This window comes from Candidatus Tisiphia endosymbiont of Metellina segmentata (assembly GCF_964030715.1).
Lineage (GTDB): Bacteria > Pseudomonadota > Alphaproteobacteria > Rickettsiales > Rickettsiaceae > Tisiphia.
In genome coordinates this window covers 1,495,842-1,611,184 of the sequence record NZ_OZ034919.1, presented here as the reverse complement: position 1 = coordinate 1,611,184, position 115,343 = coordinate 1,495,842, and the positions used below count along the sequence as shown (strand labels likewise).

113 protein-coding genes, 3 tRNA genes and 7 pseudogenes (2 of these 123 cut by a window edge) are annotated in these 115,343 nt (G+C 32.5%); 56 read left to right on the top strand and 67 right to left on the bottom strand.

Annotated elements, in window-relative coordinates; genetic code table 11:
• On the top strand, positions 1–415 hold the 3' end of the coding sequence (locus tag AAHM80_RS08315; RefSeq protein WP_342259888.1) for an efflux RND transporter permease subunit. Its footprint begins 2,591 nt before the window's first position; only the last 415 of its 3,006 coding nucleotides appear in the window; its start codon lies beyond the left edge, outside the window; its stop codon occupies positions 413–415.
• A gap of 145 nt (positions 416–560) precedes the next feature.
• Here AAHM80_RS08315 and cydB read toward each other — a convergent pair whose 3' ends face one another.
• Positions 561–1,580: a cytochrome d ubiquinol oxidase subunit II gene (cydB, locus tag AAHM80_RS08310; RefSeq protein WP_342259887.1), complete on the bottom strand. Its 1,020-nt coding sequence runs from the start codon at positions 1,578–1,580 to the stop codon at positions 561–563.
• 404 nt (positions 1,581–1,984) lie between these two features.
• Entirely contained in the window at positions 1,985–3,334 is a 1,350-nt protein-coding gene (locus AAHM80_RS08305) for a cytochrome ubiquinol oxidase subunit I (protein ID WP_342259886.1), read from the bottom strand.
• Positions 3,335–3,490: 156 nt separating this feature from the next.
• On the opposite strand from AAHM80_RS08305, the gene AAHM80_RS08300 reads away from it, so the two are divergent.
• The 4 genes from AAHM80_RS08300 to AAHM80_RS08285 all read left to right on the top strand — a co-directional run bounded on the left by AAHM80_RS08300 (position 3,491) and on the right by AAHM80_RS08285 (position 5,762).
• Complete coding sequence (locus tag AAHM80_RS08300) at positions 3,491–3,757, top strand: hypothetical protein (protein ID WP_342259885.1); 267 nt, start codon at positions 3,491–3,493, stop codon at positions 3,755–3,757.
• 154 nt (positions 3,758–3,911) lie between these two features.
• The gene (locus tag AAHM80_RS08295) at positions 3,912–4,412 is read left to right on the top strand and encodes a helix-turn-helix domain-containing protein (protein ID WP_342259385.1); all 501 of its coding nucleotides are present in this window, start codon (positions 3,912–3,914) and stop codon (positions 4,410–4,412) included.
• Positions 4,406–4,966 carry an IS630 family transposase gene (locus AAHM80_RS08290; RefSeq protein WP_342259884.1) on the top strand — a complete coding sequence of 187 codons (561 nt, stop codon included), beginning with the start codon at positions 4,406–4,408 and terminating at the stop codon, positions 4,964–4,966. Before AAHM80_RS08295 ends, AAHM80_RS08290 begins: the two co-directional genes overlap by 7 nt.
• Positions 4,967–5,348: 382 nt before the next feature.
• Complete coding sequence (locus tag AAHM80_RS08285) at positions 5,349–5,762, top strand: helix-turn-helix domain-containing protein (RefSeq protein ID WP_341748206.1); 414 nt, start codon at positions 5,349–5,351, stop codon at positions 5,760–5,762.
• A 340-nt stretch (positions 5,763–6,102) separates the two neighbouring features.
• Here AAHM80_RS08285 and AAHM80_RS08280 read toward each other — a convergent pair whose 3' ends face one another.
• A complete protein-coding gene (locus AAHM80_RS08280; protein WP_342259883.1) occupies positions 6,103–6,624 on the bottom strand; it encodes a helix-turn-helix transcriptional regulator in 522 nt (173 codons plus the stop codon).
• Between the two features lie 192 nt (positions 6,625–6,816).
• Between AAHM80_RS08280 and tnpA the strand changes: the two genes are divergently transcribed.
• Positions 6,817–7,248: an IS200/IS605 family transposase gene (gene tnpA, locus AAHM80_RS08275; RefSeq protein ID WP_342259383.1), complete on the top strand. Its 432-nt coding sequence runs from the start codon at positions 6,817–6,819 to the stop codon at positions 7,246–7,248.
• A gap of 459 nt (positions 7,249–7,707) precedes the next feature.
• Entirely contained in the window at positions 7,708–8,163 is a 456-nt protein-coding gene (locus tag AAHM80_RS08270) for an AAA family ATPase (protein ID WP_342260473.1), read from the top strand.
• 155 nt (positions 8,164–8,318) lie between these two features.
• Here the strand turns inward: AAHM80_RS08270 and AAHM80_RS08265 are convergent.
• The 3 genes and pseudogenes from AAHM80_RS08265 to AAHM80_RS08255 all read right to left on the bottom strand — a co-directional run.
• Positions 8,319–9,372, bottom strand: a pseudogene (locus AAHM80_RS08265) (IS110 family transposase); the annotation flags it as partial.
• Positions 9,373–9,439: 67 nt separating this feature from the next.
• Entirely contained in the window at positions 9,440–10,024 is a 585-nt protein-coding gene (locus AAHM80_RS08260) for a hypothetical protein (RefSeq protein WP_342259882.1), read from the bottom strand.
• 204 nt (positions 10,025–10,228) lie between these two features.
• Positions 10,229–10,495: pseudogene (locus AAHM80_RS08255) on the bottom strand (IS110 family transposase); the annotation flags it as partial.
• 1,035 nt (positions 10,496–11,530) lie between these two features.
• Between AAHM80_RS08255 and AAHM80_RS08250 the strand changes: the two are divergent.
• The 3 genes from AAHM80_RS08250 to AAHM80_RS08240 all read left to right on the top strand — a co-directional run bounded on the left by AAHM80_RS08250 (position 11,531) and on the right by AAHM80_RS08240 (position 14,150).
• Positions 11,531–12,109, top strand: a complete 579-nt coding sequence (locus AAHM80_RS08250; RefSeq protein ID WP_342259881.1) for an IS110 family transposase — start codon at positions 11,531–11,533, stop codon at positions 12,107–12,109.
• 261 nt (positions 12,110–12,370) lie between these two features.
• A tRNA-Asp gene (locus AAHM80_RS08245) sits at positions 12,371–12,447 on the top strand.
• Between the two features lie 461 nt (positions 12,448–12,908).
• Positions 12,909–14,150, top strand: coding sequence for a site-specific integrase (locus tag AAHM80_RS08240; RefSeq protein ID WP_342259880.1), 1,242 nt, complete (start codon positions 12,909–12,911; stop codon positions 14,148–14,150).
• Between the two features lie 30 nt (positions 14,151–14,180).
• Here AAHM80_RS08240 and AAHM80_RS08235 read toward each other — a convergent pair whose 3' ends face one another.
• Positions 14,181–14,990, bottom strand: coding sequence for a DNA adenine methylase (locus tag AAHM80_RS08235; protein ID WP_410521535.1), 810 nt, complete (start codon positions 14,988–14,990; stop codon positions 14,181–14,183).
• A 574-nt stretch (positions 14,991–15,564) separates the two neighbouring features.
• On the opposite strand from AAHM80_RS08235, the gene AAHM80_RS08230 reads away from it, so the two are divergent.
• Positions 15,565–16,584, top strand: a complete 1,020-nt coding sequence (locus tag AAHM80_RS08230) for a HAMP domain-containing sensor histidine kinase (protein ID WP_342259878.1) — start codon at positions 15,565–15,567, stop codon at positions 16,582–16,584.
• Between the two features lie 302 nt (positions 16,585–16,886).
• On the opposite strand, the gene AAHM80_RS08225 is transcribed toward AAHM80_RS08230, so the two are convergent.
• From AAHM80_RS08225 to AAHM80_RS08185, 9 genes are all read right to left on the bottom strand, one after another.
• Positions 16,887–17,285: a transposase gene (locus AAHM80_RS08225; protein WP_410521534.1), complete on the bottom strand. Its 399-nt coding sequence runs from the start codon at positions 17,283–17,285 to the stop codon at positions 16,887–16,889.
• Between the two features lie 155 nt (positions 17,286–17,440).
• Positions 17,441–17,872, bottom strand: coding sequence for a helix-turn-helix domain-containing protein (locus AAHM80_RS08220; RefSeq protein WP_342259877.1), 432 nt, complete (start codon positions 17,870–17,872; stop codon positions 17,441–17,443).
• Positions 17,811–17,942 carry a hypothetical protein gene (locus tag AAHM80_RS08215; protein ID WP_342259876.1) on the bottom strand — a complete coding sequence of 44 codons (132 nt, stop codon included), beginning with the start codon at positions 17,940–17,942 and terminating at the stop codon, positions 17,811–17,813. The genes AAHM80_RS08220 and AAHM80_RS08215 overlap by 62 nt, the downstream gene beginning before the upstream one ends.
• A gap of 457 nt (positions 17,943–18,399) precedes the next feature.
• The gene (nuoH, locus tag AAHM80_RS08210) at positions 18,400–19,431 is read right to left on the bottom strand and encodes an NADH-quinone oxidoreductase subunit NuoH (protein WP_341748258.1); all 1,032 of its coding nucleotides are present in this window, start codon (positions 19,429–19,431) and stop codon (positions 18,400–18,402) included.
• Positions 19,428–21,602, bottom strand: a complete 2,175-nt coding sequence (gene nuoG / locus AAHM80_RS08205; RefSeq protein WP_342259875.1) for an NADH-quinone oxidoreductase subunit NuoG — start codon at positions 21,600–21,602, stop codon at positions 19,428–19,430. The genes nuoH and nuoG overlap by 4 nt, the downstream gene beginning before the upstream one ends.
• 297 nt (positions 21,603–21,899) lie before the next feature.
• Entirely contained in the window at positions 21,900–22,253 is a 354-nt protein-coding gene (locus AAHM80_RS08200; protein ID WP_342259874.1) for a TrbC/VirB2 family protein, read from the bottom strand.
• Positions 22,254–22,497: 244 nt separating this feature from the next.
• Positions 22,498–22,677 (bottom strand): proline/betaine transporter, encoded by a 180-nt coding sequence (locus AAHM80_RS08195; RefSeq protein WP_342259873.1) that lies wholly within the window; start codon positions 22,675–22,677, stop codon positions 22,498–22,500.
• Positions 22,671–23,231 carry an IS630 family transposase gene (locus AAHM80_RS08190; RefSeq protein WP_342259384.1) on the bottom strand — a complete coding sequence of 187 codons (561 nt, stop codon included), beginning with the start codon at positions 23,229–23,231 and terminating at the stop codon, positions 22,671–22,673. Before AAHM80_RS08190 ends, AAHM80_RS08195 begins: the two co-directional genes overlap by 7 nt.
• Positions 23,225–23,725, bottom strand: a complete 501-nt coding sequence (locus tag AAHM80_RS08185) for a helix-turn-helix domain-containing protein (RefSeq protein WP_342259385.1) — start codon at positions 23,723–23,725, stop codon at positions 23,225–23,227. Before AAHM80_RS08185 ends, AAHM80_RS08190 begins: the two co-directional genes overlap by 7 nt.
• Positions 23,726–23,791: 66 nt before the next feature.
• On the opposite strand from AAHM80_RS08185, the pseudogene AAHM80_RS08180 reads away from it, so the two are divergent.
• Together AAHM80_RS08180 and AAHM80_RS08175 are read left to right on the top strand one after the other, a co-directional pair.
• Positions 23,792–25,318: pseudogene (locus tag AAHM80_RS08180) on the top strand (toprim domain-containing protein); the annotation flags it as partial.
• 35 nt (positions 25,319–25,353) lie between these two features.
• Complete coding sequence (locus AAHM80_RS08175) at positions 25,354–26,391, top strand: Rpn family recombination-promoting nuclease/putative transposase (RefSeq protein WP_342259872.1); 1,038 nt, start codon at positions 25,354–25,356, stop codon at positions 26,389–26,391.
• A 185-nt stretch (positions 26,392–26,576) separates the two neighbouring features.
• On the opposite strand, the gene AAHM80_RS08170 is transcribed toward AAHM80_RS08175, so the two are convergent.
• The 3 genes and pseudogenes from AAHM80_RS08170 to AAHM80_RS08155 all read right to left on the bottom strand — a co-directional run bounded on the left by AAHM80_RS08170 (position 26,577) and on the right by AAHM80_RS08155 (position 30,185).
• Positions 26,577–28,280 (bottom strand): type IV secretion system DNA-binding domain-containing protein, encoded by a 1,704-nt coding sequence (locus tag AAHM80_RS08170; RefSeq protein ID WP_342259871.1) that lies wholly within the window; start codon positions 28,278–28,280, stop codon positions 26,577–26,579.
• 16 nt (positions 28,281–28,296) lie between these two features.
• Positions 28,297–29,479 (bottom strand): annotated as a pseudogene (locus tag AAHM80_RS08160) (tetratricopeptide repeat protein).
• 10 nt (positions 29,480–29,489) lie between these two features.
• Positions 29,490–30,185, bottom strand: coding sequence for a hypothetical protein (locus tag AAHM80_RS08155; RefSeq protein WP_342259868.1), 696 nt, complete (start codon positions 30,183–30,185; stop codon positions 29,490–29,492).
• Between the two features lie 108 nt (positions 30,186–30,293).
• Here AAHM80_RS08155 and AAHM80_RS08150 point away from each other — a divergent pair, with 108 nt between their 5' ends.
• Positions 30,294–30,794, top strand: a complete 501-nt coding sequence (locus AAHM80_RS08150; protein WP_342259385.1) for a helix-turn-helix domain-containing protein — start codon at positions 30,294–30,296, stop codon at positions 30,792–30,794.
• A complete protein-coding gene (locus tag AAHM80_RS08145) occupies positions 30,788–31,348 on the top strand; it encodes an IS630 family transposase (protein WP_342259405.1) in 561 nt (186 codons plus the stop codon). Before AAHM80_RS08150 ends, AAHM80_RS08145 begins: the two co-directional genes overlap by 7 nt.
• A 14-nt stretch (positions 31,349–31,362) precedes the next feature.
• On the opposite strand, the pseudogene AAHM80_RS08140 reads toward AAHM80_RS08145, so the two are convergent.
• From AAHM80_RS08140 to AAHM80_RS08075, 14 genes and pseudogenes are all read right to left on the bottom strand, one after another.
• Positions 31,363–33,348: pseudogene (locus AAHM80_RS08140) on the bottom strand (conjugal transfer protein TraG N-terminal domain-containing protein); the annotation flags it as partial.
• A gap of 45 nt (positions 33,349–33,393) precedes the next feature.
• Positions 33,394–34,719: a conjugal transfer protein TraH gene (locus tag AAHM80_RS08135; RefSeq protein WP_342259867.1), complete on the bottom strand. Its 1,326-nt coding sequence runs from the start codon at positions 34,717–34,719 to the stop codon at positions 33,394–33,396.
• Positions 34,688–35,572: a conjugal transfer protein TraF gene (locus AAHM80_RS08130; protein ID WP_410521533.1), complete on the bottom strand. Its 885-nt coding sequence runs from the start codon at positions 35,570–35,572 to the stop codon at positions 34,688–34,690. The genes AAHM80_RS08135 and AAHM80_RS08130 overlap by 32 nt, the downstream gene beginning before the upstream one ends.
• Positions 35,573–35,574: 2 nt before the next feature.
• Positions 35,575–36,135: an IS630 family transposase gene (locus tag AAHM80_RS08125; RefSeq protein WP_342259729.1), complete on the bottom strand. Its 561-nt coding sequence runs from the start codon at positions 36,133–36,135 to the stop codon at positions 35,575–35,577.
• Positions 36,129–36,629 (bottom strand): helix-turn-helix domain-containing protein, encoded by a 501-nt coding sequence (locus tag AAHM80_RS08120; protein WP_342259385.1) that lies wholly within the window; start codon positions 36,627–36,629, stop codon positions 36,129–36,131. Before AAHM80_RS08120 ends, AAHM80_RS08125 begins: the two co-directional genes overlap by 7 nt.
• Positions 36,630–36,848: 219 nt before the next feature.
• Entirely contained in the window at positions 36,849–37,340 is a 492-nt protein-coding gene (locus AAHM80_RS08115) for an ATP F0F1 synthase subunit B (RefSeq protein WP_342259865.1), read from the bottom strand.
• Positions 37,340–37,819: an ATP F0F1 synthase subunit B' gene (locus AAHM80_RS08110; RefSeq protein ID WP_341748044.1), complete on the bottom strand. Its 480-nt coding sequence runs from the start codon at positions 37,817–37,819 to the stop codon at positions 37,340–37,342. The genes AAHM80_RS08115 and AAHM80_RS08110 overlap by 1 nt, the downstream gene beginning before the upstream one ends.
• A gap of 6 nt (positions 37,820–37,825) precedes the next feature.
• Positions 37,826–38,050: a F0F1 ATP synthase subunit C gene (locus tag AAHM80_RS08105; protein WP_341748043.1), complete on the bottom strand. Its 225-nt coding sequence runs from the start codon at positions 38,048–38,050 to the stop codon at positions 37,826–37,828.
• Between the two features lie 91 nt (positions 38,051–38,141).
• Positions 38,142–38,870, bottom strand: a complete 729-nt coding sequence (locus tag AAHM80_RS08100; RefSeq protein ID WP_342259864.1) for a F0F1 ATP synthase subunit A — start codon at positions 38,868–38,870, stop codon at positions 38,142–38,144.
• Complete coding sequence (locus AAHM80_RS08095; RefSeq protein ID WP_342259863.1) at positions 38,870–39,157, bottom strand: AtpZ/AtpI family protein; 288 nt, start codon at positions 39,155–39,157, stop codon at positions 38,870–38,872. The genes AAHM80_RS08100 and AAHM80_RS08095 overlap by 1 nt, the downstream gene beginning before the upstream one ends.
• A 212-nt stretch (positions 39,158–39,369) precedes the next feature.
• Complete coding sequence (gene hemW / locus AAHM80_RS08090) at positions 39,370–40,566, bottom strand: radical SAM family heme chaperone HemW (RefSeq protein ID WP_341751500.1); 1,197 nt, start codon at positions 40,564–40,566, stop codon at positions 39,370–39,372.
• Between the two features lie 552 nt (positions 40,567–41,118).
• A complete protein-coding gene (locus AAHM80_RS08085) occupies positions 41,119–42,435 on the bottom strand; it encodes a hypothetical protein (RefSeq protein ID WP_342259862.1) in 1,317 nt (438 codons plus the stop codon).
• Positions 42,436–42,472: 37 nt separating this feature from the next.
• The gene (locus AAHM80_RS08080; protein ID WP_342259457.1) at positions 42,473–43,414 is read right to left on the bottom strand and encodes an IS110 family transposase; all 942 of its coding nucleotides are present in this window, start codon (positions 43,412–43,414) and stop codon (positions 42,473–42,475) included.
• Positions 43,415–43,576: 162 nt separating this feature from the next.
• Positions 43,577–43,828 carry a hypothetical protein gene (locus AAHM80_RS08075; protein ID WP_342259861.1) on the bottom strand — a complete coding sequence of 84 codons (252 nt, stop codon included), beginning with the start codon at positions 43,826–43,828 and terminating at the stop codon, positions 43,577–43,579.
• Positions 43,829–44,061: 233 nt separating this feature from the next.
• On the opposite strand from AAHM80_RS08075, the gene AAHM80_RS08070 reads away from it, so the two are divergent.
• The 3 genes from AAHM80_RS08070 (at position 44,062) to AAHM80_RS08060 (ending at position 46,521) form a co-directional block, all read left to right on the top strand.
• Positions 44,062–44,562 carry a helix-turn-helix domain-containing protein gene (locus AAHM80_RS08070; RefSeq protein WP_342259545.1) on the top strand — a complete coding sequence of 167 codons (501 nt, stop codon included), beginning with the start codon at positions 44,062–44,064 and terminating at the stop codon, positions 44,560–44,562.
• Positions 44,556–45,116, top strand: a complete 561-nt coding sequence (locus tag AAHM80_RS08065) for an IS630 family transposase (RefSeq protein ID WP_342259405.1) — start codon at positions 44,556–44,558, stop codon at positions 45,114–45,116. The genes AAHM80_RS08070 and AAHM80_RS08065 overlap by 7 nt, the downstream gene beginning before the upstream one ends.
• 133 nt (positions 45,117–45,249) lie before the next feature.
• Entirely contained in the window at positions 45,250–46,521 is a 1,272-nt protein-coding gene (locus AAHM80_RS08060; protein WP_342259860.1) for a conjugal transfer protein TraN, read from the top strand.
• A gap of 75 nt (positions 46,522–46,596) precedes the next feature.
• Here the strand turns inward: AAHM80_RS08060 and AAHM80_RS08055 are convergent, their stop codons facing one another.
• The 8 genes from AAHM80_RS08055 to AAHM80_RS08020 all read right to left on the bottom strand — a co-directional run bounded on the left by AAHM80_RS08055 (position 46,597) and on the right by AAHM80_RS08020 (position 53,705).
• Complete coding sequence (locus AAHM80_RS08055; protein WP_342259384.1) at positions 46,597–47,157, bottom strand: IS630 family transposase; 561 nt, start codon at positions 47,155–47,157, stop codon at positions 46,597–46,599.
• The gene (locus AAHM80_RS08050; RefSeq protein ID WP_342259385.1) at positions 47,151–47,651 is read right to left on the bottom strand and encodes a helix-turn-helix domain-containing protein; all 501 of its coding nucleotides are present in this window, start codon (positions 47,649–47,651) and stop codon (positions 47,151–47,153) included. The genes AAHM80_RS08055 and AAHM80_RS08050 overlap by 7 nt, the downstream gene beginning before the upstream one ends.
• A gap of 47 nt (positions 47,652–47,698) precedes the next feature.
• Complete coding sequence (locus AAHM80_RS08045) at positions 47,699–48,124, bottom strand: methyltransferase domain-containing protein (protein WP_342259859.1); 426 nt, start codon at positions 48,122–48,124, stop codon at positions 47,699–47,701.
• 15 nt (positions 48,125–48,139) lie between these two features.
• Complete coding sequence (locus AAHM80_RS08040; RefSeq protein WP_342259858.1) at positions 48,140–48,697, bottom strand: NAD(P)H-dependent oxidoreductase; 558 nt, start codon at positions 48,695–48,697, stop codon at positions 48,140–48,142.
• 230 nt (positions 48,698–48,927) lie between these two features.
• Positions 48,928–49,803 carry an IS982 family transposase gene (locus AAHM80_RS08035; RefSeq protein ID WP_342259857.1) on the bottom strand — a complete coding sequence of 292 codons (876 nt, stop codon included), beginning with the start codon at positions 49,801–49,803 and terminating at the stop codon, positions 48,928–48,930.
• 116 nt (positions 49,804–49,919) lie between these two features.
• Positions 49,920–50,954 (bottom strand): alcohol dehydrogenase catalytic domain-containing protein, encoded by a 1,035-nt coding sequence (locus AAHM80_RS08030; protein WP_342259856.1) that lies wholly within the window; start codon positions 50,952–50,954, stop codon positions 49,920–49,922.
• A 270-nt stretch (positions 50,955–51,224) separates the two neighbouring features.
• Positions 51,225–52,220, bottom strand: a complete 996-nt coding sequence (locus AAHM80_RS08025) for a hypothetical protein (protein ID WP_342259855.1) — start codon at positions 52,218–52,220, stop codon at positions 51,225–51,227.
• Between the two features lie 552 nt (positions 52,221–52,772).
• A complete protein-coding gene (locus AAHM80_RS08020; RefSeq protein ID WP_342259854.1) occupies positions 52,773–53,705 on the bottom strand; it encodes a HAMP domain-containing sensor histidine kinase in 933 nt (310 codons plus the stop codon).
• A gap of 337 nt (positions 53,706–54,042) precedes the next feature.
• Between AAHM80_RS08020 and AAHM80_RS08015 the strand changes: the two are divergent.
• The 5 genes and pseudogenes from AAHM80_RS08015 to AAHM80_RS07995 form a co-directional block, all read left to right on the top strand.
• Positions 54,043–54,252 (top strand): annotated as a pseudogene (locus tag AAHM80_RS08015) (DNA adenine methylase); the annotation flags it as partial.
• Between the two features lie 61 nt (positions 54,253–54,313).
• Complete coding sequence (locus AAHM80_RS08010; protein WP_342259853.1) at positions 54,314–54,610, top strand: helix-turn-helix domain-containing protein; 297 nt, start codon at positions 54,314–54,316, stop codon at positions 54,608–54,610.
• Positions 54,591–54,803: a winged helix-turn-helix domain-containing protein gene (locus tag AAHM80_RS08005; RefSeq protein WP_342259852.1), complete on the top strand. Its 213-nt coding sequence runs from the start codon at positions 54,591–54,593 to the stop codon at positions 54,801–54,803. The genes AAHM80_RS08010 and AAHM80_RS08005 overlap by 20 nt, the downstream gene beginning before the upstream one ends.
• Positions 54,797–55,357: an IS630 family transposase gene (locus tag AAHM80_RS08000; protein ID WP_342259390.1), complete on the top strand. Its 561-nt coding sequence runs from the start codon at positions 54,797–54,799 to the stop codon at positions 55,355–55,357. The genes AAHM80_RS08005 and AAHM80_RS08000 overlap by 7 nt, the downstream gene beginning before the upstream one ends.
• 16 nt (positions 55,358–55,373) lie before the next feature.
• A pseudogene (locus AAHM80_RS07995) lies at positions 55,374–55,964 on the top strand (DNA adenine methylase); the annotation flags it as partial.
• Positions 55,965–55,967: 3 nt separating this feature from the next.
• On the opposite strand, the gene AAHM80_RS07990 reads toward AAHM80_RS07995, so the two are convergent.
• Positions 55,968–57,686 carry a hypothetical protein gene (locus AAHM80_RS07990; protein ID WP_342259851.1) on the bottom strand — a complete coding sequence of 573 codons (1,719 nt, stop codon included), beginning with the start codon at positions 57,684–57,686 and terminating at the stop codon, positions 55,968–55,970.
• Positions 57,687–58,424: 738 nt separating this feature from the next.
• Here AAHM80_RS07990 and AAHM80_RS07985 point away from each other — a divergent pair.
• Positions 58,425–59,588, top strand: a complete 1,164-nt coding sequence (locus AAHM80_RS07985) for a tyrosine-type recombinase/integrase (RefSeq protein ID WP_250311975.1) — start codon at positions 58,425–58,427, stop codon at positions 59,586–59,588.
• Between the two features lie 104 nt (positions 59,589–59,692).
• Here AAHM80_RS07985 and AAHM80_RS07980 read toward each other — a convergent pair whose 3' ends face one another.
• A complete protein-coding gene (locus AAHM80_RS07980; protein WP_342259850.1) occupies positions 59,693–59,923 on the bottom strand; it encodes a hypothetical protein in 231 nt (76 codons plus the stop codon).
• A gap of 188 nt (positions 59,924–60,111) precedes the next feature.
• On the opposite strand from AAHM80_RS07980, the gene AAHM80_RS07975 reads away from it, so the two are divergent.
• From AAHM80_RS07975 to AAHM80_RS07895, 17 genes are all read left to right on the top strand, one after another.
• Positions 60,112–60,420 carry a hypothetical protein gene (locus tag AAHM80_RS07975; RefSeq protein WP_342259849.1) on the top strand — a complete coding sequence of 103 codons (309 nt, stop codon included), beginning with the start codon at positions 60,112–60,114 and terminating at the stop codon, positions 60,418–60,420.
• Positions 60,420–60,977 carry a TraE/TraK family type IV conjugative transfer system protein gene (locus AAHM80_RS07970; protein ID WP_342259848.1) on the top strand — a complete coding sequence of 186 codons (558 nt, stop codon included), beginning with the start codon at positions 60,420–60,422 and terminating at the stop codon, positions 60,975–60,977. The genes AAHM80_RS07975 and AAHM80_RS07970 overlap by 1 nt, the downstream gene beginning before the upstream one ends.
• Positions 60,974–61,441, top strand: a complete 468-nt coding sequence (locus AAHM80_RS07965; RefSeq protein WP_342259847.1) for a hypothetical protein — start codon at positions 60,974–60,976, stop codon at positions 61,439–61,441. The genes AAHM80_RS07970 and AAHM80_RS07965 overlap by 4 nt, the downstream gene beginning before the upstream one ends.
• Positions 61,407–61,736 (top strand): hypothetical protein, encoded by a 330-nt coding sequence (locus AAHM80_RS07960; RefSeq protein WP_342259846.1) that lies wholly within the window; start codon positions 61,407–61,409, stop codon positions 61,734–61,736. Before AAHM80_RS07965 ends, AAHM80_RS07960 begins: the two co-directional genes overlap by 35 nt.
• A gap of 65 nt (positions 61,737–61,801) precedes the next feature.
• The gene (locus tag AAHM80_RS07955; RefSeq protein WP_342259845.1) at positions 61,802–63,250 is read left to right on the top strand and encodes a TraB/VirB10 family protein; all 1,449 of its coding nucleotides are present in this window, start codon (positions 61,802–61,804) and stop codon (positions 63,248–63,250) included.
• A complete protein-coding gene (locus tag AAHM80_RS07950) occupies positions 63,250–63,525 on the top strand; it encodes a conjugal transfer protein TraV (protein ID WP_342259844.1) in 276 nt (91 codons plus the stop codon). The genes AAHM80_RS07955 and AAHM80_RS07950 overlap by 1 nt, the downstream gene beginning before the upstream one ends.
• Positions 63,515–66,034: a TraC family protein gene (locus AAHM80_RS07945; protein ID WP_342259843.1), complete on the top strand. Its 2,520-nt coding sequence runs from the start codon at positions 63,515–63,517 to the stop codon at positions 66,032–66,034. Before AAHM80_RS07950 ends, AAHM80_RS07945 begins: the two co-directional genes overlap by 11 nt.
• A gap of 121 nt (positions 66,035–66,155) precedes the next feature.
• Positions 66,156–66,794, top strand: a complete 639-nt coding sequence (traW, locus tag AAHM80_RS07940; protein WP_342259842.1) for a type-F conjugative transfer system protein TraW — start codon at positions 66,156–66,158, stop codon at positions 66,792–66,794.
• A gap of 60 nt (positions 66,795–66,854) precedes the next feature.
• Positions 66,855–67,019: a type II toxin-antitoxin system Phd/YefM family antitoxin gene (locus AAHM80_RS07935; protein ID WP_342259396.1), complete on the top strand. Its 165-nt coding sequence runs from the start codon at positions 66,855–66,857 to the stop codon at positions 67,017–67,019.
• An 11-nt stretch (positions 67,020–67,030) separates the two neighbouring features.
• Positions 67,031–68,020 (top strand): conjugal transfer pilus assembly protein TraU, encoded by a 990-nt coding sequence (gene traU, locus AAHM80_RS07930; RefSeq protein ID WP_410521501.1) that lies wholly within the window; start codon positions 67,031–67,033, stop codon positions 68,018–68,020.
• Positions 68,021–68,037: 17 nt separating this feature from the next.
• The gene (trbC, locus tag AAHM80_RS07925) at positions 68,038–68,412 is read left to right on the top strand and encodes a type-F conjugative transfer system pilin assembly protein TrbC (protein ID WP_342259397.1); all 375 of its coding nucleotides are present in this window, start codon (positions 68,038–68,040) and stop codon (positions 68,410–68,412) included.
• Positions 68,409–70,223 (top strand): conjugal transfer protein TraN, encoded by a 1,815-nt coding sequence (traN, locus tag AAHM80_RS07920; RefSeq protein ID WP_342259841.1) that lies wholly within the window; start codon positions 68,409–68,411, stop codon positions 70,221–70,223. The genes trbC and traN overlap by 4 nt, the downstream gene beginning before the upstream one ends.
• A gap of 22 nt (positions 70,224–70,245) precedes the next feature.
• Positions 70,246–71,133 carry a conjugal transfer protein TraF gene (locus tag AAHM80_RS07915; RefSeq protein ID WP_342259840.1) on the top strand — a complete coding sequence of 296 codons (888 nt, stop codon included), beginning with the start codon at positions 70,246–70,248 and terminating at the stop codon, positions 71,131–71,133.
• Positions 71,102–72,427: a conjugal transfer protein TraH gene (locus AAHM80_RS07910; RefSeq protein WP_342259839.1), complete on the top strand. Its 1,326-nt coding sequence runs from the start codon at positions 71,102–71,104 to the stop codon at positions 72,425–72,427. Before AAHM80_RS07915 ends, AAHM80_RS07910 begins: the two co-directional genes overlap by 32 nt.
• A 45-nt stretch (positions 72,428–72,472) precedes the next feature.
• Positions 72,473–75,187: a conjugal transfer protein TraG N-terminal domain-containing protein gene (locus AAHM80_RS07905; RefSeq protein WP_342259838.1), complete on the top strand. Its 2,715-nt coding sequence runs from the start codon at positions 72,473–72,475 to the stop codon at positions 75,185–75,187.
• Positions 75,177–76,394, top strand: coding sequence for a tetratricopeptide repeat protein (locus AAHM80_RS07900; protein WP_342259837.1), 1,218 nt, complete (start codon positions 75,177–75,179; stop codon positions 76,392–76,394). The genes AAHM80_RS07905 and AAHM80_RS07900 overlap by 11 nt, the downstream gene beginning before the upstream one ends.
• 16 nt (positions 76,395–76,410) lie before the next feature.
• Positions 76,411–78,114 (top strand): type IV secretion system DNA-binding domain-containing protein, encoded by a 1,704-nt coding sequence (locus AAHM80_RS07895; protein WP_342259836.1) that lies wholly within the window; start codon positions 76,411–76,413, stop codon positions 78,112–78,114.
• A gap of 180 nt (positions 78,115–78,294) precedes the next feature.
• On the opposite strand, the gene AAHM80_RS07890 is transcribed toward AAHM80_RS07895, so the two are convergent.
• Entirely contained in the window at positions 78,295–79,248 is a 954-nt protein-coding gene (locus tag AAHM80_RS07890) for an Rpn family recombination-promoting nuclease/putative transposase (RefSeq protein ID WP_342259835.1), read from the bottom strand.
• A 38-nt stretch (positions 79,249–79,286) separates the two neighbouring features.
• Entirely contained in the window at positions 79,287–83,492 is a 4,206-nt protein-coding gene (locus AAHM80_RS07885; protein WP_342259834.1) for an AAA family ATPase, read from the bottom strand.
• A 412-nt stretch (positions 83,493–83,904) separates the two neighbouring features.
• Here AAHM80_RS07885 and AAHM80_RS07880 point away from each other — a divergent pair, with 412 nt between their 5' ends.
• Positions 83,905–84,177, top strand: coding sequence for a conjugal transfer protein TraD (locus tag AAHM80_RS07880; protein WP_342259833.1), 273 nt, complete (start codon positions 83,905–83,907; stop codon positions 84,175–84,177).
• Between the two features lie 330 nt (positions 84,178–84,507).
• Here the strand turns inward: AAHM80_RS07880 and AAHM80_RS07875 are convergent, their stop codons facing one another.
• Positions 84,508–84,633: a hypothetical protein gene (locus tag AAHM80_RS07875; RefSeq protein WP_342259832.1), complete on the bottom strand. Its 126-nt coding sequence runs from the start codon at positions 84,631–84,633 to the stop codon at positions 84,508–84,510.
• A gap of 308 nt (positions 84,634–84,941) precedes the next feature.
• On the opposite strand from AAHM80_RS07875, the gene AAHM80_RS07870 reads away from it, so the two are divergent.
• From AAHM80_RS07870 to AAHM80_RS07855, 4 genes are all read left to right on the top strand, one after another.
• Positions 84,942–85,648 (top strand): IS6 family transposase gene (locus AAHM80_RS07870; RefSeq protein ID WP_342259831.1). Its coding sequence is split into 2 segments (ribosomal slippage): positions 84,942–85,341 and positions 85,341–85,648, totalling 708 coding nucleotides; the frame shifts between segments, so codons are not numbered across the junction.
• 308 nt (positions 85,649–85,956) lie between these two features.
• Positions 85,957–86,184, top strand: a complete 228-nt coding sequence (locus AAHM80_RS07865) for a hypothetical protein (RefSeq protein ID WP_342259830.1) — start codon at positions 85,957–85,959, stop codon at positions 86,182–86,184.
• A complete protein-coding gene (locus AAHM80_RS07860) occupies positions 86,141–86,944 on the top strand; it encodes an IS110 family transposase (protein WP_342259829.1) in 804 nt (267 codons plus the stop codon). The genes AAHM80_RS07865 and AAHM80_RS07860 overlap by 44 nt, the downstream gene beginning before the upstream one ends.
• Before the next feature lie 223 nt (positions 86,945–87,167).
• Positions 87,168–88,262, top strand: a complete 1,095-nt coding sequence (locus tag AAHM80_RS07855) for a hypothetical protein (RefSeq protein ID WP_342259828.1) — start codon at positions 87,168–87,170, stop codon at positions 88,260–88,262.
• Between the two features lie 382 nt (positions 88,263–88,644).
• Here AAHM80_RS07855 and AAHM80_RS07850 read toward each other — a convergent pair whose 3' ends face one another.
• Both AAHM80_RS07850 and AAHM80_RS07845 read right to left on the bottom strand, forming a co-directional pair.
• Entirely contained in the window at positions 88,645–89,154 is a 510-nt protein-coding gene (locus AAHM80_RS07850; RefSeq protein WP_410521500.1) for a transposase, read from the bottom strand.
• Between the two features lie 618 nt (positions 89,155–89,772).
• A complete protein-coding gene (locus AAHM80_RS07845; RefSeq protein ID WP_342259827.1) occupies positions 89,773–90,060 on the bottom strand; it encodes a hypothetical protein in 288 nt (95 codons plus the stop codon).
• Positions 90,061–90,335: 275 nt separating this feature from the next.
• On the opposite strand from AAHM80_RS07845, the gene AAHM80_RS07840 reads away from it, so the two are divergent.
• Entirely contained in the window at positions 90,336–90,584 is a 249-nt protein-coding gene (locus tag AAHM80_RS07840; RefSeq protein WP_342259826.1) for a hypothetical protein, read from the top strand.
• A gap of 215 nt (positions 90,585–90,799) precedes the next feature.
• The gene (locus AAHM80_RS07835; protein ID WP_342259825.1) at positions 90,800–91,996 is read left to right on the top strand and encodes an IS66 family transposase; all 1,197 of its coding nucleotides are present in this window, start codon (positions 90,800–90,802) and stop codon (positions 91,994–91,996) included.
• A 1,092-nt stretch (positions 91,997–93,088) separates the two neighbouring features.
• On the opposite strand, the gene AAHM80_RS07830 is transcribed toward AAHM80_RS07835, so the two are convergent.
• The 5 genes from AAHM80_RS07830 to AAHM80_RS07810 form a co-directional block, all read right to left on the bottom strand.
• Positions 93,089–93,457, bottom strand: a complete 369-nt coding sequence (locus AAHM80_RS07830) for a group II intron maturase-specific domain-containing protein (RefSeq protein WP_342259824.1) — start codon at positions 93,455–93,457, stop codon at positions 93,089–93,091.
• Between the two features lie 6 nt (positions 93,458–93,463).
• On the bottom strand, positions 93,464–94,336 hold the full coding sequence (ltrA, locus tag AAHM80_RS07825) for a group II intron reverse transcriptase/maturase (RefSeq protein ID WP_342259823.1): 873 nt from the start codon (positions 94,334–94,336) through the stop codon (positions 93,464–93,466).
• Positions 94,337–94,844: 508 nt separating this feature from the next.
• Positions 94,845–95,726 (bottom strand): reverse transcriptase domain-containing protein, encoded by an 882-nt coding sequence (locus AAHM80_RS07820; RefSeq protein WP_342259822.1) that lies wholly within the window; start codon positions 95,724–95,726, stop codon positions 94,845–94,847.
• Between the two features lie 51 nt (positions 95,727–95,777).
• A complete protein-coding gene (locus tag AAHM80_RS07815) occupies positions 95,778–95,981 on the bottom strand; it encodes a hypothetical protein (RefSeq protein WP_342259821.1) in 204 nt (67 codons plus the stop codon).
• Between the two features lie 72 nt (positions 95,982–96,053).
• A complete protein-coding gene (locus AAHM80_RS07810) occupies positions 96,054–97,193 on the bottom strand; it encodes an IS256 family transposase (protein WP_342259820.1) in 1,140 nt (379 codons plus the stop codon).
• A 242-nt stretch (positions 97,194–97,435) separates the two neighbouring features.
• Between AAHM80_RS07810 and AAHM80_RS07805 the strand changes: the two genes are divergently transcribed.
• Positions 97,436–97,711 carry a conjugal transfer protein TraD gene (locus AAHM80_RS07805; protein WP_342260470.1) on the top strand — a complete coding sequence of 92 codons (276 nt, stop codon included), beginning with the start codon at positions 97,436–97,438 and terminating at the stop codon, positions 97,709–97,711.
• Here AAHM80_RS07805 and AAHM80_RS07800 read toward each other — a convergent pair.
• Positions 97,708–98,874 (bottom strand): Fic family protein, encoded by a 1,167-nt coding sequence (locus AAHM80_RS07800; RefSeq protein ID WP_342259819.1) that lies wholly within the window; start codon positions 98,872–98,874, stop codon positions 97,708–97,710. The two genes, AAHM80_RS07805 and AAHM80_RS07800, sit on opposite strands and share 4 nt — an antisense overlap.
• Before the next feature lie 301 nt (positions 98,875–99,175).
• Between AAHM80_RS07800 and AAHM80_RS07795 the strand changes: the two genes are divergently transcribed.
• The gene (locus tag AAHM80_RS07795) at positions 99,176–100,864 is read left to right on the top strand and encodes a P-loop NTPase fold protein (protein ID WP_342259818.1); all 1,689 of its coding nucleotides are present in this window, start codon (positions 99,176–99,178) and stop codon (positions 100,862–100,864) included.
• Between the two features lie 431 nt (positions 100,865–101,295).
• Here the strand turns inward: AAHM80_RS07795 and AAHM80_RS07790 are convergent, their stop codons facing one another.
• Together AAHM80_RS07790 and AAHM80_RS07785 are read right to left on the bottom strand one after the other, a co-directional pair.
• Positions 101,296–101,478, bottom strand: a complete 183-nt coding sequence (locus tag AAHM80_RS07790) for a transposase (protein ID WP_342259817.1) — start codon at positions 101,476–101,478, stop codon at positions 101,296–101,298.
• Between the two features lie 150 nt (positions 101,479–101,628).
• On the bottom strand, positions 101,629–102,561 hold the full coding sequence (locus AAHM80_RS07785) for a sensor histidine kinase (RefSeq protein ID WP_342259816.1): 933 nt from the start codon (positions 102,559–102,561) through the stop codon (positions 101,629–101,631).
• A gap of 339 nt (positions 102,562–102,900) precedes the next feature.
• On the opposite strand from AAHM80_RS07785, the gene AAHM80_RS07780 reads away from it, so the two are divergent.
• A complete protein-coding gene (locus AAHM80_RS07780) occupies positions 102,901–103,698 on the top strand; it encodes a Dam family site-specific DNA-(adenine-N6)-methyltransferase (protein WP_342259815.1) in 798 nt (265 codons plus the stop codon).
• Between the two features lie 3 nt (positions 103,699–103,701).
• Here the strand turns inward: AAHM80_RS07780 and AAHM80_RS07775 are convergent, their stop codons facing one another.
• The 10 genes from AAHM80_RS07775 to rpoH form a co-directional block, all read right to left on the bottom strand.
• On the bottom strand, positions 103,702–105,432 hold the full coding sequence (locus tag AAHM80_RS07775; protein ID WP_342259814.1) for a hypothetical protein: 1,731 nt from the start codon (positions 105,430–105,432) through the stop codon (positions 103,702–103,704).
• A 137-nt stretch (positions 105,433–105,569) separates the two neighbouring features.
• A tRNA-Thr gene (locus AAHM80_RS07770) sits at positions 105,570–105,644 on the bottom strand.
• Between the two features lie 158 nt (positions 105,645–105,802).
• Positions 105,803–106,102 carry a YraN family protein gene (locus AAHM80_RS07765; protein WP_342259813.1) on the bottom strand — a complete coding sequence of 100 codons (300 nt, stop codon included), beginning with the start codon at positions 106,100–106,102 and terminating at the stop codon, positions 105,803–105,805.
• A 239-nt stretch (positions 106,103–106,341) separates the two neighbouring features.
• Positions 106,342–106,418 (bottom strand) — tRNA-Met (locus AAHM80_RS07760).
• A gap of 61 nt (positions 106,419–106,479) precedes the next feature.
• Positions 106,480–106,953, bottom strand: coding sequence for a 30S ribosomal protein S9 (rpsI, locus tag AAHM80_RS07755; protein WP_341755400.1), 474 nt, complete (start codon positions 106,951–106,953; stop codon positions 106,480–106,482).
• Positions 106,954–106,959: 6 nt separating this feature from the next.
• Positions 106,960–107,427 carry a 50S ribosomal protein L13 gene (gene rplM / locus AAHM80_RS07750; protein WP_342259812.1) on the bottom strand — a complete coding sequence of 156 codons (468 nt, stop codon included), beginning with the start codon at positions 107,425–107,427 and terminating at the stop codon, positions 106,960–106,962.
• Positions 107,428–107,550: 123 nt separating this feature from the next.
• The gene (locus tag AAHM80_RS07745) at positions 107,551–108,792 is read right to left on the bottom strand and encodes a PQQ-binding-like beta-propeller repeat protein (RefSeq protein WP_342260469.1); all 1,242 of its coding nucleotides are present in this window, start codon (positions 108,790–108,792) and stop codon (positions 107,551–107,553) included.
• Positions 108,793–109,086: 294 nt separating this feature from the next.
• Complete coding sequence (locus AAHM80_RS07740) at positions 109,087–109,740, bottom strand: DUF2659 family protein (protein WP_341748111.1); 654 nt, start codon at positions 109,738–109,740, stop codon at positions 109,087–109,089.
• Positions 109,741–109,768: 28 nt separating this feature from the next.
• The gene (gene ybgF / locus AAHM80_RS07735) at positions 109,769–110,521 is read right to left on the bottom strand and encodes a tol-pal system protein YbgF (protein WP_342259811.1); all 753 of its coding nucleotides are present in this window, start codon (positions 110,519–110,521) and stop codon (positions 109,769–109,771) included.
• A 67-nt stretch (positions 110,522–110,588) separates the two neighbouring features.
• Complete coding sequence (gene rpoH / locus AAHM80_RS07730; protein WP_342259810.1) at positions 110,589–111,473, bottom strand: RNA polymerase sigma factor RpoH; 885 nt, start codon at positions 111,471–111,473, stop codon at positions 110,589–110,591.
• Positions 111,474–111,610: 137 nt separating this feature from the next.
• On the opposite strand from rpoH, the gene AAHM80_RS07725 reads away from it, so the two are divergent.
• From AAHM80_RS07725 to AAHM80_RS07705, 5 genes are all read left to right on the top strand, one after another.
• Positions 111,611–112,171: a cytochrome c oxidase assembly protein gene (locus tag AAHM80_RS07725; protein WP_342259809.1), complete on the top strand. Its 561-nt coding sequence runs from the start codon at positions 111,611–111,613 to the stop codon at positions 112,169–112,171.
• Between the two features lie 228 nt (positions 112,172–112,399).
• A complete protein-coding gene (gene map / locus AAHM80_RS07720; RefSeq protein ID WP_341755396.1) occupies positions 112,400–113,194 on the top strand; it encodes a type I methionyl aminopeptidase in 795 nt (264 codons plus the stop codon).
• Between the two features lie 8 nt (positions 113,195–113,202).
• Positions 113,203–113,883: a RadC family protein gene (gene radC, locus AAHM80_RS07715; protein ID WP_342259808.1), complete on the top strand. Its 681-nt coding sequence runs from the start codon at positions 113,203–113,205 to the stop codon at positions 113,881–113,883.
• Positions 113,880–114,893, top strand: a complete 1,014-nt coding sequence (locus tag AAHM80_RS07710) for a UDP-phosphate alpha-N-acetylglucosaminyltransferase (protein WP_341751490.1) — start codon at positions 113,880–113,882, stop codon at positions 114,891–114,893. Before radC ends, AAHM80_RS07710 begins: the two co-directional genes overlap by 4 nt.
• Complete coding sequence (locus AAHM80_RS07705) at positions 114,880–115,200, top strand: DUF721 domain-containing protein (RefSeq protein WP_342259807.1); 321 nt, start codon at positions 114,880–114,882, stop codon at positions 115,198–115,200. Before AAHM80_RS07710 ends, AAHM80_RS07705 begins: the two co-directional genes overlap by 14 nt.
• Before the next feature lie 15 nt (positions 115,201–115,215).
• On the opposite strand, the gene metG is transcribed toward AAHM80_RS07705, so the two are convergent.
• Positions 115,216–115,343: the final stretch of a methionine--tRNA ligase gene (gene metG / locus AAHM80_RS07700; protein ID WP_342259806.1), read on the bottom strand. The gene runs 1,411 nt beyond the window's last position; only the last 128 of its 1,539 coding nucleotides appear in the window; its start codon lies off the right edge, out of view; its stop codon occupies positions 115,216–115,218.

Here is a 115,343-nt window from a genome sequence, read left to right as displayed (position 1 = left end):
TATTTTAGTTGGGGGAATTCCAGCTGCTTTAAGTGTAGCATTATTAAGCTTATATTTTTCTCAAGGTGGGTTAAATATATATACGCAAATATCACTTATCACGTTAGCAGGATTAATGACTAAGCATAGTGTATTGTTATGTAGTGCAATGCATCAGAAGGGACAAAGAACTCTAAAAACAATAGTAACAGCGGCAACATCAAGAATCAGGACAATTTTAATTACTTCTTTAGCTATGAGTATTGGTTTGTTGTCACTTTTCTTTGATAATGGCAACTATGCTAATAGTCGTTTTCAAATGGCTATAGTTTTGGTAATAGGGATTGTTGTTGGATCGATATTAACACTTTATGTAACACCTTTGCTTTATGTTGGTTTTCATCAACTGTCGAAAGTTAGAAGAGCTAGGGGGTAATAGTAAAAGCTATTAGTTTAATATATAAAAGATAGCTTTAATTATACAGGATAATGATAGCACAAATATTAGCCCCACTAAATATAAAATTACAAACCAAAGCCATTGTTTGGATTTTTGAGAAATAAAAATTTTTCTCAACTTATTAATACATAGGGTGATGAGTCGATTTTCCACGGAATATATAATAACAATAAGTTGTATAACCCAATATTATTGGTAAAAGTGTTGCCGCTCCTACCAACATTAGAGATTGTGATTCTGCTACCGCTGCCGCTTGCCACAAAGATATTTGATATGGTACTATAAAAGGCCAAATACTTAAGATAAGTCCCAAATAGCCTAGAACAAAAAGTAAAACTGAGTAACAAAAAGGCTGAAATTCTTTATTCTTATAAAGGGTTGAAAGTAATCTAAATAATGTAAAAATAGTTAAAACGGGGATTAATGAGAGATATATAAAATTCGGCATACTAAACCAAAATATACGAATTCGCTCATTTAAAAATGGTATCCATAAACTTACTAAACCCATAAATAACATAACATATATTAATACGTATGATGCGGATTTACGAGCCCATATTTGGGTATTTTCGTCAGTCTTCATTATCAGCCAAGTAGCACCAAGAAGAGCGTAACCAAATACTAGAGCAATACCTGTCATGATAGAAAAAGGTGTTAGCCAATCAAAAGCATTGCCAACAAATACTCTGCCATCAATTTTAATTCCTTGTATAAAAGCTCCTAGCATAATTCCCTGAAATAATGTAGCGATGATAGAGCCAAAATGGAAAGAGTAATCCCATATGAAACAATATTTTAGAGAGGCTTTAAATCTAAATTCAAAAGCTACTCCGCGGAAGATTAATCCCAAAAGCATTACGGTAATTGGTATATAGAAGGCTGACATCAAAACTGAATAAGCTAGTGGGAATGCGGCAAATAACCCACCACCACCTAAAACTAACCAAGTTTCATTGCCGTCCCAAAATGGTACTACAGAGTTCATCATTTTATTGCGGCAATCTTGAGTAGGAGCAAATGGGAATAATATACCAATTCCTAGATCAAAACCATCTAGTAATACATAAAGAAAGATTGCAATGACAATTAGCCCACCCCAAACTAAAGGTAAATCTATATAGGGAGCAAAATTAAGCATGGTGATATATCCTTTTACCGGTTAGATTCTCTAGTATACTCAGGTAGAACTTCAAGAATTGGCGTTGTCGTGTCTAAAGATCTCCGCTGCTCACGTACTAATGTACGCTACGCTGCTCGACTTTGCTACTGCCTAGCTCTTCTTGAAGTTATACTATCGTCTACCAACTCTTCATTTACGAGCAGTATATTATAGTTGTAACCTCAACTATTGATATAAGACATCGGTTTAATAGCCTAGGGGATATTCTTGCCCCTTCGGATGTCACCCCTGCTTACCATTATGTTATCTCAGCGAAAGCTGGGATATAAAACTACGTAATATACACTATCTATGCTATTTTTAGACCCCTGCTTACGCAGCGGTGACATTACACCTAATGGCGATGATACCTAAGCTTACTATTAATTTATTACATCAATATTTGAGGTTACTATATTTGTAGTACTAGGTCCTTTCCTTATTAAAGTTATAATATAATAAATGCCTCCGCCAAATATAAAAGCATACACTATAACAAAAGCAATTAGTGAGGCAAAGATATATTGACCTAATACTGGTGAAGATACTTCAGATGTTCTGAGTATATTATATACTACATAAGGTTGCCTACCAACTTCTGTAACAAACCAACCTGCTAATATTGCTATAAAACCAGATGGAGTCATCAACATACACCAATATTGAAACCATTTGGTATCAAATAATCTTTTACGTAAGTATAAAACTAATGCAATAACCCCAGTAATTATCATTAATATACCGATTCCTACCATTACTCGGAAACATAAAAATACTATTAATACAGGGGGGCGATTTTCTTTTGACCATTCTTTTAAGCCTTTTACTTCTCCATCTAAGCTATGGGTTAGTATTAAACTAGCAATTTTGGGTATTTCTATAGTATATTTTGTTATTTCTTCTTGTGCTGAAGGCCAACCAAAGAATCTAAGTGCAGCCCCTCTTTCCGTATCCCAGATACCTTCCATAGCAGCAACTTTTGCCGGCTGATGTTTTAGAGTATTTAACCCATGTTGATCACCAATAAAAAGTTGTATGGGGGCAACAGCTACTGCCATCAACATTGCCATGCCAAACATGATTCTAGCATGGTTAACAAATTTTTTATGTAAAAGATAGCAGGCAGCAACACCACCAATTGCAAAAGCTGTAGTTAAATATGCTGCTACAATCATATGACAAAAACGATATGGAAATGAAGGATTAAAAATAATTTCCAACCAACTTACCGGGTATAAAATATTATCTGCTCGTACTTCATAACCAGTAGGAGTTTGCATCCAGCTATTAGCTGCAAGAATCCAAAAAGCAGAGATAATTGTACCAATTGCTACGATTAAAGTGGCAGCGAAATGCATATTTTTACTGACTCTATTCCAACCAAATAGCATAACTCCAAGGAAAGATGATTCCAAAAAGAATGCCGTAAGTACTTCAAAACCTAATAGTGGTCCAAGTACATTACCTACCTTATCAGAGAAACCTGACCAATTCGTACCAAATTGATAAGACATAACAACGCCTGATACCACTCCCATACCAAAAGTAATAGCAAAAATCTTAATCCAAAATTTATATATTTCTTGATAAATATTATTGCCAGTTTTAATCCATAACCCTTCTACGACAGCAAGCCAGCTAGCAAGGCCAATGGTAAAGGACGGAAAAATTATGTGAAAACTTATGGTAAAGGCAAATTGTATACGAGATAGTAGATTAGGATCGAATTCCATATTGTTACTTTGTGTCAAACCACTTTAAGTCTGATTGTTTACATTCTCATTCCAATGTCGGATTAATGAAATTAATCCGACATTGAGTCTATAAATGGTAATTATTCAAATGTTCGTCTATTAAAAGCATATGGTGCTGAAATTAAAAAACCAAATTTGTTTAATCCACAGCTAGATATGAATATACAGAAAGATATACATGATCTTTGGGAATTATTGAAGAACAAATCAATGGGTTTATCATCTGATGCTCATTTAAAAAAGATAAGTGATATTGTAGAATCCTTATATGAAGCAACAAGTCATGATTACACTACTGATTATAAATGTACTACTATATACCAAAATGTACTTGATCGTGGTATTGGTGCAGTGTCTGTTCCATTGTCAGGGGTAGATGAGGGACTATCTTTTGATTATTAATGAAGTAAGTGGGTAGCAACTGGAAAATGGATGAAACGTATATTAACCTCAATTCGATGTAAGGCATCGGTTTAATAGCCTAGGGTGTCTCATACCAATTGCAATAATTAACGCAGTGGTGTAAAATGGGTTTTTAACTGATAAAGGTACTCAAATGGCTAGGTTAATATTACCGCAAGGTTTTCATGGTCATGATTTTATAAAAATGATGAAACATGAGCCGCATGGTCGAAATCGTATACGTTTATTGGCGATGTATTACCTTCAATTAGGCAAATCTTTTAAAGCCATATCTGAAATAGTGAAGTCACACTGGAAAACTGTGCAATCATGGCTCAGAAGATTTAGGAATCATGGTTTTGAAGGATTATTTGAATCACAAAGAAGCGGTGCCCCTAGGAAGATTAACACTATACAAGAGTCTGCTCTTTTTGATAAAATCAATACGCTCAGTGAAAGTAAAACTGGTGGGTATATAACTGGAAAGGAGCTACATATCATGTTACTTGAGGAATATGGTGCTAAATGTACTTTAAAAACAGTCTACAATACTATGCACCGCCTTGGTTTTAGCTGGATTACTTCTCGTTCAATGCATCCAAAGTCAAATCAAGAGACTCAAAATACATATAAAAAAACTTCCCAGACATGCTAACAGAATTATTACCAAAAAATATCGATAGATGTAAAGTTGATATATGGTCTCAGGATGAAACTCAAGTTGGGCAACAAGGTAGCTTAACTCGTATATGGGCTAAGCGTGGCACTAGACCCCGTAAAGTTCGGCAACAGCAATTCATTTCAACATATATTTATGGAGCTGCTTGCCATGATACAGGAGAAGCTTTTGCATTAATTTTACCATATGCAAATACACAGGCAATGAATAAATTCTTAGAAGACCTTTCTCGCAGTATTCAAGGCAACCGACATATAGCTTTACTAACGGATAATGCAGGTTGGCACACAGCCAAAAAACTAACTGTGCCAAGCAATATCACTTTGATACCGCTTCCGCCCTATGCACCGGAACTTAATGCAATGGAACAAGTTTGGGAATGGATCAAAAATCATTTCTTGTCTAACCAATGTTATGGTGTATATGAAGATATCGTCACTATGGCTTGTTACGCTTGGAATCAATTTGCTCATAATGTAGATTTAGTAAAATCAATTATGTATAGAGACTGGATAAATACACCGTGTTAATTATTGCAATTGGTATCAGATGTCACCCCACAACTGTTGAAAGTTAGTAAATACAGCTTCTTTATACGTCTATTAGCGAGAAGGTCGTAAGGTCGACGAAGCAATCCAGTAACATCATTTATCTATAGATTGTTTCCTAGATTGCTTCGTTTACGCTCGCAATGACGTTGTGGTATAGGTATTTGTAAACTTTCAACAGTTATGGATGTCACCCCTAATGGCATACTGAGCCTACTATTAATTTATATATAGACAAAAACAACAGCTAGAGCAGCAGGAACAATTAGAATTAACACGGAAAAAATAATGTAATTGGTATTTACTTTTTGATTATTATACCTTATATTTTAAAAATATTAATTTTATATACAAAGTATTACTTATGGCAAATTTACAGGCTAGACTTAATTCGTTAATGGCTCAAAAAAACATAAATGCTATAGATATAGAGAGGAAAACTGGACTAAGTAGAAATACTGTCTATAGCATTTTGTATGGTAGTTCAAAAAATCCTAGTGCTAATAATTTACAATTAATTGCAAAAGCCTTAGACATTAACTTGGAAGCTCTTGTTATTGATAATGAAATAAACCTCGAGATACTAACTGTTGATCAGATAAAAATTTTTAGCAAAGCTACTAGTGCAACAATTAATATATTAATTGAAAGAAACTTAAGTTTCTCATTGAGAAACCTTACAACTCTAATAAAAGAAGTATATGAGTATGCTTTGAAGAAGCAGTCTGTTGATAATACATTTATAGATTGGATAATTGATAAATATCATAAACCTTAATTGTGTGATTATAAACACGGTTACAAGATAATTGTCAGATGAATAAATTTATAGTGTACTCTTCTGATCCTACTAATTGTTTTTTGAGAATATCATTGATTCGCATGCGTAACTATACTATATATACGCTATGCCTTCTTACCATTCATTTTCAAATCATTTGAGTATACTCGGTGAACTTCAAGAATTGGCGTCGTCGTGTCTAAAGATCTCCGCTGCTCACGTACTAATGTACGCTCCGCTGCTCGATTTTGACACTCCTAGCTCTTCTTGAAGTTGACCTTCGTCTACCAACTCTTCATTTACGAGCAGTATATGCCTGTCAGTAGCCACTAAAAATTCAATCAGAAGATTTACTATTGTCAGTATCTTTAGTAGGGGCAATTCTGCCAATCATTTCATCTAGTGATATTTCAAAATAATCTGCTAGGGCTACTACAATTTGACTATTTAAAGTTTTTTGTTCCCTATTACTATTAACAAAACTATGTAAAGAGTTATTACTAAAACCTATAGTCATGCCTAATTTATATAAGTTTAAATTTTGTTTCTTTACCTTATCAATCAAAAACTTCTTTATATTAGAAGTGATGTCACTTGATGTAATTTTATAAAATTCTAGACTTTCTATATTAGGTAAAGAAATATATTCATTTCTTCCTACAACTTCATCCATAGAACACTTAAAGTAGTCAGCAATTTTTAATATATTACTAATAGTTGGGTTGGCTTTCAGACCTTGCATAATATTAGTTACAGTAGAATAAGGAATGCCACTTTGTTCAGCAAAATCTTTTCTTGTTAATTTTAATTCATCAAACTTTTTTTTGAGGAATTCTTGTATTTGGTGAACAAGGGCCATATACTCAGAACAATTAAAATTTGAATACTCCCACCATAGAAATATTTTTTCTTGACACCTCAAAATAACTCAATGATAGGTAAGCCACTAGTTTGACTAGTGAGACCATCAAGGCTTGGCCTTTAGATTTAGTATAAAATAAAAAGTTATCATATATAACTTCTTTGGCTTGACGGTCAAAGGAGAAAATATATGACAACATACGAAAGTTTAAATCATTCTAAATGGGATTGCAAATATCATATTGTGTTTATTCCAAAGTGTCGTAAAAAAGAATTGTACGGGAAGGTTAGAAAATATCTTGGGAACGTATTCCATGAGTTAGCTTTTCAACGTGGGAGAAAGATCATAGAGGGGCATATGGTACAAGATCATGTGCATATGCTCATCAAGATTCCTCCTAAATATTCTGTAGCTGAAGTAATAGGCTATATCAAGGGGAAAAGTGCTATAGCCGTTGCTAGGCAGTTTGGTGGACGAAAACGTAATTTTAATGGAGAAAAGTTGTGGGCTAGAGGTTATGCGGTCTCAACTGTAGGATTTGAAGAGAATCAGATCAAACACTACATTAAGAATCAAGAGCAACTTGATAGTTTAGGCTCTGACGAATCAGGAGAATTTTAATTAACAATGGCAGCCCTTTGGGCTGCTCATAACCGTCAAGCCCCTCGCTTTGCGAGGGCGTTCTGACTACTAAGAAAGAGCAAGGTATATTACATATGACGTTTCGTTTAGAAGAGATGCATATATGCATAGAAATGCTACTTAATGAATTTAGAGAGCTTACTAGATCTAGCAATACTACGTCACAGACCAAGGAGGAAAAATAATTCTTATAATAATCCTTGTATGTTCAAGATTCATTCAAGTATATACCCTAACTCAATATATATAAAAATAAGAGACAAAGAGATATATTAGGAATATAATCTTCTAAATATCAGATTTATTAGGAATATATTCATGATTATCAAGAGATTTTTAAATTTAAAATTACCTGAGAAGCAATCTTGTTTTTTATGGGGGATCGTAAAACTGGTAAATCAACATATTTAAAAAAAATGTTTTCCAAACGCTCTTTATATAGACTTACTGCAAGCAGATATATATCAAATTTATTTCCAACATCCGGAACGTTTAAGAGAAGAAATAAACGCACAAAATAAAGTATCTACTATCATTATCGATGAAGTACAAAAAGTACCTTTGCTTCTTGATGAAGTGCATCATTTAATAGAATCAAATAAGTTTTTGGCAAATAATTCTCTACAATTTATTCTTTGTGGATCAAGTGCAAGGCGATTAAAATCAATTGGAGCTAATTTACTTGGAGGTAGAGCTTGGAGATATATGTTTTTACCACTATGTTATCCTGAACTGAAAGAACTGAATTGGCATAAAATATGTAATCATGGGCTTATTCCAAACCATTATATAGCTTCGCAGAATATTCATAAATATTTAGCTTTGTATTTATATGATTATATTTTACCGGAAGTCCAGTTTGAGGCAAGTCTGATACTAATTATCTTTCAATAAAGAATTAATAGGATTAATAATCCAGTTCCAACTAGTGATAGACTTAATAATTTGAGGACTTGCTTCATATTTTAATATAGCATCCGACATTCTATTTAACACATCCTCCATTGAATGGAATAGTTTGTTGTAAAAGAACTTTTCTTTTATTTCTCTTAACAAACTTGTGGTAAAGGCTCTATTCTGGTCACCTCAAAACCCAATTTTGCAGCCTGCTTTTGAAGATTTATCACCATCGTTTCCTGGTATTGTTTTTCATAAGCTTCAATTCCCTGTTCTACATAGTCTTGACCATATTTTAACAAGTGATAAAACATACATGCCAGTTTTCTTGTTGTAGCAGTAATAGCTTTTGGAGCATTAGCTCTACTTTTTATCCTTTTGTAAAATCCTGCTAGTGCTGATTTACCTTTACCTAGGTTAAGTGCCGCCATCCTAAATGCCATACTTGCTTTATTTTGTACCTTCTTTGTTCTGGTATCAAATACTTTACCACCAGTAATTTTATTAGTAGGGCTAAAGCCAAGCCAGGATACGAAATGTTTCTCTGTACTCCATCTGTCCATCTCTAACCCCACTTCCGATATTATCGTTTGTACACTTAACTCACTTAACCCTGGGATCGCAGTAAAATCTACTCCTGCGGCATTATATAATGATTGTTGTAAATCAAACTTTGGGGAGTTCCTGCTCTTGTGTTGCTTTTTACTATTTGTTAAATCACCATCACCACGTTTATCAAACTTTTTGTAGCATGTTTCTATTGCTTCGTCACACTCTCTGATTTGTTTTAGGTAAAATTCATAAATATCTAATTCTTGCTTTAATACTATAAGATGCTCTTTGCGGTAATCTCCTTCTAGTGCTTTAACGATAGTCTGTAAATGCAGCTAATTTATTTGCATCTCTCTTGCCCTCTATAATTGCTTTTATTATGTTCATGTCTGTTACGCCTGTTATATTGCTAATCACATGATGTAATTGGATGTTCATCTCATTAAGTGCTTTTTGCATACGGTTCACATGGGTTGCAGCATTCTTTGTTAATCTGTCTCTTTGTCTAGTAAGAGTTCATAATTCACATATCTGCTCTTCTAGGCGAAATGAACCACTTAATAATCCATAGCTATGAAGTTGTTGTAACCACTGGCAATCCTGAACATCTGTTTTACGTCCAGGTACGTTCTTTACATGTCTAGCATTTACTAAGTGATAATATTGAGGATTTTTGCCTTAAGTCTAGAAATAATATAAGTAATAGGGCTTTGAGCAAACGTTATATACTTCTTTTTTTCTCTTTAATTCTTTTTTTGTCATGTGATTGAGAAGGTGTGATTGGGATTGCTCTATAACCACAACAATTCATTTTTAGCATAAAATATATCCATGTTGTTTGTACTACTAAATATGCTGATATGAAACGATATAGCCAATCACTAACTATAAAATATAGTATAATTGTATTAAACACACCCCGACCGAGAGTAAGAATAGTAATAAACCGGATATCGTCAGTAATTCTACCACTTCTAGAAATTTTAAAACTCTTAGGAGAATAATGCTTTAAAAGGTTAATATGATTATAGCTAAAACAACCAATGATTAATATTATAGTAAAAGATACACCTATAAAAAAATTGAAATTAAAGAGTTGTTGTAAATCTCCGGTCTTGATATAATTAGATATTGCTTTTTCCGTCCAGCTGCTATCGGTTAATCTTTGGTTTATATATTCAAAAAATTTAAATCCTGATATGACTGGTATTACACTGCAAGATATTAACGTATAGTCATATCTCATAACAAATATCCATAGTGATATTTGCTTTTTAATCATGTTAATAAATGCTAATCTATTCATAAATTACCTTTTTATTATTTAATTTATATCATAGTTAACTCGTTTTTAGGTAACTCTTTCGTCATTGCGACTTATCTTCTAGACAAAAATGACCTGGAATTATGCGGCTTTGCTTTTTTTCTATCAAGTATTATTTTTTTCTTGCATTTTTGGGTAGTTCCATACATGACACCAGTTTGACATAGGCAAATGCTAATCGGGTATTACTTCAAAGCCACTAGTCTCTAAAATTTGAAATACTGGAAGCCAGTATACCCCCGTTGATTCCATAGCTATTGTCTTTACCCCACATTTTTTTAACCAATCCGCCATTTCTCTCAAATCACTGGTAAAAGCGGCGAATTTTCGCACGTTCTTTTCTTCTCTATAAGCTGGTACGCAAACGTAATGTTCTCTAGAACCAATATCAATACCTGCTGCATCAGGATTAATTACAGATGATTTTTGTTTATCATTCTTTTTATTTGTCATATCATTTCCTACGTTAAAAATTAGACCGAGCTAATTTTAAGTTGGAGTGTTTAGTGAAATTAATCTCTTAAACGAGGTCACTTATGTATTATAGAACACATAATGCTATCAATGATTTTACCAACAGCTCCAAAACCATGCTTCCCAACGGACTTGCATTGCACCATTGACAGTACCGGTTATATCTCTTTAACCAACTCGGCTGACTTAAACTTTAACACAGGATAACCGCAAACACCACCCCTTGTGGTTGATAGTTCACCGATAACAGTTTGTTTATGTTATTACATAATGCGAAGCATTTTGTTTGGTGCTTTCCACATGAAGCCCTTCGCTCCACTCCCATTACAGGAGCTTCATCACTACTCCAACTTCATCCACCCCAATAGCATGGAAAATTTGCTATTGGTTTCCAAGTTCCATACCTAACCCTAACCTATGTTCGTGCCACCTATGTACCGTTTGCCAGTAACTCGACTATTGTATGACAGCTAGTTACCTGATCTTACAAGCTCTTCGAAACCCATAATTTTGACAAAAAGAAGACTCTCTCTATACTTAAATAACCTGAATTCGATGTAACTTGTTACATCGAATTCAGTGTTATATATAGAAACAATCAGGTTTGAAGCGGTTGCCCACCTGATTGTTAAAATATAACACTCCATTCAATATGTGATTTTAATTATTAAAATCACATATTGAATGATGAAAAAAGTTAAAATGCACTTGCGTCAGCCGCTTCAAGAGTGCATTTTTCCTTATAACAAAGCAAGTATCGATATAAGAATTAATAATTCTTATATCGAACTCATACAATAAAAAAACCATGATAAATATAACATGATCAGTTATATATAGTGGTAGGATGGGTAAACTGTATGTCGAATTGAAGCTTTGAATTTTAAAGACTTCGTACCTCAGCAAAGACCCATCCTGTTTTGGATAAAGACTACGAACGGATGTCAGAAGGTTTAAACCTTGCGTATGAGTATGTAGCATATCCTATTATTAATATAAATCATGAGGCTCTATATGGCAACAACTTATATTGGTGTGGACGTTAGTAAAAAAACTTTAAATATCTATCTACCAGCTACCAACAAGGCTTTTGAAGTTACCAATGATCAACATGGCTTTACTACTATGCTTAGCACTATTAATAAATACTATCCTGCCTTATCTGAGTTAATTGTTGTCTTTGAACCTACTGGTGGATATGAACATAATTTAAGAGAATTTTTAAAAATAAATAAATTGCCTTTTGCTACAGTACACCCTAATAAAGTGTGTAGTTATGCTAAAGCTAGAGGATGGCTTGCTAAAACTGATAATATCGATAGTAAATTGTTGCATGATTATGCAACGTGCTTTGCTTTACCAACGAAGGTTACTTATGATAGTAATAGCCAACAACAGTTACATGCTTTATTAAAAAGAAGAGAACAATTATTACTATTTAAGAATCAAGAAATTGCTAGGCAGGATACTGAGTTTAATGCGGTCGTCATTTTATCCTTGAACCAGCATATTGCTAGTTTAACAGAACAATTACAAGAGATTGAGGATAGTATTAAAGCTTGGTACACCGAAGATAAGTCACGAGTTTGCTAAAGATATCTAATATAAGCAATCAAGTTAAATTAGTTACTGATGAGTTCTTGACAGGGGAGTTGACTTTATATATATTACGGCTTACCTATATATACTCGATGAAAATCAAGAATTGCGTTGTCGTCTTCAGGGATCGTAGGTAGCCACGTACTAAATGTACTCTCCGCTCCTTGACCCTTCGACTCCTGCTACTATCATAATTTTGATCTTCGTCTATCAACTCTTCATTTACGAGTAGTATATCATAGTAAGCCTGATAAAGGGGGTGTAGCTCAGTTGGTTAGAGCGTCTGCCTGTCACGCAGAAGGTCGCGGGTTCGAGTCCCGTCACTCCCGCCATTAATCTTAGTGATATTTTCGTTAAAAGCCTAGTACTCATAGTATTTCCTCCGGGTAATTTAGATCGAATTTTAATAGTATAAGAAATTGTATTACTTGTCAATTTATAATAATTCATAGGTTTTTCTGTCGGAAGAATCACATACAAAACACATACAAAAATAGTATTTTTCAGCATTTCATTTATTGAAATACTCCGCAAATAATAGTTAATTATTTTCATTATCAATAATCAATCCAATCAATTTAAAGTTGAATGTTTTGCCATTTTAAAAATAATCGCCTAGCCTAAGTTTAGTTACTAAAAATATAATTCAAATTGTCAAAATGCTACTTTTAAACACTACCTTATTTTAATTCTCATTAGTATAAATTAATTCTTGCAAACTATTTCTATTAGCGGTAATTCTTTAAATATGAAAATAATTAAAAATAATCAATGTAATTCAAGGTAGGTATCTATGACAATCAATTCATTTAACTTCACTAAAGAGATTATAGAAAAAATTACCCCTCCTCCAGCGGAAAAAAATAGTAAAGGCAAAGTTATCCGCCCTAAAATTGTCCAACATGTTTATAGTGATACCAAAGAAAAAGGACTAGTCCTGAATGTATCATATTTAGGAACTAAGAGTTTTTTTCTAAGCAAAACAATTAATGGTACACGTCACAAAATTAAATTAGGTTCTTTTCCTCATAAACTAGAATCTTCTCCTGATGATATTTCTGTTACAGTAGCAAGAGCAAAGGCAGCAGAGTTTAAAAATCAGCTTGCTAAAGTGATAAATCCTACTTTAGCTAAAACTCAAGAGTTAAAAAAGGAAAAACAAGAAGAACAGGGAATGACCTTTAAAGAATTTTTTGATAATAAATATATTGAAAACTATGCCAAGCACAAAATAAAGCGTTGGCAAAACGTTGTTGCTGATATTAATAGACAAGCAGAACATCTTTATACTAGAAAGCTATCCACTATACAGAGAGATGATGTACAAAAGATTTTTAATGACCTAACCAAAGATGGCAAAAAAATCATGGCTAATAAATGTGTTCAGAGATTCATAGGAATATTTAATAGAGCAGTTGAATGGGGGATATTAGCAAACAATCCAATAACTGGTATTACAAAACATCCGGAAAAGTCAAGGGACAGGTATTTACTTGCTGAAGAAAAAGAATGTTTTCTTGAGGTTGTAAAAGAAGAGCCTCAAATAATACAAGATGTTATTCTTATGCATTTGTATACTGCAGCTAGGAAGGGCGATATTTTGACAATGCGGTGGGATAATATCAATTTAACTGATGAAACATGGTATGTACCTAACCCTAAACAGGGTGTGCCTTATTTAGTTCCTTTAACAAAACAAGCTATGGAAATATTAAAGGCAAGAAATGAGCAACGTCATAGTGAATGTCCCTGGGTATTTCCAAGTGATCATGATAGTAAAAGTGGACACCTAGAAGATCCCAAAAGAGCGTGGAACAGGATTAGGAAAAAAGCTGGTCTAAAAGATTTTAAGTTACATGATCTTCGTAGAACTATGGGAAGTTGGATGGCTATTGCTGGGGCAAGTCAGTATGTCATTGGTAAAGCTCTTAACCATAAAAATCCTAGGTCAACATCAATTTATGCACGATTAAGTATTGATCCTGTTAGAGAATTTATGGAAAAAGCCAATAGTATCTTTGATAAAAAAGCTTAGCCACTTTGAAGATTTATGTTGTGATAACTTCTACCTTAAAGGATAATTAGTAATAACAAGCTCTTTAGAGATTTTTTTCTGTCTGGTGATAGCGTATTTAATGTCAACAGTATTTATGATAAAATCTTGGTATATATCTCTGATAAAGTCGCTATCACTATTAGAGATCATTAGTTTTACCCCTTTGCTTGTTAGTTCCTTAGCAAAATCTTTTAACCTGATTTGTTCCTTCTTATCAAAGGGTAATCTAGTATAAAATCTCTCTCCAGTTTGGTAATAAGGTGGATCAAAATAAACAAAGTCATTTTCCTTAGGTTCGATAAACGAAAAATCAGTGACATAAATTGTGGCATCACTTAAAAAACTGCTACATTGTTGTAGTTTCTTATCAAAATTAGCACTATTATATTTCTTAGAAGAAAAGGACAAACAAAGCTTACCACTCTTATTAACTCGATACATACCCATGAAAGAATATTTATTTAAGTAGAGAAACCTAGCAGTAATGTTAGTTGGATCATTGCTGTCATTATGTTTTTGTACACGATAATAATATTTTTTCGAGTGTTGCTCTTTATGGGCTGCAAATAAATCACTTACTAATGTTGGATTCTTTTTTATAGTATTGTAGCTAGTAATTAACTCTAGGTTAATGTCAGATAGAAAACATTGCTTACACCTATCTTTTATTTTGAAGAATAACGCACCACCGCCAAGAAAAGGCTCATAATAATTATTGAAGGTGGCAGGAACATATTTTATCAATTGATCAGCAAGTTTTCTTTTACCACCAACCCAGGTGAAAAATGGTAACGGTTTGTTTTTGGTAGTAGTCATGATTATAAGTATTTAAGTAAGACTTAATATGAATAATTGAGCTAACAGCTCAATTAATAAATAGCTCATTTATTGTATCATAAATATCACAAGAATACTACAAGAATCGTCAATATATTGGTAACAGGGTCGTTTAAAAGTCATAACCAATGAAACACCCCCTTGCTTTTGCTATACAATTAGCTTTGTTGAGTGGTAAAGAAACCTGATACAAATATAGGTAATATTTGCTTTAGATCAGAAACGCAGTATTTATACACTGTAAGCCTTATATTATAAGGCTTACAGAATGATTTGCTATGTTAAGCAGCTAATTTATGGCTTACTTATAAGCCATTTAGCTACCAACTAATAATAATTTTATCCACTGTCTCTAGATTAACACTATTCTAAAAATTTTTAAAAAAAATTACTAATAGGCTAAAAAACCGCTGTACTCTAGGAAATAATCAAGGTATGTCTAAAAAGGATAGCGTATGGTGCGATATCAAGCGACGAGGTTAGAAACAAGAACTACAAAATTTTTAAATCTAACCTCGTGCTTCTATTTTCTCAACGAACAATAGGAATTGATTGTATGACTACCGATGATAAAAATCAACAACAAAACAAAATTTCCAATGAAAAAAATATAAATAAAAATGTTACCAGTGACAACATCCCTGGAACTAACAATGAAACAAATAATATCAATAGTGATATTATTGTTGAGCTACAACAAACCAAGAAAAAACTAAAATTAGCTAATTTACTCCATAAAGACTTTATAACAAATACAGCTCTTAGCATAAAAACTCCGTGTACTAGCATTTTTGCACTTGCTCTAACACTCCTTGAAATAGAGAACAATAACGTTAAAAAGTTGTCTATAGCCGATATTGCTGATTGTACTAAAGAACTAATTGATTACTCGACAAATATGCTAGATTTTGTTGAGTGTTATTCAAGCTTAATGTCTACCACAAACGTAGTATCAGTACCAATAATTTCTAAGAAATTCAACCATGAAAAATTAGTAAGCAGAGTTATTAATAGGCTAAAACTAACCTCGAAATATAAAGGCATAAGGCTGGCAAAGAGTTTTGTTGATATTCCAGATACCATTGGTGATAGTTATCGAATTGAGGCAATATTAACTCAGTTAGTTAGTAATGCTATTAATTTCACTGAAAAAGGTCATGTTTTCTTAAACAGCGATTTTTTTCCTGCATGTACCGTACTATTACAAAATAATAAAGAGTCTAGTGGTGTAGAATCTGCAGAAGCTCAGAAAGCTAAAGATGTTTTACAATTCGTTGTTCATGATACAGGTATTGGCATGTCTGAAGAAAAGCAACAATATATTTATGAACAATTAAATAGTCTTGATAGTTCTAGCTTTACTAGCTCGACTAGCAAAGATACTGGTGAGAAATTGGAATCTAACTCAAGCTCAGAATCAAATTTAAAATTAGGATTAGGTTTGAGCTTAGTCAAACAATTTATTGCCGATCTAAATGGTAAAATTGAGATTAGCAGCCAACAAGGTAAGAGTACAACCTTTACTTTACAAGTACCAGTAAAATTACCTTTAACCAAAGAGCGTAGATATGATTAACAATATGACTAATAACTTATAATTGGACTTTGGACAAAATAATTTAGCCTATATTTAGCAACTTATAATTTATCTATTATGTAAAATAATTTACCTAAAATTGTAAAAATATTAACTATAGATTAATAATAATTTTAGAAAGTTAACCTAGAATACTAGGTTTGTATCAAACTTTCTATTTTGTGAAAAAACAGGGATTTTTGTCCAAAGTCCAATTATAAGCTAGTGACATTATTTCAATAGCTATAACTATTGAAATAATGTCACTAATATTCTACAACGAATTATACCAATTGCAATAATTAACACGGTGTATTTATCCAGTCTCTATACATAATTGATTTTACTAAATCTACATTATGAGCAAATTGATTCCAAGCGTAACAAGCCATAGTGACGATATCTTCATATACACCATAACATTGGTTAGACAAGAAATGATTTTTGATCCATTCCCAAACTTGTTCCATTGCATTAAGTTCCGGTGCATAGGGCGGAAGCGGTATCAAAGTGATATTGCTTGGCACAGTTAGTTTTTTGGCTGTGTGCCAACCTGCATTATCCGTTAGTAAAGCTATATGTCGGTTGCCTTGAATACTGCGAGAAAGGTCTTCTAAGAATTTATTCATTGCCTGTGTATTTGCATATGGTAAAATTAATGCAAAAGCTTCTCCTGTATCATGGCAAGCAGCTCCATAAATATATGTTGAAATGAATTGCTGTTGCCGAACTTTACGGGGTCTAGTGCCACGCTTAGCTCATATACGAGTTAAGCTACCTTGTTGCCCAACTCGAGTTTCATCCTGAGACCATATATCAACTTTACATCTATCGATATTTTTTGGTAATAATTCTGTTAGCATGTCTGGGAAGTTTTTTTATATGTATTTTGAGTCTCTTGATTTGACTTTGGATGCATTGAACGAGAAGTAATCCAGCTAAAACCAAGGCGGTGCATAGTATTGTAGACTGTTTTTAAAGTACATTTAGCACCATATTCCTCAAGTAACATGATATGTAGCTCCTTTCCAGTTATATACCCACCAGTTTTACTTTCACTGAGCGTATTGATTTTATCAAAAAGAGCAGACTCTTGTATAGTGTTAATCTTCCTAGGGGCACCGCTTCTTTGTGATTCAAATAATCCTTCAAAACCATGATTCCTAAATCTTCTGAGCCATGATTGCACAGTTTTCCAGTGTGACTTCACTATTTCAGATATGGCTTTAAAAGATTTGCCTAATTGAAGGTAATACAATCGCCAATAAACGTATACGATTTCGACCATGCGGCTCATGTTTCATCATTTTTATAAAATCATGACCATGAAAACCTTGCGGTAATATTAACCTAGCCATTTGAGTACCTTTATCAGGTAAAAACCCATTTTACACCACTGCGTTAATTATTGCAATTGGTATTAGATATTGCTGCCTTGTTTGTGTGGCCTCTGTATTTTCTACTACATACGATAGCAAGTTATAAGGCGATTTGGGAGATTATTTTCATACCCTTCAAATGGGATAAAACTCAGCATGGGATTAGTACTCTAGACCTTGAATAAATCAGGGTATACTCGGTCAACTTCAAGAATTAAGGTCGTCGTGTCTAAATATCCATAGTATCTTACATTTTTCTATAATCGTCATAGCAAGGCTCTTTAGATGCCGTGGCGATCCAGGTAAACAGCGAAGCTGTTTTTTTAGAGTAACGCTTCGCGTATTCTAGATTGCCGCGTCGCCGCTTTTTCGCGACTCCTCGCTAATAAACGATCAGCAGCCATTTTAATAGTGGTTATATAAAAAATGTAGGGTACTATGGCAGAATAGTATGGTTTGGCAAATTATCGGTAAACATTAGAACGCTTGATACTAACACCACCCAAAATAAGGTAAAAGGTAAAAATACTTTCCAACCTAAACGCATTAATTGGTCGTAACGATATCTAGGCAATGTTGCTCTTATCCATAAAAAACAAAATAATAAAACCCCGGTTTTTAGTACAAACCACATAAAACCTGGCACAAAATTTAAGACTTTAATGCCAAAAGGTGGCAAATAGCCACCTAAGAAAAATGTGGTGGTCATACCGCTAGCTAAAATCATATTAGCGTACTCACCAAGAAAAAATAATGCAAATCCCATGGAAGAATATTCAACATTATAACCAGCAACTAGCTCAGACTCAGCTTCTGATAAATCAAAAGGCAATCTGTTCGTTTCTACAAGTACTGATATGAAGAATATTACTGCCATAGGTAACAACATCAAATCAACCCACCAAGGCAATAATTGTTGCCTTTCTATGATTTCTGAAAGATTAAGCGTCCCCGTTGTTAAAAGTACAGTAACAATCACCAACCCTATAGATACTTCGTATGAAATCATCTGAGCCGACGAGCGAACAGCCCCAAGGAAAGCATATTTCGAATTACTTGCCCAACCCGCTATGATTACACCATAAACAGCTAACGATGAGATTGCCATAATATACAAAACACCAACATTTATGTTAGCTAGTACAAGTTTCTTATCAAAAGGTATTACCGCCCAACCAATTAAACTAAGTACAAGGGTAATCATAGGTGCTAGGGTGAATAATATTTTGTCAGCTTGGTTTGGTATAATTGTTTCTTTAAATAATAGTTTTACTGCATCGGCAATTGGTTGCAATAACCCAAAAGGTCCTACTACATTTGGACCTTTTCGGAGTTGCATTAGCCCTATTACTCTTCGCTCAGCATAGGTAAGGTAAGCTACGCACAGCAAAAGAGGAATAGTGATAGATAAAACTTTCAAAGCTACAATAATTAATGGCAATAGATATTGTTGAAAGAACGATATCATGCAACTTTTTCCCTTTCTTGCTTTGACTCCACACATTTTGCCATAGTAACAGATGCTCTACTAATCGAGTCTGTCATATAGTAATTTATAGGTTTAGTCACTATATCGGATTTAAGTAAATTATCGAGGGAGGTAAATTGTATAAACTCACCACCTATTATCTCAGAAATATTAGCAAATATACTCTTCTGCTTTGAAGAATTGGCTTCGCAAAACTGCGTGGTATTCGCGTGCTCACGTACTTCATGTACGCTCCGCTCGCTCCCCCCTTGTTTTTCGTTCCAATTCTTCAAATCATTTGAGTATACCGGAAACTCGGCTGCCAACTTATTTCTTATTTCCATTAAATTGCTCATGCCAAGATCTAGTCCTAAATTATTGGCAAGATTATTTATAATAACCCAATCTTCTTTCGCTTGTCCTACCGGACTAGTTGCTGCCCTAGCATATTGTGGTCTTCCTTCAAAATTTACGTAAATAGCATCTTTTTCTGTATAGCTACTAGCAGGAAAAATGACATCTGCTGCATTTGCTCCATTATCACCGTGATGCCCTTGATACACTACAAAAGACGATCTGATTTTGCTCATATCAATTTCATCGCTACCTAGTAAATATACAAACTTAATTTCACCCTTTTCTGCCTTCTGTAAAATTTCAGAAACACCATTACCGCCATTTTTAGGACTAAAGCCTATGTCTAAACTACCGACCATTGACGCATGATTATGCAGTATATTAAAACCATTCCAATCATCTCTAACTATCTTATATTTATCTACCATCTGATGAATGAGTGCCAAAATAGCATAGCCATCATCTCGAGAATATACACCATCACCAATAATTATAACTGGATTTTTTGCATGTTCTAATTCCTTAGCAAACTGATGTTTCTCTGATATTATTGCCTTAATTATGTTAGGGCTAGCCCCTAATTCATTTATATAGTAAGTTTGGTTAGTAATATTGCCAATTCGAGCTACTTTTAGCTTTCCTTCTCTTTGCAATATGCCAATACGAGCATTCAGGACAGGAGCTACTTGCCTGATATTTGCACCAATTAACAAAGCTAGATCAGCTTCTTTAAGTCTAGAAATTGTTGTGTTAAATAGATAGTTCCCCCTACTAGATTGGTCTATTTTATAATTAAACTGGTTGCTGTCAAAATTGTTACATCCAAGCTTCTGTAACAATGTTTTTAATAAAAACATTGATTCGGTACAGGCAAGTGTTCCAGCTATTGCCGCCATTTGATTACCGGCAAGAGACTTTAATTTTTGTGCTACTAGTGCAATAGCATCACTCCAAGAAGCTTCAACTAATTTACCATTTTGTCTTATATACGGAGAATCTAACCTTTGGTATTTCAAGCCATCATAAGCAAATCTTGCTTTATCTGATATCCATTCTTCATTGATATCATCATTAACCCTTGGTAATATCCTCATTACTTCAGATCCCCTACTATCAACCCTTATATTACAACCTTGTGCATCCAATACATCTATTGACTCAGTCTTTGTTAGTTCCCAACTACGAGCTTTAAAAGAATAAGGCTTGGAATTTAATGCTCCAACTGGGCAAATATCTATAATATTGCCTGATAATTCCGATTCAAGACTACGTTCAAGATACGAGGTTACCTCCATATGCTCTCCCCTGTAAAGAGTTCCTATCTCCTCAACTCCAGCAATATCAGTGGCAAACCTTATACATCTAGTACATTGTATGCATCTAGTCATATGAGTCTTAATCAAAGGTCCCATATACTTATCTTTGACTGTTCTTTTATTCTCCGAAAATCTAGAACTTGCTTTACCATATTTAAAGGCTTGGTCCTGTAAATCACACTCACCTCCTTGATCACAAATAGGACAATCTAGGGGGTGATTAATCAATAGAAATTCCATCACTCCTTCACGAGCCTTTTTAACACCTATGGTATTAGTGTGGATAACCATACCTGAAGTGGCAGGCATAGCACAAGAAGCAATGGGCTTGGGAGATTTTTCCATCTCCACCAAGCACATACGGCAGTTACCGGCAATCTTCAAACGTTCATGAAAACAAAAATGTGGGATTTCTATACCAAGCTTGCTGCAGGCACGAAATACGGTTGTGCCTTCCTCTACTTCGACTTCAGTACCATCTATAGTAAGTTTTATCATGATATATTGTATTTTATATTATACCATTTCCCAAAACTAAATTGCTACTCGGAGTACGAGTGTCGAGCACCGGAGCGTACATACTAGTACGTGAGGAGCGGAGATCATGAAGTACGACAACGTGATAATTAGTTTTCGGAAATGGTATTACGTCGAAATTATACCACATTATATGTTACTCACTAATCTAAATTTTCCAATTTTGCAAAATTAACTAACAAAAAGAAAGTAGAGATCTGTATATCATAACTTTTTAGGCTATTTTTTAGATCTCCGCATTTAAGATGAAAAGACTACTTAAGTTCCTTGACATGCATCAGTATCGGCAGCACTACCAGCTACCATGTTTATAATTTCGGGAGCCTTAAACAATATTATAACACCAGTCACAATAACCAATGCAACTTCCCATTTTAATTGTCCTCTGAGAGTTTGAATCCCTAGAACAACTATACCAATAATTGCTATACCACGAGCTGTATTACCACGAAATGTTTTGATCATCTTACACAATACATCACCTACTGGATCAGCAGTACTAGCAAAAGCATCCGATGCTGTAGTAATTAGAGCAATGCTACAAAGAATAAACAGCAAACGCCACACAAAACTACTATCAAACTGTTCAGAATAGGACCTACAAATATTCATATTTTACCTCGTTAACGAATTGTTTTAGACATGTGAATGATTCTATACTGTACATTTTTACAGTTCAAGGATTAATATAGGGTGATCGTAATCTAATTAGATAATTGCTGGAGAAGCAAGGTTTACGTGGTGTTTTAGTCACAATTTTTGCAAGTTTAATTAATACTCCCGATGTTATCCCTGCACTTTCGGATGTCATCAACTATGATTTTAAACCGATGTCTTACATTAAATTGAGGTTACACTATGTAGTTCTCTTTTGTGGGTAACTTCTAGAGTCTTTTTCTAACTTCTCAAAATGCAATAGCCCGTAGGCAAAAGCTATAATTGTAGGAATCATAATAATCAATATCCCCCAATTGCCAAAATAGTCAATAATATAAATGAAACCAAAAGAAGTAATACCAATTGCAATAATTAACACGGTGTATTTATCCAGTCTCTATACATAATTGATTTTACTAAATCTACATTATGAGCAAATTGATTCCAAGCGTAACAAGCCATAGTGACGATATCTTCATATACACCATAACATTGGTTAGACAAGAAATGATTTTTGATCCATTCCCAAACTTGTTCCATTGCATTAAGTTCCGGTGCATAGGGCGGAAGCGGTATCAAAGTGATATTGCTTGGCACAGTTAGTTTTTTGGCTGTGTGCCAACCTGCATTATCCGTTAGTAAAGCTATATGTCGGTTGCCTTGAATACTGCGAGAAAGGTCTTCTAAGAATTTATTCATTGCCTGTGTATTTGCATATGGTAAAATTAATGCAAAAGCTTCTCCTGTATCATGGCAAGCAGCTCCATAAATATATGTTGAAATGAATTGCTGTTGCCGAACTTTACGGGGTCTAGTGCCACGCTTAGCCCATATACGAGTTAAGCTACCTTGTTGCCCAACTCGAGTTTCATCCTGAGACCATATATCAACTTTACATCTATCGATATTTTTTGGTAATAATTCTGTTAGCATGTCTGGGAAGTTTTTTTATATGTATTTTGAGTCTCTTGATTTGACTTTGGATGCATTGAACGAGAAGTAATCCAGCTAAAACCAAGGCGGTGCATAGTATTGTAGACTGTTTTTAAAGTACATTTAGCACCATATTCCTCAAGTAACATGATATGTAGCTCCTTTCCAGTTATATACCCACCAGTTTTACTTTCACTGAGCGTATTGATTTTATCAAAAAGAGCAGACTCTTGTATAGTGTTAATCTTCCTAGGGGCACCGCTTCTTTGTGATTCAAATAATCCTTCAAAACCATGATTCCTAAATCTTCTGAGCCATGATTGCACAGTTTTCCAGTGTGACTTCACTATTTCAGATATGGCTTTAAAAGATTTGCCTAATTGAAGGTAATACATCGCCAATAAACGTATACGATTTCGACCATGCGGCTCATGTTTCATCATTTTTATAAAATCATGACCATGAAAACCTTGCGGTAATATTAACCTAGCCATTTGAGTACCTTTATCAGGTAAAAACCCATTTTACACCACTGCGTTAATTATTGCAATTGGTATTATATATTACGCTGGGAGAAAGACGGTAAAATAGCAATGAAGATTAAAGGAAGCAAGTCTGGAATATGGTACGATTTTAGTAAAGGTGAAGGTGGAGACTTATTTACCTTAGTACAGAGAGAAAGAAAATGTAACTTTATTCAAGCTAAGAAATATTTACAAGAAATGGTTGGTATTTCAACTGTCTATAAACAAGACCTACTAGTAGATTTGGTAGTAGATAAGTCTTACAGGCAAGCTAAAATCCAGAATCAACAAGAACAAGACAAAGAAGTAGCTAAGATAAAACAAGCGGAAGGATTATATGAAAAATCAAGTTCTGTACTATATTCTACCAATAATAATGTAGCTAGACAATATTTAGATAAGCACCGTGGAATTGAGGTAGTATTAAAAAAATTTCAATTAAGCCAAGACCTTAAAACTAACATGATGTGGGATAATGGAAGCAAACAATATTATCCAGCCTTAATTGCCTTCGCACGAAATCAAGAAGGTAGAATCACTGGTGGACAATCGATCTATTTAAACCAAGAAACAGGTGCTAAAGCTGATATTGCCGTTAATAAACGTTCATTTGGTAAAATTAGTGGTTCTTTTGTGGAAATTCAACAAGATAATCAACAGGAGAATAAGTTAAGGAATAATATAACAATTATAGCAGAAGGAGTAGAAACAGCTTTAAGCTTGCAGGAAGCAGGTATTAAAGGTAAAATCATCTGTAGCTTAGGGATAAATAATATCAAGAATTACCAGCCTACAACAGGCGAGAAGATAATTATTGCTGCCGATAATGATGGACAAAGTAGAATATTAGTTAATACTGTCACTAAAGCTAAAGAACAATTAGCAAATAAAGGGGCAGTAATATCGGTAATAATGCCGCAAGATATAGGGGATTTTAACGATATGCTCAAAACTAAAGGAGTAGAATCTATTAAAAATCTTATAGAACCTGAAATAGCAAAATTAATAACAAATGAAACACTAAACGAAAAAACAACTAAATTTACTGAGTCATTAAAACCAATTTACAATAGTAAGACTGATAATAATCAGTCACAAATCACATCTATAGAGTTAGAGCTTAGAAAATCAGCAAGTAATAATATGTTACAGGAGTTTCAACAGCAGATAAAATTATTAGAAAGATTTACTACCAAAGAGAATATAAATACAGCCTTACAAATATATAAGGGAAAAGGCATAGAGTCTTTTATTAGCTATAGTAATGATAGTTGTTCCAAAGCTATTGAGCAAAAAATAACAAAAGATTTGCAAATAATGCAGAATAAGTTTGACCCTAATTATAATCTTAGTACTGTTAAATTTTATGATATAGTAATAAATGATTTTAAAGGTAAAAGCTACTTAGTAGCAGAAGATTACTTGGTTGCTATAGGCAAAGATAAACAAGTGATGCAATATATTAATCCACAATCAGTAATAGGTAAGGAAATAAAAAATGAATTACAAAATGCGGTAGAGACGCAGAAAAATCAAGGAATAATAGTTAAAGGTACTATATAGGTTATATTAAAAATAATAATTAACTAATTAAGAATATGTCAAACCAACTAAAACATGATGCATTGTTTAAAAAGATAATGGTCAATCAAATAGCAGCCCAAGAATTTTTGGAGCATTATTTACCAGAAGAGGTTAAGGAAATCGTTGATTTAAGCAAAATAACAATAGAGAAAGAATCATTTGTTGAGGATGACCTAAAAAGAGCTCTTAGTGATTTAGTCTATTCTGTTAAGACTAAAGATAATGATCAAGCCTTTGTTTATGTGTTGATTGAGGCAGAGATAAGACCAAAATATTGGATGGCACTCAAATTATGGAAATATATGTTGTTATTAGCTGAAAGACATAAAAAAGGTAGAAATAAATTACCATTGATAATACCAATGGTGTTTTATCATGGTACTAGAAGGTTTAATGTGCCAAAGAATTTGTTTGAGTTGTTTAGCGATCCCAAACTTGCAAAGCAACTAATGTGTGAGGATTATAAGCTAATAGATTTACAAGCAATGTCTGATGATGAGATAAAGCAGAAGCAACATTTTGGCATGTTAGAATTTATGATGAAAAATATACAGAAGCGAGATATATTGAAGTTGTGGGATGAACTTTTAACAAATTTTAAACCATATATTAGTATAGATAAGGCAACAGGCTATATTTACATAAAATCATTTTTATGGTATAGTGACGCTAAGATAGAAGAAGGTAAGCAACAAGAGCTAGAAAGGCTAATAGCTAGTCATTTAACTGCAACAGAAGAGGAGAATATTATGAGAACTATTGCTGAAAAATATATTGATGAGGGTGTAGAAAAGGGTATAGTTCAAGGTATCCAGATTGGTGAAGCTAAAGGCATCCAAGTCGGTAAAGCTGAAGGTAAAGCTGAAGGTAAAGCTGAAGGTAAAGCTGAAGGTAAAGCTGAAGGTAAAGCTGAAGGTAAAGCTGAAGGTAAAGCTGAAGAGAGAGTTGAAATAGCAAAAAAAATGTTAGTTCAAGGCTCTGATTTTACCTTTATTTCTGCTATAACTGGTCTTAGCAAATCTTTTATTCAATCTCTTGCTCAGAAAAAATAATTTATTTTTAGTAATATTTTGAGATAAGCTGAGCAAATTTTTATGATACTAATAGATTAAAAAAATAAACCTAAATTAGCCATTTAGAGATGGTTTATAGTGCAATTTCCTCTTTTTATACATTTTTCCCCCTACATAAAGCTACTTAATCCCTCTAAAAACGCCTTAAAATAGTTTTTGATATTTTAATGAGTTTGCAAATTCATTGTGAGTTTAGTAATAGGAATATTACCAGCAAGCCTAACATAACAAGTAAGGTCTGGTAGGTTCATAATTTCAGATGGCATTACTAATAATTTCTTTCTCTCTATGTTGTTAATATTTACTCCATCCCGCATAGTGTTAGAGCCATAAGAAAGATTTTCTTGTGTTTCAATGATTTCCTGCTCACCAAGCATTAAAGCACTTCTATGAGCTGTTTGTTGGTCACTAACTCGAAAAATAAACTTACTGCTAAATAAATCAAGCATCGAGCTACTGCCGGCAAAACCATATATTTCCTCTAGCTGATAAATATTCTGCATACCAGCAACAAAACATCCACCATATTTACGTGCTTCAGCTAAAGCAACTGGCAAGGCAGGTATTTTTTGTAAGGCTGGTAGTTCATCTACAATAAACCACATATTGTTATTACCTCTGGTATTCCTATCCATTAGAGCTTTGATAGCAATACTTATCCAAGCAGAAATTAATGAACGCAATGTTACTCTTTGATTAGGTGTGCTAGTTATAAATAACCAACCTGTTTCAAGTGGATCACTAAACCATCTTCTAATACTAAAATTACCATTAGGCTTTAAATGTTGTAGAGCAGCAATATTTTTACCAATAGTTGCTTGAATACCGGAAGATGTCTCGGGTGCATTATTACTTATTATACCTGCTACTGCAGTATTTTTAAAAATTTTAGCAAATTGTCTATTATCAGAATAGATAATGCTATCAATTAGCTTTTTTATATCTTTACTATCTTGATATAGTTTTAATCCTTCAGATAAGACTAGCTCGGCATTCTTAGCAAAAAAATCATCTAACCTAGGATTATAGCCGCTAAAACTACTTGCTATATTATCAAAATCAGCAATCTCATAACAATCATTCCAAGGCAACCAATGCTCTGTACAATCTGCAAAGGGGTTAAGTAATTTATCACAACTAGAGTCAAAAAATCTATCAACAAAACTACCAGTAAGATCAACAATAATGGCTCTATCTTGTTGTCTTCTAATTTGTGGTAGTAACTCATTTAGCAAATTAGTTTTACCGCTGCCAGTAGTTCCAGTAATTAGAATATGTTGCCTCTCACTATTTTTAACTAACGGCAAATCAGCAAATTTAATTTTTGAGGCTTTATTATTTTGATGCAGCATTTTAGCCAACATTTTAGCTTCTACAAAATCTGCTCCTCTAATTTTATCTTTACTAATTGTTTTTTTGCCTTGGTAGATAAAGAAGATTATGGAAGTTATTACCCCAATAGTAAAGATAATTATCCCTTCTAACCAAGCTGAGTGTAATAAAAATTGTCCAATTTTCTCAATCCTTGCTCCGTGAGGTGTAACATACCAGAACTTATCAATGAAGCTTTGAGCATTACGATAAACCCAAGCTTTCTGTTCTAAATAATAGAATTTGATGCCTATTTGATTAACAGGATAAAAATATTGTCCTACTGCAAGTTTTAACTGAACATAACGCTCTATTATAAAATAATAAAAACTAATTAAGGATAATTTCTGATATATACGCCATATTAGCCAACTGATAGTTAGTACTAACCCAACCATAACAGCATTTATACTTCCTTGTCCAAACATTCGGAGTTGATGAGCAAAGATTTGTGAGCCTCGAGTAAAGTTATTTTGATTATGATTTTGATAGCTCATTAAGTGTGTTATCAGTTTATAAATTATCTTTTAATATCTTTAATTTTTGTTCAAATGCATCAGCCATACGATTGTTACCTAATTTCCTTAAACCTATAATTGTTTTTTCATATTCTTCTATAAGATTAGGTTTGTATTTAACAGCCAAGTTAAAATTTTTCTTAGCTTCCTGATGTTTTCTTAAATTGATTAAAGATATGCCTTTTGTCTAAATAGCTTTCGGCAAAATCAGCTTTATAATTAATAGCTAAATCGTAATTTTCTATTGCTTGTTGGTGTTTACCTAATTTTTCAAGAGTCATGCCTTTGTTATAATATGCTTGGACATAATTAGGATCATATTTAATAGCAAGATTATAATTTTCTATCGCCTCTTGGAATTTTCTCATATACATTAAAGATATTCCCTTGTTATTATATGCTTCTACACAATTAGGTTGGTATTTGATCGTTATATCACAAATTTTTATTGCCTCTTGAAATTGTCCTAAATATAACAAAGATACCCCTTTATTATTATAGGCATCTGCGTAATCTGGTTTATATTTAATAGCAAGATCATAATTTTCTATTGCTTTTTGATGTAGCCCTAAATACATTAAAGATATCCCTTTGTTATAATAAGCTTCTGGGTAATGTGGGTTATATTTAAGAGCAATATCAAAATTTTCTATCGCTTCATGATATTTCCCCAATATATTCAAAGAGTTCCCTTTATTATTATAGGCTTCTACAAAATTAGGTTTATATTTAATTGCTAAATTATACAGTAATATAGATTCTGTGTATTGACCTAATTCGTTAAAAGATACTCCTTTATTATTGTATGCCTCTGCAAAATTAGGCTCATATTTAAGAGCAATATCAAAATTTTTAATGGCTTCTTGATATTTTCCTAAATTATTTAAAGCCATTCCTTTATTGTTATAGGCTTGTGCATGGTTAGGTTTATGTTTTATAGCTATATCATAATTTTTAATGGCTTTTTGATATTGTCCTAGTTTAAAAAAAGACCGACCTATATTAAAATATTCTTCTGCTAAAATATTGGTATCTTTAATTTTATTTGACTTATCTAGCTCATTTTGTTGTTTTGTGTTAGTATTTTGATCCAACAACCTATCTGTTTCTGCAATAGCACTACTAGAAAGTATCAATGGTAAAACAATTAGGGTAACTAATTTTTTTATATTTATCATAAATTTATCCTCAATTATTTTCATCATCCTTTTTATATCTTGGTAGTTTTATATTACGTTTCTTGATAGCTTCTTGACTTATTCCAAGATTATCTGCTACTTGCTCAGCAGTTCTAACAATAGTCGAGTCTGGAGTGTCATTAAATTCATCCTGAATATTTTGAGTTCTATCTTGTATTTGATCAGGTAACTGATTAAGAGTTTTTACTTTTTCTCCTTCATATTCAGTTGTATTATTTATCAGCACTTGTTCTACACTCTTATCATAAATGTCATTTTCTCTATTATCAATAATAGCTTGATCATTTAATTGTTTGGTATTTTCATCAAAAGTTGATCGTAGCTCCTGTTTAGATGGAATATTACTACTACCAGCATAGCTTAAACTTTGAGGTATAATATTGTTAATTTTAGCTATATCTAAAGCTATTTGTTCTGCCTCGTGTTGATGAGTATTTGCCCATTTGGTCGCTTGTTCTTTGCTGGTAACTCCAGGAATATTTTTTGCTACTATGCTATCCAGTACTGGTTCATTTAAATTACGATCAATTGAAGCAGAGTTTTGTGATACATAATTGATATTATAGCTAAGCTGCTCCATATTTTGCTTGGTTCTAGCTATTTCTTGTCCAACAGATTGTTGCTCAGAGAAGTTGTTATTGAGATTATTAGTCAGTGATTGTACATCACTATTGGCATGACTCATCCTACCTTCTTTGCTAGCACTTTTAATTTTTGATAGTGCCTCATTATACCAATTGCAATAATTAACGCAGTGGTGTAAAATGGGTTTTTAACTGATAAAGGTACTCAAATGGCTAGGTTAATATTACCGCAAGGTTTTCATGGTCATGATTTTATAAAAATGATGAAACATGAGCCGCATGGTCGAAATCGTATACGTTTATTGGCGATGTATTACCTTCAATTAGGCAAATCTTTTAAAGCCATATCTGAAATAGTGAAGTCACACTGGAAAACTGTGCAATCATGGCTCAGAAGATTTAGGAATCATGGTTTTGAAGGATTATTTGAATCACAAAGAAGCGGTGCCCCTAGGAAGATTAACACTATACAAGAGTCTGCTCTTTTTGATAAAATCAATACGCTCAGTGAAAGTAAAACTGGTGGGTATATAACTGGAAAGGAGCTACATATCATGTTACTTGAGGAATATGGTGCTAAATGTACTTTAAAAACAGTCTACAATACTATGCACCGCCTTGGTTTTAGCTGGATTACTTCTCGTTCAATGCATCCAAAGTCAAATCAAGAGACTCAAAATACATATAAAAAAACTTCCCAGACATGCTAACAGAATTATTACCAAAAAATATCGATAGATGTAAAGTTGATATATGGTCTCAGGATGAAACTCGAGTTGGGCAACAAGGTAGCTTAACTCGTATATGGGCTAAGCGTGGCACTAGACCCCGTAAAGTTCGGCAACAGCAATTCATTTCAACATATATTTATGGAGCTGCTTGCCATGATACAGGAGAAGCTTTTGCATTAATTTTACCATATGCAAATACACAGGCAATGAATAAATTCTTAGAAGACCTTTCTCGCAGTATTCAAGGCAACCGACATATAGCTTTACTAACGGATAATGCAGGTTGGCACACAGCCAAAAAACTAACTGTGCCAAGCAATATCACTTTGATACCGCTTCCGCCCTATGCACCGGAACTTAATGCAATGGAACAAGTTTGGGCATGGATCAAAAATCATTTCTTGTCTAACCAATGTTATGGTGTATATGAAGATATCGTCACTATGGCTTGTTACGCTTGGAATCAATTTGCTCATAATGTAGATTTAGTAAAATCAATTATGTATAGAGACTGGATAAATACACCGTGTTAATTATTGCAATTGGTATTATATGATTGTTGTTGATTTACTGATTTTCCTTGATCTTGTTCTTTTTGGTTATTGGATGCAACTTTTACTCCTACACCTATGCCAACATTTCCACCTATACTTGCCTCTACACTAGTACTAGTTCCCTTTCTATTGTGATTCGCAGTATGCTCAGTAGCAGACTCGCTATCTGAATTCATTTGCTGCAGGGCTAAATACTGACTGTCAGTAATGCCCATGGATTTAGCTTCCTCATAACTTAATCTCTTACCTATCTCAGTTGCTAAAGATTCTCCTGTTGTTGTTAGATTATTGTATCTATCAGTTAATCCATCAAGATAGCTTTGTGAGTTGGTAAACTGACTTTGATAGCTATCTTGTAATAACTTAGAGGAGCGATAATTATTGACCAGTGAATCTACTGCCTCAGTAAGTATCTGTCTGCCACTATCGGTGCTGGTAACTCTCATACCACCATCATCAATAATACCTCCTGCCATTTGTAGAGTTGGAGTTAAACTCTGCTGAGCGATTGTTCTATTGCCGATATTATAGTTATCCATGGAAATATTATTATCAGCGATGTTTGCTCCTATGCCACTTGCCACTGATATTGGAGAAAATTGGTTAGCAAGCGTGGTAGTAGCGTGAACGCAACCCTTTAATACTGCCCAAGATAACATGGGGACGCAAGCAGCTAACATCTGGAAGGTAGCGTAACTATGCAAGATCATTTCAGAAAAACTTCCTTGGGATAAGATATTTAACCCAGTTAATCCACTAGAGCCAGATTTACCAGCTAAACTAATCATCCCCAAACAATGAATGATGGTAAAAAATACTGACCAGCTTGTTACCCATATTATTAAAATTATCCAAGTTTTTAATATGCTATAACCACCAGGCAGCATACTCATTGGAAATACTATAAAGATCATGCAGGTAACAAGTGCAAAAAATACTGACTGCAATATTGGCATAATACTTGCTGCCATTTCTCCTGCTACTAAATAGCTAAATGATTGTTGAAACAATCCACGAGTAGCATTCATACTAACTAATTGCGGATATATTCTAGCTAATGAAAACTTTTCCCGCCAATCATCATAGGATTCACGATTAGCATTTAATAACATTGCTTGTTTCATCCACTGATGAATATCTGTTTGTTCCTTCTTGAGATATTTCAGCGTATCGCCGGTCATAGCTTTTAATCTCTGATTTAACTGTTCTGGTCTGTCAGATTGCACCCCTATACTAGAGGCAAATTTAGTTAGTAATCCCTCATGTAACTCTTTATTAATAGCTGCCTTGATTAATGGCGTTACTTGCCTACAAGTTTTAAAACTAATAGCAGAATTACTTGGATCTTTATAATAAATACCAAAATTATTTGGCATATTTTGTTCTATAAAACCAATTATATCATTTGTTTTTTGTGCTGCTCCTTTTTTGCCTAAAATATTGCCGATAACATAAGGTTTCATAAAGCATTGTCGTAAAAACTCTTTACTATTAGTCAAAGTTATTGGATCTTCTATTTGGATATCTTTAATTTTACCTACAGCTTTAGCACCAAACATAATACCATTCTTTCTATTAGATAATCCCTCATCTGCAGGCAAAAGATGCTTTTCTAGCATCTCTGATAGAGAATAACTGATTTTTGATGCACTAGAGGCAAAAAAAGCAATGCCAATTGGAATATTATCAATTTTAACAGCAGCACTCATCGATACTTCATCTTTAAGCCAAACAGTAGCTTTTGGTGTAAATAGCAACACAAAAATAAAAAAAGATGGGAAAAACCACTCCATGGCAAAAATACCAATATTGCCCTTAAAAATAGCTCTAGTTGCAGCCCAAATACCTCCCAAGCTCAAAGCAAACTTACCTACTGGAGTAAAATATTCACTATCTGAAGCAAATACTCTACCTATGCCGTTAAATATATGCCATAATATATCTCCTCCACCAAATGTATGTATTACGTAATCTACCATTTTCTCTACTGTATCATAATTTCACTAAAATTTAATTTGAAAATTCTAGCTTCTTTCCTTAACCATTAGATGTTGTTCTATTAACCTGGCTCTTCTATCTATCTGATTGCTACTTGTCAACATATTACTCCATTTCTCTTGAGCAAAAATTTGTACTCTATCTAAAGATTTTAAATATTCTACTAAATGTTGATCTGCAACTTGCTTAGTTTGTAGCAGAGTTACTGCTTTACGTACTTCAGATATTATTTCTTTCAAATGCTGCAATAAACTATAACTGGCAATTAATTCTGATGAACTATCTAAAATAGTTATTCCTGAAATTGATTCTAAAGTAATATAATCATAAATAGGAAATGCTTCACCTATTGAGGACAAGAACATTATATCTATGTTGTTAAACTCACTATTACTGGCTAATTTGCTTTTTAGATCATCTAGCTTGGTTTTTGCTTTACCTTGATAAGATTGCTCTGGTAGAATACTAATATTCCGCTGTAATGTTGGATTCAAACAACTGCTATTATCACAAGTATAAATTGAAGCAGATTCTCCACCTTTAAGATGGGTAATCCAACTTTTCTCATCTTTTGCTAAAGAATCAAAAAAATAGACATTATTATCCTTGATGATAATAGTACCAGTCATCGACATAATTGAGCTACGCATATCTAGTGGAATGCCGGCTTTTTCTGCTGCTTTAATAAAGATATTATAGTTATTTAGCATTAATTCCGGATCTTTATTTTGCGCTTGTTGTAAGGCTTGTTTCTGCTCTAAGTCATTACGACATCTCTTACCAGCAGCAAAATAATCCATACCAGATTGTGCTTGCATATCTTTACAAACTGATTCACGCATGGCTGAATCTTTTGGCAGAATAGAAGCAAAAATCGCTTTAGTCATCTCGCAATCACCCTTAGCAAATTGATTCATTTCCATAGCTAAATTCCGTAAATCTTTTAAGGCATTCTCGATTTGTGGAGCAAATGTTTTTAGACCTAATGAAAATGCATAAGCCTTAGCCTGCGTGCCAATATTTTTCATCAACTGCACCAGTTCATCTCCTGAAATAATAGAGAAGCTGCCAAGGTAGGCATCTATGCCATTACAGCTCATGGTCAATGATGGTGGAGTCATGCTAATTGGGTTAAATGATGTTTTACTGGTACGCATCGATAATCCTCCTGCTGCATAATAACCAGCGGCTTGGTCTTGGTAAGAATCAGGCTTAGTAACGTTCACGCTCATCCCTTGAAACACATCTCCAATATTCCATGCCAAAGCAATTGGTACATGAATCAATAATATTGTGACTATTATACTAAAATATAAGCTGCTACTCATAGTTAAAGTGATATTTTTTATCATTATTTTCACTTTTTGCTAAATTTTGATAATGTAGATCAATAGTCACGATATTCTCAATAATCTTATCTTCCGAAATTATTCCTCTAGCTACCGGATATATTCTTTTACCACTACTATCAACCAAATATAATATTGGTACAATATTCTCAGGATTTAAAGCTCGTAATAATCCAGTATCTTTGCTAGTTTTAATATTCTGAAAATCCGTACCATTGTTAGAAACCAATAATAACTGAAAACCATATTTGCTAGCAAATGTTTGGACAATAGGAGCAAAAGACTGACAATAAGGGCAATTGTTACTCACCTGTAAAATCAAACCCCAATCTTTGGCTAAATTGATTAATTTGTTATTATTTACCTGTTCAGTTGCCTCCTGACATAATTTTTTATGTAAACTATTACTTGGTTCGTTGTTATTGAGTAAACTATGATCAATTAAAGTTGCTAATTGCCACATAGCAGCAAATTTTTGTGACTTCTCCATTATTATTTTTTGCCATTTTTGAGCCTTAATGACATTCTCTAAAGTTGGATTATCAAGTGCCTTACGCTCAGCATCGTTAAACTTTTGCTTTAACTCCTCTATTCTTTGGTCATAAGCTTGTTGTTTTTCTCCTGTTTCAGATGATAATTTTGACCTAGAATATGGTAATAATTTTGCTTTGATTATTTTCTGTTCATTATACCACAAAAACCCATGCGGTTCTTGCCACGGATTATTAGTAAAATTGCCTGTCTCTATTCTGCTCATATCGGTAGCTCTTTCCTTGCTAGTAACAGCAAATGATTCTGTTTGCCAATAATTGATTAAAATTAAAGCTGTTACTATGGTTATTATACCAATTGTAATAATTAACACGGTGTATTTATCCAGTCTCTATACATAATTGATTTTACTAAATCTACATTATGAGCAAATTGATTCCAAGCGTAACAAGCCATAGTGACGATATCTTCATATACACCATAACATTGGTTAGACAAGAAATGATTTTTGATCCATTCCCAAACTTGTTCCATTGCATTAAGTTCCGGTGCATAGGGCGGAAGCGGTATCAAAGTGATATTGCTTGGCACAGTTAGTTTTTTGGCTGTGTGCCAACCTGCATTATCCGTTAGTAAAGCTATATGTCGGTTGCCTTGAATACTGCGAGAAAGGTCTTCTAAGAATTTATTCATTGCCTGTGTATTTGCATATGGTAAAATTAATGCAAAAGCTTCTCCTGTATCATGGCAAGTAGCTCCATAAATATATGTTGAAATGAATTGCTGTTGCCGAACTTTACGGGGTCTAGTGCCACGCTTAGCCCATATACGAGTTAAGCTACCTTGTTGCCCAACTCGAGTTTCATCCTGAGACCATATATCAACTTTACATCTATCGATATTTTTTGATAATAATTCTGTTAGCATGTCTGGGAAGTTTTTTTATATGTATTTTGAGTCTCTTGATTTGACTTTGGATGCATTGAACGAGAAGTAATCCAGCTAAAACCAAGGCGGTGCATAGTATTGTAGACTGTTTTTAAAGTACATTTAGCACCATATTCCTCAAGTAACATGATATGTAGCTCCTTTCCAGTTATATACCCACCAGTTTTACTTTCACTGAGCGTATTGATTTTATCAAAAAGAGCAGACTCTTGTATAGTGTTAATCTTCCTAGGGGCACCGCTTCTTTGTGATTCAAATAATCCTTCAAAACCATGATTCCTAAATCTTCTGAGCCATGATTGCACAGTTTTCCAGTGTGACTTCACTATTTCAGATATGGCTTTAAAAGATTTGCCTAATTGAAGGTAATACATCGCCAATAAACGTATACGATTTCGACCATGCGGCTCATGTTTCATCATTTTTATAAAATCATGACCATGAAAACCTTGCGGTAATATTAACCTAGCCATTTGAGTACCTTTATCAGTTAAAAACCCATTTTACACCACTGCGTTAATTATTGCAATTGGTATTAAACTTCTCTGTTCATGCGGATACTTTATCATTTATTTTTCTCCTTTAATGTTAAAATGAGCTTATATATTCTGCTACTTTAAAGAATTGGAGTTTATAGTTATTATGCAAATTCAGGATAAGAATTAACTAATTCTTATCCTGAATTGGGTTTATTATATAAATTTTTTAGATACTGGATTTTCCATGAGTCTCTTAGCTATCTCACTATCTGATATGGAATCGTTTTTTGTAGATCGCATATAGATAGTTACTAATTCTACCATTTTATCACAAAACTCAGATTGTAGCATTTGAGAAGCTTCTAGCTTTTGTCTATTCATTAAATCTATAGTCTCAAGTTTTTTGCTTTCTAGAAACTTATCAATTTCTTCGTTTTGCTGCTTAATTATATTATTGGCAGTTTCTTTGCCATCTTTGATCATTTTTTCTCTTAAAACTTCAATCTGTTGTATTTGGGCTGTAGCATCTTCAAATAACAACGTCATATCTTCGTTAAGTTTTTGGGCTTCTAAAACTTGGTCTTTGATGGCCATAATTTTGTCATCTAACGATTTTAAAATTATATTTTTTATTGGTCTATAGACTAAATACACAAAAATTAGGAAACAGACGGCTAGCCAAAATTTTTCGTCAAACAATTGCATTATTTTATCTTTTTGTAAGATTCTTTTAATAACTCTAAATCAACTTCTTGATTAGTAATTTTTTGAATTAACAATTTTGCTAAATCGATGCATGAGTCATTTTCATTAATCCAAAATAATTTATTAGTTGTTTCTATATCATGACGATTATTGGCAATTTGTGCTTTCAACTCATTATGGAGTTGAATTTTTTTTGATAGAAGAGATGCTTCCATTGCATCCCTAGCTTCTTTTTTAATATTTTCCACTATATTTGATATCTCTGCTAGTGTATTTGCATATTGCTTATGCAAGTCATCAGCTTTTTCCCCAAGACTTTCTGCACTAGCAATATTGCTATCTATATAAGCTTGCCTATTCTCAAGAATCTTTTCAGTTAGCGGTGCAATGAACTTATGAACTAGAAGGTATAAGATACTAAAAACAACTACCAGCCAAAAGATTTGCGAACAATAAAAGGTAACATCAAATTGAGGCATAGTTACTTAAGAAAATATCAACAAAATTGCAATTACGAACGAGAATAAGCCCATAGCTTCCGTAAGTCCAGCTCCAATGAATGCCATTCTTTGTAATTGATCAGTAGCTGAAGGATTACGGGCAATTGAAGATAGCAATGCACTGAATATACTACCTACACCAATGGCCGCACCTGACATACCAATAGCCATTAATCCTACACCAATAAATTTTAGAGACGTTCCGTCCATATGTAAACTCCTAAATATAAAAAATTCTAGGTTCTTGCATATTACTGCATTTTTATCTATAAGACCATAAAAATGAAGTCATACGCAGAACCTAATGTGAATTTACAGCATCATTCAAGTATACACAAGAAAGAATTGTAAATATATAAGCTTGAAGTATTGCTATAAAAATTTCAAATCCAATAAGGATCACAATTAGTGGAATTGGCAAAAATTTAAAGAAAATCATTAATGAAACTATAAATCCTGCCATCACCTTTAGTAATATATGTCCTGCTACCATATTAGCAGCTAACCTTAAAGATAAACTTATAGGTCTTGCTAGATAGGCAAATAATTCTATCAAAATCATAAGTGGAGCTAACCAATATGGTGTACCTTTAGGCAAAAATATTGATAAAAAATGTATACCGTGATTAATAAAACCGATAATGGTAACCATAAAAAATATCATAATTGCTAAGGCAAATGTTACTATAATATGGCTAGTAACAGTGAACCCGTAAGGAAGCATGCCGAGCAAGTTACATAACAAAATAAACATAAACAAAGTAAAAATGAACGGTATAAACTTACGTCCCTTTTCTCCAACATTTTGATTGAGCATCACTGTAATTATATCATAAATTATTTCAGCACTAAGCTGTAATCTAGATGGTATAATTTTTTTGCCTTTTAAGGCTAAATAAAAATAGGAGAGGTATATAACTCCAGCAAGCAACATAAACAAACTAGAGTTAGTAAAACTAATATCGAAACCAAATAAATTAATTTCTACTAGTTTCTTTATTGCAAATTGATCTAAGGGACTATGGGACATTATTTCTTATTTAGTTTTTGCCAAATTATTTTAAAACCTGCAAGCATACCTATCAACAAAAATATTATAATACAAAATGGTTTAGAATTAAACAATTTATCTAATGTAAAACCAACAATAAACCCCAGCATCACACTAGAAAACAAATCTAACGCTATAGCCAACGCATCAATTTCTTTTTTTGGATTAAGTTTAGGGTGAAAATGATTATTTGTTCGATTATTTGTTTTAAGTTTCTTAATCCTTTTTTGTATCTTATCTAACTCTTTCTCTTTTTGTTCCAACATATACATTAATACAAAGAAGTCTATTTAAACCTCAATTTCGGATTAATGAAATTAATCCGAAATTGGAATGAGAATGTAAACAATCAGGCTTAAAGCGGTTTGACACCTGACTGTTAAATATTTCATTTACTAATAATAGATTAAAATGCATTCGTAGAATCGCTTCAAGAATGCATTTTTCTGATATTCTAGCCAGTTTTGGATTAAAAATTTTAATCCAAAACTGAGGTTTTAAATAACCTTGGCACTATATAGCTATGTAACATTAGACCTTTGTTCGTAAGATTAATATGACCTTTATCACCTAATCCCTCATCCCACCTAAGTAAACCTAGCTTTTTATAGTATGTTGCCTTTTCCATATCTAAAATCTCAAATAATTGTTTACCAATTCTTTTCTGTATACTATCAATAGTTAAACCCTTTTCAAGACGTAGTCCCATCATCAACATTTCTGCAATTATTTCTTGCATAGAAAGTTTATTAATCTGCTGAATACCACATCCTAAACTGTCAACAGCTTGTAACCATTTTTCTGGTTTATGCCACATCATAATACTATATAGATTAGATGTAAAATTACTATCACACATGTTAACCCTGCTGTGGCTACCCGGACCTACACCTAAATAGTTGTCATATTGCCAATATGTTAAGTTATGTTTACATTCATGACCTAATATAGCATAATTTGATATTTCATATCTAAGATATCCTTGGGACTTTAAATAGCAGTTAGTCCACTCATAATGGTCAGCTGCTTGATCTGAGTTTGGTATAGTCAGATTTCCCTCGTTAAACAATTTATAAAATAACGTACCCTTTTCGATTACTAGTTGATACAGTGAGATATGACCTGAGGCAAGTTTCATGGCATTGGTAAGTTCATCTTGCCAACTTTCTAGAGTTTGGTTACTTCTTGCATAAATTAAGTCAAAAGATATTCTAGGGAAAAGATGGCGAGCTGTCTCAATAGCTTTGATTGCTTGCCCTACATCATGTTGTCGTCCTAAACTCTTTAAGTCATCTTCCACTAGAGACTGGACGCCAATTGACACACGGTTTATTCCAGCTGATCTAAAGTCCCTAAATTTTTCAGTCTCAAATGAAGTGGGATTTGCTTCTAAAGTAATTTCTGTCTGCTCATCTATTGTTGCTAGATTTGCTATTTTTTTAATTATTCCTTCAACAACAAATGGCTTCATTAAAGATGGAGTTCCACCTCCAAAGAAAATAGATTTTATATATTTATGACCTATAATATCCTTGAAATGATCAAGCTCTAGTTCATAACATTTCAACCATGTATCATGATCTACTTTATCTACAACATGAGAATTAAAATCACAATACGGACATTTTGACAAACAAAATGGCCAGTGTATATATATTGATAAAGGATTTTTCATGTTTATGCTTAGTTGAAAATTACTTCAGCTCATCTTTTACTATCACTACTTCCAAACCCTTTATTTAGGTATATTACCATACGTAAACAATAGTAGCATGTTAGCATCGGTATGTTCTTTGAGAGGTGGATAGGTGATCAGATCATAAGATTGTACATCTACTTTAACCGGTAAGTTACTGTCATTACTTCACCATTCTTAATCAAATTAGCGGCAATAGCTACCTTAAGTACGGTATCTAGGGTAATGGTTGATAGTATCACCCCCTTATATTCTAGGTAGTCTTTAAATAACCTGAATTCGATGTAACAAGTTACATCGAATTCAGTGTTATATATAGAAACAATCAGGTTTGAAGCAGCTGCCCACCTGATTGTTAAAATATAACACTCCATTCAATATGTGATTTTAATTATTATCATCATTGGATTCAAAACAAAATAGCAGAAATTGGTAAATTATCTGAGGTCATTTCCATGTTCTTTGTCACCTAATTCAATTTGATGTACCATATTTCATAACTATTTTATTAAACGATCGACATATTCGATATTATGGTAGATATTCATCAAATAGATCTTGTAACCAGTTTCCTGATAGACTAACTTCAGAAATATCAGGCTGAGGTGGAACAAAGCTAGAATTATCACGAGTTTGAAATTGTAAATTTTCAATAGGCCGTTTTGGTGATATGCCTTCTTCTCTTTGGTATTCAACCGCGTCTTTCCATTTTTCTGCTACTAATGCCGCAAACTCTGAATGTATTGTTGCAACATCTTGTTTACATTCAAAGCCTACACCTTCGACTTTTATGCTGTATCCCTTATCGCTCAATTTATAGTCTTTTAATACTTTATTGACCTCTCGTTGTGTTGCAATAGTTTGTCGCTCAATATATGGATTATTAGTTTCAAATAGAATGACAAACTCTTTTTTATCTCCATATTGACCATCAATAATACGCTCAACTAACTTTCTTGCAGCGTCACGGGCTGTACTAGTAGTGTTAGGTCTTTGGTATTGCTCTGCTAATGTATCGACTATAGTAATGGTTTTACTATCATTTAATAGATAAGTAGTAAGTAAATCTTGGGACATTAAAGTTTCTGTTAATTTTCGACTTTCTCCTTCTGCATAATTAGGATACACTCTACCAGGAAAATATCCTGGGGGACATTCCTCTTTTGTCTTATATTGGATAAATGGAGATGATTCGTTCAATCTGATACCATGTCGTGCAGCTAAACCTTTTATATATTCTTTACCTTCTGTCACACGAGCTAGATCCTCTCCTATAGGCAGAGAAATATCCAATGTATCTAAGTCAGTTTTTGTTTTATAAGCTTCAAGCAATTTATCACGTACTATAGGCGTAATTCCATCAATATTAGCCCATAATTCTCGTGCTCCTGTTAATATTGCTGTTTCTCCGTTCACTTTAATATTACATTTTGATAATATATTAAGGTAATCTATTATCCGAGCCATTACGCCTATACGAGATGCCCCGGCAATCCAAGCAGTGTCATAGTCCTGATCTTCTGGAGTTTCGCGATCAATTAGACGTAGTACTTTAGCACCAGCTAAATATTCTTTCTCATACTTTTTCATCCAGTCTTGGGAAGATAGCTCATTACGTTCCTGACCAGGTTTACGACCGAAAGCATTCTGAGAAATATAGAAAAGGAAATCCATGATATCTTGTTCATCTAATCCTGTTCCTTTTCCAAGGTTTTTACGTAATATTTTAGCATTAAATTTGCTAGGATCACTTTGATCAGCTTTAGATTTTTTTATTGCAGGATATATCTGTTTAAAAGTTATTACAGAATCCTTTACTCCTAGACGATTAATATCCTGCCATAGCAATTATCTTTTATCTAAATTTTATAAAAATAGATAAATATTATTTAATAACAAAAACACGTTTTTGTTGAATAAGTTTATGGCACACTTCAAGTAACTTACGCATACAAGCAACTATCGCAACTTTCTTAGGTTTAAAATTATTAACAAGCCTATCATATAAAATTTTTAAATATTGGAAACCATTCTTACCAGCTAATACTGCCATGTATAAAGCATCTCTAGGTATTTTCCTGCCTCCTCGAATAAATCTTCGTCCTTGCTTATTACCACTATCACGAGCATATGGAGCTATACCAACAATTGATGACAATTCATTGCTACTATAATTTTTATCCCCTAATTCAGGTACAAAACTAATTAGTTTTGTAGCTAAACATTTACCAATACCAGGTACAGTCTCTAATATTTTTACCTTCTCTTTTAACTCTTCTGACTCATCTATTGTTTTGTTTAACTTTTTATCAAGCTCAGCTATTTCATTCTGTAAAAATTTAATGAGCTTTTCTATACTCTCTTTATCAATACCATCAATGCTATGATGTAGTCTTTTCTTTTCATTGCTAAGCATTAATACTAAATCTTCTCGTCTTTGTTGACATCTCTTCAAAGTCTCTGATTCAACTTGATATATATAATTCGCTGAAAGCTGCATCTTATCCGCATAATATGCTAATTTAAATGCATCCTTCCTATCAGTTTTACACAAATTCACCGATTTACTAAAAGAATTAAAACTATATGTATTGACCTTATGTATTTGTTGGTTATTATTATCCAGCTTTTGACAAATCTCAGCTTCGTATCCTCCAGTAGGTTCACATATTATTAGCTTAATCTCTTGCTCTTTTGCTAATTTAATCATCTCTTCATGACCAGCTGCATCATTGGCAAAACGATGATATTTAGGTTTATCTCTTGTATTATATACACATATATCAAGCCAGTTTTTACTTACGTCTAGACCTATTATTTTATTCATGATATAATCTCCTTCTTCTTATTGTGCAAGGCTGCTCTTTTTAAGACCACCTTCTGCAATTTGTTCAAGGTAAACTACCAAAAAGAGGGTACTTATTCTCTTAGCGACTATTTTAGTCAAGGTCTATTCAAGTCACCCTCTTTAATTACTTATAACACATTCTTAAGATATAAGCTTTTCCGGATGAAAATATCCTGCGATTTGAAGTTGCTTTAATAAGGCTTCTTGATGTTCTGATGCACTTCTTATACCTTGACCTGCTTTTTTATAACCTGTAAAACCCAATTTAGTTGCAGCTAATTCGAAATGAGATGGTTTTGTAGACTTTGTATATCCATCATAAGTAAAATAAGTAGTAGGAAACAAAACCCCGACAACAGCAGGTATTAGCCTGTAAAAAGTATGTTTTGCCATATTTACCCTTTTGGTTAGAATTTATATTAATTTCTTAAGTTAAAGTATCTCACTTGTCAAACGTATTTTTAGGGCAGTTTAAAAAACCCAACTTTAACCTATGTCTATAATTGTTAAAATTTTCTCTAGTTTCAGTATTAAAATCATGTTTTTAGCAAAATATTAATTTAATACCAATTGCAATAATTAACGCAGTGGTGTAAAATGGGTTTTTACCTGATAAAGGTACTCAAATGGCTAGGTTAATATTACCGCAAGGTTTTCATGGTCATGATTTTATAAAAATGATGAAACATGAGCCGCATGGTCGAAATCGTATACGTTTATTGGCGATGTATTACCTTCAATTAGGCAAATCTTTTAAAGCCATATCTGAAATAGTGAAGTCACACTGGAAAACTGTGCAATCATGGCTCAGAAGATTTAGGAATCATGGTTTTGAAGGATTATTTGAATCACAAAGAAGCGGTGCCCCTAGGAAGATTAACACTATACAAGAGTCTACTCTTTTTGATAAAATCAATACGCTCAGTGAAAGTAAAACTGGTGGGTATATAACTGGAAAGGAGCTACATATCATGTTACTTGAGGAATATGGTGCTAAATGTACTTTAAAAACAGTCTACAATACTATGCACCGCCTTGGTTTTAGCTGGATTACTTCTCGTTCAATGCATCCAAAGTCAAATCAAGAGACTCAAAATACATATAAAAAAACTTCCCAGACATGCTAACAGAATTATTACCAAAAAATATCGATAGATGTAAAGTTGATATATGGTCTCAGGATGAAACTCGAGTTGGGCAACAAGGTAGCTTAACTCGTATATGGGCTAAGCGTGGCACTAGACCCCGTAAAGTTCGGCAACAGCAATTCATTTCAACATATATTTATGGAGCTGCTTGCCATGATACAGGAGAAGCTTTTGCATTAATTTTACCATATGCAAATACACAGGCAATGAATAAATTCTTAGAAGACCTTTCTCGCAGTATTCAAGGCAACCGACATATAGCTTTACTAACGGATAATGCAGGTTGGCACACAGCCAAAAAACTAACTGTGCCAAGCAATATCACTTTGATACCGCTTCCGCCCTATGCACCGGAACTTAATGCAATGGAACAAGTTTGGGCATGGATCAAAAATCATTTCTTGTCTAACCAATGTTATGGTGTATATGAAGATATCGTCACTATGGCTTGTTACGCTTGGAATCAATTTGCTCATAATGTAGATTTAGTAAAATCAATTATGTATAGAGACTGGATAAATACACCGTGTTAATTATTGCAATTGGTATAAGACTAAAATCAATAAGAGTTGCAAGGAAGGTGTTGAGTTTGAGATAGATATCATCAAACAATTAGTCGTAGAATGTGGATTATTTGAAGGATGGGGAGAGTGGCAAGATCGAAGTATGCCGATAAGCGAGGATGATATTGATGATACTTGGACTGAACTAAAAACTAAGGAATATTACTACGATAAAGATAATTGGTGGAGAGCACAATATCAGAGAATAAGGGAAGAAGATGGTAATGTACAACAACAATTAAGAGCGATGATTGCAACTTGGCAACATACTTTACTCGAAAATATTGGTGAGATAAAAGTTGGCTATAGTGATAAGGAGAGAAGTCTGTTGTTTCATCGTATAACCATACCTACTGCTACGACACTTAATTATAAGTATCGAGAAAAAATAAAAGAATTTAAAGAAAAAGGCGAATATTGGCAAGTTATTAATGAGGAGTTAGAACAAGTTGTAGAAGCAAATGAGTGCCATGAAATAAGCCGAAGATGTCTTGAAAGTGGCAATAAGACATTTTTTGATAAATATATTATAAGCCGCCCATGTTGGAAGGAACAAATTAGCTATCAATGTTACTCTGAACCACAAGATGGTTGTAAACATTTAAAATCCCAAGGATGCCAATTAGAAAATAGTAATTGTTTAAAAAGAACAGGCAATATCTGCTTATTATGGCAAAAAAATTACACATGTTTTGGAGAGAAGAAGAGTTTAAGCTCTTCTTTGGCAGGTGGCACGATGTTTTGTCTTGGTGGAGATTGTCATACGCCAACAATTGAGCAAAATAATGATATATCAAATGTTGGTTATTTAGCCATGTTAAATGAGATAAAGAAAGATATGCAAACTAATCCAATTTATGTCTTTCAAGGAGAATCAAATAGTTGTCGGAAAAATATTGTTAATTTCCTTAATTGTTGTTCATCGATGAAAGGTTGGGGAAAAGATTTGGGACTAGCTAGATGCAAAGCAGGAGAGAAAGCTCTTGCCTTGAAAAGAGGGAAAGGACAATGCCATTTTATTGGCACTTACTGCAGTGAGCGAGATCCAATATTTAAGAAATGTTTAACTAAAAAATCCACCTATTGTTGTTTTAATTCCAAGCTGGCACGGGTTTTTCAAGAGCAAGGAAGAAATCAATTAGGAATTAGTTTTGGCTCAAGCGAATATCCAAATTGTCGTGGATTTACCGTAGATGAATTACGTCGAGTCGATTTTTCAAAATTTGATTTAGAAGAATTATTTGCTGATTTGCTGCTCGAGGCTAAAAATAAGATGGGCAAGAGTTTTCCAAAACAACTAAATAATCAAATGCCAGTAATCCAGAAGCAAATACCGGTTAATAGTAGGAATAATAACCATAATTTATCATATTGAGGGACTAAAGTGAGGAACTAAAGTAATGAGTAATAATGTGTGTAACAATAAGTCGAGTAATACCAATTGCAATAATTAACACGGTGTATTTATCCAGTCTCTATACATAATTGATTTTACTAAATCTACATTATGAGCAAATTGATTCCAAGCGTAACAAGCCATAGTGACGATATCTTCATATACACCATAACATTGGTTAGACAAGAAATGATTTTTGATCCATTCCCAAACTTGTTCCATTGCATTAAGTTCCGGTGCATAGGGCGGAAGCGGTATCAAAGTGATATTGCTTGGCACAGTTAGTTTTTTGGCTGTGTGCCAACCTGCATTATCCGTTAGTAAAGCTATATGTCGGTTGCCTTGAATACTGCGAGAAAGGTCTTCTAAGAATTTATTCATTGCCTGTGTATTTGCATATGGTAAAATTAATGCAAAAGCTTCTCCTGTATCATGGCAAGCAGCTCCATAAATATATGTTGAAATGAATTGCTGTTGCCGAACTTTACGGGGTCTAGTGCCACGCTTAGCCCATATACGAGTTAAGCTACCTTGTTGCCCAACTCGAGTTTCATCCTGAGACCATATATCAACTTTACATCTATCGATATTTTTTGGTAATAATTCTGTTAGCATGTCTGGGAAGTTTTTTTATATGTATTTTGAGTCTCTTGATTTGACTTTGGATGCATTGAACGAGAAGTAATCCAGCTAAAACCAAGGCGGTGCATAGTATTGTAGACTGTTTTTAAAGTACATTTAGCACCATATTCCTCAAGTAACATGATATGTAGCTCCTTTCCAGTTATATACCCACCAGTTTTACTTTCACTGAGCGTATTGATTTTATCAAAAAGAGCAGACTCTTGTATAGTGTTAATCTTCCTAGGGGCACCGCTTCTTTGTGATTCAAATAATCCTTCAAAACCATGATTCCTAAATCTTCTGAGCCATGATTGCACAGTTTTCCAGTGTGACTTCACTATTTCAGATATGGCTTTAAAAGATTTGCCTAATTGAAGGTAATACATCGCCAATAAACGTATACGATTTCGACCATGCGGCTCATGTTTCATCATTTTTATAAAATCATGACCATGAAAACCTTGCGGTAATATTAACCTAGCCATTTGAGTACCTTTATCAGGTAAAAACCCATTTTACACCACTGCGTTAATTATTGCAATTGGTATAATACACGAGAAGCTAAAATAGATTCTATACTTGCTGGTTCTAAATTAAGATTTAACACATCTCCTGGTTTAAGTTGAATAAATTGATGATATTTGTGTGCAATATTTTTTTTAAAAAAATCTAGATGTTTAGCGTCAAGATCATTTACTATCATTTTAGCACCTGCTAAAACTGCCTCACGAGCCGTTAAACCATATGCAGCACCCACTTCTAAATTCCACCCATTACGAGAACTGGCAAAAACAATAAATTCCTTACTATATTCATCTTCTGGTCCTATTGCCCAACCCATTTTATTAAGTGTTTCAAACCTTCCTTCTATAGTTTCTTTAAGTTCTTCGATTCCTCCATATGTATGGAAAAAAGAGAATATTATTATACATAAGGTAATAAACTTGATATTCTTCATCTAAGCCTCCATTAATTATATTTTTTGTTCTATTAGATTATTGCATAAAATTTTTATTTTATTTTTTAAATTCGTATTAAGCTCTCCTGTTATACTGAAATCTTTTGGGCTACACATAACAAAACTAGGAAGCAAATAATATCCTAATACTAAATGCAGATAATTTAATGAAGACAAACCAGATAAATAACTTTTTGAACTACCCATAGCTCCCATAAAAGCTAGTACTCGTGTATTGTTAGTATCTGAGTTATTTTGATGTTCTATGCTTAATAAATCTATAAAGTTCTTAAAAGAAGCATTAATATCATAATTGTATATTGGAGAAGCGATAATAATTTTCTGTGCGGTGTAAAAGTGATCGAGTAATTTGCGTACAGTTGGATGTGTTAACATATTCTTGGTACCATCACAGAATGGTAACTGGTATTTACGCATATCAATTAATTCTGTATTAACGTTAAGTGAGCTCAAATAATCATCAGCACTTTTTAATAATAAATAACTTCTACTATTAGGGTTAAGACTAAAACTAAATAATAGAACTTTTTTATTGATGCCTAAATTATTCATAGACCAAATTTCTTAACGTTAACATATACAGTGTCATGATGTATTTCATTTAGGGAACTGCAACCAGCTAATAGCATAGTTTCTATTAATTCTTGTCTAAGAATATTTAATGCTTTTTCATCCAAACTACCTGATGAGATAAATGCAAAAACATCCTATGGTAGCATAGTCTTGGCTTTTTCATAAAAAGATTTAATACTTATAAATTCATCAAGCATAATAATGCGAGTTTAGGATAAGAGTGCATGCTGATTAACAGAAATAACTGATTTTAAGCTAAGTTTTTTAATAGCATATCCTACAACACAAGCCAAAATATGGACTAAAAAATTAACAGGCGATCTATTCATTGAATGCTCTAGACACATGTTATTTTTTAGTACATTGAATACTGATTCAATTAGAGTTCTCTTTTTTAACATTTCTTTATCTTCTATTTCAAGTAAATGTTTCTTCATATCTTTGCGAATACTAGTCAATAAACGTAAGCTTTTTGCTAAAAGTTTGTTAAATAGCTCCTTTGATATATAAGCCTTGTCACCAAATAATTTACCTTCTAATCCTTGAGTCATAGATAAAACACTAGAGATATCACTTCGGTTTCCTTTAGTAATTTTAACTGCCATTATCTCTCCTTTACTGTTAATAATTAAATGTAATTTAAATCCCATAAACCATCCATAGCTACTCATACCAATCCTAGCAATTCTACCAAATACTTTATTACTTTTTGTCCGTTTATCATGACAAATTGCTGATTTAGTAGAGTCAATGAAATATATCCCTGTATCTTCTCCTCTTAATAATTGCATTAATAATGCTAATGGCAATATTAGTTTAGGCCATAACTGAATTATTCGACTATAACTTGGAAGAGTAAAATAACCTCTATATTTATACGATAAATGGTATAAATAATAATTTTTAAAATCTTTGCAGGGAGATAAATAAAAATATATTACTATAGTTAATAATTCACAAAGGTCTAAACTTCCTTGTCTATGGCGTTTACTATTACAAAGTAGTAACTTCTTATCTTCCCATTCTTGATAAATTTCACAAAAATTAGCTATTAAATAATATACTGTTGTGATACATTTCTTCATGTTGAGTTATCTTGATTTTACTTAAAAAAATTCTTATAACTCAACTTCTTTTTTTTGAAAACCCTTTTCTTATTATTATTCCAAACAATCCTTATCCTAAACTCGCGTTAATAATCCTAATCTATACTTAAAATAACTTTGCCAGCCTTTCCAGACATAATTTTTTCAAATCCCTGTTGAAAATCCTTAAGTTTATATTCATGTGTTATAATAGACTCTATGTTTAGTTTGTTTTGTAACAAAGAGAAGGATTTTACCCAAGATTCTTTATTTCTACCATAAATGCCTTTTAAATTCACACCCTTAAAGATAAGATTATTTATGTCAAGAGACGTTAGTGTACTAAATATTCCAAAAAGAATTATCTGCCCATTAGGAGAAATATATTTCACTAAATTCTGCAATCCTTCACTAGAACCTGATACTTCAAAGCCAAAATCAAATTCTTTTTCTTGTAAAATATAATCTAACCATTCATCTTTTTTTTCACTAACTTGATTCAAATTAATTACTAAATCTGCCCCTAAATCTTTTGCAATTTGTAATCGATAAATATTGTAATCAATCATTACTATAGTATTGTTACCTGAATGTTTTAATATAGAAGTTAACATTAAGCCAATAGGACCAGCTCCAATAATCAAGATTGATGCATTTTTTATGCTAAAACTCTGTATGCAATGTACTGCATTTCCTAGTGGGTCCAAAAGAGCAAGTATTCTATGATCTATATCACTAGTTTCATTCAATTTAACAATATTTTGTTGTGGTATTAATACATATTGTGCAAATGCACCATCCACATGGATTCCTATGTTGCGTGATTTTACACATAAGTGTTTATAACCTTTAAGACAAATTGAACATTTCTGACAGTAACCATGACACTCAGCTGTTACCAAATCTCCAATTTCTATTCCAGTTATATCTGTACCTTTTTCAATAATATTCCCTACAAATTCGTGTCCTAATGTTGTTCCTAAAGGTATCTCTTTTTGAGCCCACTCTGTCCATTTATATATGCTTACATCCGTTCCACAAATAGCTGCATATTTTACTTTTACCAATACATCATTACTCCCTACTTTTGGTATGGGTTTATTTTGGATAGAGACCCCTAATCTATTATGTGATTTAACTAGAGCTTGCATTTTCCACAAATTTTAAATTTAAAATATTTCGAATTTCTATATCTCGACTTGGTCTCCAAATTATTGAATCAAGAACATAGTGATGAAATCCAACCCCCCAAAAGAAAGCTGCAGCAATATAAAAAGTAAATTCGTTGATATTAATAAAGTTCAATGATGCTCTGGGTAAGGTAGAAATAAAGTTAAAACCTATAGCAAGAATTATAAATAAGAAGAGATTTTTTGTAAGTTTAAATGCCCATCCATATTGCAACTCATTAGAATACTTATTTAAATTATGGAAGCGTACAATAGCGTGATATTGTACGTTATGAAAAACGGTAATGCATGCATATGCAGATATGAAAGTGGTAGTGATAAAATAAAATTGTGAGTAAATAATACAGCAAAAAGAAGTATAAATTTTGGATAACAATATTTTATTTGTATTTCACTGAAAATAGTATACATAATGTATGATACTATTGTAGTTAAGAAAATTAACCTTGTTGTATATGTAATTATTAGCATACTGTCGTGTAACCCAAAGAAAAGAAAAACTATTACAGAACAAGCGGCTAACAAAAATATCCAGGCTAAATTAAAAAAAATCTTCTCAAAATTTTTGATTGCTTTATATGAAACATATAGTTTTAAAATTACGTTAAAACAAAAAATTGCTAACAGCATTTTAACTAATAACAACCAATCTGATCGAGAAATGCCATCTGCTAATTTTTCTGCCAAGCCAAAAGGGACATAGTGATAAGTATTATGATAAAAAAATGCATAAACAGTACCAGACCATAGTAGGATACTATCCAAAAACACTTGTGTTTTACTTGTTATTTTTGCCTTACGGTTATATATACTAACAAATCCCCAATGTTGGCGAATTAAATGATAATATGCATATAATATTCCAAATCTATTAAATACTAGGAATGCGGCTCTATACTGTTCTTCTGTTGCAATACAATAAAAAAATAACATATATAGAGGACCTGCTATAAATAACACAAGGCTACCAACTAATAAGTCTATATTTTTTGTTCGAAAATCTTTGTCAAAGTATGTTCGTGAGTAAGTTGCAAATGCATGCGTGCCATCAAAAATCACTGTCCATAAGAAGTAAATTACCAACGAAGATGTGACTATTGTAAAACCTAATAGATTATTAAGTCCATAGTAAATAGCTAAAAAAAGATAACATATCATGACAGATCCAGTAATCCATACAGAATCATGTACTTTACTCATTACCCATATTGATCTAGTATCTTTCATTTTTTACTCCTAACAATACATTTTAATACACTAATCAGTTTCACTCATCTTCACTTTATTGTCCTTAACTTTCTAAAAATTTGATAAAATAACTGATGTTGCCATGAACACATTAGTCAAATAACTTCATATTTAATTTAACTCTATTACAATTAAGAAATCAACTATTAAATAAGCATTAATCTTTTATATTTTAATTTATATACTGGTAATAATACAAAACTTACGCTATTTTTACAACAAGTGGCTTAGTACTGGGATATTATTAAAATTCCCTACTATAAAAAATGGCTTTTAGTCAAGGTTTTTAGTCATATTTGAGATAACATAGCGTAAGTTTTGTTTAAATTTTGGTTATATTGTTAGATTAAACTAATTATACGTAAATTATTAATTAAGGACAAATAATGTTCTAATTAATCAGCCAATCCCGGAATATTTTGCATACATCCCTGATCCTGTACGTCAATTGCACACTCTAACTTTACAAAAAATTTATTCCACACTCAACCTTTTATGCACCTTGCAACACATTCCGGGATTTGCTGCTAATTAATTAGCTAACAATTTCACCGGTACTTGACAGGTAATAGTTGTACTCTTGCCCTCTTTGCTGGTTATTGTAATCTCACCATCCATCTCATTGATAAGTTGTTTGACAAATGTTAGTCCTAAGCCTAATCCCTTATTATATTTAGCAGCTGTATTTGCATTATCTAATTCTTTACGCATATCTTGCTGTTTTCCCTCAACGATACCAACCCCTGTATCATGCACAATAATTTGTAACATCTTATCTCGTGCATTATTTGTGCCATTTAAAGGTGGAAATAAACCAACTGTCACAATAACATGACCTTCTTTAGTAAATTTAATAGCATTACCCACTAATTGATCCAATACTGCCTGCAATCTAGAATGATCTCCAATGATATCATCTGCCATATCATATTGAAAATTACAGGAAAGATTTAATCCTTTACTTATCGATGCTGGCTTGGCTTTAGTGATCGTTTTATTGACTAATTCTTTTATGTTAAATTTTTCTAGAGTTATCGTCGGTGCTGCAGCATTCTGCCTTAAAAAGGCTAGAACATGATGAGAATAATCAAGTAATATTTCAGCACAATCTACTATAGTTTTTAGATAATGCTTTCTCTCTGTATCTTGCTCTACTTCATACAGAACGGTTATTAAAGCAAAAATTCCACTGCAAGGTATTTCTATACTATGACCAATATTACGAATTAAATCCATTCTTATTAATTCATCTATTTTAAGTTTATTTTGTGTTTCTTGCAATTCTAGTTGTATTTCTCTATATCTAATAATATCAGCATAATTTCCTTGTGGAGCTATTTGACCAGCTTGATCTGATGGTATTAATGTGACAGTTGTGGGAGCTAGCTGTAAAATCCAGTTTTTTTCTATAGAATTTTCTATTTTATTGTTATCTTGTTGTTGATTTTCATTATTAATTGTCATAGCATACCTCTTACCGTTTTCGGTTATGAAAATAGGGGACACAGAGGTTAAAGGATTAAAATTGATAGTTTTATTTAACCTCTGTGTTTGACACTACACCACGTAGCATCATTCACACAGATATCACCACTATTCCTGGAAGTACAGAGGATTTTTCAAGCTTTTTGACAGATTTTTGCACAATATAATAAACAGCTGCATAAATGAGACAGATAGGATTTACTAAATATAGTGTTTTTATATTAAATAAAGAAAAAACCTTAGAATTAGCAATTTTTCTGGCATTTAACCTTATTTTTTATTATAATCTATAGTAGAATATTTAGTAAATAACTTCATGTCAGTAACTATAAAAAAAACACCACCATTCATCCAATGGGTTGGTGGTAAAAGAAAAATTGTTGATAAATTAATTAAATATATTCCTTCAGGAGTAAATAATTATTACGAGCCTTTCCTTGGAGGTGGGGCTTTGTTCTTTCAAGTAAAATATATGTTTAATAAATGCTATCTATCTGATATTAATCTTGACTTAGTAACGTCTTATACCAATTGCAATAATTAACGCAGTGGTGTAAAATGGGTTTTTAACTGATAAAGGTACTCAAATGGCTAGGTTAATATTACCGCAAGGTTTTCATGGTCATGATTTTATAAAAATGATGAAACATGAGCCGCATGGTCGAAATCGTATACGTTTATTGGCGATGTATTACCTTCAATTAGGCAAATCTTTTAAAGCCATATCTGAAATAGTGAAGTCACACTGGAAAACTGTACAATCATGGCTCAGAAGATTTAGGAATCATGGTTTTGAAGGATTATTTGAATCACAAAGAAGCGGTGCCCCTAGGAAGATTAACACTATACAAGAGTCTGCTCTTTTTGATAAAATCAATACGTAAAACTGGTGGGTATATAACTGGAAAGGAGCTACATATCATGTTACTTGAGGAATATGGTGCTAAATGTACTTTAAAAACAGTCTACAATACTATGCACCGCCTTGGTTTTAGCTGGATTACTTCTCGTTCAATGCATCCAAAGTCAAATCAAGAGACTCAAAATACATATAAAAAAACTTCCCAGACATGCTAACAGAATTATTATCAAAAAATATCGATAGATGTAAAGTTGATATATGGTCTCAGGATGAAACTCGAGTTGGGCAACAAGGTAGCTTAACTCGTATATGGGCTAAGCGTGGCACTAGACCCCGTAAAGTTCGGCAACAGCAATTCATTTCAACATATATTTATGGAGCTGCTTGCCATGATACAGGAGAAGCTTTTGCATTAATTTTACCATATGCAAATACACAGGCAATGAATAAATTCTTAGAAGACCTTTCTCGCAGTATTCAAGGCAACCGACATATAGCTTTACTAACGGATAATGCAGGTTGGCACACAGCCAAAAAACTAACTGTGCCAAGCAATATCACTTTGATACCGCTTCCGCCCTATGCACCGGAACTTAATGCAATGGAACAAGTTTGGGAATGGATCAAAAATCATTTCTTGTCTAACCAATGTTATGGTGTATATGAAGATATCGTCACTATGGCTTGTTACGCTTGGAATCAATTTGCTCATAATGTAGATTTAGTAAAATCAATTATGTATAGAGACTGGATAAATACACCGTGTTAATTATTACAATTGGTATTATAATGCGGTTAAAAAGAATCCAGAAGAAATAAGTAAGTTACTTGATTTACATCAAGCAAACCATTGCAAAGAATATTATTATCAAGTCAGAAGTGATAATAATAGTAACAATCCTAATGAAATTACTGCAAGATTTATCTATCTTAATAGATATTCCTTTAAAGGAATATATCGTATCAATACCAATGGTGATCCAGTCCAAAGTTTCTCTGGTAGAAACTACCATAAATCTGATATTACTAGTAGATTGCAACAATGTAGTAGTTTATTATCTAGTACATCCATTTGCACTATAGATTTTTCTTTTATTGAACCGCAGAAAAATGACTTTGTCTATTTCGATCCACCTTATCACAAATCTGGTGAGAAATTCTATACTAGATTGCCATTTGATGAACAAGAACAAATGAGACTAAGAGATTTTGCTAAGGAACTAGATAATAAAGCTGTTAAGTTTATGATTTCTAACAGTGATACTCCTTTTATTAGAAGTTTGTACAAAGATTTTAATATTAATATTATCAAGGTTACCTATTCTATGACCCAAACAAGAAAAACTTCTGATGAAGTAATTGTTACAAATTACTAATTTTTAAGTAGTAATCTTATAATGATCATTCCAGCTAATTAATTCAAAACTACAATTTTGAGTTTGAAAAGCGGCTTCTAAATCTTGTATATGACGATCTCTAATGTAATAATCGTAAAAGGCGGAAGTAGATTTGAGAGTTACTTTTTTATTGATGTCATCTTCTTGTACCACAATTAATTTACTAAAGGTAGCGATATCAATATATTTATTGTGTCGTTCAATTAAAAACTTTCTAGCTTTATACCATAATGAATCAGGATTTAATTGCTTAGCTAGTTCAAGCAAATAAGCATTATTTTCATCTTTAGTATTATTTCCTTGTGTTGCTGATATAGATTGCTTGTATGGTGTAATTTGTAACTTTGTTATTTTATTACCATACACCATTTGTACTTGCTGTAATATTTTAGTTTTAATATGTTCTGATAAGGCAATATCTTTTAACAATTTGAACTGAAATTGATTTTCTACCACTTTACCAAATGCACAAGAAGTCAGTAATGAATAAGCTGTATCAGTATCAAAAATGCCAGAAATTTTACGTTTTAACTGAGCCTGCCGGCTAGTATCAGTACTATATTCTATCTTTTGTAAGTACTGCTCTTTCGCTTTATTCTCATCACTAGATTTAAACTGGAAATTGCTAGAATTAGCTTTAGTAGTTTCTTGTAGTTCATTGCTTAAAGCTTTAGCCATATAGTTCAACAGCACTTTCTTATGACCAAAATGATGATTTGAATATTCCCCAGCTAACTTTAATAACAACTTATTGATAAAGTCTAAGTTAAATTCTCGATTTGATTTAATCTGCAATAAATCAGCATCTTCTTGAGTTAGAGGATAAAAATCAGCTAATCTTTTTCTTCTGAACCAGCTATTTTTATGGTTTACAACTGGAATGCCTGAACTATTGGAGCAATTTGACTCTACTACTGGCTGACATTTCTGTGAGACTTGCTGAACAACTTTTTGTAATGTTGTACTGAGTGGCAAGGCATCTCTCATAGGGTTTTCAGTAGATGTATTAGTATTATCAACTTGTGCTTCATCTGATAATTCTTGTTCAAATTGTAAAATTTGCTCAATTTTTTGCTGTGGTAATTGCTGGTTATTATCAATTTCATTAGCATCAACTTGATTTTGTTCATTTTGAAAAATTTCAGATTTGGTAGATCTAGATTTATTAGATATATTTTTATTATTATCTATATATATAGAGTGGTCCAAACTTTTTTGGGGTTGAGGCAAAAATTCTTTGGGGTTAGCCCCAAAAGTTTTTTGGGTTGAGTGTAAAATTTTTTCATTTTCAGTAGAAAGTGATTGAGAATAAGGCTGGAAATTTTTAGCAAGTTTAATACAAGGAGTATTACGACACTTAATGCCATATTTGACTATGGTTGCTTTACGAAAAACAATAAAGCCAGCTTTCTGTAACTCTAACAAACATTGTCTAACCCTTTCTTGGCAAACCCCTAGAGATTGTTCAAAGAAGTTATAAGTTTCCTGGAGTTCATCTAAGCTATTATTATGATAGATTTGCAAGCGAAATACGATCAATGATAGAAGCTGCCTGGCAGTTTTACTTAAAACTTTACCAGTGTTGGAAGAAAGGTCACGCCATTCAGGTGGCACAAAATTACCAACGAAGTTGTAAAATATTACGGAGTTACTACTGTTTTTAGTAACAGATTTAGATAAGTTACAGCATATATGCAGCATATAGATTCCTTCTAAACATCATTATAGAAGGACTTTCAGGACAATTATACTGCTATTTTTACAGCATATATACAGCATAAAAATTTTTCATAAAAAAGCAGATTATTGCAATATAATGAAAAAGCTTTGAGGTAGGTGGTGCCGCTAGGAGGGATTGAACCTCCGACCTCATCATTACCAATGAGACGGTTATGTTTTTTATCCAATCTCCTATCCTAACATAAAGATTAGAATTAATATCTTTATCTCTTCTGTTAGTTCTTAAAGTCCTAGTACTCATGGTATTTTCCCCTATTATCAACACTAAAACTTAAAGTTTAAGCAAAATTAAATTATCTGTCAATATTTTTCATATAAGGTCACACCTGAAAATAATAGGAGCATATGGGGAGCATATTAGATGGATAAAAATGCCACATATAAAATCAACTTCCCTCTATTTTTTCTATAGCAATTTTAATTTTATTTTCTTTGCCTAACACTTTCTTTGATAATCTTATCCACAGCATTAACTAAATCTTTAGTTACAGTTAGTTGCAAATTATTAATAACACTAACTGATTAGGTTATATTTATCAAAGCTTTCTTATTGTATTGATTTGCTATTTCATTAAAAATATATTAAAAAAATAAGAACTAATATAAATAATTTATATACTAATAATTATGTAGTATTAATTAGATAAGGTAAATTAATAATAAATAGCTAATTATCAAAGTAGCAATATAGAGCATAAAATGTTAGAAAAATCATTATTTTTTACTAAAGATGTGCTACAAAAAATTGAATCTCCTAAGGAAAAAAGAGATATTTATAAAGATATTAAAGAAGCAGGTTTAATTCTGATAGTATCATATGGTGGCAGTAAAACATTTTATTTAGGCAAAAAAATTCAAGGAATGTACCATAGAATAAAAATAGGACGTTTTCCTGATTTATCTATTGTTAATGCTAGAATGAAAGCATCTGAGTTAAAAAGTCAAATTGTAAAGGGTATTAACCCTCTAGAAGAAAAAACTAAGCTATCTAATGAATTAACGTTTAAAGAACTATTTGATAAATACATCAATGATTATGCTAAATATAACAACAACACTTGGCAAGATTGTATAGATGAGGTAAATAGACATGCCAAGTGTTTTTATTCAAGAAAAATCTCTACTATTAGCAAAACAGATATTCAGCAATGGTTTACTGAGACTACTAAAATTGGGAAACATGCTGCCAATAAGGCTTTAGCGAGGATAAAAGCTATATTTAATAAAGCTATTGAATGGGAGCTAGTTAATTTAAATCCTGCTGTTGGAATAAAAAAACACAAAGAAGAATCCAGAGACAGATATTTAATGAGAGAAGAGTTATCAGGGTTTTTTCAAGGTTTAAAAGAAGAGAAAAATCAAATAATGCAAGATTTTTTCTTAATCGCTTTATTTACTGGAGTACGTAAAAATAATGTACTTACTATGCGTTGGGAACATATCAGCTTTGCTGATCAAAAATGGTATATTCCAAAGACAAAGAGTAAGAATAAAGAATCTTATACTGTAATATTAGCAAATGTAGCAATGAAAATACTAGAGAAAAGAAAAAGAGAGTCTAACAGTGAGTGGGTATTTCCCAGTGAGGGAAGTAGCACTGGTCATTTACGAGAACCTAAAAAAGCTTGGGGAAGGATTTGCCAAAAAGCAGAACTTAAAGATTTAAGGATACATGATCTTAGAAGAACCCATGCCAGTTGGATGGCTATTAGTGGAGCAAGTCAATATGTAATTGGTAAAGCTTTAAATCATAAAGACTCTAGGTCAACAGAAATCTATGCTAAATTGAACTTTGATCCAGTACGAGAATTTGTAGAGAAAGCCATTAATGAAATTATAACTATCGCTGAAAAGAAGAATTAATAAACTAAATATAGTAAATGCACTATTTAAATTTTTAAAGCAACCTTATTACAAAAATGATAAAATATTAACAACAAAGATTATTAATCAATAATAATACAATCTTAATTAAAATTCATTTTATTAGTTAAAGTCAGGGCAAATGGTATATTATCATTTTGTCCTATGAGGAAATTATAATAATTCGTCGCCACATCTACAGCATCACAGCTACAATGGGATTGAATTGCCAGTTTCAAACACTCCATTTTTAACTCTATATCACTTGTAAACATAATATTACTAATCATTATTAGATTTTCACTAATACTAACAAATCTAAAGAAATTAATCAACAATTAATCTCTCAATAAACATTGTATGTCTCCCGATTATCGCAGTTTTATATTAGCTATATAATTTCTTACATTAGTCTAAATGATTCATTGGCAAAATAACAATAAAACTATTAATGTCTCAGTTGTTAGAGAACTATAAAGAGCATTAGCAAAATATAAAGATTATTAGTAGTTTGAATAAACTTATGCAAAATTTGAATCAAAATCAAAGATTATATTGGTCATTATCAAAGCCATTAAAATATATGGGTTTAAGTTTAGATGAGTGGGGGATAACTTTAGTAGGTGTAGTACCTGGTATAATATTACTTAATAGTGGTAATGCTAAACTAGGATTAGTATGCATGATAGTTGGTATTGCTTTATGTTATGCATTTAAGAAGTTTAAGGGTGTTTCAGAATATTTTTTACTAAAAAGTTTTTTAGTAGCAAAGAAGTGGTTGCCTGCTCCTGCCTGTTACCCTCTATTACTTGGTAAAATAGTAGGAAAATAATGGATCAGTTGTTTAAACAAGCATCTATTCAGCAACTAGTTAGATATAACAAACATTTATTGTTGGTAACTGTATTGCTAGCAGTTACTAGTTTACTTGCAACAATTAAGCTAATAAGTAAAGAAGAAAAATGGTTATTAATTCCAGCAATAGAGCCAGATCGTCGCATGATAGTATCATCAAAAAATTATCATGAAACTTACTTGCAGGAATGGGCAATATTTGTAATGAAAGGTTTATTTACCACTTCACCAGAAGAGGTAGAAAGACAGATAGCTGATATGAAAGTAGTCTCTAGCAGTACAGAACAGTTAGATAAATTTTTTCAAGAACATTTACAATTTGTTAAGGGTTCTAATGTGTCTTCTGTTTTTTTCTCCAAAAAAGCAAAAGTAACTGATGATGGAGTATTAATTCAAGGGACGTTTCGTTATTGGTTTGGTGATAATAAGCATATTGCAACTGATAAGATTTATCTGTTAACTTATAAGCGAGGAGCTAATCACCTATTATTGCTTACCGGTATTAAGGAAGAAACTAATCAGAGAGAAATATGACTATTAACAAGCAAAATAATATAGGAATCAAGTCAAGGATTAAGCAATATCTGGTGTTTTCTTTAATGCTATTATTATCAAATTTTTGGTTTAATAATGTTTATGCTATAGGTTACATGTTACATAATGATTCTTTGTTAGAGTTACAGATCGCTAAAGATGCTCCGACTAGAATTAATATTGAAGGAGAGAAGATAAATGATATTTTCATTCACCCTAAAGAAGCAGCGGAAATAGTAGTACATGATTCTGGTTGTTTGTTTATTTTACCTCAGCAAGATAACAATAAGGTGTATTTGAGCATAATTGGAGAAAATGGCACAATACAGGATTTACTCTTACGTTTTACTAATAAAAATTCAACTCCTGTAAGACTGATTAAGTTTGATGTATCAAGAGAATTAGCTAATAACAAAGAAGAGAATAACAATGAATATAAAGAAAAATATAAAAGTAAAAAATAGTAAGCAATATATTAGCATAATTGTTCCTATGTTTTTAACATTATCAATTATGTTCTGTGTCAATATGTTATTTCCTGAAACGTCCTTTGCTACTACTTTGGAAGGGCAATTAGATAGGATAGGAGGAATTTCTACTGGTAAGCTTAAGACTATAGGAATATCTGGAGCAACTATCCTATCATCTATTTGGGCAGTAGTAAGAGGTAATATTAGGCTAGCAGGAGCTATTGTCGCTATTGGTATTATTCTAGGTTTTTACTTAGACTGGGTCTCTAGTGGTATGAAGATTAATTAAGCATAAATCAAGTAAGATAAATAACTACATATAAAAAGTTAGTAAAGTCTGAAGTAGCATAAGTAATGATGAAAGAAAATCAACAGCTAAATGACAAACAGGAAAAGACAGAGGAAAAATCAGATGATAGTAAACTATCATCTGAGTATAATAAAAAATTATCAGAATTTATAGATATCATTAGCAAACAACCTATAATTTCCTTGTCCTGTATAGGAATAATAGCCATCTTAATATTTTATTATGTTTCTGAAAGTAAAGTAGAAAATCTAGCAAACCTTGAAGAAGAGCGTAAATCACGGACTGAGCTATCTGGAATAGAAAAGGCAGTAGATCCAAGAGCTAGATGGACAGAAGAAGTGCTAAATGAAGTAAAAGATATGAAAAATCGTTTAGAGAGTTTAATAGAAAATAAATATTTAGAAACTAAAAATAAAATTGATGATGTTCAGCAAAAATTGGAATTATTAGAAAGTAAGGCTCATGAGGAGACTATATTATATGATGGTAATAGTTTTAATAATAATCAGCAAGTACAAGATTTAACAAATGAGCAACATGAACAAATAATAACAGATTTACCAGCAAAAAGGCAATTTGGATATGTTAAAAGAGCTGGATGTCAAGTAAAAAAAGATGTTAAGGATTATATCACCACTGGCAGTTTTGCTAGGGGAGTTTTACTAACTGGAGCAGTAGTAGGTACTGGTACTAATAATGCTGCAGCCCCTGAACCAATAATGCTTAGGTTAGTCGATACAGCTATTTTTTCGAAAGGCAATAAGACAGAACAAATAAAGGAGGCTATTCTCATCGGTTCTTGTAGTGGAGATATTTCATCAGAAAGGGCTAAATGTCGCTTAGAAACTGTCTCACTGCTAAACCGTAACGGTGATATTATTGAAAAGTCAGTAGAAGGCTGGATAATAGGGGAAGATGGTAGACCTGGCATTAAAGGGGTAGTAGTAGATAGATCATCTGACGTAGCAAGAATGGCAGTACTTAATGGTGTACTTGGTGGTATAGCTCAGTTTTTCCAGAATCAGGCAACAAATGGAGTATTCCCAATATCACCAATTACTGGTCAGCAGAATGCTTTAAAAGCCAAAGATGCACTAAAAGGTGGTATCTATGCAGGAGCTGGTAATGCTTTAGAGAAATTAGCTGATTTTGCTATTAAACGGGCTGAATCAATGAGTCCAGTAATTGTCGTGGCTTCTGGTAGAGTGGTCGATGTGGTGTTTAGAAAAGGTTTTGATTTAAAACAAGATGATGCAAGTCAAAATGTCAATAGATTATTACCACCAACTACTACTGATTATTCACAAAATACAACAAATAATCAGCATTATAATAATTTTAATAAGGTTAAAAATTTTTCTAAAGTTTCCTCTAAACTACAAGAGCGTTTTATCAAGGATAATGAACAGGAGGAATATGAAAATAATAACCTAAATAATTTGCATAATGTTAATTGGCAGGAGCAATCATCACAGCAGCAAGGTAATTTTTGATGGGTAGTATTAACAATCAGCTAGTTAATTTTTTGTTACTGTTCGTTGTAGGCATTAATATTTGTGGTTGTGCATTAATGCCCTATAAGAGTGATTTTGATTGTCCAATTCCTGAGGGACAAAAATGTAAATCTTTATATGAAATAAATAAAATGACCGATCAGGGAATGTTTGATCCTAATAATAGTGATAATGAAAAATCTAATAAAAAGGATCAACCAAATAGATGTTGTAGTAAGCATGGTAATAGTAGGAAAATAAGCAATGCAAGCTAAGATAATACACCAAGATTTTAGTAGAGAAAGATTAGCGAAGCATTTTGTCTATGAATCATATGATGAGGATAGTCAATTATTTTTCAATCGTGGTTCAGTAGGGTTTGTCTTACTGGGCTGGCCACTAGTTGGTACAAGTGTACAAGCTCAAGGAGAAATTGCTGAGTTTCTGAAGAATGATGAAAATTTGCCAGATGGCAGTAGTTTGCAAGTATTAATGATTGGTTCTGATGATATTGAGCATTTTTTAACTAATTGGCAATTACATAGGAAAGGTGAAATTTTTATTGAACTAGCTAAAAAGAGAACAGAGTTTTTACAGAAAAAAGCTAAAGAGGGAGGAACTGTAAAAGACATAGTGTTGTTAATCTCAATTACTATTCCTACCTTAAAGCAAAACATTGATATCAATGAGATGGTAAGAAGAAGAGAAGGTTTAAAAGATACTTTTAAGTCAATTGGTTTAATAACTGAAAATATTGATGCAAAAATATTATTAAAGTTTATTCGGATAATATTTGGTTTATCTGTAAACAAACAACCAGAATTAAATCCTTATGAGATACTCTCTGAGCAGATTTTGCCAAACAATTTTTCTTTGTTGGAAAAACAAGATTATGTAAGTCTTAATGATAATCAAATATTCATTAGCTTAGAAGCCAGTAAAAGACCACCAGAGTGGAGATTATCATCTATGGATTTATTTTTAGGTAATGAAATGAGACGGGATGAATATATAAAATCAAATTTTTTAATTCATTTTGGTTTGCAAATCTTACCTAAGCAAATGGTAGCTAGAACAGCTGCCATTACCAAAAGAGAAGCATTAGAGAGGAATATTGCAGCTGGCATGGCAAAATTTTTTCCTGATCTTCAACATGAAGCAGAGGATTTAGGCAGTGCAGTCTCTTACTTACAAACTGGTGATAGAGTAGTAAATATTCATCTAAATGTCATAATGTGGGATAAAAAGGAAAAAGCTAAACAATCAGCCTCTCAGTTTTGCTCAATGTTACGCCGTAGTGGTTGGTATTTTGTTCCTTGTAAATATGATCATTTAGCAGTAGTGCTAGCATCAATGCCAATGCAATTAGTGGAGGAAATGCCATATTCTATAACTAATAGGTTTAATAAAATATTTGGCTCAAGAATAGGAGGATTAGGAATAGCCTTAAGCTCTCTTGGTCGAGGTAAAAAAACTATTTCATCAGAAAGTAAAGTGTTACTACCGATAGTCGGTGAATGGAAAGGCGATTTAAGCTCTCCTGGTATGTTACTAACTGGTAGGCGGGGTCAGATTATGTATTGGTCGCCTTTTGGTTCTGCTTTACTACCTACAGTAAAATCACAGAGTACAGCTCCTAATGAAAATTTTAACCTATGTATAGCAGGAGTTCCAGGTTCAGGTAAATCAGTATTTATGCAAGAGTTAATGCTATCAATTTTAGGAGTAGGAGGTAAAGTATTTGTCCTTGATTATGGTAGATCATTTAAAAGAACATGCTTAATTCTAGCAGGTAATTACATAGAATTTGATACAAAAAATCCCATTTCTATCAATCCATTTTCCGAAGTAGCAGAAGATGATAGTAGCAAAGCACTTGAAGCACGAGCTGATTTTTTAGCAAGTTTTCCCTCAATATTAGCAACCATGGCAGCTCCACAATATGGCACTAGTGATTTACAACAACCAATGCTGCAAAAGGCATTAATTGCCGTTTGGCAAGCCAAGGGTAGTAGTGCAGAAATCACCGATATTGCTGAATGGTTGTTGCTACGAGAAGAATCATATGCTCAAGAACTGGGTAACATGCTCTTTCCATTCACTAAAGATGGTCAATATGGTAAGTTTTTCAGTGGCAAGGCTAAATTATCACTCAATTCTGATGTAGTAGTAATCGAAACTGATCATTTACGCAGTAGTCCAGAATTACTGGTAGTAATAGTTCAGATAATGATTGTTCACATTAATCAAACAATGGTGAAAGGCAGTAGAGATAGACCATTTTTGATTATGATTGATGAAGCATGGAAGTTGCTAGCAGGCAAACGTTCAGGAGAATTTATTGAAGAAGTAGGAAGAATAGCCAGGAAATATAATGGTTCAATTACTTTAGCTACCCAACAACTAACAGATTATTTTCGCACAGAAGGTTCTGCTGCTGAGAAGGCATTTGAGAATTCATCACATAAGGTAATTTTAAAACAAAATCCGGAAGTCTTTAAGGCAATGCGTGCTAACCCTAAACTTGCGGGTTTTGTTGATGAGGATTGGAAGATAAATTTGCTACAATCTATTCATTCCAATCCGCCGCATTATAGTGAAGCAGCCATTTATAGCCCTAACGTTACAGGAGTTATTGGTAGATTGATGATTGATCCATTTACCTTACTGTTAACTTCAACTAATGCACGAGATTATCAGGCAATAGAGGACAAAATTAGTAAAGGAATGAGTGTTGCAAGGGCAATTGATAATATTTTAACCGAGAGAGGGTTACTCGAATGATTTGGAGAATTGGATTTGAAAATGAGGGGCAAGCGAGCGGAACGTACAAAAAGTACGTGAGTACGCGAGTTTCTGATATTTTTAAAAAACAATTCTTCAAAGCAAAAGAGTATATAGGTTTATGAGTTTTAGTCTAGTAAGACTGATCTTAAGTTTTTGCTTTAGTACTATAGTTGCTTCTAATAGTTTAGCAGAGGATAATAGAGCAATATTAAAAGATTATGGGATTAGAGGTCATAGTTTTCCAATCATTGAACAATCATTATTGGAGATAATTATGACAAAGCTTAAAATTGCACAGCAAAGTGGTTCATTAGAAAAAATGCAAGATGAATTTAAAGAAAAAGTAAAGGAGAAAATAGCAAGACCTGCGGCTGTATTAGGCTTACATAAAGCGACCAAGGACAGAAGTTGGACTTATGATCCAACTTTTACACAAAAGACTGATATAAAAGATCAAACTGGCAAAATAATAATAAAAGCAGGAACAAAAATTAATCCTTTAGAGACAATAAGCTGGGGAGAACCATTAATATTGATTGATGGAGATGATAAAGAGCAAGTTGCTTGGGCTAAATCAAAGATAGGCAAGCTGGTACTGACTAAAGGAAATCCTAGTCAGCTGGCACAACAGTTAAATCAGCATGTGTTCTTTGATCAAGGTGGGACTTTAACCACACGTTTTAAAATAAAAACTATGCCAGCTATAGTGAAGCAAGAAGGTAGTTTACTTAAAATTAGTGAGATAAAGATTAATTAAATATTTATAATTGTATATGTGGATAAATGTTAAGCTATAGAGAGAATTAAAGGTAATTATATGAAAAAGTGGCAATTACAAGAAGCAAGAAAACATTTAGCAAAAATAGTCGATGATGTGCTGCAAGGTGAAGTGCAAGCAATAGTAAAAGATAATGGTGAGGTAATATATTTAGTACCGGGGCAAAAATATAATAAAAATGATGAATGTAGCAAATTTAAGTAAAGTACAAGCTAATGGTACTAAGAAAAAAAGCATTGTGGATAACTATGTGTATAATTATCATTATAGCATCTAATTCTACATATGCATCAATTGGTTGTGTAGGAAGGTTTGTTAATCCAATTACTGATATATGTTGGAAATGTTTATTTCCAATTACTATAGGAGGAGTAAAAATAGTTGGTAGCCCTATGGCTGATACAAACTCACCAAGGAATATATTGTGTTTTTGTCCAAGACCAGGTATTTCAGTGCCTGTTCCTGGTATTCCGATTGGTTTTTGGGAGCCAGTAAGATTAGTAGATGTGACTAAATCACCAATGTGTATGGTGAGCCTTGGTGGCATGCAACTAGGAACAAGTAGTCAAAGAGGGATAAAAGATGATAAAGAAGGTTCAGCATTCTATCATGTTCATTGGTACATATATCCAGTTATTTATTGGCTTGAGATATTACTGGATTTTGCTTGTTTAGAGATGAGTTCAGTTGATGTAGCATATTTAACTGAGTTTGACCCATTGTGGGGAGATGATGCTAAATCTGCCATATTAAATCCTGAAAGTTTATTATTTGGTAATATTATAGCTCAATCAGCTTGTATTGCTGATTGTATAAGTTGTAGTAGCGGTAATCTTGCAAGTGATGCATTATTTTGGTGTGCTGGCTGTCAAGGGTCTATTTATCCGTTTACTGGTACTACAGGGCATCATAACGGCGGGGTAGGCACTTCAGTATTAATAGTAGCAAAATTCATAGCTAAGATACATAGAGAATTATTATTATGGGGTTATGTAGGCAATGAAGGATTATGTGGTAAATATCCAATGCCAATAATTAAAAAGAGCCAATATAGGTTGCAAATGACCTATCCGATTCCAGAAATTAATGATTGTAAAAAGATTGGTGAGACTGAAGTAATGTGGCAAGCAGGCAGAGAATTTCCAATTAAAGGAGAAGATTTTGGCTATTTAATTTGGAGAAAAAGAAATTGCTGCCTTTTTTAATTATTAATTGAACTAATATGTTTACAATAAAAAAACAATTATTATTAATATTACTAATTTTAAGTAGCACTAATGCTTTAGCGAAAGCACAAACCTATATTTTTGTCTCATTTTCGATGCCAGATACAGCATTAAAAAGCTATTTTATTGAAGCAGAACAAGCCTCAGCAATATTAGTAATGCGTGGACTTAAAAATAATTCATTTTTGCAAACTAAGGCAAAAGCTGATGAATTAGCTATTAGTTTTAATATTGATCCGAATTTGTTTGAGCAATATCAAATTACTTCTGTACCAGTAATAATAGTAGATAATGGTCAAGGACGAGTTAAGAAACTAACTGGTCATATAGCTTTAATGAAAGCTATAGAACTGATGGAGCAAGAAAATTGATACAACATTGCTGTAATTATGTGGTTTTTATTATGATTGCTTTGTTATTATTAACTTATGAACCAGCCTCTACTTTAGCATATGGCATGCAAAATAGTTACAATCAGGCAGAGCAATATAGAAACAGTCTAAGGCTTGGTAATCCTGATCAAGCTGGTAATAAAGTAATATTTGATAAAGATGCTAATGTATCACACTTAACTAATATGGGAGATAATGATTTAACTAATAAAGGTGGAAATATTTTAAATAATAGTGAAGAGGGTAAATTTATCCAACAAAATGAAGTAAAGAAAATAAATGCCTTAAAGGAATATGATTTAAATAACCAAAATCCTTTGCTAGTTAATGCCAAGAGGATTGAAGAAAATCCATTAAGACATACAGAGGGAAGTCATTTTAGTTCTAGTGAATCTGTGACTAAGACTAAAATCAATAAGAGTTGCAGGGAAGGTGTTGAGTTTGAGATAGATATCATCAAACAATTAGTCGTAGAATGTGGATTATTTGAAGGATGGGGAGATTGGCAGGATCGAAGTATGGCGATAAGTGAGGATGATATTGATGAGACTTGGACTGAACTAAAAACTAAGGAATATTACTACGATAAAAATAATTGGTGGAGAGCACAATATCAGAGAATAAGGGAAGAAGATGGTAATGTACAACAACAATTAAGAGAGATGATTGCAACTCGGCAACATACTTTACTCGAAAATATTGGTGAGATAAAAGTTGGCTATAGTGAAAAGGAGAGAAATCTGTTGTTTTATCCTATAACCATACCTACTGCTACGACAGTTAATTATAAGTATCGAGAAAAAATAAAAGAATTTAAAGAAAAAGGCGAATATTGGCAAGTTATCACTGAAGAAGCAGAAAAATTAGCAGAAGCGAATGAATGTCATGAAATAAATCGAGTTTGTCTGGAAAGTGGTAATAAGACATTTTTTGATAAATATATTATAAGCCGTCCATGTTGGAAGGAGAAAATTACCTATCAATGTTACTCTGAACCACAAGATGGTTGTAAACATTTGAAATCCCAAGGATGCCAGTTGGAAAATAGTAATTGTTTAAACAGAAATGGTAATATCTGCTTATTATGGCAAAGGAATTATAGATGTTTTGGTGAGAAGAAGAGCTTAAGCTCTTCCTTAGCAGGTGCAACTATTTTTTGTTTAGGTGGAGATTGTCATACACCGACAATTGAGCAAAATAATGATATATCAAATGTTGGTTATTTAGCCATGTTGAATGAGATGAAAAAAGATATGCAAGGTACCCCAATTTATGTCTTTAAGGGAGAATCAAATGGTTGTAGGAAGAATATTGTTAATTTCCTCAATTGTTGTTCTTCAATGAAAGGTTGGGGAAAGGATTTGGGACTAGCTAGATGCAAAGCAGGAGAGAAAGCTCTTGCCTTAAAGAGAGGGAAAGGACAATGCTATTTTGTTGGCACTTATTGTAGTCAGCGAGATCCAATATTTAAGAAATGTTTAACTAAAAAATCCACCTATTGTTGTTTTAATTCCAAGCTGGCAAGGGTTTTTCAAGAGCAAGGTAGAAATCAATTAGGAATTAGTTTTGGTTCTAGTAAATATCCAAATTGTCGCGGATTTACTGTAGATGAACTACGTCGAGTCGATTTTTCAAAGTTTGATTTAGAAGAATTATTTGCTGATTTACTGTTTGATGCTAAAAATAAGATGGGCAAGAGTTTTCCAAAACAAATAAATAATCAAATGCCAGTAATCCAAAAGCAAACACCAGTTAATGGCAGGAATAATAACCATAATTTATCATATTGAGGGACTAAAGTCATGAGTAATAATGTGTGTAACAATAAGTCGAGTAATAACCATAGTAACAGCTTTAATTCTAATTAATTATTGGCAAACAGAATCATTTGCTTTCACTACCAAGGAAATAGCTACCGATATGAGCAGAATAGAGACAGAAAATTTTACTAATAATCCATGGCAAGAACCGCATGGGTTTTTGTGGTATAGTGAACAGCCAATGAGCAAATCACCAGCATATTGTAGGTCAAAATTATCATCGGAAATAGGAAAAAAACAACAACCTCATGACCAAAGAATAGAGAGCTTAAAGCAAAAGTTTAACAATGCTCAACGCAAGGCACTTGATAATCCAACTTTAGAGAATGTTATCAAGGCTCAAAAATTGCAAAAAATAATAATGGAGAAGTCGCAAAAATTTGCTGCTATGTGGCAATTAGCAACTTTAATTGAGCCTAGTTTACTCAATAACAACGAACCAAGTAATAGTTTACATAAGAAATTATATCAGGAAACAACTGAACAAATAAATAATAACAAACTAATCAATTTAGCCAAAGATTGGGGTTTGATTTTACAGGTGAGTAACAATTGTCCTTATTGTCAAGCTTTTGCTCCTATTGCTAAGCAATTTGCTAGCAAATATGGTTTTCAGCTATTGTTGGTTTCTAACAATGGTACAGATTTTCAGAATATTAAAACTAGCAAAGATACTGGATTATTACAAGCTTTAAATCCTGAGAATATTGTGCCAATATTATATTTGGTTGATAGTAGCGGTAAAAGAATATATCCGGTAGCTAGAGAAATAATTTCGGAAGATAAGATTATTGAGAATATCATGACTATTGATCTACATTATCAAAATTTAGCAAAAAGTGAAAATAATGATAAAAAATATCACTTTAACTATAAGTAGCAGTTTATATTTTAGTATAATAGTCATAATATTGTTGATTCATGTACCAACTGCTTTAGCGTGGAATATTGGAGATGTGTTTCAAGGGATGAGCGTGAACGTTACTAAGCCTGGTTCTTACCAAGATCAAGCAGCTGGTTATTATGCGGCAGGAGGATTATCAATGCGTACCAGTAAAACATCGTTTAACCCAATTAGCATGACTCCACCATCTTTAACCATGAGCTGTAGTGGAATTGATGCCTATCTTGGTAGTTTTTCAATTATTTCCGGTGAAGAATTAGTACAGTTGATGAAAAATATTGGCTCTCAATCTAAAGCATATGTTTTTTCTTTGGGATTAAAGACTTTTGCTCCACAAATAGAGAATGGTCTTAAGGATTTACGTAACCTTGCTATGGAGATGAATCAATTTGCTAAGGGTGATTGTGAGCTAACTAAAGCTATATTTGCCTCAAGCTTACCAAAAGACTCAGCTATGCGAGAATCAGTTTGTAAGGATATGCAAGCACAATCTGGTATGGATTATTTTGCTGCTGGTAAGAGATGTCGTAATGACTTAGAGCAAAAGCAAGCATTGCAACAAGCACAAAATAAAGATCCAGAATTAATGTTAAACAATTATAATATCTTTATTAAAGCAGCAGAAAAAGTAGGTATTCCACCAGATATGAGAAATGCCATAATGTCAATGACTGGTACTATTATCATCAAGGATAATAATGTTTATTTCTTTGACTCACTGGCTAAAGATGAAAAAAGCTGGATAACTCATTTAAAAGGCGGAGCATCTGCCTCAATTTATGCTTGTGATAATAGTAGTTGTTTAAATCCAACATTACAGCGGAATATTAGTATTCTACCAGAGCAATCATATCAAGGCAAAGCTAAAATAAAATTAGATGATTTAAAAAGTAAGCTTGCTAGTAATAATGAATTTAATAATATAGATATCATGTTCCTGTCATCGATCGGTGAAGCATTTCCAATTTATGATTATATTACTTTAGAATCAATTTCAGGAGTAACTATTTTAGATAGTTCATCAGAATTAATTGCTAGTTATAGTTTATTGCAGCATTTGAAAGAAATAATATCTGAAGTACGTAAAGCAGTAACTCTGCTGAAAACTAAGCAAGTTACAGATCAACATTTAGTAGAATATTTAAAATCTTTAGATAGAGTGCAAATTTTTGCTCAAGAGAAATGGAGTAACATGCTGACAAGTAGCAATCAGATAGATAAAAGAGCTAGGTTAATAGAACAACATCTAATGGTTAAGGAAAGAAGCTAGAATTTTAAAATTAAATTTCACTGAAATTATGATACAGTAGGGAAAATGGTAGATTACGTAATACATACATTTGGTGGAGGAGATATATTATGGCATATATTTAATGGCATAGGTAGAGTATTTGCCTCAAATAGCGAATATTTTACCCCAGTAGGTAAATTTGCTTTAAGCCTGGGTGGTATTTGGGCTGCAACTAGAGCTATTTTTAAAGGGAATATTGGTATTTTTGCCATGGAATGGTTTTTCCCATCTTTTTTTATTTTTGTGTTTCTATTTACACCAAAAGCTACTGTTTGGCTTAAAGATGAAATATCGATGAGTGCTCCTGTTAAAATTGATAATATTCCAATTGGTATTGCTTTTTTTGCCTCTAGTGCATCAAAAATCAGTTATACTTTATCAGAGATGCTAGAAAAACACCTTTTGCCTGCTGATGAGGGATTATCTAGTAGAAAAAATGGCATTATGTTTGGTGCTAAAGCTGTAGGTAAAATTAAAGACCTTCAAATAGAAGATCCAATAACTTTAACCAATAGTAAAGAGTTTTTACGACAATGTTTTATGAAACCTTATGTTATTGGTAATATTTTAGGCAAAAAAGGAGCAGCACAAAAAACAAATGATATAATTGGTTTTATAGAACAAAACATGCCAAATAATTTTGGTATATACTACAAAGATCCAAGTAATTCTGCTATTAGTTTTAAAACTTGTAGGCAAGTAACTCCATTAATCAAGGCAGCTATTAACAAAGAGTTACATGAGGGGTTACTAACTAAATTTGCCTCTAGCATAGGGGTGCAATCTGACAGACCAGAACAATTAAACCAGAGATTAAAAGCTATGACTGGCGATACGCTGAAATATCTCAAGAAGGAACAAACAGATATTCATCAGTGGATGAAACAAGCAATGCTGTTAAATGCTAACCGTGAAGCCTATGATGATTGGCGGGAAAAGTTTTCATTAGCTAGAATATATCCGCAACTAGTTAGTATGAATGCTACTCGTGGATTGTTTCAACAATCATTCTCTTATTTAGTAGCCGGAGAAATGGCAGCAACTATTATGCCAATATTGCAGTCTGTATTTTTTGCACTTGTTACCTGCATGATCTTTATAGTATTTCCAATGAGTATGTTGCCTGGTGGTTATAGCATATTAAAAACTTGGATAATTTTAATAATATGGGTAACAAGCTGGTCTGTATTTTTTACCATCATTCATTGTTTGGGGATGATTAGTTTAGCTGGTAAATCTGGCTCTAGTGGATTAACTGGTTTAAATATCTTATCCCAAGGAAGTTTTTCTGAAATGATTCTGCATAGTTACGCTACCTTTCAGATGTTAGCTGCTTGCGTCCCCATGTTATCTTGGGCAGTATTAAAGGGTTGCGTTCACGCTACTACCACGCTTGCTAACCAATTTTCTCCAATATCAGTGGCAAGTGGTATAGGAGCAAACATTGCTGATAATAATATCAGCATGGATAATTACAGTATCGGCAATAGAACAATCGCCCAGCAGAGTTTAGCCCCAACTCTACAAATGGCAGGAGGTATTATTGATGATGGAGGTATGAGAGTAACCAGTACTGATAGTGGCAGACAGCTACTTACTGAGGCAGTAGATTCACTGGTAAATAATTATCGCTCCTCTAAATTATTACAAGATAGCTATCAAAGTCAGTTTACCAGCTCACAAAGCTATCTTGATGGATTAACTGATAGGTACAGTGATTTGACTACAACAGGAGAATCTTTAGCAACTGAGATAGGTAAGAGATTAAGTTATGAGGAAGCTAAATCTATAGGAATTACTGATAGTCAGTATTTAGCATTGCAGCAAACGAATTCAGATAGTGAGTCTGCTACAGAGCATACTGTCAGTCACAATAAAAAGGGAACTAGTACTAATGCAAGTGTCGGTATAAATATACCATTTACAGGAGGAATAAGTGTTGAATCATTTAATCAAGAAGGAAAAGAGCAAGGAAAATCCGTAAATCAGCAACAATCATATAATGAAGCATTATCAAAAATTAAAAGTGCTACTAAAGAAGGCAGACTCAACCAATCTAATAGTGACGTGCAATCACTAAGTAATAATCTTAATAGTAATTTTTCTGAGCAACAATCTGTTGGACAAGAAATAGCTAGAACCAAGCAAAATATGGAGCAGCTTAGTTATAATATCAATTATGTATCACAAAATTCTGCTACTATTGATCGTAATTTAAATGCACCAGTACTGGATAGCATAGTAGCAAAAAATATTCCTGGAGTTACCAGCAAAGAGCAAGCAGCTAAATGGGCAAATAGTCATCAACACGAGGCAGAGCAAATAGCTTTAGATATAGCTAAAATTAACAATATTGTGCCTAAAACTCTTAGTTCTAGCAGTAGTAGTAATATTCCATCTAAACAGGAACTACGATCAACTTTTGATAAAAATATCAAACAATTAAATGATCAAGCGACTATTGATAATAGAAAAAATGATATTTATGATAAAAATATAGAACAAATATTTACCAATAATGTAACTGCTAGTGAAGGAGAAAAAGTAAAAAATCTTGATCAGTTACCTGATAAAATAACAGATAAAACTCGGCAGATTCAAGATGAATTTAATAAGATTCCAGACTCTACAATTGTTAGAACTGCTCAGCAAGTAGTAGATAATTTTGGAATCAGTCAAGAGGCAATTAAGAAAAGAAATATAAAACTACCAGGATATAAAAAGGATAATGAAAGTTAATAAACATTATGGAAATAAATTTATGTTAAATATCAAGAAGTTGATAGTCATAGCTATTTTACCATTAACATTCTCCAACGCTACTGTTGCAGAAACAAATAGGTTATTAGATAAAGATGTTAATATAAAAGAGCAGCAAAATAACCTAGATCAACAAAGTAAAGTTAAAGATCCCCATATTTTAGCAGAGGAATATTTTAACATAGGCAGGTCTTTTTTTAAACTAGGAAAATATCAAGAAGCCATTAAAAATTTTGATTTAGCTATTAAATATAAACCTGATTATGCTGAAAGCTACAACAATAAAGGCATGACTTTAAATGATTTAGGCAACTATCAAGAAGCCATTAAAAATTTTGATTTAGCTATTAAATATGAGTCTAATTTTGCAGAAGCGTATAATAATAAAGGAGTATCTTATAAACAATTAGGGAAATATCAGGAAGCTATCATGTTATATGATATGGCTATCAAATATAAACCTAATTTTGCAGCAGCGTATAATAATAAAGGAATATCTTATAAACAATTAGGAAAGTATCAAGGTGCAATAGAAAACTATGATCTAGCTCTTAAATATAATCCCCAATATCCAGAAGCCTATTATAACAAAGGGATATCTTTAATGTATTTAGGGTTACACCAAGAAGCGATAGAAAACTATGATCTAGCTCTCAAATACAAACCTAATTATGCTGAGAGCTACAACAATAAAGGAATATCCTTATTACATTTAGGACGATTTCGGGAAGCAATTAAGTCTTATGATTTAGCTACTAAATATCACTACAATCATGTAATGGCATATTATAATAAAGCATATGCATTGAATATATTAGGGAAATATCAGGAAGCCGTAGAAAATTGTGATTTGGCAATCAAATATGATTCTAATTATGTAGCAGCTTATTTAGAAAAAGGCATAGCTTTTGAAAAATTAGGTAAACATCAAAAAGCAATAGAAAACTATAATTTAGCTATTAAGTATAAAGCTGATTTTGCAGAAAGCTATTTAGAAAAAGGCATATCTTTAAGCAATTTAAGAAAACATCAACAAGCTAAAGAAAACTTTACTTTAGCTCTTAAATATAAATCTAATCTTATAGAAGAATATGAAAAAATAATTACAGGTTTACGGCAATTAGGTAACAATCGTATGGCTGATGAATTTGAACAGAAATTAAAGATATTAAAAGATAATTTATAAACTGATAACAAACTTAATGAGCTATCAAAATCATAATCAAAATAACTTTACTCGAGGTTCACAAATCTTTGCTCATCAATTGAGAATGTTTGGACAAGGAAGTATAAATGCTGTTATGGTTGGCTTAGTACTAACTATCAGTTGGCTAATATGGCGTATATATCAGAAATTATCCTTAATTAGTTTTTATTATTTTATAATAGAGCGTTATGTTCAGTTAAAACTTGCAGTAGGACAATATTTTTATCCTGTTAATCAAATAGGTATCAAATTCTATTATTTAGAACAAAAAGCTTGGGTTTATCGTAATGCTCGAAGCTTCATTGATAAGTTCTGGTATGTTACACCTCACGGAGCAAGGATTGAGAAAATAGGGCAATTTTTATTATATTCAGCTTGGTTAGAAGTAGTAATTATCTTTACTATTGGGATAATAACTTCCACAATCTTCTTTATCTACCAAGGCAAAAAAACAATTCGTCAAGATAAAATTAGGGGAGCGGATTTTGTAGAAGCTAAAATGTTGGCTAAAATCCTGCATCAAAATAACAAAGCCTCAAAAATTAAATTTGCTGGTTTGCCGTTAGTTAAAAATAGTGAGAGGCAACATATTCTAATTACTGGTACTACTGGCAGCGGTAAAACTAATTTGCTAAATGAGTTACTACCACAAATTAGAAGACAACAAGATAGAGCCATTATTATTGATCTGACCGGTAGTTTTGTTGATAGATTTTTTGACTCTAGTTGTGATAAATTACTTAACCCCTTTGCAGATTGTACAGAGCATTGGCTGCCTTGGAATGATTGTTATGAGATTGCTGATTTTGATAATATAGCAAGTAGTTTTAGCGGCTATAATCCTAGGTTAGATGATTTTTTTGCTAAGAATGCCGAGCTAGTCTTATCTGAAGGATTAAAACTATATCAAGATAGTAAAGATATAAAAAAGCTAATTGATAGCATTATCTATTCTGATAATAGACAATTTGCTAGAATTTTTAAAAATACTGCAGTAGCAGGTATAATAAGTAATAATGCACCCGAGACATCTTCCGGTATTCAAGCAACTATTGGTAAAAATATTGCTGCTCTACAACATTTAAAGCCTAATGGTAATTTTAGTATTAGAAGATGGTTTAGTGATCCAGTTGAAACAGGTTGGTTATTTATAACTAGCACACCTAATCAAAGAGTAACATTGCGTTCATTAATTTCTGCTTGGATAAGTATTGCTATCAAAGCTCTAATGGATAGGAATACCAGAGGTAATAACAATATGTGGTTTATTGTAGATGAACTACCAGCCTTACAAAAAATACCTGCCTTGCCAGTTGTTTTAGCTGAAGCACGTAAATATGGCGGATGTTTTGTTGCTGGTATGCAGAATATTTATCAGCTAGAGGAAATATATGGTTTTGCCGGCAGTAGCTCGATGCTTGATTTATTTAGCAGTAAGTTTATTTTTCGAGTTAGTGACCAACAAACAGCTCATAGAAGCGCTTTAATGCTTGGTGAGCAGGAAATCATTGAAACACAAGAAAATCTTTCTTATGGCTCTAACACTATGCGGGATGGAGTAAATATTAACAACATAGAGAGAAAGAAATTATTAGTAATGCCATCTGAAATTATGAACCTACCAGACCTTACCTGTTATGTTAGGCTTGCTGGTAATATTCCTATTACTAAACTCACAATGAATTTGCAAACTCATTAAAATATCAAAAACTATTTTAAGGCGTTTTTAGAGGGATTAAGTAGCTTTATGTGAAAAATGCATAAAAAGAGGAAATCGCACTATAAACCCTCTCTAAATGGCTAATTTGGATTTATTTTTTAATCTATTAGTAACCATAAAGATTTTTCTTGGATTATCAAAAATATTACTAAAAATAAATTATTTTTTCTGAGCAAGAGATTGAATAAAAGATTTGTCAAGACCAGTTACAGCAGAAATAAAAATAAAATCAGAACCTTGAACTAACATTTTTTTTGCTATTTCAACTCTTTCTTCAGCTTTACCGAGCTGGATACCTTTAGCTTCACCAATCTGGATACCTTGAACTATACCCTTTTCTACACCCTCATCAATATATTTCTCAGCAATAGTTCTCATAATATTCTCCTCTTCTGTTGCAATTAAATGACTAGCTATTAGCTTCTCTAGCTCTTGTTGCCTACCTTCTTCTATCTTAGCGTCACTATACCATAAAAATGATTTTATGTAAATATAGCCTGTTGCCTTATCTATACTAATATATGGTTTAAAATTTGTTAAAAGTTCATCCCACAACTTCAATATATCTCGCTTCTGTATATTTTTCATCATAAATTCTAACATGCCAAAATGTTGCTTCTGCTTTATCTCATCATCAGACATTGCTTGTAAATCTATTAGCTTATAATCCTCACACATTACTTGCTTTGCAAGTTTAGGATCGCTAAACAACTCAAACAAATTCTTTGGCACATTAAACCTTCTAGTACCATGATAAAACACCATTGGTATTATCAACGGTAATTTATTTCTACCTTTTTTATGTCTTTCAGCTAATAACAACATATATTTCCATAATTTGAGTGCCATCCAATATTTTGGTCTTATCTCCGCCTCAATCAACACATAAACAAAGGCTTGATCATTATCTTTAGTCTTAACAGAATAGACTAAATCACTAAGAGCTCTTTTTAGGTCATCCTCAACAAATGATTCTTTCTCTATTGTTATTTTGCTTAAATCAACTATTTCCTTAACTTCTTCTGGTAAATAATGCTCCAAAAATTCTTGGGCTGCTATTTGATTGACCATTATCTTTTTAAACAATGCATCATGTTTTAGTTGGTTTGACATATTCTTAATTAGTTAATTATTATTATTGTTAATATAACCTATATAGTACCTTTAACTATTATTCCTTGATTTTTCTGCGTCTCTACCGCATTTTGTAATTCATTTTTTATTTCCTTACCTATTACTGATTGTGGATTAATATATTGCATCACTTGTTTATCTTTGCCTATAGCAACCAAGTAATCTTCTGCTACTAAGTAGCTTTTACCTTTAAAATCATTTATTACTATATCATAAAATTTAACAGTACTAAGATTATAATTAGGGTCAAACTTATTCTGCATTATTTGCAAATCTTTTGTTATTTTTTGCTCAATAGCTTTGGAACAACTATCATTACTATAGCTAATAAAAGACTCTATGCCTTTTCCCTTATATATTTGTAAGGCTGTATTTATATTCTCTTTGGTAGTAAATCTTTCTAATGATTTTATCTGCTGTTGAAACTCCTGTAACATATTATTACTTGCTGATTTTCTAAGCTCTAACTCTATAGATGTGATTTGTGACTGATTATTATCAGTCTTACTATTGTAAATTGGTTTTAATGACTCAGTAAATTTAGTTGTTTTTTCGTTTAGTGTTTCATTTGTTATTAATTTTGCTATTTCAGGTTCTATAAGATTTTTAATAGATTCTACTCCTTTAGTTTTGAGCATATCGTTAAAATCCCCTATATCTTGCGGCATTATTACCGATATTACTGCCCCTTTATTTGCTAATTGTTCTTTAGCTTTAGTGACACTATTAACTGATATTCTACTTTGTCCATCATTATCGGCAGCAATAATTATCTTCTCGCCTGTTGTAGGCTGGTAATTCTTGATATTATTTATCCCTAAGCTACAGATGATTTTACCTTTAATACCTGCTTCCTGCAAGCTTAAAGCTGTTTCTACTCCTTCTGCTATAATTGTTATATTATTCCTTAACTTATTCTCCTGTTGATTATCTTGTTGAATTTCCACAAAAGAACCACTAATTTTACCAAATGAACGTTTATTAACGGCAATATCAGCTTTAGCACCTGTTTCTTGGTTTAAATAGATCGATTGTCCACCAGTGATTCTACCTTCTTGATTTCGTGCGAAGGCAATTAAGGCTGGATAATATTGTTTGCTTCCATTATCCCACATCATGTTAGTTTTAAGGTCTTGGCTTAATTGAAATTTTTTTAATACTACCTCAATTCCACGGTGCTTACCTAAATATTGTCTAGCTACATTATTATTGGTAGAATATAGTACAGAACTTGATTTTTCATATAATCCTTCCGCTTGTTTTATCTTAGCTGCTTCTTTGTCTTGTTCTTGTTGATTCTGGATTTTAGCTTGCCTGTAAGACTTATCTACTACCAAATCTACTAGTAGGTCTTGTTTATAGACAGTTGGCATACCAACCATTTCTTGTAAATATTTCTTAGCTTGAATAAAGTTACATTTTCTTTCTCTCTGTACTAAGGTAAATAAGTCTCCACCTTCACCTTTACTAAAATCGTACCATATTCCAGACTTGCTTCCTTTAATCTTCATTGCTATTTTACCGTCTTTCTCCCAGCGTAATATATAATTATTAGATAAAAGCTCATTTGGTCTACCAAGAAGACTATGTGCTATGTCTTCAACTTTGAAAGATAGTAGTTGCTTCAACTTTAAACTTTCTTGCTTGTTAATAAAATCATAATTAATGTTATTTGTCATATTTTTATTTTTTATATTATCCTGAGTAGAAGTATAATTTGTCATAATATCTTCTTGTAACTTAGTATTTATTCTTCGCTCTTGTTTATTACTATTAGTTAACATTTGACAAGAGTTGTTTAACCCTTCTTGCAGTTGATTATTTTGAGCAAGATTCATGCTAGTCTGCTGCAAAACTTCTACTACTTTAACAAGTGACTCTGCTGTTACTTTAGGTTGATAATATTGCTTATTATTATGCAATCTATCCTCTATGTCATTGGCTACATATTTAAACCAATTACCTAGTTTATTGATGATAGTAGGATTCTTATCTTCATGCATTTTGTTTAAATCTTCTAAAGTTTTAAAATGCATACTTGCTAGTCTATTATCTATTCTAGCAAGTTGTGATATTAAACTTGCCATATTTCTTGTAGCTTGCCTATTACAGTACAGCTTTACTTGTTCTATATGCCTGGTCATTTCAACATAAGAGTTCCGAACATTACCAGCTAGATTATGCAAAACATATACATCTTTAATTGATGCTCCTTGAGCTTTATAGACTGTAGAAGCATAGCCGTGTTTAAAGCTGATATTTTCTGGATTAAATTCTATTTCTCTGCCTTGATCTGTTTTAGCGACAAACTTATTGTTACTTACTGAAACTAGAGTAGCAAATTCACCATTTTCTATTTGTAGCTCTTTGTTAGTCACTTTAAATAAAATACGATCTCCTACCATATAATCTTCATATTGCTTATCTGATTTTGAGCCTAGAATAAAGCGACGATATTCTTTACCCGTTAGTAATCCACTTGCTTTTAATAATCCTCTTATTCCTTGATTAATACTATCTACTTCTTGGTTGCCTACAGTAATTATTAAACGTTCTTGTAGAGTAAATCTGCTACTATTCCAATCATTAATCAATCTTGCCATTGATTCTTCCAAAGTATGATCAATCTTTAACCCATTATGCCTCTCTAATAACACTATCCCAGCTGCAATATCTGATTTAGCAAAACATAAAGCCATTTCTCTTGCCCATTGCTGGCTTTGTCTTCTAATATCACTAAGTACATATGAACCAAATGTACTGGCAAATATTTCAAACATTCCACCTCGCTCGATTGAGGTTAGTTGCTTCTCATCTCCTGCTAATATTAAATTACAATTAGAGCTTCTTGCTATCTTAAATAATTCTAAATAATCACTATTACTCACCATTCCTGCTTCATCTACTACTAGCAAACTATTATTTGGCAGAGTAATTTTACCATTATACAATTTAAATAAAAATCCCTTTACCGTGTAACATTGTTGATAACCCTTACTTTTTAGCTCTGATACAGCTTTATGAGTAGGGCTAAGCCCTATAATATTTTGTCCATGGTTAGTAACAAGTTTATAGGCAGTAGCAAGTATTTGTGATTTACCAGTACCAGCTCTACCACGCAGCATTCTTATCCCATTATATTGCAGTAAAATATGTTGTAGTGCTTCTCTCTGAGACTCGCTAATGTTAGAAAGTTTTGCTATATCTTCTTTTAAACTTGCTATATTACCGACTATATGATAGTTGATATTATCATGAATTTTATTAGCTATTCTAAGTAAACGCGTTTCTTCTTCTCGAACGTCGCAAGTAGTATAATATTTAGTATCTTTGCCATCTTCATTATATAGTTTTACTAACCTGTCTGAATTTAATACGCCTTGAATTAATTTTTGCTTTTCCTCTTTTCCTTGAATTTCTTTAACCGCTCTTACTACATCTTGTTTACTAAAAATAGCTTGATGTCTTATAATACGATTTAATACCCCATCACTATCTTTAATAATTTTTAGATGAGCTAGCTTGCGTAGCTCATTTTGCTCTGCTATTTCATTAATGATGTTTCTCATTCTCACAGGACCAAGATGTTGTTGTGGCATCATGCTTATTGAATCCACTCTAGTTTCTAAACCTAATTTAGCAAAATATCTATTCATTACTTCTTTGGCTCTCTGATGAATCATCTGTGATTCTGGAATAATAAATGCTTTACCGTTAACTTTTTTAAATTCAGGATTTAAATCTACTGCTTTTGCTCCTAAACTTTTACCGTCTTCTGTAAATCTCCTAGTAGTAACAAGCAGATGAGCATGCCAATTTCGTTCTCCATTATGGGGTTTATGTATATCTACTTGCACTCCTAAACCATTTTTTACCCATGCCATCTCTTCTATTATTTCATGGGTAATGGCTATTCTATCTTGTAAATCTAGCTCCTTATCATCAGGCAAGGCTATAACAACATCTTTTAATAACTGGCTATTCTTTCTTTTTTCTGTACGCTCTACCTCATTCATTAATATTTCAGGGTCTTTAAATCTTCGATCTACATAGCTAGGTAGTAAAACTGTATGATAGACGTTATCTCCTTTTCTAGCAAAATTATAAGTAACATTGGTCTGATGATCTTTAATAATCATCCTCGCATTATAAGCGGCTTTACAACAGCTATTTCCTCCTGAGCTTCTATTTACTATCTCGATCCTTGCAAATTGTATCGCCATAATTCTTTACTGTTCATTATCTCAATCTTGCATTACATTACCATGCTAATTTTAAATCATCGAGTAGAATCTAGATCAAATGAACCAGCAAAAAAACAATAAACTTTAGTTTATATATTGCGTATTAACCTAATCTGAAGTTAGGTTAATAACCTATTCTCTGTAGCTTTTCAGCTGCTACTTAAAATAATCGCAATATCTTCGTTTATATTAATTTGCTGGTTCGGTAGGAGTGGGGATTCTTGAATTATCCTATCCATTTATTATTGCTTGTCGTCTTCTGTTGTATCAATTATCTGGTTCAGAAAAAAATATGAATAATTTTTATTGAAACTCTATAATTCATTGGACTTCTTAAATTTATTGTGCATTCATGACATGTAAGCAATAATTTTTAGAATATTATACTTATATGGAAAATGTCATAAAACAAAGATTAAAATTACAACAAAAGAAAGCTAAAATTAAAATTATAGAAAGAAAAATGCGTACTCGTCGCTTAATTGAACTGGGCGGATTGATTGCTAAAGCAAAGCTTGATGACTTACCTACCAATAGTTTATTTGGAGCATTAGTCTCTTTGAAAAATGAATTAACAGAGTTCCCACATATCAAAGACCAATGGACTAAAATTGGTCGAAATATTTTTGATCAAGAATTAAAAGATAAGCCTCTCTTATCTTAAAAGTTAACCATTCTGCAAGTGCAGAGCTTAATATTACGGCATGAATGCCTAATGTCATAGGTACCCCACACTTATTGTTGAAGTTGGAAAGCATGCATAATGTGTTTTCATAGTAATGAAAACAACATAGCAGTGGTATTTGGACTTTGGGCAAAATAATTTAGCCTATATTTAGCAACTTATAATTTATCTATTATATAAAATAATTACCTAAAATTGTAAAAATATTAACTATAGATTAATAATAATCTTAAAAAGTTTATCAATCTATAGTTAATATTTTTGCAATCTCAAGTAAATTACTTTATATCTCATATAGATTATAAGTTGCTAAATATAGGCTAAATTATTTTGTCCAAAGTCCAATACTTTAGTGTGATAATGATTTTTATCAATGAGTAAGGAAATAGTTAAATCTAATTTGGATACATCAATTCCTAAAATTGGTTTAGACATTATATTGCTCCTTGGAAGATGAGGTTTAAAAAAGGAAACAAGACTTTAGCTAACCATGTTTATACAGAATAAGTATAGACTTTTCTTAAGATACTGTTCAGCTTTAGGCTTGTGAAAGAGGGCTCTTATCAGAACCACAGATTTAATATCTAGTCGCATTTACAGAGTCACCTCTTTCTACCTTCAAAAGTAAGCTAACTCCTTTGAAAGCATTCTTGCAAGTATTTTTCTTGCTCTCTCAAGATACATGTCGCATATGTTGGACAATAGAAAAAAGATTGATATAATGACCTAAAAAAGATGTTAAGATGTTTCGTATTACTCCAAGAGTATTACCATATTTCAAAGGATTTTGTTCTTCACCAGAAATAATAATGTTATTTGTCTATATGAAATGCCGATTTTCTTTAAGTTATCGAGATTTGGAAGAAATGATGAGCATAAGGGGAGCAAAAATTGATCACTCTACATTACAAAGATGGGTTATAAGATTTGTACCATTGATAGATCAGGTGGTTAGAAAAAGAAAGAAGCCAGTTGGTAGTAGTTGGAGAATGGATGAGACTTATATTAAATTAAACGGTAAATGGATTTATTTATATAGAGCACTGGATAGTCTTGGTAATACTGTAGACTTTCTGCTACGTAAGCATAGAGACAAGCCTGCAGCACTTGCATTTTTTCGTAAAGCCTTCAGAGAGAATAATTTCCTGAGAAAGTAGTAATTGATAAAAGCGGTAGTAATACGGCTGCTCTTAATGATTTAAATACAGAAGTTCCTGAAGATTACAAAATTAAGGTTATTCAGACCAAATACCTAAATAATCTTGTAGAACAAGATCATAGGTTTATCAAAAAACGAACAAAGCCAATGCTTGGTTTTAAGAGTTTTCATTCTGCAGAAATGACTATTACCGGTATAGAAAATGTTCGTATGATTCAAAAAAGACAAATAATTGGAGCTAATGATAATCTTTCTACTTTTGAGAATTTTGCTATGCTAATGGCATCATAATGTCCAAAATATAAGTTGTAACAATTTTGGTATATCATAATTTATAGATGCGACATGTATCTTGTAACTGCAGGTCAAATTTAGTACTTGCAAAAACGTCTTCAGAGGAGTTAGCTTACTTCTGAAGGCAGAAAGAGGTGACTCTGTAGATGCGACTAGATACTAAGTCTGCGGTTCTGATAAGAGCCCTCTTTCATATCGCCTAAAGCTGAACAGTATCTTAAGAAAAGCTTATGCTTATTCTGTATAAACATGGTTAGCTAAAGCCTTCTAGTACTTCAAATCAACGGTTTATCAAGGAGGAGTAAATGTCCAAACCAATCCTAGGAGTTGACGTCTCAAAGTTAGATTTATCAATAGCACTACTCGTTGATAAAAAATATTATCAAACAAAAATAGATAATAATCAACAAGGTTTTAAGATGTTTGTTAGGTGGCTTGAAAAACATGATGTTACTAAGGTAGCTGCATGTATGGAAGCTACTGGTAGTTATGGTAAATCATTTGCTGATTTTTTATATAATATTTTTATATAATAATGGTCATGAGGTAAGTGTAGTAAACCCTTCATGCATCAATGCCTTTGCAAAAAGCAAGTTATCACGCCATAAGACTGATAAAGTAGACAGTATGATCATTGCAGAATTCGCAATTAAGAATGATCTGACACCGTATATTCCTACAGATAAAGCATTGCAATATCTACAGGATCTATATCGTTGTATGCAAAATCTCAAGAAGCAACACGCACAAACTCAAAACTACCTTGAACACAAACAGCACTTACCAAAATCAATATGCACTAGTTATGCTAAACTTGCTAAGCATATTAAGAAAGAGATTGAAAATATTGAACTTGAGATAGACAAGATATTGACTAATAACACATCTCTAAAACAGAAGGCAGATAACATGCAAACTATTCCAGGCATAGGTAAGGCTACAGCTATAGCTATTCTTGCAGAAGCTCCTGACTTAGAATCTTTCAGTAATGCTAGACAATTAGCTGCTTATGCAGGACTTACTCCAAAACATAAAACTTCTGGCACATCTGTCAGAGGAAAAACTTCTATCTCAAAAATTGGTTCTTCTAACTTGCGTAAAGCCTTATACTTTCCTGCTATAGTTGCTAAAAAGCATAACCCACTATTCAAGGAATTTACTCAAAAATTATCTAGTAAGGGTAAACCTGCTAAAGTTATCATTGTTGCTATCATGAGAAAGCTATTACACATAATCTTTGGAGTTGTAAAAAATAAAACCTCATTTAATCCAAATTTAGTGCTTGACTCCTAAGACAGTATCAGAACCATTGCTGTCAAGTGTAAGATTTTGTTAAAAAATCTTATCTTTTCTAGATAAGATTTATAAAATTTATGTTGAAACGACGCACTGCAAGTGCGGGGTTTTTCTCCCAAAGTGGGAAAATAAAACCGCTTGACTACAAATAGAATATTACTTATAATGGTTTGATTTCAACTAATTAAAAATTATTTATTCTATGTATTATCACTTACAAGTGAGAACTCTTACAATATTACCCTGTCAAACATCACAACAAGGTGTTAAAGATCTAGCACATTATTTTGCAAAACCTGAACCAGTGGAATCGATATGTAGTAGGGATGTAGATCAGTATATAGATTGGGATATTATAAAGCGTATTATTGAAAGATCACCTTCTAATATTAAGAGTTTGAATATAAGAAACATGAAGGTAAATGGGGGTGAAGCATTACTAGAAATAATGTCTCAACCGCATTTAGAATATATTAATTTGCCCTCGGTAAAAGAATCTGATTTTTGGTTTCTTGTGCGGTGTGATAAAAATTTATATATCAAAATATTAGATCTTCTAAAAAATAATACCACTATAATTGGTTTGAACATATCTTGGCATGATAAGTCCATGTCACATGAGACTATGGATTCTTATTATCAATATCCTGAAGTACAAAAAGCTGCAAAAGAAATGGTAGAAAATAATAAGACTCTCAAAAAGTTTGTTATCAGTACTTCTTGTTTGGAGTACAAATACTCTGAAATTATATATGATATTTTCAAAAATAGTGTTTCTTTAGAGCAGGTATATTGTAGTCCTGATACATTGAGTAATGCATTAGCTACTCAATTTAACACAAATAGAGAAAACTTAATTTCAAAATGGAATGATGGCTTAGGAGTTATAAGTTTAGTCAGTATAATAGCAAGAATAAGTCCAGTACCTTTAAAATGTTTACTTGAACAGTATATAAGGTCTGATTTCATCATAGATGACGAGGTATATGAGCATGTAGTTCAGTTTTATAAACAAGATACAAAGTGTAAAGAATTAATTGAGGAGTTCGAAGAAAATAATAATAAAGATTTTAAGGAAACGAAAGAATTAATTGATAATATAGATAGAGCAGCTACTAGTCTTTTAGTAAAATATGCATTAAATTTAAAGAGAGAAAATATTATTGCAATAAGTGATACTCAAAGTATAGAAGATTTATTAGCTATCAGAAACAATGAGCATACTCCTGAATGTATTACCTCTATTCTGAAAAATTGTGAAGATGAATATTATACTTGTTGTGTAGGGGAATTTTTTAATTTACAGTGTATGTAGGGGGGGCTGTCGCATATGTTGGACAATAGAAAAAAGATTGATATAATGCAGCAATTCCAAATATGAGCTATAGTGCTGTAACAAAAGATTTTTGTATGAGAGTCACACAACTCTAGATTAAATAACTCATCTTAATACTAAGCATCTTTATATTTTTTTGCTATCCTAGCAAAAAAATATTTTGTAAAATTTGTTTTATATAACACGATGGTTAACAAAAAAATTTATTGTTGCAAAATAATAAATTGTCTTTGACATCTTAACGATTGGACTTTGGACAAAAACCCCTGTTTTTTCACAAAATAGAAAGTTTTATAAAAAACTAGTATTTTGAATTAACTTTCTAAGATTATTATTAATCTATAGTACAGGAGTTTCGCAGTTAGCAAAATTGCGAATCAGCTAAAAGACATCTAATGTTGTTCTGAATTGATGTTTTTATAACTTCCCAAGTTTGTTGATATAAAGTAATTTTTTCATTTATCCTCTTTTTGTTCATATCGAACCAAGCAAATACGGCAAAGCAAATATGATTTCTCTGAGCTTGACCCGTGCGTGCCTGACAGCGTTCAATACCACAAGTTTGTTTTAATTCTCGATGATAAACTTCTATAGACCACCGTGCCTTAACAATTTTCTCTATTTGTTCACGTGTTGGATTTTCTAAGTTAGTTGTTATGTAATCAATGCGACCATTTTTTGCCACAAACTTAAATACCGTAACCCAACCGTATCCACGTAGGTGAATTTTTAATCCCTCATCAGGAATCTCTAAACTTTCTAAGCTAACATTATGATTAACTTTTCTATTTTTTCTTAGGTTACTAACCCATGTCCAACCTAAATTACGTATATGTTTCAAATTCTCCAAACCGCTATACCACGCATCCATTACTACTGCATCAGGATTGATCCCTCTTTCCTTAGCTATTGGACTTTGGACAAAAATCCCTGTTTTTTCACAAAATAGAAAGTTTTATACAAAACTAGTATTATAAGTTAATTTTTTAAGATTATTATTAATCTATAGTTAATATTTTTACAATTTTAGGTAATTATTTTATATAATAGATAAATTATAAGTTGCTAAATATAGGCTAAATTATTTTGTCCAAAGTCCAACTTGCTAGATTAACATATTTTTTGCTAAGTGCGAAACTCCTGTAGTTAATATTTTTACAATTTTAGGTAAATTATTTTAATAATAGATAAATTATAAGTTGCTAAATATAGGCTAAATTATTTTGTCCAAAGTCCAATCCCAAGCTTCCATGTAATTAGTTCTTATCTTAGTACTACTGAATAATTCAACGTCATTAACCCATTGAATTATTAGTTTATTTTTTCTCAAGCTTAGTGTCTCAATCTTTGATTTGACGGCTGATGTAATATTCTTTGTAAGAGTCTTATGATTTGCCTCTTCTATCTTATTGGACTTTGGACAAAACTATCTCCATGAGCACTTAATTTTATTCAAAAAATAGTATTTTTAATATTTCGCTATTGAATTTTAAGTGGTATTTAATAGTAAATTTGTAAATTCTGAGGCAGACATGTTGAATTTTTTCAATGTCGCTTGTACTAGATTAATGAAATCAGTTATTCTTTGAGGATTTGAAATATTAGGTGCGGATTCAGAGTTTGTAATAATAGATTTCGTAAGTTGAGTAATACTTGGTTTGGATTTGAAAATAATCGGCATTAACTCTCTTTTTATTTGAGTTGCACCAACTTGTCGACCTGAAGTTTTGCCTCTAGCAACAGAAGGTTTTGCAGGTGTACCGTATACTTGCAGCAAAACTGCGTAACACTATCTAATTTTTTTGCTAGTATGAATTTATTGTATAAATTTGGGTTTCTACTATGCAAATATCACCGATTAATCAAAACTTACGCTATGTTTTATGATAAGTGGCTTTGTACTGAGATATTATTAAAATTCTTTACTATGAAAAAATGGCTTTCAGCCAAGGTTTTTAGTCATACTTGAGATAACATAGCATAAGTTTTGTAATAAAAACTAGTTGAAAAAGTACCAGTTATATTATAACATTTGAAATATTAATAATAATAATGATAATTAATCAAATGAAAAAACCAAAAGTAGCGACCTTAAGTGCTGAAGAACGAGAAGAACTAATACAACATGTCAAGGAAAGTTCATTAACGGGAGATGAACAGCAAACGATAGTAGAACTTGTGAAATTTTGTAATGAGCTAATAGACAAGCTAGCATCATCAAATATCAGTATAAATAAGCTTAAGGAAATGCTGATTGGTTTTAAGGCAGATAACAAAAAAAAGATAGTTCAGATTCATTAAAAGAACCGCCAAGTGAATCTGATAAAGGGAATGGTGGTAATGAAGAAGAGTGCGATAAGCCCAAAAAGATAGATCGTAGTAATTGGCAAGGTAAATATGGGTTTGATGATTATAAGGATGCGAATACCAGCTATTTAACTCCTGAGAATTTTTGTAGTGGTGATAGCTGTCCTCACTGTTGTAATGGCAAACTATATAATAGTGAAGCTAGAAAATTGCTACAATTTACAGGTAATGCTCCAATTACAGTCAACAGATATGTAAAGAAAACGCTACGTTGTAATGCTTGTGATTATATAGTTATGAACAATAAAAATATCAACAAATGGACAAATAGTAGCAGAAGTGCAATAGTGTTACAAAAGACCTATGGTACTCCTTTCTACCGTTTATCTAGGCTGCAAAGTTTAAGTGGTGTTCCTGTGGCATATAGCTCGCTCTGGCAACAATATTTAGATGTTTGGCAAGAAGGTGGTGGAGCTGAAATGTACGGGGTATTATTGGAAATGGCTGCCGAATGTAGTTCACTGAACCTTGATGATACTAGAGCTAGGATTTTAGAAATTACTATAGCCAATAAGAAATTACGTACTCAAAATAAGAAAGGACGCAGCTGTTATACTACTACAATATGTGCTAAGACTGCAAATAATGAGGTGATAGTTTTATATTTTACCGGTAATAGGCATGGTGGAGAAAATATAGGTAACGTACTAAAGAATCGTAAGAATAGAACAGATTCTATCCAATTAATGACTGACGCAAGTAACAATAATAACCCGGTATTATCAGAAGCAGATCAAGAATTACTGGCAATAATAGTGATGATCAATTGTTTGTCACATGGTCAGAGAAAATTTACAGAGAATGAACTATATTACCCTGAAGAATGCGGATATTTTCTCAAACAAACACGAGGGATTTACCACAATGAACATCAATGTAAAGAGATGAGTCCTGAAGAAAAACTTGGGTATCATCAGGAACATAGCAGTAAATATATAGAAAACATATATAACAAAATAGACGAATTATTTAACGACAAGAAAGTTGAGCCTAATAGTAGGCTTGGACAAGCTATGAAATATTGGATAAATAATAAAGAAGGTTTGACCCAATTTTTAAAAATCCCAGTTAGCAATCTTGATAATAATTGGGCTGAGAGATCACTGCGTACCATTATTTTACAAAGGAAGAATTCATTATTCTTTAAAACAATCAATAGTGCTGAGATACATAGTGGTCTGTATAGTATAGTAAAGACTTGTAGTGAGAACGAGATCAATGCCTTTAAATATTTAAATTGGCTACAAGAGCAGAGTAGCAAAGCAAAGAAGCGTCCTGCGAATTATACGCCTTTTGCCTATGCAAGATATATGAATAATACGGAATTAATCGAGACAGCAGCTTAAACGACAGGAAGCCAATCATTAGAGAATTTGGCAGAACTAGGATCACCATTATGAATAAGAATGTGTAAGGTTCTATAACAAATTTGATAAGATGAATTATCAGATGGGAAAAGTTTTGCGGTAAATTTACCTTTGGATAGGCGTTTAGAGCATAGCCAAAGAGCCTTTCTAATTAAGTGTGTAAATTTTTCATAGGGCTTAAATTCTACCTTCAAATTTTATCAAAAAGTGAGCCATAGCTGCGTTCCAGTTCGGAATCGGCATAACCCATTTCTTGGTCATATAATCAATTGCCAAATATAAGGTCTTAAAAACGGCATTATCATTTGGAAAAACCCGTTTATTCTTAGTAACCTTACGTAATTGGCTATTGACAGATTATCGAGTAGATGCAAAGATTACTCTTTGCACCCCTCACAGAACCGGACTTACAGATTTCCCATATCCGGCTCTTCAACAAAAATACTAACAGTTTATGTCATTATAGAATGAGGTAGATATGGTTTTATTAGACCGCATTTCTCTCTTATCTTTGAGTATCTATTCCAGTTTATGTACCCTCTTTGACTTCTACGACTTAGATATCTATGCCATATTCTGTCTAAATGGCGATAAAATGCTGAGATACTTGGATAGTTGCCTGTCACTCCGTAATAGTTGTAATGCCCTCGGAGTACTGCATTAAGATACCTTGCTTGCCACTCTATGGCTTGATGCAGGTTCTCTCTACACCATCTCGTTACTCGGTTCATTGCCTCACTTAATCTCTTCGATTCAGTTCTACAACCAACTTTGTATTTTCCATTACGACTAATTCCATTGTAAAAGGTAAAACCTAAAAAGCTAAATGTGTCCCTTCTTTCATTTTGTCTTTTGCTATTTTCTTTAGCAAATTTTCCAAAACGACATATCTTACTTTTTTGAAGATTTATCTCCAGCCCAAATTTCTGCAACCTTTCTTCCAACATGCCTTGGAACTTTATTGCTTGATTCTCATGCTGAAAGCAGAATAAAAGGTGAGTAGACCGAAGGAACCTCCCCTCCAGTCTCTCGCAGAACGGTGCGTAAACCTCTCAGCTTACACCGCTCCCATTATCCAAACCTTGATCCAAGGCCTAACCTCCAATGAACAAATAGTCTAGGTTCACGCTTTCGCACACACCCTAACCAATTCCTTGCTCGTTTCTTGTAACCTTGGAATCTTTTGTATTTCCTCATTACCCAACGTGTTAGAAAACGCTCCATGTTACGTAAAAATGGATACATAGCCGATTTATAATATCGTCCATAATAATTTACCCATCCTTGTACATGTGCATTAAACATCCTCGCTAGGTCAGTAATAGTTTTATCACTTCGCAGATGTATTCTCCAACTCCTTATCTTCTTTCTGATACGGTTTGCAGCTTGCTTACTAATTGCAGGTGTAAAGTTAACAAAAGTTTTATCATATTTATTCATTGACAATCATGGTCTAAATGTATAGCCAAGAAAATCAAAGCTTTCATTCTCATAAGAGCCTCCCCGAACATCATCTTTACAATACACTATTTTCGTCTTTTCTGGATGTAGTTCAAGACCACACTCTTTTAGTCTAATCTTAATCTCCTCCAGTACTTTCTTAGCCTGCTTTTGTGAACTACAATGTGCTAAAATATCATCTGCAAAACGTTCAAACCTTACTTCTGGATAGTTCCTTCTCATCCAATCATCAAATGCATGATGCATGAAAATGTTTGCCAACAAAGGACTCGCTACTCCTCCCTGAGGAGTACCAGACTGCCTTTCTATCAGTTCTCCACTCTCCAATTGTAAAGGGGCTTGAAGCCACCGCTCCACATAAAGATGAATCCACTTTTCTTCGCTATGGAATCTTATGGCTTTCATCATTAATTGATGATCCAAACTATCGAAGAAATTCTTGATGTCCAGATCAATACACCAATCTTGCCGCCAACATCGCTGCCTTGCTACTCCAACTGCATCCAATGCCGATTTCCTAGGACGATACCCATAAGAATCTTCATGAAATTTTGGCTCCACTAATTGCTCAAGCTGGTCTTTAACCACTGCTTGTGCAATTCTATCTGCCACAGTTGGAATACCTAACAAGCGTTTGCTACCATCTGATTTTGCTATTTCTACCGCCTTTACAGGTGGAGGAAAATATGTACCAGATGACATCCGGTTCCATAACTTATAAAGGTTATCCTTTAGGTTTAATGCAAAATCTTCAATTGATTCTTTATCAACCCCATAGGTACCTTTGTTCGCTTTAACTCTTTCCCAAGCTGCCATAATACTTTTCTTGGAAATACAAAATGGTTTTGTTTTATTCAATTTAGCTCCTCCCAATTATTATTAGTTGACTAATCAATAAAACGGATAACTCAGCCCCTTTGCTCCACTGCCTTTCAACAGCTTCATCACTACTACGAGCCAATCCGCCCCTATGTACTGCTTTGGTACTCAGATACTCATGGGTCTTCCACTTGCATCGCTCCCTTTGCATCAATACATAGGTTCCCACGTTCCACATAAGAGCCTAAACCAAGTTCATGCCACCTCTATGCCGGAGACCACTTGACCAGTAAACAGGTTCCCGCCAAATTTATCCTGAGTTAACGACTACCCCTAAGTTTTGATCTCATCTATACGCTTTCGACACTTCAGCAATGGTTTAATCGCTTCATCTCCTTGATTCTTACCTGATACCTTGCAAGGTACCTTTTCTCTAACGCTCACCACCTTGGCTCTTAACCAACGCAGCTTAGAGTGGTTTGAAGCCTCTTCCTGTAAAGCGGCTTCGGAAGGCCTACTTCCATCTCTTATATAGTTACGCACAAATTCAATTTACACTTATGGCTTCATGTAACTTCCTTTGCACTCGTGGCACACGATCATCTGCATATCTAAAACTATACATTTCCCCATTTATGCTCTTGCTAGCTACTTTAGTAACCCATAAATCAACCACATAATGAAGATATATGTTTGCTAGCGTTGGACTAATTACCCCACCTTGCGGTGAACCGCTGGAAGAAGCTATTAGCTTCCCATCTTCCATTATTCCAGCTTCTAGCCAACTTGTGATATGTTTCAGTACCCGTTGATCTCTTATTCTATGACTTATAAATTTCATCAGCCATTCGTGTTGCATATTATCAAAGAACGATGCTATGTCCACTTCTAACACCCAAGATATTTTCTTTTGTGCTATCACTTCCTTAACATCTTCTACTGCCTGCAAAGAGCTTTTGTTCTCTCTAAAACCATAGGACTGAGGTAGAAATTCCTGTTCAAAAATAGCTTTCAATAATAGATTAATAGCATTTTGAGCTATTTTATCTTCTACTGTAGGCAATCCTAACGCTCTCTTACTACCATCCTTTTTAGCTATATACACTCTCTTTACTGGCTGTGCTTGATATTGACCTCTTTTCATTCTATATAAGAGCCGATCTAAATTTACATCTAAATCTTTTGCATATTTACTGGCACTTATAGCATCAATTCCGTATGCTGCTCCCTTACGTAGCTTGCTCCATGCTTCACCCATCCATTCCTTATCTACTAAATGCATCAAAGTTTTGAGTGGTTCGTCACGGATTTGCTTTGCTCTGTTAGATAAAGATAATAATTTTGTTTGGAAGAAATGGCAATTCGGTGATCGCCCCTTCTGTCTGTTATTGTCTTTCTTTTGTTGTGCATCCCTTCCCTCCATAGACATTACTCCACTTCTTCGGTACTATGAACACATCTGACTCCCCAAATACCATTATTATTGATTTTGCAATTCTGCTTCATCTATAATTACCTTCTTTTTTTTTTTTACATAAAAGGAGTATTTAGGGTCTCCCAGGTTCCTTGATTGAACAATTTCATGCATGCTGACGACGCATACCCCGCCAGACAGTATTAAGCTCACCATATCACTTAACCCCATATTGCTTTCCACATCATAGACAGTGTCAGCTTCTGGCATTCATCTAAGTTCTCGAGGCTCTCTTGTCGTTCACTTTCGTTTCGGCCTACATTCGCCCTGTTTACGCTTCATCTAAGGCATTGCTGCCTTAAATGCAAAACTCAGTTCTGGCTGGTTGGTTATTCCTTGGCCAGAGAGGAATTTCACCTCCTTATTCAACCAGGCTTTTCCTGGCACACCTATACTATTAGTTGTGTATATTACTTTCCTTATCGCCTCAGGGTATCCTAGAAAAACCATTAAATTTTCCCAATGAACATACCAAGATTTAGCAATTTGTGGATACTGTTTACTCCATTTAGCTTCAAAAGATTCTAAAGCAAGATGGGCTTCTTCCTCTGTGCTAGCAGTATATATAGGCTTTAAATCAGCCGCTAATTCTTTTCGGTCTTTATATGATACATATTTTAAACTATTTCTAATCTGATGTACAATACATAATTGATGTTCGGTTTTCGGAAAAACTGCTTCTATTGCCTCAGACATACCGGTTAAATTATCACTGCAAGCAATAAGCATGTCTTGCATACCTCTGTTCTTCATCTCAGTAAAATTACCAAGCCAAAATTTCGCTCCTTCATTTTCACTGATCCACAATCCTAAAATATCCTTCCTTCCAGATAAATCAATACCTAATGCTACATATACAGACTTATTGATAATTCGTTTATCTTGACGTACTTTTACTACTAAACAGTCAAAAAATACTATAGCATATACTCGATCCAATGGTCGGCTTTGCCATATCTTGACATCCTCAATTACATCATCAGTAATTTGACTTATCAAACTTTCGCTAACGTCAGCTCCATACAATTCTTGCATTTGAATCTTAATATCAGATAAGCTCATTCCTTTAGCGTATAACGATATTATTTTATCATCAAATCCTTCAATACGTCTTTGACGCTTCGGAATTAATGCAGGTTCAAATGTACTACTTCTATCCCTTGGAACCTCAATCTCTACAACTCCATTATTTGTTACTAGATTCTTTACTTTACTACCATTACGAACATTATTGCTATCAGTATGACAATATTTATCATATCCTAAGTGATTATTCATCTCTGACTGCAATGCCTTCTCTACAAGCCTTTTGGTTAATTGTTTTAATAAACCATCCTCTTTAAATAAAGTTGATATATCTGTATCATTATTTATTAATAAATCTATTGCTTGATTCATTGTTTCATTTTGTTTGTGACGCATTATAATTTCTCCTTTTGTTATATTATATTTTTATATAACCTTTGAAAAATTTACACACTTATTTGTACAGAGCCTTTTTGAATTGTCCTATCCATTTATTATTGCTTGTAGTCTTCTGTTGTATCAATTATCTGGTTCAAAAAAATATGAAATTTTTATTGGAACTCTATAATTCATTGGACTTCTTAAATTTATTGTGCATTCATGACATGTAAGCAATAATGTCTAAAATATTTTACCATATGGAGAATGTCATAAAACAAAGATTGAAATTACAACAAAAGAAAGCCAAAATTATTACTGAAGAAGCTAAAATTAAAATTATAGAAAGAAAAATGCGTACTTGTCGCTTAATTGAACTGGGCGGATTGATTGCTAAAGCAAAGCTCGATGACTTACCTACTAATACTCTATTTGGGGCATTAATTGCTTTAAAAAATGAATTAACAGAGTCCCCACATATCAAAGACCAATGGACTAAAATTGGTAGGGATATTTTTGATAATCCTGATTTTTAGACGATAAAGTAAGCGTCAGTCCTGATTTTCGTAGGTTCTTCCAAAATGTCTAATATTTGAGTGGCACAGTATACTTTGTCCCGTTTGTTATCATTTGTCTTTTTTATAATTCCTATTGCTTCAAGCTTTTGAATTGCCCTTTGTGCAGTGCTATAGGCAATACCTAACTCTGTTGCAATTTTGTTAGTGGTAAAATAGGGATTCACAGCAAAATGTTGCACAAGGTTCATAGTAACTTGGGAACCACTGCTTGCCACTTCAATTTTCCATTGATTTAATAATTCGTTGATACGTTCAGCACGTGACAAGACATCTTCAGATTGAACAGCTACACCATTGAAAAAATAAATAAACCACTCATACCATGTGCCTTTTGAGCTAACGTTATAAAGCTGCTTGTAATATTCATCGCGTGTTGCCTCAAAAAACGCACTTAAATATAACAGAGGAGAAGGCAACATTCTTTGCTCAACCAGCAGTAAGGTAATCAGTAATCGCCCAACACGTCCATTACCATCTAAAAAGGGATGAATAGCTTCGAACTGATAGTGGCAAAGTGCAATGTGAATCAACGGCGGCAACTGCCTATCATGTAAAAACTTTTCTAAATTCCCTAAACAATCCATTAAATTGTCAGGGGGTGGTGGTACAAATTTTGCTGTATTCAGAGTGCACCAAGGAGTTCCAATCCAATTTTGACTACGTCTAAATTCCCCCGGTGTTGCATGAAACCCCCTAACACCTTGCATTAATTGCTCATGAATTTCTTTGATTAGACGTAGCGATAAAGGCAGCTCTTCTAAACGCTTCAGTCCATAATCAAGGGCATTGATGTAATTTTGCACCTCCTGAAGATCGTCAGGATTTTGTTTAACATTAGCACCGGCATTAGCTGCTAAGATTTCACCAAGCGTTGCCTGTGTGCCTTCTATTTTACTCGATAGTACGGCTTCACGCATAATGAATGGACGCATAAGTAGATGAGGATTAGGCAGTCTGCTACCTTCACGTGCTAATTTGCCCAACAAAAAATCGGCACGAGATAAGGCATTGACCACAGAAACATCCCATTCAAGTTTTGGTGGCAAACTATTAGGCACGAAGGCATTATATCCTTTGGGCGATTTAACGATTTGTCCAGCCGGGGATTGTTGTATATCCATTTAACGATTTTCATTGATTATGTTTACAATATAATTACTATTATCGAAAAAGTCAATATACGCTAATAGAATGATTCCTTATCATCACCAATGAAAATAATCTAAAACCTACGCTATGTTATCTCAAGTATGACTAGAAGCCTAAAAGTCATTTTTTCATAGTAAGGAATTTTAATAATATCCCAGTACTAAGCCACTTGTTGTAAAACATAGCGTAAGTTTTGTTAAGTTAACTTGACGATGCCTAATTCTGTAATATATAATCTTTTTCAGATTAGTTAAATAAATGTGAGATATATACGTGACTTCATCTGATTCTCAATCATGCATTTCTAAACCAAATGAGCATATAGAAAAATACTTAGATGATTATTGTAATAACATGAGTAAAAAGAAGAGTAACTATGCTGTTCTAATTGCTGGAGATTGGGGAATAGGTAAAACTCAGTTTATCAAAAAATACATTGATCCATTGCACAATATAGCATATATAAGCTTAAATGGTATATCAAAAACATCTGATCTTAGTAGGGTAATGTTAAATACTCTACTACAAATAAATGCCAAGTTTTCTCTACGCATGCTAATCAAAATGCTCATCAAATTATTTTTCACAGTATTAATAACTGTGCTATTGATATCACCAATACAATGTTTTATAAAGGGAATATTCTTTTTGAATCCTATAACAAAAATAACAAAAATAATAGAAATAGTAGTATTAGGAATAGGAATAGGAATAGTAGTATGGCGATGTTGGGATACTGTATTTGCATTTTTAGCAGAGCATATAGCGACAAATGTAGTGGTATATAAAGTATATTCTCTATTATTCCCAAAGAACTCATTTGTTTTAGTTTTTGATGATCTAGAAAGATCTACAATTCCAATAGAAGAATTATTGGGATACATTAATTACTTTGTTGAGCAACAAAAAGTTAAAACTATTATTATTGCTAATACAGAGCAAATTGTTAATAGATATCCAAAAAACCAAGAAAAAGATAAACAATTAGGTACATTCAACATAATAAAAGAAAAAATAATATCTATTACTTTTTCCTTCACAGCGGATGTTGATGATATAGTAATTACAATATTGAATCAAGTAGAAACGGAAAAATTAAAGAAGAAATTACTAGATGTAGCAGATCAGATCATAAAGATTTTCAATCAAGCTGATTATAAAAATTTTAGATCTTTAGAACACAGTATACTTTCCTTTCAGAGGTTATATCGCGATGCATTACAACACTGTGATAATATTAATAATAACTTCTTCTGGACTACTTTGAAAACATTCTTAATCTTATCATTAGAACATTATTACAGTGATGAACTGGAAACAAAAATCTGGTCGAACATGTTCAACTATGCAGCCAAAGATGACGAAAAAATTAAAAACAAATATGGTATAAACTTACTTGATATGGTGGATCAATCATACTTACCTAATATGGCGGATCAATTATACTTGGGTAAGGAAATATGGGAAAACATTATTTTCAAGAATAAAATCGAGTGTGAGAAAATTAAAACAAAATTAGAGAACAAGGAGTGGTTTCGTCTTCTTCTAGACTCTTCTAGTCCTTTAGACAATAACACATTGAACAGGTTGATTAATAAGATAAAAAGTGATCTTAAAGCGACAAAGGTGGAGGAGGAAGGTAAAGTCAAACATATAATTAGCTTACTTATGCATTTTCAGAAAGAAGGAAAGATAGGGATTATTAATATAAATGAATACATTGGTTATGCAAAGAAAAATCTTGAAAAGATTTATAAGAACGTAGCCTACGAGACATTGAATGAGATGCACACTAATAAGTATGATGAATACACAAAATATTTGCATGCTCTTGAACATGTTTTTTATAGTAAAGATAATGATGACTTTAAAAAGTTCATTGACGAATGCCAAGAAATTAGACAGACAGTAATAAATTGTAGAAAGCAAAACATCGAAGCCAAGACCAAATCTGACAATTAGCCTTAAGTTTTAGTTGACATCAAATAAAACATTTGTGTGATTGGATAAAAAATTTTCAGAGCTGTCCACATAGTTTTTATACCTGGAGGAGCAGAGTGTTTTGTATGTTTGTATCCACTAAGTCTAGCAATTAATCAGGATTTCCGCCTAAATAGATATTTGGTAGTAAAAGGTATAATTAATTACAACTATTACAAATTAATTTAACCTGATTGTATCAGGGTTATTGAGATTTGTGACCTCAATTCATTTGTTACTAAAAAACTATATTTTTGATATTTTGTGGAAATTCTGTTAATAAAACTACCTCTTTTATACTAGGTTCAATTTTTGGTATTTCTAATTTGGAGTCTGTCAGATTCTTTGTGTAAGTGTGATATCGGAATTAGCCCATCTTTGGTCATCAGTGCCACAAAGTATGGCAAATTGATTCAAGGCGACTGACCAATATTACTACCATCTTTATCCATTATAGTCTTTTCGTAACTACCATTACGCCTGTTTTCAGATTCCTTCTCATTCTTAGAGTGCTTCTCATAGACGATATGAGCTTCCATCTCTTTCTCTAGAATCTTATTGACAGAATTGCATTCTTTAAGGATTTGAAAAAACATACTAAAATCTCACCCCCCCCCAAAGAATACAATTTGAACAAATTCCAAGTTACAGCAAAGTAAATTATTAAAACTAAATTTCTTATTTTTGTAGATAAGATTTTGTCCAAAGTCCAAATAAGTTATTATTAGGAACAAACAACGTTCTAATTAATTAGCTAACAATTTCACCGGCACTTGACAGGTGATAGTTGTACTCTTGCCCTCTTTGCTGGTTATTGTAATCTCACCATCCATCTCATCGATAAGTTGTTTAACAAATGTTAGTCCTAAGCCTAATCCTTTGTTATATTTAGCAATTGTATTTGCATCATCTAATTCTTTATGCATATCTTGCTGTGTTCCTTCAGCAATACCAATACCTGTATCATGCACAATAAATTGTAATATCTTATTTCTTGTATTTTTTGTTTCAGTTAAAAGTGGAAATAACCCAACTGTTACAATAACATTACCTTCTTTAGTAAATTTAATAGCATTACCCACTAATTGATCTAAGACTGCTTGCAATCGGTAATGATCACCAATGATATGCTCTGCTATATCATATTGAAAATTACAAGAAAGATTTAACCCTTTACTTATAGATGCTGGTTTAGCTTTAGTAATTGTTTTATTGACTAATTCCTTTATGTTAAATTTTTCTAGAGTTATAGCAGTTACTGTAGCATTTTTTCTTAAAAAATCAAGAACATGATGAGAATAATCAAGTAATCTTTCAGCACAATTTACTATAGTTTTTAGGTAATGCTTTCTCTCTGTATCTTGCTCTACTTCATAAAGAACGGTTATTAAAGCAAATATTCCACTGCAAGGTATTTCTATACTATGACCAATATTACGAATTAAATCTAATCTTATTAATTCATCTATTTTTAGTTTATTTTGTGTTTCTTGCAATTCTAGTTGTATTTCTCTATATCTAATAATATTAGCATAATTTCCTTGTGGAGCTATTTGACCAGCTTGATCTGATGGTATTAATGTGACAGTTGTGGGAGCTAGCTGTAAAATCCAGTTTTTTTCTATAGAATTTTCTATTTTATTGTTATCTTGTTGTTGATTTTCATTATTAATTGTCATAGCATACCTCTTACCGTTTTCGGTTGTGAAAATAGGTGGCACAGAGGTTAAAGGATTAAATTTTGTCTTTTTAATTTAACCTCTGTGCTTGACACTACACCACGTAGCATCATTCACACAGATATCACCACGATTCCTAGAAGTACAGAGGATTTTCCAAGCTTTTTGACAGATTTTTGCATAATATAATAAACAGCTGCATAAATGAGACAGCTAGGATTTACTAAATCATAGTGTTTTTATATTAAATAAAGAAAAAGCCTTAGAATTAGCAATTTTTCTAGCATTTAACCTTATTTTTTACTATAATCTATAGTAGAATATTTAGTAAATAACTTCATGTCAGTAACTATAAAAAAAACACCACCATTCATCCAATGGGTTGGTGGTAAAAGAAAAATTGTTGATAAATTAATTAAATATATTCCTTCAGGAGTAAATAATTATTATGAGCCCTTCCTTGGAGGTGGGGCTTTATTTTTCCAAGTACGACACATGTTTAATAAATGCTATCTATCTGATATTAATCTTGACTTAGTGACGTCTTATAATGCGGTTAAAAAGAATCCACAAGCAATAAGTAAGTTACTTGATTCACATCAAGCAAATCATTGCAAAGACTATTATTATCAAGTCAGAAGTGATAATAATAGTAACAATCCTAATGAAATTACTGCAAGATTTATCTATCTTAATAGATATTCCTTTAAAGGAATATATCGTATCAATATCAATGGTGATCCAGTTCAAAGTTTCTCTGGTAGAAACTACCATAAATCTGATATTGCTAGTAGATTGCAACAATGTAGTAGTTTATTATCTAGTACATCCATTTGCACTATAGATTTTTCTTTTATTGAACCGCAGAAAAATGACTTTGTCTATTTCGATCCACCTTATCACAAATCTGGTGAGAAATTTTATACTAGATTGCCATTTGATGAACAAGAACAAATGAGACTAAGAGATTTTGCTAAGGAACTAGATAATAAAGCTGTTAAGTTTATGATTTCTAATAGTGATACTCCTTTTATTAGAAGCTTGTACAAAGATTTTAACATTAATATTATCAAGGTTACCTATTCTATGCCCCAAACAAGAAAAACTTCTAACGAAGTAATTATTACAAATTACTAGTTTTTAAGTAGTAATCTTGTAATTATCATTCCAGCCAATTAATTCAAAACTACAATTTTGAGTTTGAAAAGCAGTTTTTAAGTCTTGCATGTGACGATTTCTAATGTAATAATCGTAAAAGGCGGAAGTAGATTTGAGAGTTACTTTTTTGTTGATGTCATCTTCTTGTACCACTATTAATTTACTAAAGGTAGCGATATCAACATATTTATTGTGTCGTTCAATTAAAAACTTTCTAGCTTTATACCATAATGAATCAGGATTTATTTGCTTAGCTAGTTCAAGCAAATAAGCATTATTTTCATCTTTAGTATTATTTTCTTGTGTTGCTGATATAGATTGCTTGCATGGTATAATTTGTAACTTTGTTATTTTATTACCATACAACATTTGTACTTGCTGTAATATTTTAGTTTTAATATGTTCTGATAGGGCAATATCTTTTAACAATTTGAACTGAAATTGATTGTCTATTACTTTACCAAATGCACAAGAAGTTAGTAATAAATAAGCTGTATCAGTATCAAAAATGCCAGAAATTTTACGTTTTAATTGAGCTTGTCGGCTAGTATCAGTACTAGATTCTATTTTTTGTAGATACTGCTCTTTAGCTTTATTTTCATCACTAGATTTAAATTGGAAATTGCTAGAATTAGCTTTAGTAGTTTCTTGTAGTTCATTGCTTAAAGCTTTAGCCATATAGTTCAAAAGCACTTTCTTATGACCAAAATGATGATTTGAATATTCTCCAGCTAGCTTTAATAGCAACTTATTGATAAAGTTTAAATTAAATTCTCGATTTGATTTAATCTGCAATAAATCAGCATCTTCTTGAGTTAGAGGATAAAAATCAGCTAATCTTTTTCTTTTGAACCAGCTATTTTTATGGTTTACAACTGGAATGCTTGAAGTATTAGAGCAATTTGATTCTACTACTGGCTGACGTTGCTGTGAAACTTGTTGAATAACTGTTTGTAGTGTTGTACTGAGTGGCAAAGCATTTGTCATAGAATTTGCAGTAGACGCTCTAGTATTATCAACTAGTATTTCATTTGATGATTCTTGTTCAAATTGTAAATTTTGCTCAATCTTTTGCTGTGGTAATTGCTGGTTATTATCAATTTCATTAGCATCAACATGATTTTGTTCATTTTGAAAAATTTCATATTTGGTAGATCTAGATTTATTAGATATATCTTTATTATTATCTATATATATAGAGTGATCCAAACTTTTTTGGGGTTGAGGCAAAAATTCTTTGGGGTTAGCCCCAAAAGTTTTTTGGGTTGAGTGTAAAATTTTTTCATTTTCAGTAGAAAGTGATTGAGAATAAGGCTGGAAATTTTTAGCAAGTTTAATACAAGGAGTATTACGACACTTAATGCCATATTTGACTATAGTTGCTTTATGAAGGTGAATGAAACTGGCTTTTTTTAATTCAAGTAAGCATTGTCTAACACGCTCTTGGCAAACCCCTAGTGATTGTTCAAAGAAGTTATAAGTTTCCTGGAGTTCATCTAAGCTGTTATTATGATAGATTTGCAAGCGAAATACGATCAGTGATAGGAGTTGTCTAGCAGTTTTACTTAAAACTTTACCAGTGTTAGAAGAAAGGTCACGCCATTCAGGTGGAACAAAATTACCAACAAAATTATAAAAGATAGTAGAATTGTTATCACTATTATCAGTGCAACTATAAGTAAGGGTGGATGAGGGGTGTAATATTTGTTGCATAATCCCTCCATCTAAACAGTAGTATTAGAGAGAGTTTGAGAGCAAATATATTCTTTATTATTTAATTTGCAGGGAGCATATAGGGAGCATATAAATTTTTGTGTAAAATTGAGGAACGCTGTAAGGCTTGAGGTAAGTGGTGCCGCTAGGAGGGATTGAACCTCCGACCTCATCATTACCAATGATGTGCTCTACCTCTGAGCTATAGCGGCCTAGTTTTAAGAGAAGTCTCAGACTATATGAGTATGATCTTTTTGACATATATTGCTTTATTGGTCAAGCAATAATTTTAAAATAATTACTTAGTCAGTTAGCATTTGAGTGTATAGTGTATAATTAGATTCTTTTTCATCTAGTAGAAAAAACTCCATTACCATGCGTTTTCAATAATAATTGGTATACTGTAAGGTTTAATAATTATTAGATCAAATCTGACTTGATAATTTTGGTATTTTGGGTTAGAGCTTAAAAATATACTAGCAGATCTTTTTATTCTTGCTTGTTGATGAGTTGATAATATCCGATCATCAACGTCAGAACGTCTTGCTTTTACTTCTATAAAAACAAGTTGTTTTCCACGTAGGGCAATAATATCAATCTCACCAACATAATATCTTTTACGATGGTGAAGAATTTGATAAAATTTAATTTTATAAATAACAATAGCCACATACTCAGCTATTAAACCGAATGTAATCCTTTTCATAATAATGTTTGCAAGAACTTGAAGAATTTTGAGTACATTCACCGCATAATAGCATATATATCAAGTAGCACTAATGACTTTTACATATAAAATATAAAAAAATCACAGTATTCTTAATGCTTTAAAGAATTAGTTGTTGATTCTTATTATGCCCCCCCATTACACAAAGTCGATAATAAACTACCTCATGAATTAGCATTTTGTGGTAGCGAGGGAGGGATTTGAACCCCCGACACGCGGATTATGATTCCGCTGCTCTAACCAACTGAGCTACCCCGCCATGATGGAAAGAGCTTCAGAAAATCACATGCTAGACAACTCCAAACAGATTATGTAAAATTTTAACGTTTAGAGAATTGAGTACTTTTTCTAGCTTTATGCTTACCATATTTTTTCCGTTCTACAACCCTTGAGTCTCTTGTTAAGAAACCGGATTTGCGTAAAATACTATGAAATTCTGGTGCAATTTTGTCAAGTGCTCTAGAAACACCGTGTAGTACAGCACCCAGTTGCCCTGATATTCCACCACCTCTAACAGTACATATTATATCATATTGCCCAGCAGTATTAGTTACAACAAATGGTCGCAAGAGAGATTTGGTATGAGCTTCACGAGTGAAATATTGCTCCATATTTTTTTTGTTGACAATTACCTTACCACTACCACTTTTTAACCAAACTCTAGCAATTGCACTTTTTCTTCTCCCTGTACCATAGACTTTATTATCACTACTTTCTACAGGCGTTTTAGGCTTAACTAACTTACTCTGAACATCGCTTTTGGTTTTTTCGCTTTGAACCTTTAATATTGTCATAATTCACTATTTTTTATTCTTTGTATTTTTGCTTGCAAAATCATAAAACTCAGGTTGTTGGGCTTTATGTGGGTGTTCATTCTCTGCATAGACATATAGATTATCCATCTGCTTTGATCCCAAAACATTTCGCGTAATCATTCTTTTTACAGCAAGCTTAACGACACGTTCAGGATATTTACTAGACAGAATTTTTCCAGCTGTTGTATCCTTTATCCCACCTGGGAAACCAGTATGGCGATAATAAAACTTACCATCTTTAAGGTCTGATTTTTTACCTGTCAAGCAAATATGCTTGGAATTAATTATTATTACATAATCTCCACAATCTAAATGAGGAGTGAAGGAAGGCTTATGTTTGCCGCGTAAGATTTTAGCTACTTCACTAGCAAGTCTACCTAATACAAGGTCTTTAGCATCTATGACCCACCACTTTTTCTGAATTTGTGATGGTTTTGCAGAATAAGTTTTCACGTTATATATCTTTATTAATTAGAATTAATGTTATCATTGTCCTCGCCTAAGCTATACTAAATAGCATTATAACCACTATTTTGTCAAGATAAATGTAAATATATATTTTACATAGTTTCTTGACTAATCGACAAACATAATTTTTTTATCAGTAGCAAAATACATACTACCACAGCAGGTTTTTCCATGATATTCAATATTTTTAGTAATTTTAGCAATCTGTGGAGTAGTGCTTAAATTACCATTAACATCTGATTGGAAACTATATAATTCACCTTTAGTGGAAATAATATTTAAATTCCACTCTTCTGCCTCAGCTACCTTACCAATTATAGGAGTTAGGAATGATGAGGCTTTAACTTTTTTAATATCTTTCCCATCATTTAGATCTGCTACAAACTTGACTTTACCAAAATCAGTACTTATAGCAGCTATTTGTCCAGCATTATTTGTTACAAATAAACTATTACCCGCTAACAACATAGATTGCACATCATAAGCTTTGGTTTGCCAAAGAATATTACCCGTCATGATATCTAGCTTTACTATCTTACCAGCACTATTAGCTATATATATGTGAGAGTTATTGACAATAGGTTTGCATAATATAGATGCTGCCTCAAAATTTGGCAAGCCTATTTCTTGATGACTAGATAAATCGTTAGTCCATAGAACTTGACCGCTAGCTGCTTCTAGAGCAAGAATTTGTCCTGAATTATAGTTTACTATTACATGATTATTTTGTACTATTGGGCTAACATGGTAACTTGATGACAAAGTTTCTACTACACCTTCATGTTGCCAAACAAAATTTAAGTTATCAATATTAATCGCTAATATTTGATTAGTTACTGTTTGAACTACAATAGTATAATTATTAATTAATACCGGTTTTACTCTAGTAATATCAGGCAACTCTTTTCTGATTATTTCATGACCTGACCTACTATCTAATACTACCAAGAATCTTGAACCATAGGTAACATATAGTTTATCATTGTGGCATAAGATCCCTCCACCAACATAATAATCACTCTTGTTAGTGCTGATATTATATGACCACATAATAGATTTATCTTTCATAGAAAAAGCGGAAATATTACCTTTAGTATCAATGGTATAGGCAACAGCTTTATTAAAAACTGGCTCTGATATTATTTTATATTTTGCAACAGTATATTCCTTATTTTGCAGCTGTTCAGGGCTAAATATATTTATTTTTACAGCAGAATCTATTTGAATTGTTTCATTACTTTCTACAGATAATCTAGGAGTTAATTCTACAATATTTTTAATCTTTTTAGCTCCAAGACCACAAGAAGTCAGAAGAAAAGGTAGTAAGAAAATAATTAATCGTTGTTTTATCATAATTTAAGCCTGTGTTATTACGCGAATTCGGTGAAATTATAGATTGCTTCGTCGACCTACGACCTCCTCGCTAATAGACGTTTTATAGACGTATATGTCTATTAGCGAGCGAACGTATGTGAGCGTGGCAATCCATTTTGCTAAAAACATGATTTTAATCTTTTAAAATCATGTTTTTAGCTTTAGAAAGGTTTAAAATGCATTCGCGTTAGCCGCTTTAAGAATGCATTTTTCCTTATATTAAAGCCAATTCGGAATAAGAATTAACTAATTCTTATCCCGAATTGAGGTTTATTGTAAGTTTGAAAGTAAAGCTTTAGCCTGCTCTTTAACTACTTGAGTTGTACTTTCTAGTGATATTACCTTTTTCAAAGTATTTTCTGCTAAATCTTTTGAGTTGTTGTTAATATACCAAATTGCTTTGATAATATTTGCAGTACCAAAGAATGGTTTATTCTCATCATCAAAATAATTTAAATATTCCTCGATTTCATTAATGTTTGCATTAGATAAATTTGTTTCGTCTATCATTAAACTTAACCAAACTAGACGTGCATATGCACTTGTTAATTCGGCATAATTCTTGTTATCAATAATTTTCTTTAATAAAGTTCTAGCCTCTATAAAATCTCCTTGTTGTATTTTTATACTGACTTGTTCGATAGCAGCAAGCTCTCCTACTTTATTATTACTTGTTTCAATTAAATTATCCAACGACTTTATGGTTAGGTCTTTGTTGTCATTGATAAGCGACATAGACTTAACTAAAATATCACCTGTCTTTTGATTATTCTTTATTTTCTTACCGTCAAGCCAATTGTTTATTAGCATAAATAATACGACTATTAGTGCGAGGATTATAGTTATAGGAAGAAGTTTTTTAAAGTAATAAAGTTTCTTTTCTTCATTTTTATCATTTAAGACTTCTTCTAAAATGTCAGTCATTATTATTTACCTTTTTGTTCATAAGAACCTAACGCTTACAAGCAAATTTGGTTCTTGCATCCTTAGCTCTTTTTATTGATGTAGCTGATCTACTCGGAAATTCTGTTTCAAGTTTATCAAGAATAGAGCATGCCTCTTGTATTTTCTTCAATTCCCCAAGAGATAATGCTAATTTTAACAATGAGTCAGAAGCTTTAGAACCTTTTGGTGATTGTTTGTAACCTTTTAGATAATTTATAGCCGCTTTATCAAACATATTACGTCTAAAAAAAGATTCTCCGTACCAAAAATACGCATTACTTACCAAAGGACTATTAGAGTAATTTTTTAAAAAATTTACAAATTTTTCTTCTGCATCGGTTAATTTATTATCTTTTAAAGAGGCAAGTGCTAAGTCATAAAGTTGCTTATCTTTTGCTATCCCCGAAATGGGTTTTGCAATATCATGCGACGCAACTTCCTTTTGTACTTCTTTAGTAGCTGGTATTTCAAAGACATCGCCAACTATAGAATCATCTGCTAAATTTTTTGCTGTACTGGTATCCTCAGAACTTATTACCTCTTGTTTTGTAGAGCCTAAAATTCTCTCTAATTTGGCAATAGTATGTTCAATTATTTCGACTCTGCCAAGTAAGTGCTGATTCTCTTTCTCCAAAATATCTAATCTTTCTGTGCAATCATTAGATGAATTAAATTTCAAATCTTTTCTAGTAATTTGATTTCCAGCAAATACTTGCGTAGAAATCAAAATAATCAATAAATGTATAGCAATTGCTTTCATGAATTAATATTTAATTTAATATATTGTAAAACCATCTGAGTATACTAGAAAAATTATAGTAATCCACTTAAACAACTTTTGGCATCTGTTGCAATATAAAGTTTTTCACTTTCTCAAATGCTGTGTTCTCAATCTGCCTAATTCTTTCCTTAGAGATTTTATATTCAATACTAAGAGTATCAAGAGTTTTCGGAGAATCTTTTAATTTACGCTCAGTGAGAATATGTAATTCACGATCATTTAATATCTTCATCGCTTGTGTTAGCAAATTATGTTTGTTAACAGAATCCTCTTGGCTAATTAATCTTAGCTCTTGACTTGGACGGGTTTCCGGTAAAAATTCAATTAGCTCGCTATCACTGTTATCATTTCCACTATTTATTAAATTATTCAATGATAAATCTGGACCAGATAACCTAGAATTCATTTCACTAACTTCATTCTTAGTCACTCCAAGTTCTTGAGCAATTTGAACAAAATCTTGATCTGTAACAGCTCTTGAATATAGGTTAGCAATTTTATGCTTAATTTTACCAAGACTAAAGAATAACTTTTTTTGTGCTGCTGTAGTACCCATTTTAACCAAAGACCAAGATCTTAAAACATATTCATGGATTGAAGCTTTAATCCACCACAAAGCATAAGTAGACAAGCGAAAACCTAAATCAGGATTATATTTCTTTACTGCTTGCATAAGACCTAAATTCCCTTCTGACACAAGCTCATTTAGAGGTAGTCCATAATTTCTATATCTAACGGCAATTTTTGCTACCAATTTCAAGTGACTAGTTACTAGCTTATGAGCAGCTTCTAGATCATTCTGCTCAAGATAGGCTTTGGCAAGTAGAAACTCTTCTTCTTGTGAAAGTGACGGAACTTTATTGATCTTTTGCAAATATTGATAAAACCCTGATTCTGCAGAAATTACTGGCACACTGATTTTGTTAGTCATATAATACCTTTAAAATAGATTCCTTTACTTAGGGGATATACTAGAATGGGTACATAATATCATAAGTTTAAAATATTTTAAATAGACTTCTTGTAAAAAATTGAAATTTGACTTTTTTACAAAAAGAGAGCAACATAGTGTTACAAAAATCTAATAGAAATTTTGCCTTAGCCCTAGTTAGTTTAGTACTTAGCATGGTTTTTTTAAGCTTTGCATCAATACCAATTTACAATTTATTTTGTAAAGTCACTGGATATGGTGGTACTACCACAAGACAAGAACTCAATATATATTCTCCTAAAAAAGGAACTAGAGTGATAACTATAGAATTTGATTCTAATGTTGACAGTAAATTACCTTGGCGATTTATTCCTAAACAAAGAAGGGCTACAGTTATCCCAGGACAAAATACACTAATTTTTTATGAGTCTGAAAATCTAAGTAACGATGATATAATAGGAACTTCCATTTATAATGTTACACCTAATAAAGCTGGTAAATACTTTGTTAAAATACATTGTTTTTGTTTTGAAGAACAGTTATTAAAAGCAGGAGAAAAAATGTTGATGCCAGTGACATTTTTTATAGCCTCTGATTTTGAGGAAGATAAAGAAATGAATGATGTGGATACAATAACCTTATCTTATAGTTTTTATAAGGTAAGAACCATTGAAAAAGATTCAATGAAATTCAAATAATAATTTAAGAAGTAGAAATTTAGTATATATTTATATAGCTAACCCGATTAGCATTACTTCGTCATTGCGAGGAGTAGCATTGCTACGACGAAGCAATCTAGATCCAATCGTCTTCTTGGATTGCTTCGTCGCCACCAAAGTGGCTTCTCGCAATGACAACAATTTACTATGGCTAAATACTAATCGGGTTAGCTATAGATGATTTTAATAAAAAAAGTTAATTATTTTATGACCATAACAATTCATTCCCAAGAAAACTTTAAGAAAATGCATATTGCAGGTAAACTTGCTGCAGAAACCTTAGATTTCATTACTAATTATGTAAAACCAGGAGTGAGTACGATCTATTTAAATGATCTTTGCCACGATTTTATTGTGTCCAATAATGCAATCCCTGCACCTTTGAACTATAACGGCTTCCCAAAGTCAATTTGTACTTCTGTTAATCATGTAGTATGCCATGGTATTCCAAATGATAAACTCCTTAAAAATGGCGATATAATAAATATTGACGTTACTGTAATTGTCGATGGATGGTATGGTGATACTAGTAGAATGTATTATGTTGGTGATGTAGGAATTAAAGCAAAACGCTTAGTACAGGTTACTTATGATGCTATGATGATAGGAATTGAACTAGTAAAACCAGGAGTACATTTAGGAGATATCGGAAATGCTATACAAACTTATGTTGAAAAACATAATTATTCAGTTGTTAGAAATTATACTGGTCACGGGATAGGGCGTATATTTCATACAGAACCAACTATTCTACATTATGGCAAAGCTGGCACTGGCTTGGTCTTGGAGGAAGGTATGTTTTTTACTATTGAACCAATGGTAAATGCTGGACATCACTCCACTCATCTAAGTAAATTAGACGGTTGGACAGTTACAACAAGTGATAAATCATTATCAGCACAATTTGAACATAGTTTAGGCGTAACCAAAGATGGTTTTGACATTTTTACTTTATCACCAAAACATTTGACATATCCGCCTTATAAAACAGACTTATTGTAAAACTAAATATGAAAGATGATATACCCCATTATATTGGGCATAGACAACGCTTAAGACAACGTATTATTGTTTCTGCAGAAAATCTTGCAGATTATGAATTACTTGAAATGATATTATTTTCTGTAATACCTAGAAAAGATGTAAAACCATTAGCAAAGGAATTATTAACACAATTTGGTAGTCTCGCTAATTTAATAAATACAGATAAAGAAAAATTGCTTAATATTAAAGGAACTAATGATAATTTATATGTAAATTTTGTCATTATACGTGAACTAACTAACAGAATGCTAAAACAAAAAGTAATAAATCAAAATGTAATTAGTTCTTGGAACGTTCTAATAGACTATCTAAAAGCAACGATGGGCAGCATGAAAACAGAACAATTTCGTATCTTATTTTTAAATAAAAAGAATGTCCTAATTGCTGATGAAATTTTAAGTCAAGGCACTATAGATCAGGCAACAATATATCCAAGAGAAATAATTAAAAGAGCTTTATTTAATGAAGCTGGTGCAATTATATTGGTACATAATCATCCAAGTGCTGTTAGTAAGCCTTCAAATACTGATATTGAACTAACACACAAAATAGTAGAAACTTGTGCTAATATGAACATATCGGTTCATGACCACGTAATTATTACAGCCAATGAATATTTCAGTTTTAAATCTAATATGCTGTTATGAGTAACTTTATTAATTATAGTTTTTTGTTTTTATTATCTTTTATAGCAACAAGCTTTCTTACTTGGCTATTGATTTCTAGTCTTCCATCTTTTGGAGTGGTGGATATACCAAATCCACGTAGAGTACATAGTAGAATCACACCAAGAGGAGGTGGACTTGCGATAGTTATAGTGGTAATAATTGCTCTTATCGCCTATGAATATTTTTCAACAAAAACTCTGATAAACTCAATTAAAATTGTACCTTTACTGCTGATCATTTCCAGCATTTCATTTTTAGATGATCTTATTTCCATTCCGATATTTGTAAGACTAATTTTTCACATAATTTGTTCTACAATAGCCATTTTCCTATTTTTATTTCCAGTAGTATTATTTCATCACGAATTACCTTTATATATTGATTTTATGCTATCTATAATAGGATTGATTGTCTTTTTAAATATTTATAATTTTCTTGATGGAATAGATGGTATTAGTGGTGCTGAATCTATTCATTTATCGATCACTATATTAATACTTTGTTATCTAAAATCTGATATAATAATAAATATAAATTTTATAATTGTGCTTAACATCATTATATTAGCATGTTCCATAGGTTTTTTGATATTTAACTGGCATCCTGCTAAAATCTTTCTAGGGGACGTAGGTAGTATAAGCTTAGGATTTTTATTAGGTTTATGTTTGCTACTTATTTCAGCATCTAGTGTTCATTTGTTTGTTGCTTCATCTATTGCTAGCTTATATTACCTAGCAGATGGAGGATTAACCATACTAATTAGACTAGTTAATAAGGAGAAAATTTGGCAACCTCACTTAAAGCATTTTTTTCAAAAAGCAGTCAGAAATGGTAAAAGTCATAAGGAAGTAGTGAGTAGAATTATAATATGCAATATATTACTTATGGTATTATCAATCATTTCTCTGTACTTTCCTTTATTATCAATTATCTTTGCTATATTAGTAGTAATGGTTACAATAATTAATTTTGCCCATGAAACCGCTTAGCCATGACATCAACATAATTATTAGACGAATCTTTGGTAAACAGCACCCATTGCTTGCAGAAATTATGATTAATTGGAGCAAGATTGTTGGACCAAAATTTAGTAGCAAAACTAGCCCCTTAAAAATATCTAGCCCTAAAGAGAAAGGACAGAGAATAAATATTTTACATGTACAAGTGGAAAATTCGAGCATCGCCTTAGAAATATCATTTCACCAACAGATAATTATTGAGCGTATTTCCGTTTATCTAGGTTTTAAGGTCATACATAGTTTAAGAACTACAATATATGCTACAAGAAATAACTAGAATAGACTTCTATTTTCATCGAGTATTATCCTGAAATCTTGGAAATATAGCTTTTGGCTGGCTAATGTTACTACCTGGAATTAAAATAAACTCCTTTGTTAAATGTTTAAACATTCTCTGACTTTTTGGTACACCAAGCTGAT

Bases quoted from the DNA above. Each gene is read 5' to 3' on its own strand.
- cydB (WP_342259887.1), bottom strand. From the start codon at position 1,580: ATGCTTAATTTTGCTCCCTATATAGATTTACCTTTAGTTTGGGGTGGG.
- AAHM80_RS08305 (WP_342259886.1), bottom strand. From the start codon at position 3,334: ATGGAATTCGATCCTAATCTACTATCTCGTATACAATTTGCCTTTACC.
- AAHM80_RS08295 (WP_342259385.1), top strand. From the start codon at position 3,912: ATGGCTAGGTTAATATTACCGCAAGGTTTTCATGGTCATGATTTTATA.
- AAHM80_RS08290 (WP_342259884.1), top strand. From the start codon at position 4,406: ATGCTAACAGAATTATTACCAAAAAATATCGATAGATGTAAAGTTGAT.
- AAHM80_RS08285 (WP_341748206.1), top strand. From the start codon at position 5,349: ATGGCAAATTTACAGGCTAGACTTAATTCGTTAATGGCTCAAAAAAAC.
- AAHM80_RS08280 (WP_342259883.1), bottom strand. From the start codon at position 6,624: ATGGCCCTTGTTCACCAAATACAAGAATTCCTCAAAAAAAAGTTTGAT.
- tnpA (WP_342259383.1), top strand. From the start codon at position 6,817: ATGACAACATACGAAAGTTTAAATCATTCTAAATGGGATTGCAAATAT.
- AAHM80_RS08260 (WP_342259882.1), bottom strand. From the start codon at position 10,024: ATGAATAGATTAGCATTTATTAACATGATTAAAAAGCAAATATCACTA.
- AAHM80_RS08250 (WP_342259881.1), top strand. From the start codon at position 11,531: ATGGCAACAACTTATATTGGTGTGGACGTTAGTAAAAAAACTTTAAAT.
- AAHM80_RS08240 (WP_342259880.1), top strand. From the start codon at position 12,909: ATGACAATCAATTCATTTAACTTCACTAAAGAGATTATAGAAAAAATT.
- AAHM80_RS08230 (WP_342259878.1), top strand. From the start codon at position 15,565: ATGACTACCGATGATAAAAATCAACAACAAAACAAAATTTCCAATGAA.
- AAHM80_RS08220 (WP_342259877.1), bottom strand. From the start codon at position 17,872: ATGGTCGAAATCGTATACGTTTATTGGCGATTGTATTACCTTCAATTA.
- AAHM80_RS08215 (WP_342259876.1), bottom strand. From the start codon at position 17,942: ATGGCTAGGTTAATATTACCGCAAGGTTTTCATGGTCATGATTTTATA.
- nuoH (WP_341748258.1), bottom strand. From the start codon at position 19,431: ATGATATCGTTCTTTCAACAATATCTATTGCCATTAATTATTGTAGCT.
- nuoG (WP_342259875.1), bottom strand. From the start codon at position 21,602: ATGATAAAACTTACTATAGATGGTACTGAAGTCGAAGTAGAGGAAGGC.
- AAHM80_RS08200 (WP_342259874.1), bottom strand. From the start codon at position 22,253: ATGAATATTTGTAGGTCCTATTCTGAACAGTTTGATAGTAGTTTTGTG.
- AAHM80_RS08190 (WP_342259384.1), bottom strand. From the start codon at position 23,231: ATGCTAACAGAATTATTACCAAAAAATATCGATAGATGTAAAGTTGAT.
- AAHM80_RS08185 (WP_342259385.1), bottom strand. From the start codon at position 23,725: ATGGCTAGGTTAATATTACCGCAAGGTTTTCATGGTCATGATTTTATA.
- AAHM80_RS08175 (WP_342259872.1), top strand. From the start codon at position 25,354: ATGTCAAACCAACTAAAACATGATGCATTGTTTAAAAAGATAATGGTC.
- AAHM80_RS08170 (WP_342259871.1), bottom strand. From the start codon at position 28,280: ATGAGCTATCAAAATCATAATCAAAATAACTTTACTCGAGGCTCACAA.
- AAHM80_RS08155 (WP_342259868.1), bottom strand. From the start codon at position 30,185: ATGAGTCATGCCAATAGTGATGTACAATCACTGACTAATAATCTCAAT.
- AAHM80_RS08150 (WP_342259385.1), top strand. From the start codon at position 30,294: ATGGCTAGGTTAATATTACCGCAAGGTTTTCATGGTCATGATTTTATA.
- AAHM80_RS08145 (WP_342259405.1), top strand. From the start codon at position 30,788: ATGCTAACAGAATTATTACCAAAAAATATCGATAGATGTAAAGTTGAT.
- AAHM80_RS08135 (WP_342259867.1), bottom strand. From the start codon at position 34,719: ATGATAAAAAATATCACTTTAACTATGAGTAGCAGCTTATATTTTAGT.
- AAHM80_RS08125 (WP_342259729.1), bottom strand. From the start codon at position 36,135: ATGCTAACAGAATTATTATCAAAAAATATCGATAGATGTAAAGTTGAT.
- AAHM80_RS08120 (WP_342259385.1), bottom strand. From the start codon at position 36,629: ATGGCTAGGTTAATATTACCGCAAGGTTTTCATGGTCATGATTTTATA.
- AAHM80_RS08115 (WP_342259865.1), bottom strand. From the start codon at position 37,340: ATGCAATTGTTTGACGAAAAATTTTGGCTAGCCGTCTGTTTCCTAATT.
- AAHM80_RS08110 (WP_341748044.1), bottom strand. From the start codon at position 37,819: ATGCCTCAATTTGATGTTACCTTTTATTGTTCGCAAATCTTTTGGCTG.
- AAHM80_RS08105 (WP_341748043.1), bottom strand. From the start codon at position 38,050: ATGGACGGAACGTCTCTAAAATTTATTGGTGTAGGATTAATGGCTATT.
- AAHM80_RS08100 (WP_342259864.1), bottom strand. From the start codon at position 38,870: ATGTCCCATAGTCCCTTAGATCAATTTGCAATAAAGAAACTAGTAGAA.
- AAHM80_RS08095 (WP_342259863.1), bottom strand. From the start codon at position 39,157: ATGTTGGAACAAAAAGAGAAAGAGTTAGATAAGATACAAAAAAGGATT.
- hemW (WP_341751500.1), bottom strand. From the start codon at position 40,566: ATGAAAAATCCTTTATCAATATATATACACTGGCCATTTTGTTTGTCA.
- AAHM80_RS08080 (WP_342259457.1), bottom strand. From the start codon at position 43,414: ATGAATAAAATAATAGGTCTAGACGTAAGTAAAAACTGGCTTGATATA.
- AAHM80_RS08075 (WP_342259861.1), bottom strand. From the start codon at position 43,828: ATGGCAAAACATACTTTTTACAGGCTAATACCTGCTGTTGTCGGGGTT.
- AAHM80_RS08070 (WP_342259545.1), top strand. From the start codon at position 44,062: ATGGCTAGGTTAATATTACCGCAAGGTTTTCATGGTCATGATTTTATA.
- AAHM80_RS08065 (WP_342259405.1), top strand. From the start codon at position 44,556: ATGCTAACAGAATTATTACCAAAAAATATCGATAGATGTAAAGTTGAT.
- AAHM80_RS08060 (WP_342259860.1), top strand. From the start codon at position 45,250: ATGCCGATAAGCGAGGATGATATTGATGATACTTGGACTGAACTAAAA.
- AAHM80_RS08055 (WP_342259384.1), bottom strand. From the start codon at position 47,157: ATGCTAACAGAATTATTACCAAAAAATATCGATAGATGTAAAGTTGAT.
- AAHM80_RS08050 (WP_342259385.1), bottom strand. From the start codon at position 47,651: ATGGCTAGGTTAATATTACCGCAAGGTTTTCATGGTCATGATTTTATA.
- AAHM80_RS08045 (WP_342259859.1), bottom strand. From the start codon at position 48,124: ATGAAGAATATCAAGTTTATTACCTTATGTATAATAATATTCTCTTTT.
- AAHM80_RS08040 (WP_342259858.1), bottom strand. From the start codon at position 48,697: ATGAATAATTTAGGCATCAATAAAAAAGTTCTATTATTTAGTTTTAGT.
- AAHM80_RS08035 (WP_342259857.1), bottom strand. From the start codon at position 49,803: ATGAAGAAATGTATCACAACAGTATATTATTTAATAGCTAATTTTTGT.
- AAHM80_RS08030 (WP_342259856.1), bottom strand. From the start codon at position 50,954: ATGCAAGCTCTAGTTAAATCACATAATAGATTAGGGGTCTCTATCCAA.
- AAHM80_RS08025 (WP_342259855.1), bottom strand. From the start codon at position 52,220: ATGAAAGATACTAGATCAATATGGGTAATGAGTAAAGTACATGATTCT.
- AAHM80_RS08020 (WP_342259854.1), bottom strand. From the start codon at position 53,705: ATGACAATTAATAATGAAAATCAACAACAAGATAACAATAAAATAGAA.
- AAHM80_RS08010 (WP_342259853.1), top strand. From the start codon at position 54,314: ATGGCTAGGTTAATATTACCGCAAGGTTTTCATGGTCATGATTTTATA.
- AAHM80_RS08000 (WP_342259390.1), top strand. From the start codon at position 54,797: ATGCTAACAGAATTATTATCAAAAAATATCGATAGATGTAAAGTTGAT.
- AAHM80_RS07990 (WP_342259851.1), bottom strand. From the start codon at position 57,686: ATGCTGCATATATGCTGTAACTTATCTAAATCTGTTACTAAAAACAGT.
- AAHM80_RS07985 (WP_250311975.1), top strand. From the start codon at position 58,425: ATGTTAGAAAAATCATTATTTTTTACTAAAGATGTGCTACAAAAAATT.
- AAHM80_RS07975 (WP_342259849.1), top strand. From the start codon at position 60,112: ATGCAAAATTTGAATCAAAATCAAAGATTATATTGGTCATTATCAAAG.
- AAHM80_RS07970 (WP_342259848.1), top strand. From the start codon at position 60,420: ATGGATCAGTTGTTTAAACAAGCATCTATTCAGCAACTAGTTAGATAT.
- AAHM80_RS07965 (WP_342259847.1), top strand. From the start codon at position 60,974: ATGACTATTAACAAGCAAAATAATATAGGAATCAAGTCAAGGATTAAG.
- AAHM80_RS07960 (WP_342259846.1), top strand. From the start codon at position 61,407: ATGAATATAAAGAAAAATATAAAAGTAAAAAATAGTAAGCAATATATT.
- AAHM80_RS07955 (WP_342259845.1), top strand. From the start codon at position 61,802: ATGATGAAAGAAAATCAACAGCTAAATGACAAACAGGAAAAGACAGAG.
- AAHM80_RS07950 (WP_342259844.1), top strand. From the start codon at position 63,250: ATGGGTAGTATTAACAATCAGCTAGTTAATTTTTTGTTACTGTTCGTT.
- AAHM80_RS07945 (WP_342259843.1), top strand. From the start codon at position 63,515: ATGCAAGCTAAGATAATACACCAAGATTTTAGTAGAGAAAGATTAGCG.
- traW (WP_342259842.1), top strand. From the start codon at position 66,156: ATGAGTTTTAGTCTAGTAAGACTGATCTTAAGTTTTTGCTTTAGTACT.
- AAHM80_RS07935 (WP_342259396.1), top strand. From the start codon at position 66,855: ATGAAAAAGTGGCAATTACAAGAAGCAAGAAAACATTTAGCAAAAATA.
- traU (WP_410521501.1), top strand. From the start codon at position 67,031: ATGGTACTAAGAAAAAAAGCATTGTGGATAACTATGTGTATAATTATC.
- trbC (WP_342259397.1), top strand. From the start codon at position 68,038: ATGTTTACAATAAAAAAACAATTATTATTAATATTACTAATTTTAAGT.
- AAHM80_RS07915 (WP_342259840.1), top strand. From the start codon at position 70,246: ATGTGTGTAACAATAAGTCGAGTAATAACCATAGTAACAGCTTTAATT.
- AAHM80_RS07910 (WP_342259839.1), top strand. From the start codon at position 71,102: ATGATAAAAAATATCACTTTAACTATAAGTAGCAGTTTATATTTTAGT.
- AAHM80_RS07905 (WP_342259838.1), top strand. From the start codon at position 72,473: ATGGTAGATTACGTAATACATACATTTGGTGGAGGAGATATATTATGG.
- AAHM80_RS07900 (WP_342259837.1), top strand. From the start codon at position 75,177: ATGAAAGTTAATAAACATTATGGAAATAAATTTATGTTAAATATCAAG.
- AAHM80_RS07895 (WP_342259836.1), top strand. From the start codon at position 76,411: ATGAGCTATCAAAATCATAATCAAAATAACTTTACTCGAGGTTCACAA.
- AAHM80_RS07890 (WP_342259835.1), bottom strand. From the start codon at position 79,248: ATGTCAAACCAACTAAAACATGATGCATTGTTTAAAAAGATAATGGTC.
- AAHM80_RS07885 (WP_342259834.1), bottom strand. From the start codon at position 83,492: ATGGCGATACAATTTGCAAGGATCGAGATAGTAAATAGAAGCTCAGGA.
- AAHM80_RS07880 (WP_342259833.1), top strand. From the start codon at position 83,905: ATGGAAAATGTCATAAAACAAAGATTAAAATTACAACAAAAGAAAGCT.
- AAHM80_RS07875 (WP_342259832.1), bottom strand. From the start codon at position 84,633: ATGTCTAAACCAATTTTAGGAATTGATGTATCCAAATTAGATTTAACT.
- AAHM80_RS07865 (WP_342259830.1), top strand. From the start codon at position 85,957: ATGTCCAAACCAATCCTAGGAGTTGACGTCTCAAAGTTAGATTTATCA.
- AAHM80_RS07860 (WP_342259829.1), top strand. From the start codon at position 86,141: ATGGTAAATCATTTGCTGATTTTTTATATAATATTTTTATATAATAAT.
- AAHM80_RS07850 (WP_410521500.1), bottom strand. From the start codon at position 89,154: ATGGATGCGTGGTATAGCGGTTTGGAGAATTTGAAACATATACGTAAT.
- AAHM80_RS07840 (WP_342259826.1), top strand. From the start codon at position 90,336: ATGATAATTAATCAAATGAAAAAACCAAAAGTAGCGACCTTAAGTGCT.
- AAHM80_RS07830 (WP_342259824.1), bottom strand. From the start codon at position 93,457: ATGAATAAATATGATAAAACTTTTGTTAACTTTACACCTGCAATTAGT.
- AAHM80_RS07820 (WP_342259822.1), bottom strand. From the start codon at position 95,726: ATGTCTATGGAGGGAAGGGATGCACAACAAAAGAAAGACAATAACAGA.
- AAHM80_RS07815 (WP_342259821.1), bottom strand. From the start codon at position 95,981: ATGCCAGAAGCTGACACTGTCTATGATGTGGAAAGCAATATGGGGTTA.
- AAHM80_RS07810 (WP_342259820.1), bottom strand. From the start codon at position 97,193: ATGCGTCACAAACAAAATGAAACAATGAATCAAGCAATAGATTTATTA.
- AAHM80_RS07805 (WP_342260470.1), top strand. From the start codon at position 97,436: ATGGAGAATGTCATAAAACAAAGATTGAAATTACAACAAAAGAAAGCC.
- AAHM80_RS07800 (WP_342259819.1), bottom strand. From the start codon at position 98,874: ATGGATATACAACAATCCCCGGCTGGACAAATCGTTAAATCGCCCAAA.
- AAHM80_RS07790 (WP_342259817.1), bottom strand. From the start codon at position 101,478: ATGTTTTTTCAAATCCTTAAAGAATGCAATTCTGTCAATAAGATTCTA.
- AAHM80_RS07785 (WP_342259816.1), bottom strand. From the start codon at position 102,561: ATGACAATTAATAATGAAAATCAACAACAAGATAACAATAAAATAGAA.
- AAHM80_RS07780 (WP_342259815.1), top strand. From the start codon at position 102,901: ATGTCAGTAACTATAAAAAAAACACCACCATTCATCCAATGGGTTGGT.
- AAHM80_RS07775 (WP_342259814.1), bottom strand. From the start codon at position 105,432: ATGCAACAAATATTACACCCCTCATCCACCCTTACTTATAGTTGCACT.
- rpsI (WP_341755400.1), bottom strand. From the start codon at position 106,953: ATGACAATATTAAAGGTTCAAAGCGAAAAAACCAAAAGCGATGTTCAG.
- AAHM80_RS07740 (WP_341748111.1), bottom strand. From the start codon at position 109,740: ATGACTGACATTTTAGAAGAAGTCTTAAATGATAAAAATGAAGAAAAG.
- ybgF (WP_342259811.1), bottom strand. From the start codon at position 110,521: ATGAAAGCAATTGCTATACATTTATTGATTATTTTGATTTCTACGCAA.
- rpoH (WP_342259810.1), bottom strand. From the start codon at position 111,473: ATGACTAACAAAATCAGTGTGCCAGTAATTTCTGCAGAATCAGGGTTT.
- map (WP_341755396.1), top strand. From the start codon at position 112,400: ATGACCATAACAATTCATTCCCAAGAAAACTTTAAGAAAATGCATATT.
- radC (WP_342259808.1), top strand. From the start codon at position 113,203: ATGAAAGATGATATACCCCATTATATTGGGCATAGACAACGCTTAAGA.
- AAHM80_RS07710 (WP_341751490.1), top strand. From the start codon at position 113,880: ATGAGTAACTTTATTAATTATAGTTTTTTGTTTTTATTATCTTTTATA.
- AAHM80_RS07705 (WP_342259807.1), top strand. From the start codon at position 114,880: ATGAAACCGCTTAGCCATGACATCAACATAATTATTAGACGAATCTTT.